The organism is Acinetobacter lactucae (genome assembly GCF_001605885.1).
In the GTDB taxonomy this organism is placed as follows: Bacteria; Pseudomonadota; Gammaproteobacteria; order Pseudomonadales; family Moraxellaceae; genus Acinetobacter; species Acinetobacter lactucae.
Genome location: NZ_LRPE01000009.1, coordinates 115344 through 203751, shown reverse-complemented (window position 1 = coordinate 203751; position 88408 = coordinate 115344). Strand labels below are relative to the sequence as shown.

The 88408-nt window shown below is 39.1% G+C and carries 82 protein-coding genes (1 of these 82 running past the window's edge); 57 read left to right on the top strand and 25 right to left on the bottom strand.

Features of this window, described 5'->3' with window-relative positions; translation table 11 throughout:
• Positions 1-420 precede the first annotated feature (420 nt).
• The 3 genes from AWW73_RS04645 to AWW73_RS04635 are packed head-to-tail and all read right to left on the bottom strand — an operon-like array spanning position 421 to position 2384.
• On the bottom strand, positions 421-1029 hold the full coding sequence (locus tag AWW73_RS04645) for an OB-fold-containig protein (protein ID WP_031948524.1): 609 nt from the start codon (positions 1027-1029) through the stop codon (positions 421-423).
• Between the two features lie 25 nt (positions 1030-1054).
• Positions 1055-1363: a Rieske (2Fe-2S) protein gene (locus tag AWW73_RS04640; protein ID WP_002121079.1), complete on the bottom strand. Its 309-nt coding sequence runs from the start codon at positions 1361-1363 to the stop codon at positions 1055-1057.
• Positions 1364-1379: 16 nt separating this feature from the next.
• Positions 1380-2384, bottom strand: a complete 1005-nt coding sequence (locus AWW73_RS04635) for an adenosine kinase (RefSeq protein ID WP_062848892.1) — start codon at positions 2382-2384, stop codon at positions 1380-1382.
• 110 nt (positions 2385-2494) lie between these two features.
• Here AWW73_RS04635 and AWW73_RS04630 point away from each other — a divergent pair, with 110 nt between their 5' ends.
• The 3 genes from AWW73_RS04630 (at position 2495) to AWW73_RS04620 (ending at position 7418) form a co-directional block, all read left to right on the top strand.
• Positions 2495-2866 (top strand): GNAT family N-acetyltransferase, encoded by a 372-nt coding sequence (locus AWW73_RS04630; protein ID WP_240491647.1) that lies wholly within the window; start codon positions 2495-2497, stop codon positions 2864-2866.
• A 440-nt stretch (positions 2867-3306) separates the two neighbouring features.
• Entirely contained in the window at positions 3307-6246 is a 2940-nt protein-coding gene (locus AWW73_RS04625; RefSeq protein WP_062848891.1) for an insulinase family protein, read from the top strand.
• A 20-nt stretch (positions 6247-6266) separates the two neighbouring features.
• Complete coding sequence (locus AWW73_RS04620) at positions 6267-7418, top strand: phospholipase A (RefSeq protein WP_062848890.1); 1152 nt, start codon at positions 6267-6269, stop codon at positions 7416-7418.
• Positions 7419-7458: 40 nt separating this feature from the next.
• Here the strand turns inward: AWW73_RS04620 and AWW73_RS04615 are convergent, their stop codons facing one another.
• The 3 genes from AWW73_RS04615 to ilvA all read right to left on the bottom strand — a co-directional run bounded on the left by AWW73_RS04615 (position 7459) and on the right by ilvA (position 11157).
• Positions 7459-8796 carry a TrkH family potassium uptake protein gene (locus AWW73_RS04615; RefSeq protein WP_062848889.1) on the bottom strand — a complete coding sequence of 446 codons (1338 nt, stop codon included), beginning with the start codon at positions 8794-8796 and terminating at the stop codon, positions 7459-7461.
• A gap of 18 nt (positions 8797-8814) precedes the next feature.
• The gene (locus AWW73_RS04610; protein WP_057106394.1) at positions 8815-9465 is read right to left on the bottom strand and encodes a potassium channel family protein; all 651 of its coding nucleotides are present in this window, start codon (positions 9463-9465) and stop codon (positions 8815-8817) included.
• A gap of 144 nt (positions 9466-9609) precedes the next feature.
• Positions 9610-11157 (bottom strand): threonine ammonia-lyase, biosynthetic, encoded by a 1548-nt coding sequence (gene ilvA / locus AWW73_RS04605; protein ID WP_014206951.1) that lies wholly within the window; start codon positions 11155-11157, stop codon positions 9610-9612.
• Between the two features lie 101 nt (positions 11158-11258).
• Here ilvA and rpiA point away from each other — a divergent pair, with 101 nt between their 5' ends.
• Positions 11259-11930, top strand: coding sequence for a ribose-5-phosphate isomerase RpiA (gene rpiA / locus AWW73_RS04600; protein ID WP_002046900.1), 672 nt, complete (start codon positions 11259-11261; stop codon positions 11928-11930).
• Positions 11930-12610 carry a YgjP family zinc-dependent metalloprotease gene (locus AWW73_RS04595; RefSeq protein ID WP_062848888.1) on the top strand — a complete coding sequence of 227 codons (681 nt, stop codon included), beginning with the start codon at positions 11930-11932 and terminating at the stop codon, positions 12608-12610. Before rpiA ends, AWW73_RS04595 begins: the two co-directional genes overlap by 1 nt.
• On the opposite strand, the gene AWW73_RS04590 is transcribed toward AWW73_RS04595, so the two are convergent.
• Positions 12607-14127, bottom strand: coding sequence for a hypothetical protein (locus AWW73_RS04590; protein ID WP_062848887.1), 1521 nt, complete (start codon positions 14125-14127; stop codon positions 12607-12609). The two genes, AWW73_RS04595 and AWW73_RS04590, sit on opposite strands and share 4 nt — an antisense overlap.
• A 183-nt stretch (positions 14128-14310) precedes the next feature.
• Between AWW73_RS04590 and argC the strand changes: the two genes are divergently transcribed.
• From argC to AWW73_RS04560, 6 genes are all read left to right on the top strand, one after another.
• Positions 14311-15366, top strand: a complete 1056-nt coding sequence (gene argC, locus AWW73_RS04585; protein WP_081409485.1) for an N-acetyl-gamma-glutamyl-phosphate reductase — start codon at positions 14311-14313, stop codon at positions 15364-15366.
• A gap of 75 nt (positions 15367-15441) precedes the next feature.
• Positions 15442-16200, top strand: a complete 759-nt coding sequence (locus AWW73_RS04580; RefSeq protein WP_080648702.1) for a DUF6776 family protein — start codon at positions 15442-15444, stop codon at positions 16198-16200.
• A gap of 9 nt (positions 16201-16209) precedes the next feature.
• Positions 16210-16623 carry an ATP-dependent Clp protease adapter ClpS gene (clpS, locus tag AWW73_RS04575; protein WP_002121129.1) on the top strand — a complete coding sequence of 138 codons (414 nt, stop codon included), beginning with the start codon at positions 16210-16212 and terminating at the stop codon, positions 16621-16623.
• A 9-nt stretch (positions 16624-16632) separates the two neighbouring features.
• A complete protein-coding gene (gene clpA / locus AWW73_RS04570) occupies positions 16633-18909 on the top strand; it encodes an ATP-dependent Clp protease ATP-binding subunit ClpA (RefSeq protein WP_031948515.1) in 2277 nt (758 codons plus the stop codon).
• Between the two features lie 3 nt (positions 18910-18912).
• Positions 18913-19275, top strand: coding sequence for a YnfA family protein (locus tag AWW73_RS04565; RefSeq protein WP_005069026.1), 363 nt, complete (start codon positions 18913-18915; stop codon positions 19273-19275).
• A 425-nt stretch (positions 19276-19700) separates the two neighbouring features.
• Positions 19701-20756: a 3-deoxy-7-phosphoheptulonate synthase gene (locus tag AWW73_RS04560; protein ID WP_062848886.1), complete on the top strand. Its 1056-nt coding sequence runs from the start codon at positions 19701-19703 to the stop codon at positions 20754-20756.
• A 47-nt stretch (positions 20757-20803) separates the two neighbouring features.
• Here the strand turns inward: AWW73_RS04560 and AWW73_RS04555 are convergent, their stop codons facing one another.
• Positions 20804-21721 carry an alpha/beta fold hydrolase gene (locus AWW73_RS04555; protein ID WP_062848885.1) on the bottom strand — a complete coding sequence of 306 codons (918 nt, stop codon included), beginning with the start codon at positions 21719-21721 and terminating at the stop codon, positions 20804-20806.
• Positions 21722-21723: 2 nt separating this feature from the next.
• Entirely contained in the window at positions 21724-22284 is a 561-nt protein-coding gene (locus AWW73_RS04550; RefSeq protein ID WP_062848898.1) for a PadR family transcriptional regulator, read from the bottom strand.
• A 135-nt stretch (positions 22285-22419) separates the two neighbouring features.
• Between AWW73_RS04550 and AWW73_RS04545 the strand changes: the two genes are divergently transcribed.
• The 4 genes from AWW73_RS04545 to AWW73_RS04530 all read left to right on the top strand — a co-directional run bounded on the left by AWW73_RS04545 (position 22420) and on the right by AWW73_RS04530 (position 26792).
• On the top strand, positions 22420-24444 hold the full coding sequence (locus AWW73_RS04545) for an NADPH-dependent 2,4-dienoyl-CoA reductase (protein WP_062848897.1): 2025 nt from the start codon (positions 22420-22422) through the stop codon (positions 24442-24444).
• 71 nt (positions 24445-24515) lie between these two features.
• A complete protein-coding gene (locus tag AWW73_RS04540; RefSeq protein WP_062848884.1) occupies positions 24516-24923 on the top strand; it encodes a nuclear transport factor 2 family protein in 408 nt (135 codons plus the stop codon).
• 38 nt (positions 24924-24961) lie between these two features.
• On the top strand, positions 24962-25678 hold the full coding sequence (locus AWW73_RS04535; RefSeq protein ID WP_062848883.1) for an SGNH/GDSL hydrolase family protein: 717 nt from the start codon (positions 24962-24964) through the stop codon (positions 25676-25678).
• Positions 25679-25697: 19 nt separating this feature from the next.
• Positions 25698-26792: a YheT family hydrolase gene (locus tag AWW73_RS04530; RefSeq protein ID WP_031948511.1), complete on the top strand. Its 1095-nt coding sequence runs from the start codon at positions 25698-25700 to the stop codon at positions 26790-26792.
• 63 nt (positions 26793-26855) lie between these two features.
• Here the strand turns inward: AWW73_RS04530 and AWW73_RS04525 are convergent, their stop codons facing one another.
• Entirely contained in the window at positions 26856-27701 is an 846-nt protein-coding gene (locus AWW73_RS04525) for a metal-dependent hydrolase (protein WP_031948509.1), read from the bottom strand.
• Between the two features lie 242 nt (positions 27702-27943).
• Positions 27944-28399 (bottom strand): hypothetical protein, encoded by a 456-nt coding sequence (locus tag AWW73_RS04520; protein ID WP_057106402.1) that lies wholly within the window; start codon positions 28397-28399, stop codon positions 27944-27946.
• Positions 28400-28622: 223 nt separating this feature from the next.
• On the opposite strand from AWW73_RS04520, the gene AWW73_RS04515 reads away from it, so the two are divergent.
• The 3 genes from AWW73_RS04515 (at position 28623) to eno (ending at position 32501) form a co-directional block, all read left to right on the top strand.
• Complete coding sequence (locus AWW73_RS04515) at positions 28623-30260, top strand: CTP synthase (protein WP_002121060.1); 1638 nt, start codon at positions 28623-28625, stop codon at positions 30258-30260.
• Between the two features lie 30 nt (positions 30261-30290).
• A complete protein-coding gene (kdsA, locus tag AWW73_RS04510; protein ID WP_057106403.1) occupies positions 30291-31148 on the top strand; it encodes a 3-deoxy-8-phosphooctulonate synthase in 858 nt (285 codons plus the stop codon).
• Between the two features lie 63 nt (positions 31149-31211).
• Complete coding sequence (gene eno / locus AWW73_RS04505; protein WP_016145494.1) at positions 31212-32501, top strand: phosphopyruvate hydratase; 1290 nt, start codon at positions 31212-31214, stop codon at positions 32499-32501.
• A gap of 82 nt (positions 32502-32583) precedes the next feature.
• Here eno and AWW73_RS04500 read toward each other — a convergent pair whose 3' ends face one another.
• The gene (locus AWW73_RS04500) at positions 32584-33261 is read right to left on the bottom strand and encodes a DUF421 domain-containing protein (protein ID WP_016145493.1); all 678 of its coding nucleotides are present in this window, start codon (positions 33259-33261) and stop codon (positions 32584-32586) included.
• Positions 33262-33601: 340 nt separating this feature from the next.
• On the bottom strand, positions 33602-34282 hold the full coding sequence (locus AWW73_RS04495; RefSeq protein WP_016145492.1) for a hypothetical protein: 681 nt from the start codon (positions 34280-34282) through the stop codon (positions 33602-33604).
• Positions 34283-34655: 373 nt separating this feature from the next.
• On the opposite strand from AWW73_RS04495, the gene AWW73_RS04490 reads away from it, so the two are divergent.
• From AWW73_RS04490 to AWW73_RS04395, 20 genes are all read left to right on the top strand, one after another.
• Positions 34656-36842, top strand: coding sequence for a TonB-dependent siderophore receptor (locus AWW73_RS04490; protein ID WP_062848882.1), 2187 nt, complete (start codon positions 34656-34658; stop codon positions 36840-36842).
• Between the two features lie 315 nt (positions 36843-37157).
• A complete protein-coding gene (gene ftsB, locus AWW73_RS04485; RefSeq protein ID WP_004643028.1) occupies positions 37158-37547 on the top strand; it encodes a cell division protein FtsB in 390 nt (129 codons plus the stop codon).
• A complete protein-coding gene (gene ispD, locus AWW73_RS04480) occupies positions 37513-38229 on the top strand; it encodes a 2-C-methyl-D-erythritol 4-phosphate cytidylyltransferase (RefSeq protein WP_031948502.1) in 717 nt (238 codons plus the stop codon). The genes ftsB and ispD overlap by 35 nt, the downstream gene beginning before the upstream one ends.
• A 341-nt stretch (positions 38230-38570) precedes the next feature.
• Positions 38571-39242, top strand: coding sequence for a 3-oxoacid CoA-transferase subunit A (locus AWW73_RS04475; RefSeq protein WP_016145489.1), 672 nt, complete (start codon positions 38571-38573; stop codon positions 39240-39242).
• A gap of 18 nt (positions 39243-39260) precedes the next feature.
• The gene (locus tag AWW73_RS04470) at positions 39261-39914 is read left to right on the top strand and encodes a 3-oxoacid CoA-transferase subunit B (RefSeq protein ID WP_062848881.1); all 654 of its coding nucleotides are present in this window, start codon (positions 39261-39263) and stop codon (positions 39912-39914) included.
• Positions 39915-39926: 12 nt separating this feature from the next.
• The gene (pcaF, locus tag AWW73_RS04465; protein ID WP_062848880.1) at positions 39927-41138 is read left to right on the top strand and encodes a 3-oxoadipyl-CoA thiolase; all 1212 of its coding nucleotides are present in this window, start codon (positions 39927-39929) and stop codon (positions 41136-41138) included.
• Between the two features lie 2 nt (positions 41139-41140).
• Entirely contained in the window at positions 41141-42499 is a 1359-nt protein-coding gene (gene pcaB, locus AWW73_RS04460; RefSeq protein WP_062848879.1) for a 3-carboxy-cis,cis-muconate cycloisomerase, read from the top strand.
• On the top strand, positions 42496-43281 hold the full coding sequence (pcaD, locus tag AWW73_RS04455) for a 3-oxoadipate enol-lactonase (protein WP_062848878.1): 786 nt from the start codon (positions 42496-42498) through the stop codon (positions 43279-43281). Before pcaB ends, pcaD (AWW73_RS04455) begins: the two co-directional genes overlap by 4 nt.
• A 42-nt stretch (positions 43282-43323) precedes the next feature.
• Entirely contained in the window at positions 43324-44679 is a 1356-nt protein-coding gene (gene pcaK, locus AWW73_RS04450) for a 4-hydroxybenzoate transporter PcaK (protein WP_061874846.1), read from the top strand.
• Positions 44680-44694: 15 nt separating this feature from the next.
• Positions 44695-45108: a 4-carboxymuconolactone decarboxylase gene (gene pcaC, locus AWW73_RS04445; RefSeq protein ID WP_000997505.1), complete on the top strand. Its 414-nt coding sequence runs from the start codon at positions 44695-44697 to the stop codon at positions 45106-45108.
• A gap of 10 nt (positions 45109-45118) precedes the next feature.
• Complete coding sequence (gene pcaH, locus AWW73_RS04440; RefSeq protein WP_062848877.1) at positions 45119-45844, top strand: protocatechuate 3,4-dioxygenase subunit beta; 726 nt, start codon at positions 45119-45121, stop codon at positions 45842-45844.
• A gap of 14 nt (positions 45845-45858) precedes the next feature.
• The gene (gene pcaG / locus AWW73_RS04435) at positions 45859-46488 is read left to right on the top strand and encodes a protocatechuate 3,4-dioxygenase subunit alpha (protein ID WP_062848876.1); all 630 of its coding nucleotides are present in this window, start codon (positions 45859-45861) and stop codon (positions 46486-46488) included.
• 69 nt (positions 46489-46557) lie between these two features.
• The gene (gene aroD / locus AWW73_RS04430; protein ID WP_081409488.1) at positions 46558-47385 is read left to right on the top strand and encodes a type I 3-dehydroquinate dehydratase; all 828 of its coding nucleotides are present in this window, start codon (positions 46558-46560) and stop codon (positions 47383-47385) included.
• Between the two features lie 19 nt (positions 47386-47404).
• Positions 47405-48859: a right-handed parallel beta-helix repeat-containing protein gene (locus AWW73_RS04425; protein ID WP_062848874.1), complete on the top strand. Its 1455-nt coding sequence runs from the start codon at positions 47405-47407 to the stop codon at positions 48857-48859.
• A gap of 61 nt (positions 48860-48920) precedes the next feature.
• A complete protein-coding gene (locus tag AWW73_RS04420) occupies positions 48921-50234 on the top strand; it encodes a carbohydrate porin (RefSeq protein ID WP_062848873.1) in 1314 nt (437 codons plus the stop codon).
• Between the two features lie 82 nt (positions 50235-50316).
• Complete coding sequence (locus AWW73_RS04415) at positions 50317-52746, top strand: glucose/quinate/shikimate family membrane-bound PQQ-dependent dehydrogenase (RefSeq protein ID WP_062848872.1); 2430 nt, start codon at positions 50317-50319, stop codon at positions 52744-52746.
• A gap of 652 nt (positions 52747-53398) precedes the next feature.
• On the top strand, positions 53399-53857 hold the full coding sequence (locus AWW73_RS04410) for a DUF6438 domain-containing protein (RefSeq protein WP_080648833.1): 459 nt from the start codon (positions 53399-53401) through the stop codon (positions 53855-53857).
• A gap of 135 nt (positions 53858-53992) precedes the next feature.
• On the top strand, positions 53993-54406 hold the full coding sequence (locus tag AWW73_RS04405; protein WP_062848871.1) for a YeeE/YedE family protein: 414 nt from the start codon (positions 53993-53995) through the stop codon (positions 54404-54406).
• Positions 54407-54410: 4 nt separating this feature from the next.
• A complete protein-coding gene (locus tag AWW73_RS04400) occupies positions 54411-54824 on the top strand; it encodes a DUF6691 family protein (protein WP_031948490.1) in 414 nt (137 codons plus the stop codon).
• A 4-nt stretch (positions 54825-54828) separates the two neighbouring features.
• Positions 54829-55695 (top strand): MBL fold metallo-hydrolase, encoded by an 867-nt coding sequence (locus AWW73_RS04395; RefSeq protein ID WP_062848870.1) that lies wholly within the window; start codon positions 54829-54831, stop codon positions 55693-55695.
• 91 nt (positions 55696-55786) lie between these two features.
• Here the strand turns inward: AWW73_RS04395 and pcaU are convergent, their stop codons facing one another.
• Both pcaU and AWW73_RS04385 read right to left on the bottom strand, forming a co-directional pair.
• Positions 55787-56599 carry an IclR family transcriptional regulator PcaU gene (pcaU, locus tag AWW73_RS04390; RefSeq protein WP_062848869.1) on the bottom strand — a complete coding sequence of 271 codons (813 nt, stop codon included), beginning with the start codon at positions 56597-56599 and terminating at the stop codon, positions 55787-55789.
• A 42-nt stretch (positions 56600-56641) separates the two neighbouring features.
• A complete protein-coding gene (locus AWW73_RS04385) occupies positions 56642-57562 on the bottom strand; it encodes a LysR family transcriptional regulator (protein WP_062848868.1) in 921 nt (306 codons plus the stop codon).
• A gap of 88 nt (positions 57563-57650) precedes the next feature.
• On the opposite strand from AWW73_RS04385, the gene AWW73_RS04380 reads away from it, so the two are divergent.
• From AWW73_RS04380 to AWW73_RS04365, 4 genes are read left to right on the top strand one after another with little or no spacing between them, the layout of a single operon-like run.
• Positions 57651-58892, top strand: coding sequence for an acyl-CoA dehydrogenase family protein (locus AWW73_RS04380; RefSeq protein WP_062848867.1), 1242 nt, complete (start codon positions 57651-57653; stop codon positions 58890-58892).
• Between the two features lie 17 nt (positions 58893-58909).
• A complete protein-coding gene (locus AWW73_RS04375) occupies positions 58910-60031 on the top strand; it encodes a phosphotransferase family protein (protein ID WP_062848866.1) in 1122 nt (373 codons plus the stop codon).
• Entirely contained in the window at positions 60028-60726 is a 699-nt protein-coding gene (locus AWW73_RS04370) for a histidine phosphatase family protein (protein WP_062848865.1), read from the top strand. Before AWW73_RS04375 ends, AWW73_RS04370 begins: the two co-directional genes overlap by 4 nt.
• 15 nt (positions 60727-60741) lie before the next feature.
• Positions 60742-61485 (top strand): SDR family oxidoreductase, encoded by a 744-nt coding sequence (locus AWW73_RS04365; RefSeq protein ID WP_062848864.1) that lies wholly within the window; start codon positions 60742-60744, stop codon positions 61483-61485.
• A gap of 36 nt (positions 61486-61521) precedes the next feature.
• On the opposite strand, the gene AWW73_RS04360 is transcribed toward AWW73_RS04365, so the two are convergent.
• The 3 genes from AWW73_RS04360 to AWW73_RS04350 form a co-directional block, all read right to left on the bottom strand.
• Positions 61522-62778, bottom strand: a complete 1257-nt coding sequence (locus AWW73_RS04360; protein ID WP_062848863.1) for an OprD family outer membrane porin — start codon at positions 62776-62778, stop codon at positions 61522-61524.
• Positions 62779-62884: 106 nt separating this feature from the next.
• On the bottom strand, positions 62885-64237 hold the full coding sequence (locus AWW73_RS04355; RefSeq protein WP_062848862.1) for a spinster family MFS transporter: 1353 nt from the start codon (positions 64235-64237) through the stop codon (positions 62885-62887).
• 399 nt (positions 64238-64636) lie between these two features.
• Positions 64637-65104 (bottom strand): MarR family winged helix-turn-helix transcriptional regulator, encoded by a 468-nt coding sequence (locus tag AWW73_RS04350; protein ID WP_062848861.1) that lies wholly within the window; start codon positions 65102-65104, stop codon positions 64637-64639.
• A 149-nt stretch (positions 65105-65253) separates the two neighbouring features.
• On the opposite strand from AWW73_RS04350, the gene AWW73_RS04345 reads away from it, so the two are divergent.
• The 14 genes from AWW73_RS04345 (at position 65254) to AWW73_RS04280 (ending at position 81216) form a co-directional block, all read left to right on the top strand.
• On the top strand, positions 65254-66363 hold the full coding sequence (locus tag AWW73_RS04345; RefSeq protein WP_062848860.1) for an amidase: 1110 nt from the start codon (positions 65254-65256) through the stop codon (positions 66361-66363).
• A gap of 36 nt (positions 66364-66399) precedes the next feature.
• The gene (locus AWW73_RS04340; protein WP_081409487.1) at positions 66400-67548 is read left to right on the top strand and encodes an acyl-CoA dehydrogenase family protein; all 1149 of its coding nucleotides are present in this window, start codon (positions 66400-66402) and stop codon (positions 67546-67548) included.
• A gap of 28 nt (positions 67549-67576) precedes the next feature.
• Positions 67577-67936 (top strand): hypothetical protein, encoded by a 360-nt coding sequence (locus AWW73_RS04335; RefSeq protein ID WP_062848858.1) that lies wholly within the window; start codon positions 67577-67579, stop codon positions 67934-67936.
• Between the two features lie 10 nt (positions 67937-67946).
• Positions 67947-68474, top strand: coding sequence for a nuclear transport factor 2 family protein (locus tag AWW73_RS04330; protein ID WP_062848857.1), 528 nt, complete (start codon positions 67947-67949; stop codon positions 68472-68474).
• A 29-nt stretch (positions 68475-68503) separates the two neighbouring features.
• Positions 68504-69781, top strand: coding sequence for an aromatic ring-hydroxylating oxygenase subunit alpha (locus AWW73_RS04325; protein WP_005069110.1), 1278 nt, complete (start codon positions 68504-68506; stop codon positions 69779-69781).
• Between the two features lie 10 nt (positions 69782-69791).
• Complete coding sequence (locus tag AWW73_RS04320) at positions 69792-70277, top strand: aromatic-ring-hydroxylating dioxygenase subunit beta (RefSeq protein ID WP_016145462.1); 486 nt, start codon at positions 69792-69794, stop codon at positions 70275-70277.
• 10 nt (positions 70278-70287) lie between these two features.
• Positions 70288-71025 (top strand): SDR family NAD(P)-dependent oxidoreductase, encoded by a 738-nt coding sequence (locus AWW73_RS04315; RefSeq protein ID WP_062848856.1) that lies wholly within the window; start codon positions 70288-70290, stop codon positions 71023-71025.
• A 34-nt stretch (positions 71026-71059) separates the two neighbouring features.
• Positions 71060-72013, top strand: coding sequence for a PDR/VanB family oxidoreductase (locus AWW73_RS04310; RefSeq protein WP_062848855.1), 954 nt, complete (start codon positions 71060-71062; stop codon positions 72011-72013).
• 45 nt (positions 72014-72058) lie between these two features.
• Positions 72059-73015, top strand: coding sequence for a p-hydroxyphenylacetate 3-hydroxylase reductase component (locus tag AWW73_RS04305; RefSeq protein WP_080595298.1), 957 nt, complete (start codon positions 72059-72061; stop codon positions 73013-73015).
• 197 nt (positions 73016-73212) lie between these two features.
• Positions 73213-74127: a transcriptional regulator FeaR gene (gene feaR / locus AWW73_RS04300; protein ID WP_016145458.1), complete on the top strand. Its 915-nt coding sequence runs from the start codon at positions 73213-73215 to the stop codon at positions 74125-74127.
• 208 nt (positions 74128-74335) lie between these two features.
• Complete coding sequence (gene tynA / locus AWW73_RS04295) at positions 74336-76651, top strand: primary-amine oxidase (RefSeq protein WP_081409483.1); 2316 nt, start codon at positions 74336-74338, stop codon at positions 76649-76651.
• A 143-nt stretch (positions 76652-76794) separates the two neighbouring features.
• Positions 76795-78012: a hypothetical protein gene (locus AWW73_RS04290; RefSeq protein WP_081409486.1), complete on the top strand. Its 1218-nt coding sequence runs from the start codon at positions 76795-76797 to the stop codon at positions 78010-78012.
• Between the two features lie 65 nt (positions 78013-78077).
• The gene (locus tag AWW73_RS04285; RefSeq protein WP_062848852.1) at positions 78078-79685 is read left to right on the top strand and encodes a GMC family oxidoreductase; all 1608 of its coding nucleotides are present in this window, start codon (positions 78078-78080) and stop codon (positions 79683-79685) included.
• A gap of 43 nt (positions 79686-79728) precedes the next feature.
• Positions 79729-81216, top strand: a complete 1488-nt coding sequence (locus AWW73_RS04280; RefSeq protein ID WP_062848851.1) for an NAD-dependent phenylacetaldehyde dehydrogenase — start codon at positions 79729-79731, stop codon at positions 81214-81216.
• A 68-nt stretch (positions 81217-81284) separates the two neighbouring features.
• Here the strand turns inward: AWW73_RS04280 and pcaD (AWW73_RS04275) are convergent, their stop codons facing one another.
• From pcaD (AWW73_RS04275) to AWW73_RS04245, 7 genes are all read right to left on the bottom strand, one after another.
• Positions 81285-82064, bottom strand: coding sequence for a 3-oxoadipate enol-lactonase (gene pcaD / locus AWW73_RS04275; protein WP_062848850.1), 780 nt, complete (start codon positions 82062-82064; stop codon positions 81285-81287).
• A gap of 10 nt (positions 82065-82074) precedes the next feature.
• Positions 82075-83289 carry a 3-oxoadipyl-CoA thiolase gene (gene pcaF, locus AWW73_RS04270; protein WP_062848849.1) on the bottom strand — a complete coding sequence of 405 codons (1215 nt, stop codon included), beginning with the start codon at positions 83287-83289 and terminating at the stop codon, positions 82075-82077.
• A 503-nt stretch (positions 83290-83792) separates the two neighbouring features.
• Positions 83793-84443, bottom strand: a complete 651-nt coding sequence (locus AWW73_RS04265) for a 3-oxoacid CoA-transferase subunit B (protein ID WP_062848848.1) — start codon at positions 84441-84443, stop codon at positions 83793-83795.
• A gap of 18 nt (positions 84444-84461) precedes the next feature.
• Positions 84462-85133 (bottom strand): 3-oxoacid CoA-transferase subunit A, encoded by a 672-nt coding sequence (locus tag AWW73_RS04260; RefSeq protein ID WP_061875251.1) that lies wholly within the window; start codon positions 85131-85133, stop codon positions 84462-84464.
• Positions 85134-85268: 135 nt separating this feature from the next.
• Positions 85269-86189: a catechol 1,2-dioxygenase gene (gene catA / locus AWW73_RS04255; protein WP_016145450.1), complete on the bottom strand. Its 921-nt coding sequence runs from the start codon at positions 86187-86189 to the stop codon at positions 85269-85271.
• A 162-nt stretch (positions 86190-86351) separates the two neighbouring features.
• The gene (catC, locus tag AWW73_RS04250; protein ID WP_062848847.1) at positions 86352-86642 is read right to left on the bottom strand and encodes a muconolactone Delta-isomerase; all 291 of its coding nucleotides are present in this window, start codon (positions 86640-86642) and stop codon (positions 86352-86354) included.
• A gap of 23 nt (positions 86643-86665) precedes the next feature.
• Positions 86666-87772: a muconate/chloromuconate family cycloisomerase gene (locus AWW73_RS04245; protein WP_062848846.1), complete on the bottom strand. Its 1107-nt coding sequence runs from the start codon at positions 87770-87772 to the stop codon at positions 86666-86668.
• 100 nt (positions 87773-87872) lie between these two features.
• On the opposite strand from AWW73_RS04245, the gene AWW73_RS04240 reads away from it, so the two are divergent.
• Positions 87873-88408, top strand: partial view of a LysR family transcriptional regulator gene (locus AWW73_RS04240; RefSeq protein ID WP_062848845.1) — the 5' portion only. The gene runs 379 nt beyond the window's last position; only the first 536 of its 915 coding nucleotides appear in the window; the start codon lies at positions 87873-87875; its stop codon lies off the right edge, out of view.

Below are 88408 nucleotides of genomic sequence, written 5' to 3'. Positions count from 1 at the left end.
TTTAACTAAACGACCATTAAGATTTTTAAAATTAAGGCTCATAAATTAAACCTCATTTGATATTAAATTTATTATTAATCAAAATATAATAAAAATAAACATTAAATATATTTTAAATGAATATTTAAATAATTAATTTATGTAAAACAAATACTTAGTATTTTAAAATAAATACCATACTAAAATAGTTTGAATTAATTATTAAATCCTACTAAAACACTTGTAAATAAATTTTTTAAGTTGATTAAAATGGTTTGTTTTAAAATAATACCAACTAAAATGGTTTTATATAATATTTGTAAGTTTTATTTCAAACTAAAATAGTTGGAATAATAAATAATTAATTAAAAAGAAAATAATAAAATATAGACGTAATGAAGCCTGCTAAAAGCAGTAAGTAAATAGAATAGTAGTAAGAGTTTAATCGGGGGCGAAAAGATCGTTTGATACAGAAATTTTCTTGGCTACATAATGGCTTTTATGCACTCTTACAAGGATAACTTGAGAGTATAATTCGAGTTCACCGTATTCTGGTTCGACTTGAACGTAGTGGAGCTGGCCAAATTCATCACGGACACGGGCTTGGGCAGAAAATCCAGGTCGAGCATTACCGCTGGAAATCGTCGCTAATCGCCCTAAAAGATTATAGTTGGTATGAGTAAGCTTTGGCTTAATTACTTGGTCTAGGCAGTGAATCATGAACACAGTAAAAAAGATGGCGATCACAAGAGCGGGGACAATTAAATAAAACGGTGAAATAAAATAATGCTGGATTGCAAAAAAAGAGAGCTGTAAAAAATAACCTGCAAAACTAAAATTGATAAGTAAAAAAACGAAAATTAAAGCTTTAGAAAATTTAACGTTAAGTAGTGGTGAGTTAGAAAGCCAAACAGGCGCAATTTTTTTGAGTAATTGACTTGGACGAAGTCCAATATACATACCAATGGTTTCTACCACGCTGAGTAATATCAAAGCCACTACACTTAAGTGAAATGGCATAAGATAATAATTGAAAAAGAAATCAGCCATGGCAGAAACTCTAATGTTGATCGCTTCAGTCTACGATATAGATACCGCCATCTGAATGTACTTTAATCTCAACTTTATTTAAAAAATCACCTAAACATGGACCTGAGATACATTCACCTGTTTCCACAGTAAATAAAGCACCATGAGTAGAACATTGGATGTATTCTTGATCTTGATCAAGAAATTGATTTTCTAAATATTCAAGCTCTGTTTGCAAGTGAGGACATAAGTTTTGATAAGCATAGAATGCGCCATCACGTTGAGTAATGAAAATAGTAGTTCCTTGTAAAGTGTCAAAAGCTCTAGCTTCACGCTCAGGAACTTCTTCCGTCATACAGATCCTTTCCATTTCAAGCACATTCCTTCTGAAAATTTTCAAGAAGTTTAGCATAATCATTAATCGCTAAACGTGGGCCAAATTGGGAAACAACTTCACTTGAAATTAACACGGCTAACTGTGCAGCAGCATTCAAATCTTGATGATGGTTTAGGGCATAAAGGAATGCGCCTGCAAATGCATCGCCAGCACCATTGGTATCAACTGCTTCTACATGACGACCTGCAACATGGAAATGTTGAGTAGAGTTAGAGACTAAAGCACCTTTAGCACTTTGTGTAATGACTACTGTATGATTTTTAAAACGTAATTGAGCAAGAGCGTCTTCTACAGTTGTTGTATTGGTATACATTAAGGCTTCTTGTTCATTACAAAATAATAAATCTACGCCATCATCCATAAGTTCTTCTAAGCCATCGCGAGCGTATTGCACCATCGCAGGATCTGAAAGAGATAAAGCAATCTTAACACCATTTGCTTTGGCAATTTCTCTGGCTTGTTTTACAGCTTTACGCGCTGTTTCACTTGTAGAAAGATAACCTTCAATATAAAGCCATTTTGCTGTTTTTAATGGTTCAAAATCGATTTGATCTTGAGAAAGTTCAGCAGTGATACCTAAATAGGTATGCATTGTGCGTTCAGAGTCAGGACTAATGAGTACCATGCAAGTACCTGTCACGCCTTCACTAATCGATTTTGGAGTCGTCTGGATCCCAGCTTCATTTAAACCTTGTAGATAAATTGAACCTAAATCATCATTACCAACACGGCAACCATAAAAAGCACTTCCGCCTAATGCACTAAAGGCCACAGTTGTGTTTGCCGCTGAACCGCCACTCGCTTGACCTTTGTAGTCTTGGTGTTGTCTTAACTCTGCATAAAGAGCAGATTGGGTGTCACAATCGGACAACTGCATTGTGCCTTTTTGCAAGCCTTGCTGATTAAGAAAATCATCAGACACTTTAAATTCTTGGTCGATTAATGCATTACCAATTGCAAAAAGATCTACAGTTGCCATATGTGTTGTCACAAAATAAAAAAATCAGTTAGCTAAGTTTACACCATTGCTTGGATTTGCTGTAGTTTGTTGAATAAAATTCAGTTAAATCAAAAATTAGTGGAGAAATATTGTTGTTAGAAGATTCTTTAGATCAGTTTTTAATACAAAAATTTGATGAGTTGCCAGAGCAAATTATTGAATTGAGTTTGATTGCCCAGAAAGAGGGTTTTAGATTTATTAATAGATTGATAAACGAATATCAATCTGGCCAAAATCGTTTTAATGAGCAAGGAGAGGCTTTATTTGGCATTCAAGAGAATGAAAAAATAATCGCTATTGGAGGCATTAATGCCACTGAAGATATAGGGCTTGGTCGATTAAGGCGTTTTTATGTGCATCCTTCTTATCGATGCCATGGAATTGGAAAATTTTTATTGAGTATTATTGAACAACATGCAAAAAAAACATTTTGTAGAAATCGTTTTATATACAGATACTAATAGAGCTGCTACTTTTTATAAGAATATGGGATATTGTGAAATAAACACACCCCATAGTAACTTTGCTAAAAAGATCGTTTAGTTGATTATTTAAATATTTGATAGTTATTATTTTTTATAATTTCTCGACGTAATGGGTGAATGTCTGAATTTAATAAGCCATTTTTAGATGAATAAATCTTTTCAGATAAGTGTTTTTAAGTAAAAGCTCATCAACTTGATAAGCTTTTTTATTCAATATCTATCTCATACATAGAATTAAAAGCTTTTGTTCTGTTAGGATAAAACATTCATGGCTATGTGCTTGATATCAAAGCCGTGCTGATGAAAACTAATACTCAACAAAAACATAGTATTTTACTTGGCTTTTGTTCGCCAATCTCAAGCTGACTCAGGCTATAATGAGACTTATTCACTTATCCGATATGTTAGGAGATCACATGACTGTAGATGTCACTGAAACCATTTCTCAAACTGTTCACCCTGCGTTTCAGTTGCTACGTCAGCACCATGTAGAAGCATTAGATATTTTAGTGTCTGAATATAAGCATAAAGTCACAGGTGCGGTGCATTATCACTTGGCAACTGATTATGATGAAAATGTATTTCTTGTTGCTTTTAGAACACAGCCTATGGACTCTAAAGGCACGGCACACATTTTAGAACATACGGCTTTGTGTGGATCTGAAAAGTTTCCGGTACGTGATCCATTCTTTTTAATGATTCGTCGTTCTTTAAATACTTTTATGAACGCGTTTACAGCAGCAGATTGGACTGCATATCCATTCGCTACCCAAAACAAAAAAGATTTCCAAAACTTACTTTCTGTTTATCTTGATGCGGCATTTGCTGCCAATTTGAATCCACTTGATTTTGCTCAAGAAGGTATTCGTATTGAACTTGAAAATGGCCAACCTGTTTATAAAGGTGTTGTTTTTAATGAAATGAAAGGCGCGATGAGTGCGCCGTCTGACCAGCTTTATCATCAGTTGGCTCATCATTTATTCCCTGAAACAACCTATCATTACAACTCAGGTGGTGACCCGAAAGATATTCCTGACCTAACTTATGATCAGTTAGTCGAGTTTTATAAAGTACATTACCACCCAAGTAATGCTGTATTCATGACCTTTGGTAATCAGACAGCATATGAATTACAAGAGCAATTTGAAAAACTAGCTCTACATAAGTTTTCCGCGGGTACAACTTTATATTCTAAGCCTGAAAAACGTTTAGCTGCGCCAATTGAAGTAACAGAAAACTATGGCGTTGATAGCGATGATTTAAAAGATAAGACTTATCATGTTCTATCTTGGTTATTGCCAGAAGCAAATGATATTAAATTGCGTTTAGGAATGCGTTTAGTGGAAGGGATTTTGTTAGAAAACTCGGCTTCTCCACTCCGTCATTACCTAGAAACTTGTGGTTATGCTCAATCTACAGGTCCATTGATGGGCGTAGACGATAGTAATTTTGAAATGACTTTCTATTGTGGCGTTCAAGGTTCAAATCCTGAACATGCTCAAAGTTTTAGAGATGGTGTTTTAAATATTCTGCGTGATGTTGCTGCAAAACCAATTGATAGTAATTTAGTTGATGCAATTTTGCATCAAATCGAGTTACATCAACGTGAAATTAATGGTGATGGTACACCATATGGTTTAAGTCTAATTTTAAATGGTTTAAGTGGTGCGATTCACCATAATGACCCAATTCAAATCTGGGACGTCGACAGCGCAATTGCACAAGTTAAAGAAGAGTTGAAAGACCCAATGTGGTTATCAAATCTGATTCAAACACATTTACTCGACAACCCTCATCGCGTACAGATGACTTTAGTTCCAGATCCGACCAAGTCTGTAAAAGAGCAAGAAGCGGAAAAAGCTCGTTTAGCGGCTATTGGTGAAAAGCTAACAGACGCTGATAAGGCTGAAATCATTGCTAAGACCAAAGCTCTAGAGGAACGTCAGGATACTCCAGATAACCTTGAATTATTACCGAAAGTAGGTTTGGAAGATGTACCTGCTGACTTGCATATTGTGCAAGGACAGTTACGTGAAATTATTTGTAATCGTATGGATACACCGTTGAACTTGTACCATGCGGGTACTAACGGTATTTACTATCAACAAGTACTTATTCAGATTCCTGAAGATATTGTGAAGTCACCTTATTTCAATTTGCTTTCTATTTTAATGGGTGAAGTCGGTGCAGGTGAGTATGACTATCTTGAACTGCAAAACTTACAAACGGCTGTAAGTGGTGGTTTGGGAATGGGTGCTTCATTACGTAGTAAAGTTGACGATAAAGATAAAATTAGTGCTTGGTTAACTTTAACGACTAAATCGTTGACTCAGAAATTTGATGCAATTCATCTATTAAAATTAGCATTTGAACAGCTTCGCTTTGATGAGAAAGAACGAATTATCGAGTTACTGCAGCAACGTAAAACACGTTGGCAATCTCGTTTATCTGGATCAGGTCATAGCTATGCGATGCAGATTGCATCTCGTAATATGAGTGCCTTGGCTCAACGTGACTATCAAAACACGGGTTTAGGTGCATTGAACTGGTTGGGTGAGCTTGTTGCTAAAATTACTCAAGATGATGCTGCTTATGACGAATTAATTGCAGAATTAAAGCGTATTCATAGCAAATTATTGCAAGCACCTAAACAGTTCTTACTTGTGTGTGAAGAACATCAATCTGAACGTTTGGTTGAAGAAATCCAGAATGTTTGGGATAAATTGAATGTTGATATAGCTACAACTGAGTTAACTCAAGTAGAACAAGCTAATGATAATAATCATGAGGCGTGGTTAATTCAGGCAAATGTCCAATTCTGTGCGTCTGCATATCAAGCGGTAGAAGTGTCGCATCCAGATGCGGCTCCATTAATGGTATTGGCAGCTTATTTACGTAATGGATTCTTGCACAGTGCTATCCGTGAAAAAGGTGGTGCTTATGGTGGCGGTGCTAGTTATGATGGAAATGCATGTTCATTCCGTTTCTTTAGCTACCGTGACCCACGTTTAGCAGAGACTTTTAAAGACTTTGAAGCAAGTGTGCAATGGTTATTAAATACAGAGCAACAACCTCATCAGCTTGAAGAAGCGATTCTTGGTTTAGTAGCAAGTATGGATAAACCAGGTTCTCCAGCCGGGGAAGCGATTACAGCATGTTATGCATTGTTGCATGCGAGAACACCAGCTTTCCGCCGTACTTTGCGTGAAAGGCTGTTGCATGTAACATTAGACGATTTACAGCGCGTTGCTCGTCAATATTTAGTAGAGCAAACACCTGTAAAAGCTGTAGTTGCGCCATTTGCGAAACGCGATGAATTGCAACAGCTAGGTTTCACCATTCAACAAGTTAATTAAAATAAAAATTGGAGATGAACATGGCGTTCAGACAATTTGAACGCACATCTTTACAGCCAAGCATGGGAATCGTGCTTAGCTGTTTATGTGCGTCTGTAACATATGCTGATACCTTAGCACCTGCAAACCCTGCCACAGTTGATGCATGTGTTGCTCTTGCTTCGAATGCTGATCGTCTGGCTTGTTACGACTCTGTATTTAAACCAGCAGCTTTACCTGTTTTGCAAGCTGCGGTAATACCTGAGCCTGTTAAAAAAATTGATCAGCCTGCTGTTCAACCAGAAACATTTAAAGAGAAGGTTGTTGACACGGTAAGTAATATCAAACTTATTGGGAAAGCGCCTAAACTTGAAACGACGACTTCTTTACTTGATCAACGTTGGGAGTTGTCTGAAGAAAGTAAATTAGGTGCTTGGAATATTCGTGCTTATCAACCAGTCTATTTGCTACCTGTATATTGGACCACTGATAAAAATGAATTCCCAAGTAGTCCGAATCCAAATAATACAGTGACTGAAGCTCAAAATCTAAAATCAACCGAAAGTAAATTTCAGATTTCTTTTAAAACCAAAGCTTGGGAAAATATTTTTGGAAATAATGGAGATTTATGGGTAGGTTATACGCAATCTTCACGTTGGCAGACATTTAATGCTGAAGAATCTCGCCCTTTCCGTGAAACCAACTATGAGCCAGAAGCAAGTTTGATGTTTAGAACGAACTATGAATTGCTAGGTTTAGATGGGCGTTTGCTTGGGGTAACCTTAAACCATCAGTCAAATGGTCGCTCAGATCCATTATCTCGTAGCTGGAACCGTGTAATTTTTAACGTTGGATTAGAACGAGGTAACTTTGCTTTAATGCTTCGTCCATGGATTCGTCTTGAAGAAGATAGTAAAGATGATAATAATCCGGATATGGAAGATTACATTGGTCGTGGTGATTTAACAGCGTTTTATAAGTGGAAGCAGAATGACTTTTCTTTAATGCTGCGTCATTCATTGAAAGGTGGTAATGATTCTCATGGTGCTGTGCAATTTGATTGGGCTTTTCCAATCAGTGGCAAGCTGCGTGGACATTTCCAGTTGTTTAATGGTTACGGTGAAAGCTTGATTGATTATAACCATCGAGCAACTTATGCTGGTTTGGGTGTATCACTGTTGAATTGGTACTAAAAACGCTATAAGAAAAGCCGCTTTTAAAGCGGCTTTTTTATTATCCAATTTGAATGTTGGCTTGAGGGTGTTTGAGTCGACTCTTTTTAGGAGTAGCAATTAAATAGGCGAGTGTTAAAGGTCCAAGTCGTCCCGCAAACATAAGTAGGCTTAAAATGAATAAACTACCATTATGTAAATCTGGTGTGATTCCACGAGACAGACCCACGGTACACGCTGCTGAAACAACTTCAAAAAGTAAATTCATAAAATCTGCTTTAGGCTCTAAAAGCAAAAGAATAAAGAAACCTATAAAAATCAGTATGCTAGTAATAGCAGTGACTGCTAATGCTTTATAGGTCGTTTCATGAGATACAGAATGATTAAATATTCTAATTTCATCTGTACGGCGTAAAAATGAAATTACACTCAGCACTAAAATGACAAAGGTTCCAACTTTGATTCCACCCGCTGTACTCAGTGAACCCCCACCAATAAACATCAGTAACATCATCAGTAAAGAGCTACTGTTGGTCATTGCACCCGTATCAATGGTATTAAATCCTGAAGATCGAGGAACTGTTGCTTGAAACCAAGCATTTAATGCTTGTTCACCTGAGTTTAACATCCCTAAAGTTGCAGGATTTTGAGCTTCTAAAGCCCATATTAAAATAAAGGCAACTAGGTTAATAATAGCAATCGTTGTCAGAATAAGCTTGCTATTGGGAGTTAGTTTTTTCCATTTTTTGTTTTGTTTAATATCCATGAGAACTAAAAAACCAAGGCCACCTAAAGTGTAAAGTATGCTAATGGTTATACAAATAATATAGTTACTTTGGAAATTCATTAAGCTGTTGGAAAATAATGAAAAACCTGCATTATTAAATGAGGAGATACTGTAAAAAACCGCATAATATAAACCACGAGCAAATCCATATGTTGGTGCAAAAGCAGCGGTAAGAATAACTGTACCAATCAGCTCAAAAATAAGGGTGTAGGTGACAACTCCTTTAGCAACAAAAGTAACTTTTGATAGGCTTGTTTGTCCGAGACTATCTTGAGCCATCATTTGCTGTTTAAGACCAACTTTGGGAGATAAACTTAATGCAGCCAATATCGCAAAAGTCATAAAACCCAAACCGCCAGATTGAATCAACAATAAAATAATAGTTTGCCCAAAGAGGGTAAAAGATTCATGAATATTTAAAACAGATAGACCAGTAATTGTAACTGCTGAGGTGGCTGTAAAAAGCGCATCCATCCAGCTGACATTGCCTGTATTCGCAAATGGCAATTTAAGCAATAAAGTACCAAAAGTAATAAAGCCTAAGAACCCTAGCGCTAAAAGTGAAGGAGGGCTTAAATTTAATGTTTTATGAGGCTTGGGATATATAGACATATTCTAGAGTTCGTTTTCTTATATAAAGCAATTAGAAAGTTTCTTTAACTGCGAGAGATGGCCTTCTAAAATAAGAATATCATGTGTTTGCAAAGTAAAATTTTCTTCAGTTTCAAACAAAATCTGCTGTTGTCTTTTTACGAGCAATGTTTTGACCTGAGGAGCTTGCTGCATAATGCCATATAAATTAATACCGTTAAGTTTATCTGGGATTTCAATTTTTATAATGTAATGGTCGTCTTCTAAAGACATATAGCGACTTACCATCGGATAATTAAGGGCTTGAGCAACTCTTACTCCCATATCTTCTTCAGGATGAATAATTTTATTGATATTGAGATGTGACAAAATGGTGTGATGAGCTTTGGTTTTTGCTTTTACCCAAATTTTATCAATTCCCAAATTTTTTAAATTCAGCACACACAAAATACTGGCTTCAATATCTTCACCAATTGCCACTACAACTGCGTCACAATTTTGGATATTCAATTCGTCAAGCACATGTTCGTCGGTAGCATCAGCAATGACGGCATGAGTTAAAACATCGGCGAGATTCTCGACATTCTTTTTTACCGTATCGATGCCAATAACATCATGATTTAATTTTGAGAGCTCTTGAGCAACTGTTGCTCCAAAACTACCTAAGCCAATGACTGCGAACTGTGCCATGTTGGTCCTTTTTTCCGAGTTAGATCATTATTTTTAAGGATATTTTCTTTAAGATAAAGAGATGCAATGTAAAGATGATAGAAATATAAAAGAATTGTATAAAAAAGCCGACAACTTTGTCGGCCTCTTCATCAAAATTAAAGATTATTTCAAGAAGCGTTTATAACCGACATTATCAGTAATTTCTGCATATGGATAATTAATCTGCTCAAGCGTTTCAATCAATCCATCAGGGTTTTGTTTCGCATCGGTTGCTTGTAAGCCAACTAAAACACGTCCTTCTGCTGCACCATGATTACGGTAATGGAAGAGGGTAATGTTGTGCGTTGGACCTAAACGAGTTAAGAATGTTAAGAGCGCACCCGGACGTTCAGGGAACTCAACACGGAACAATCTTTCATCATCTAGATTTGCATGACCACCAATTAAATAACGAATATGTAATTTGGCAACTTCATCGTCAGAAAGGTCATCTACAATGTAATCTTGCTGTTTTAATTGTTCCAAAATTTCATGGCGCTCTGCATCTCCACCTTTCAAACTAATACCGACGAATACTTGTGCTTCCTCTGTATTGTTTGCGCGGTAGTTAAACTCAGTGATATTACGACCTTGTAAAGCACGGCAGAAGCCTAAGAATGCACCTTTTTCTTCAGATAGGGTAACCGCGTAAATCGCTTCGCGTTGCTCACCTAACTCGGTACGCTCAGCAATATAACGTAGGCGGTCAAAATTCATATTGGCGCCACAAACAATCGACACCATATTTTTATTGCTGATTTTGTGTTCGTGAATATATTTTTTAATACCCGCTAAAGCCATTGCTCCAGAAGGTTCAACAATGCTGCGGTTTTCATCAAATGTGTCTTTAATTGCTGCACAGATTTCATCTGTATTCACAGTGACAATATCAGGATCAACAATCGGACCTGAGTTATCAGATTTTCGCAAACGAATAATATCAAATGGTAAAGCACCAATTTGTGCAACAGCTGTACCATCTGCAAATAAGCCTACGTGAGGCAAAATTACACGTTCATTTGCTTCTAACGCTGCTTTTAAACAAGCAGATTCTTCATATTCAACGCCAATCACTTTTACGTGCGGTGCAACTTCTCCAAGGTAAGCTGCTACGCCTGAAATAAGGCCACCACCACCTACGGCAACAAACACATATTCTACATCACGCCATTGACGTAATATTTCATTGGCAATTGTGCCTTGACCTGCAATGACAAGTTCATCGTCATAAGGCGGAATAAATACAAGACCTTCAACTTCAGCACGTTGTTGAGCATATTTATTTGCGATATCAAAGCTATCGCCATGTAACACAACTTGACCACCTAAACGTTTAACTGCCTGAACTTTAATATCAGGGGTTGTGCTTGGCATAACGATAATCGCGGGAATGCCTAGTCTTTGACCTGACAATGCAACGCCTTGAGCATGATTGCCTGCAGAGGCGCAAATCACCCCACGTTCAAGTTGTTCTTTAGGTAATTGACTAATACGGTTATAGGCACCACGTAATTTAAAAGAAAAAACGGGTTGTAAATCTTCACGCTTAAAACGAATTGTATTATTTAATTTTTGACTAATTCGTGGAGCTGCTTCGAGAGGTGTTTCAATTGCAACATCATAAACCGTTGCTTGTAAAATTTGTCGTACCACACGAGACAGCATGTTCATCTTCCCTATAACAGTTTAAAATAGGAAATTATTGTAGCAAACCCTTGTGCATTTGCGCCGTTTATTGGTGCATAAATGTCAAAAAATAGTTGAGTGATGTCATGAGTCTATATGCAACCCAAGATGAAAAGAAACAAGCTGCTGCGAAAGCTGCTTTAAAACACTTACCCAAAGGTGGCATTTTGGGGGTTGGGACTGGAAGTACCGTAAATTTTCTAATTGATTTATTACCTGAATTACAATTAGAAGCAGCTGTGGCAAGTTCTCAAGCAACTGCTGATCGTCTTAAAAAGCTCGGTATTGAAGTTGTAGACATGAATCATGTGGGTAGCCTAGATGCCTATGTTGATGGTGCAGATGAGATCGACCGTCATATGCATATGATTAAAGGTGGTGGTGCTGCATTAACACGTGAAAAAATCGTGGCATCAATTGCTAAGAAATTTGTATGTATTGTTGATGATTCAAAATGGGTTGATCAACTTGGACGTGATTTTCCACTTCCTGTAGAAGTTATTCCAATGGCGCGTTCGGCTGTAGCTCGTAAATTGGTAAGTTTGGGTGGGGATCCGGTTTATCGTGAAGGTGTAGTTACAGATAACGGTAATGTGATTTTAGATGTTTTCAATCTCAATATCTTAAATGCTATTGAGCTCGAAAAAACAATTAACAATATTCCTGGTGTAGTAACTAACGGTATCTTTGCCTTAAATCCAGCAACGATTGCAATTGTTGCAACAAATAATGGTATTGAAGAGCGTACAGCACAGTAATGTCTGCAAAAATGCCAGAGATTAAAATCGTTCGACACGTAAGAGCAAGAAAATTGCGCTTACGTGTTGAGCCTGCTTCAATCCGCCTTACGGTTCCTTTATTTTGTAGTAAGAAGCAAATTCAGCATTTTTTAGCCCAATCTGAACAATGGTTAACCGAAACGTGGAATAAACAACAAAACGTCCAATCGGCATCCATTGATATTCCTTCAGAAATTTATTTTTTTAATAAAGAACAGCCATTTCAAGTGATTGTTCAAAAACAGCATCGTGTTTTTCAATTTGATTGGGAAAGTCGTCGATTATTTATTAAAGATACACAGCCATATTTGGCATTGCAAAGTGCAGTTATTGCCTATGCGAAGCAAGAATTACCCGAGCTTTTAAAAGAATTAAGTGAGTACACTCATTTAAATTATAGGGAGTGTACAATTCGCCGCCCGAAAACTCGGTGGGGAAGTTGTAGTAGCCAACATAATATTATGCTACATGCAGGCCTGGTACTCATGTCACATGAAATTGCTCGCTATGTGGCTATTCATGAGTTGGCGCATACCAAGCATTTTGACCATAGCCCTGCATTTTGGGCGGAAGTCGAAAAATATGATCCATATTTTCAAAAACACCGCAGACAACTTAAATCAAATCCATTGCCTGCATGGTGGTATGTTTCAGCTTAACTAAAACTACATTCTAGTTGAGGTGTTTGTAAGTTATCGGGTGCTTTCCGACTATCTAAACCTGCTTTAGCACTCATAATCTTATTTGCTTTAATAGATAATTGTATGAAGTTGTATTGTTGCGTCGAGTTATTTGGTTCGGCTGAACTTGAATTGAGTAAATAACTTGAGCTGGCAGCATCTGTTTGCAATAAATTATCGGTACTATCAGCACTTAGAGCAGTGCGATAAATTTGAGAACCTTTACTTAAGTCGATTTGACCGTTCGCACGGAAATTAAGCTGACATCCATTTGAAGTGTCTTCATAGTGACCAATCAAATAGTCTGTAGCAGGTAGGTTTGGATCTGATAGGTTGATGCTGGTTAGGCCTTGTTTGCATGGGTAGGTCGACCCATTACAAGTCGCTGTAGTAGTAAATCCAACAGCTCTACGATAATCTCCAGCACCGTCAATACGAATAAAGGTCGTTGAATTTACGGTAGGAACAACACCTGTATATTGTTTCTTTTGCAGAAGTTCATAGCCCGTTTGATCTAAAGACTGCTGGGAATTGGCTGTAGCTAATTGCAAAGTAGATGCTTTTAGGTTGGTTCCAAAGTAATCGCGCGTTACTTTTTGATTGGCAGCAATATCTAACAATGTATTTTTTGCTGGATCAATATTATCAGGAGCAGGGGTGAAAATAGGGGTGAAGGATGTTTGATCGCCATGAAGTTTTTTACCATCTAAAAAGCCATCTTTTAAATCAGTTGCTAAACTTTTAACGAGTTCTTGGTAGGTGCTTGCTTCACCATGAATTGCTGACCAATATTGTAAATAGCCAAAGCTAAGGTAGCTATCTACATATGTACTAGGTTGTTTGGTTGAATACTGCTGTAAATTTAAAATTGTTAATGGATTAGCTGGGCTTAAACTAGGAATAGCGGCGTCTTTAAATGCATTCATTAATGATTTGTAGACATCTTGAGAAGCTAAGTCCACATGTAATTGCTCAATACGAGTTGGGTCGATTGTCTCTTGAGGGAGTTGTCCCGAACGTATGACAGCTCGTTGGTAAACCGCTTCACTACTTGGGCTAATGAATTGGGTTCTGCTACTTACCGTATTTGGTGTAATAAATGCATGATAAATACCTGATAAATTTTGGTACTGCGAAGTAAGTGGGTCAAACACTTGAGATGAGCTTTGAGTTGTAATTTCTACGCGATATAAACGATTCAATTTTGCAGTAGGAATTTTGACATTAAAGCTGTTTAAACTTGTAATTGAAGTATCCAACAAAACAGCGTTATTGGTGTTGTCATATACTTTAAGTTGGATATTACGCATTTCTACAGGGGTTTTTAAAGTAACATCAGTTGTTGCTTCAGGTGTAGGGTCAACAGGCGTTGGTGTAGTTGGTGAACTGCCTCCACTACTACCTCCACCTCCACAACCAGTAAGGGCCACACTTAAAATTAATGTGCTAAAGCCAAGGTACGTGCGTAATTTTGTTTCTTTTGATTGTTGAAGCATCCTAGCTCTCCAAAAATTAATCTGGTATTTATTTGCTGATATTTATGTGGTTATGACAGTCCAGTAAGTACTATCTAATTGTCGCTAAAATTAAAAAATTAAAATTACCAAGCATGAAATGGTTTTGTAAGCTTGGACATCCTGTCATACTACTGCCCAAGTATAGATTCAAAAATTGAGGTAATGCACGTGATTTCTGTCGGAATTGTTGGTGGAACGGGTTATACAGGCGTTGAACTATTACGTATTTTATTACGACATCCTAAAGCGCAGGTTCGAGTTCTTACTTCACGTACAGAAGCGGGCAAACCAGTTGCAGATATGTTCCCTAATTTACGTGGCCATACAGATCTTCAATTTTCAGATTTAAACATTGATGCATTAAAAGAATGTGATGTTGTATTTTTTGCAACTCCACACGGCGTTGCGATGCAGCATGCCAAAGAGTTGATTGCAGCTGGAACTAAAGTAATTGATTTAGCAGCAGACTTTCGCTTACAAGATCTTGAGCAGTTTGAAAAATGGTATGGTATGGAGCATGCTTGCCCTGATGTATTAAAAGATTCTGTATATGGTCTAACTGAGTTAAACCGTGAAAAAATTAAACAAGCTCAAGTTATTGGTAACCCAGGTTGCTATCCGACGACTGTTCAATTAGGTTTAGCGCCACTGTTAAAATCAGCACAAGCACTCATTGAAACAAAAAATATTATTATTGATGCGAAATCTGGTGTTTCTGGTGCTGGCCGTAAAGCAAGCTTAGGCATGATTTATAGTGAAAATGCAGATAACTTTAAAGCCTATGGTGTTGCAGGTCATCGCCATCATCCGGAAATTGTAGAAGCTCTAGAAAATATTGCAGGCCAAAAAGGTGGCTTTGAAGGGCTCTTGTTTGTTCCCCATTTAGTGCCAATGATTCGCGGTATGTTGAGTACAATTTATGTAGACTTAACGGAAGCGGGTAAGCAGACAGATTTACAATCTTTATATGAAAACTTCTATGCTAATGAAAAATTTGTAGATGTCATGCCTGCAAATAGTTCACCTGAAACACGTAGTGTACGCGGTGCAAATGAGCTTCGTATTGCTTTGTATAAACCACAACCAAATAAACTGATTATTTTGGCGGCTCAAGATAACCTTGTAAAAGGTGCATCTGGTCAGGCTGTACAAAATATGAACCTTATGTTTGGCTTTAGTGAAGATGAAGGCTTACAAGGGATTGGTTTATTACCATAAAAAACTCTTTTTTGCTTCACACACATTTAAATTTCGATTTAAATGTGTGTCTTGACTCTGATCTTGAACACTGAGATGACGATGCAAAACTCTGGACAGACGACTTCAGTAGAAAGTTCGTTGCAAAAGAAAAATTTTTTAAACACCAATAAGCCTTTGTTTATTGGTGCTGCTATTTTAATGAGTGGTTGTTTTGCGCTCGGCTATACAATTGGGCACCGTCAAGGTTTAACTGTTGTTGGTTACGATGCAGATGCGGAGCAATTGGTTGAAGTGGTGCAAAAGCAAAAAACAGCTTTAGATGCAGTTAACAAAAGCTTAAATGCAGCGGTGCAAGAGCGTGATGTGGCTGTGACGAATGCGAATGATTTGTTTGAAGCGCTTAATCAAGCGAACGCCGATAAGACTCAGCAAGAAGGTATGAGTAATATCTACCGTGAGATTTTGAGACAACGTGGTGGTTTAAGCTTAACGGTTCAAAATCTGGCAATTAAGCCTTTACCTGAAAATGCTTATGAATATCAGCTAGATTTAGTCCAAGTAAGCCCAAGTAAGCGCCGTGCTCTAGGATCGGTTGAAATAAGATTGATCAAAGATACAGAGGTTTTAGTCGTGCCGCTTGAAGCGAAGAACTTTAACTTTACTGATTTTGAGCGCTTAACAGGCCGTTGGACGATGCCTAAAGGTTTTACGCCTCAATTTATTGAAGTGCGTTTAACAGGTGGCTCTGAAACACCAGTTATTAAACGTTTTAGTTGGCAGCGCGGTAAACCTGTCGAAACATCTTCTGCTTTTGTAGCAGAAATTCCTCAAGCTGAAGCAAATTCACAATAGTAACATCCTATGCGAACAAATAAGCGTCAAACAAACTTAAAAGATATCAAGGCTTCTTTTCAGCAGTCTGGCTATGTCGATTGGCACTTCCATCCACGCTTAAGTGATTCGCAAAACGAAGATCATGATGGAGAGGTTGTCGTACAAACAGCTCCTCCAGAACTCAAGCGTCCCCCATTATATGCAGTCGTATTAATGAATGACGATTACACTCCAATGGACTTTGTAATTGAAATTTTACAACAATACTTTGCAATGAATCTTGACCAAGCAACTCAAGTAATGCTAACAGTACACTATGAAGGTAAAGGTATTGCCGGAGTCTATCCAAGAGACATCGCGGAAACTAAGGCAAACCTTGTTAATAATTACGCTCGATCTCAAGGTCATCCATTACTTTGCCAGATTGAGCCTAAAGCATAAGGGGGTTACATGCTCAGTCGTCAATTAGAAGTATCATTACGTTTGGCTGTTAGCATGGCTCGTCAAAAGAGACATGAGTTTCTTACAGTCGAACACTTATTATTAGCACTACTCGACAACGATTCGGCCGTGAATGCATTAAAAGCATGCGGGGCTGATATAGTTTCTTTGCGTAAAGAATTAGAAGAATATGTAGAACAACATACTCCTAAGCTTGGCGAAAATAGCGAGCAAGCTCCACATCCTACAGAAAGTTTTGACCGCATTCTGCAACGTGCTATTTTCCACGTGCAATCAAGTGGCGGCGATCGTACTGTTGAAGGTGCGGATGTTTTGGTTGCAATGTATTCAGAGCGTGATTCTTTTGCTGTGTATTTACTTAAACGTCATCAAATTAATCGTTTGACATTAACTCAATACTTGTCTCATGGGACACGTAAAGACGAAGTGCAAGTTGAAGAAGAAGTTGAAGATATTGAAGGTGAAACTAGCACAGGTAATGCAGGACCATTAGAACTTTATACGTTAAACCTAAACGTTGAAGCGCAAAAAGGCAAAACTGATCCACTGATTGGTCGTGAAAAAGAAATTGAGCGTACAGCACAAATTCTATGCCGCCGTCGTAAAAATAACCCATTACTTGTGGGTGATCCCGGCGTTGGTAAAACCTCGATTGCTGAAGGTTTAGCATGGTTAATTGTGAATGGTAAGGCGCCTAAACCTTTAAGTCAGGCTGAAATTTATAGTCTAGACATTGGTGCATTGGTTGCTGGAACCAAATATCGTGGTGACTTTGAAAAACGTTTAAAACAACTGCTTAATGCATTGAAGAAAAATCCAAATGCGATTTTATTCATTGATGAGATTCATATGATCATTGGTGCAGGCTCAAGTATGGGCAGTACAATGGATGCTTCAAATCTCATTAAGCCAGCTTTAGCTAATGGTACTTTACGTTGTATTGGTTCAACGACTTTCCAAGAATATCGTCAGGTTTTTGAAAAAGACCATGCGTTATCACGTCGTTTCCAAAAAATTGATGTCAATGAGCCAAGTATTTCGGAAACGATTGATATTTTACGTGGATTGAAAACTAAGTTTGAAGATTTCCACCACGTACAATATGACGATAAGGCTTTGGTATCAGCTGTAGAACTTTCTGCTAAGTTCATTAATGATCGCTTCTTGCCAGATAAGGCAATTGATGTGATTGATGAAGCAGGTGCTCAACGTCGTTTGAAAGCTGAAAGCGATGATAGCTTGATTACCGTAGAGAATATCGAAGACATCGTTTCTAAGATTGCTCGTATTCCACCAAAAACTGTGTCTAAAGATGATAAGTCAGTGCTTGAAAATCTTGAGCGTGACTTGAAACGTGTGGTGTTTGGTCAAGACGAAGCAATTACTGCATTAGGTTCAGCGATCAAGTTATCTCGTGCTGGATTAAAATCACCAGATAAACCAGTAGGTAGTTTTGTTTTTGCTGGCCCAACTGGTGTTGGTAAAACTGAGGTTACTAAGCAGTTGGCGAAATTATTGGGTGTAGAGCTTGTACGTTTCGATATGTCTGAATATATGGAACGTCATGCAGTTTCACGCTTAATTGGTGCACCTCCAGGGTATGTGGGTTATGACCAAGGTGGTTTGCTTACTGATGCGATTCATAAAAATCCGCATTGTGTCTTGTTGCTTGATGAAATTGAGAAAGCACATCCAGATGTGTTTAATCTATTGCTACAAATCATGGATCATGGTGCGTTGACGGATAACAATGGACGTAAGTCAGACTTTAGAAATGTGATTATTGTTTTGACTACGAATATTGGCGCGGAAAGTATTTCTCGCGCGAGCATTGGTTTCACGGAACAAGATCATAGTTCTGATAACCAAGAGGCGATGAAACGTGCTTTCTCTCCAGAGTTCCGTAACCGTCTAGATGGCGTTATTCAATTCAAAGCATTACCAACTACTGTGATTGAGTCTGTAGTCGACAAATTCTTGACAGAACTACAAGCGCAATTGGATGAAAAACAAGTTGTTCTTGATGTCGATCAAAGTGCACGAGATTGGTTAGCAACAAATGGTTATGATCGTTTGATGGGTGCCCGTCCAATGCAACGTCTCATTCAAGAACATTTGAAAAAACCACTCGCTGAAATGATTCTGTTTGGTGAACTTGCAGATCATGGTGGTAATGTGGCCGTATCAGTGAAAAAAGAAGATGGTAAAGCTGTCGGCTTGAAACTTGAAGTTTTTGAAGATCATCATACGGCAGAACCAGCATAACTTATGTTAATTGATAGTCTTGCTATAACCCGAATACTCAGTGTATTCGGGTTATTTATTATCACAGCAATTGCTGAAATTCTGGGCTGTTATTTTCCTTATCTGATTTTAAAAGAGGGTAAGTCGGCTTGGCTGTGGCTACCTACGGTCTTAAGTCTGGCTATCTTTGTATGGTTGTTGACTTTACATCCGGCAGCTTCTGGGCGCATTTATGCGGCCTATGGCGGTATCTATATTTTTACTGCGCTTATGTGGCTACGCTTTGTTGATCAGGTGGGATTAACAAGATGGGATATATTAGGTGGTCTAATTGTGCTTTGTGGAGCTGGTTTAATTATTTTGCAACCTCAAGGGTTGATTCGTTAATGCATCATTGAATCAAATCTTAAGCGAGAAAATAAGAAGTTTTTTTCAAAAAAAAGACTTGTCAAACTCATCAACAATGCGTATTTTAGATTTAAGGAACATTTTTTAATATTTGAGATAAAGATGTTAAATCAATCTGTGAACACTAACGCTTACTATTACTTTTGGCAATTTATATAGTTGCCTGAGCGTATTCGGGCATGAGAAAGTTGCCCATCACAGTTAATACCTGATCGGCAACCCCGATCAGGTTTTTTTATGCTTTATCTTTTTAGAATCGAGGAACTTAAAATGAACAACATGACTTATTCGTACTTTAGCAACTTTTATTGGTTTTACTTTTGCTTACCTTTACCAACGAATAGATCCAAAACGCTCAAATAAATGATCGGACTGATTAGATTGCAGTCCAAAGGAAAAAACCAATGAATGCCCTAAATACTTTACTGACTCAAACTAATACAAAAGAAACACCAGTTAGTTTACCTATCCAGTTAAAAGCGAAATATCCGCTTGCACACACTTTTGCACGTCAAATTGCCGAACATCGCCAAATTATTCAAAATATTCTTAATGGCAAAGATCATCGTCTAATGGTAATTACAGGGCCTTGTTCAATTCATGATCCAGTTGCAGTAATTGAATACGCTGAAAAACTGCAAAAATTACAAGAAAAAGTTAAAGATCAGATTTTTATCGTGATGCGTACATACATTGAAAAACCACGTACAACAGTGGGCTGGAAGGGCTTCATGTATGATCCAAATTTAGATGGTTCATCAAATTTACAACTTGGTTTAGAAAAGTCTCGTGAACTCTACCTACAGATTATTGAAAAAGGTTTGCCAATTGCCAGTGAAATTTTAAGTCCAATGGCAACTGGCTATTTTGATGATTTATTGGCTTGGGGTGCAATTGGTGCTCGCACAAGCGAATCTCAGATTCACCGTGAAATCTCAAGTCATATGCCATACAGTATTGGTTTCAAGAATGGTACTGATGGTTCTATTCAGATTGCACTAGATGCGATTCAATCCGCGCAGAATGAACATCAATTTTTAGGAATGAATCAACAAGGCTTGCCTTCAGTGATTCAGAGTGCTGGGAATCCATTACCGCACTTGATCTTGCGTGGTGCAAATCATGGACCAAATTACGATTTGGCTTCAATTCAGGCGATTCGCGAAAAATATAAACAAAATCTACCTGCTCTGGTGATTGATTGTAGTCATGGTAATAGTGGTAAAGATCCATTGCGTCAGCCGGAAGTTTTACAGCAAATCGTTGCTGAACGTTTAAAAACACAAGTTCGAGGTGTCATGATTGAAAGTCATTTGGTTGATGGTAACCAAAAGATTTCTTGTGATATGACTTATGGCCAGTCAGTAACTGATGGTTGTTTAGGGTGGGAAAAAACAGAACAACTTTTGTTAAATGTTTTGGAGCAATTAAAAGCGAAAGAGTTAGCTCATTCAGCTTAATTATTTTTAGATTTTAAAAAGGGATCAGTAAATAGATCCCTTTATTTTTAAGAAGCATGTTTGAGTTCGGATAAGAATGTATTGATTTCATGTCCAAACTTTTTTGGCTCGGTTAATAAAGGTGTATGGCCTGAGCGTTCAAAATATATTGCTTTTGCATGTTCAACACTATGTGCAATCAGTGTCTGCCCAGTTTCTGGATAAAGTGTCGAATTGCGACCAATAAAGAAAGTGGTTGGACATGCTAACTGCTGAATCGCTTCGCGATAATCTTCATTGTGATAAAGATAGTTTTCAACATACCAAAACAAGTAATCCAAACGTTGAATAGGTAATAAATATTTTTGTAGAAACGGTTGCTTTAAGGCAGTTTTAAAAACTAGAGGGCTAAATGGGTTACTACTTTGTAACTCAATAAAATCTACCCAAAGACGAACGAGTTCTTGTCGATCTGGAAGCGATAGCTCATAAAGATATTTGGCGTTTTTATGCTTTAATAATAATTGATAAATATCATTTAGCAGTTGTTTGAATTGGGTGTGAAGAGTGCCGAATAAACCATATTCCCAAGTCGAATCTACTGATATTTTTGGTGTCTGATCAATATGTAAATAGGCTTTTAACTGCTGTGCCAGTTGAGCATGTTTCATACCATGCATAGCAGTTGTCGCACCCATTGAATAGCCCATCAAGATAAAGTTATCGAGTTTTAATTGATCTATTAAATGAGCAACATCTTGCCAGTGACTAGAAATAGCGTCTTGTTCGGGAATTGCACAATTTTTTGAACCACCGAAACCGCGCCAGTCTGGAATAATAAATTCATATTCTTTGCGGTTTGCATAAATAAACGGTAGCCACTGCCAACTTTGCATGCCAAGACCAGATAAAACCAAAACAGGCTCACCACGACCAACACGGCGTACAAATAAATTTTCCTGATCGGGCATGGTGTAATACGGCATGGCTATTCTCCAGATGGGTTATCTTGGGTAAAGCGTTTTAATTGAGGGATGACTTGTTCCAACCATTTGATCCATTCACTTTCCATCGTAATTCCAAGTTCTAAGATCATTTTGTGAATGTATAACACACGGTCATTTAGATCATCACTGTCTTTAAAATCTTTATCATAAATACTTTGATAAAGATTTAGCTTTTCTTGATGTAAACCAAGATGCCTTAACAGTTCAGGTAATATCTGATTATTGCTCAATTGTGCTTCTGCACGCAATCTAACCATTAAATCATCACGAAGCTGCGCAGGTTCACTTTGTTGAGTCATCCATGAAGCCAGTTCGATACGTCCCAGTTGTTCGACCTGATAGGTTTTTTTACGGCCATTATCCATTTCATTTTCTAAAGTGGAAACCCAGCCTTTTTTAAGCATGTTATTGAGTTCACGATAAATTTGCTGGTGAGTGGCATTCCAGAAAAAGCCCATTGAGCGGTCAAAGCGGCGGGCAAGTTCAAACCCTGTACTTGGACGTTCAAGCAAGCTGGTCAATAAAACATGAGGAAGTGACATGGCAATCCAGTTTGTAAGCAAAAGTAAAGTGTGACTCATGAGATTATGCAACATGTTGCATAAAAGTCAAAATTTGATTATAAATTTATGCAACAAGTTGCATTAGCAAGCTTATTGCTAGCCATAGGAGAAAATATGTCAGCTTATCCACATTTATTAAAGCCACTTGATTTAGGCTTTACTACTTTAAAAAATCGTGTGCTTATGGGGTCGATGCACATTGGATTAGAAGAAGCACCGCAAGGATATGAGCGCATGGCTGCGTTTTATGCTGAGCGTGCGAAAGGTGATGTGGGGTTAATTGTAACTGGCGGTGTTTCTCCAAATGATGATGGTGTTGTATTTAGCCACGGGACCAAACTAGATACAGTTGAAGAAGCTGAAAAACATAAAGTGATTACCCAAGCTGTCCATGAAGCTGGGGGTAAAATTGCTATGCAGATTTTACATACGGGTCGTTATTCTTATCAGGCAAATAACGTTGCACCTTCAGCAATTCAAGCACCGATTAACCCGATTAAGCCTAAAGCTTTAAGTTCTGCCGAAGTGCAACAAACCATTGATGACTTTGCTAACTGCGCCAAACTTGCTCAGTATGCGGGCTATGATGGCGTAGAAATCATGGGCTCTGAAGGTTATTTAATTAATGAGTTTATTGCAGCGCGTACGAATCATCGTGATGATGAATGGGGTGGTAGTTACGAAAATCGTATCCGCTTTCCAATTGAAATTGTAAAGCGCACACGGGCTTTAGTTGGTGAAAATTTTATCATCATTTATCGTCTGTCGATGCTTGATTTAGTTGAAGGTGGTTCAAGTTTTGATGAAGTGATTCAGCTTGCAAAAGAAATTGAAAAAGCAGGTGCAACAATTATCAATACAGGTATTGGCTGGCATGAGGCACGTATTCCTACAATCGCAACCAAAGTTCCTCGTGCTGCATTTACTTGGGTGACTGAAAAACTTAAAGGTGAAGTTTCTATTCCTTTAATTACTTCTAACCGAATTAATACGCCTGAAATGGCTGAACATGTATTGGCATCTGGTCATGCTGATATGGTGTCTATGGCACGCCCAATGTTAGCGGATGCTGAATTTGTCTTGAAAGCAAGTGAAGGTCGTAGTGATGAAATTAATACTTGTATTGGATGTAACCAAGCTTGTTTAGATCATATTTTCTCAATGAAAATTGCAACTTGTTTAGTCAATCCTCGTGCGTGTTATGAAACTGAGCTGATTTTTAAAGAAGCTCAGGTTAAAAAGAATATCGCTGTGATTGGCGCGGGTCCAGCAGGGCTGAGTTTTGCAGTATATGCAGCCGATCGCGGGCATCAAGTTAAAGTGTTTGAGGCAAGTCATCAAATTGGTGGCCAATTTAATATTGCAAAAACAGTTCCTGGTAAAGAAGAGTTTTACGAAACATTACGCTACTTTAGCCGTCAAATTGAATTGCGACCAAACATTGAACTTGTATTAAATCATCAAGCGACTTACGAAGAATTAAGCCAAGCAAATTTTGATGAAATTGTGGTTGCAACAGGTGTAACACCTCGTCAATTGCAGTTTGAGGGAATTGATCATCCTAAAGTGCTGAGCTATTTACAAGTTCTAAAAGAGCGTGTGCCAGTAGGACAACGTGTTGCCATTATTGGTGCAGGTGGTATTGGTTTCGACACAGCTGAATATCTTACTCACGAAGGTGAAAGTGGCAGTTTAAATCCAGAAAAGTTCTATGAAGAGTGGGGAATCGATACTCAATATGAACATGTGGGTGGCTTAAAGCAGCCAAAAGTTGAGGCATCTGAACGAGAAATTTATTTATTGCAACGTAAAACTGCTGCTGTAGGCGCTGGTTTAGGTAAAACAACAGGCTGGATTCATCGCACAGGACTAAAAAATCGTCAGGTCAAAATGTTTGCAGGTGTGCAATACGACAAGGTAGATGATCAAGGTTTACATATAACGATAGACGGGCAACCAAGTGTACTTGAGGTTGACCATGTTGTGATTTGCGCAGGCCAAGAGTCATTTACTGCAATGTATGATCAACTAAAAACAGATGGAAAAAATGTTCATTTAATTGGTGGCGCTAAAGAGGCAGGTGAACTAGATGCAAAACGTGCAATACGCCAAGGCGCTGAATTAGCAGCGATACTATAAATTTTTATGGGCATTTCTTTTAAACAGAAATGTCCATTACTTTTTTGGTTAAATTATAGGATATAAAAACAATGACAGTCGAAACAACAAAGCAGTCTTTAGAAAAATGGCATGAAATGGTTCAGGCTGGGAACTTGTCTGATCTAAATGACTTGCTGGCGGATGAGGTGGTTTTTCGCTCACCAGTTGCTTACAAACCTTATGAAGGAAAGCAGGTTGTTTTCTTCATTCTTACCAATGTGATTCAGGTGTTCGAAAACTTTACCTATCATCGTGAGTTCTATACAGAAGACGGTGAAAATGTAGTGCTTGAATTCAGTGCCAATGTTAGTGGCAAATCATTAAAAGGTATCGATATGATTCGTTTTAATAAACAAGGCAAAATTGTTGATTTTGAAGTAATGATTCGTCCAATGAGTGGCTTAGCTGCGCTGGCTGAACAAATGGGTATAAGAATTGCTAAGTTTCAACCACAATAATTTTAGTAAATAGCCTAAGTAAGATAGAGATCAATAAAATGTGGTTAAAGCTTTCAACTCTAGCATTGCTCCCTATACTGTTTATACAGGGAACAAAAGTTCGTAAGAATACACCACGCTTGCTAGAAGCCAGTGGCGAAAGAGAAGGCATCGTTGGCAAGGGAAGACCTCTATCATTACTTATTTTAGGAGACTCTGCCGCAGCTGGTGTGGGGGTAGAAACTCAAAAAGATGCTTTATCTGGTGCAATTATTTCTGAGTTGCAAGATCAATATTCGATAAGCTGGAAACTGCATGCAAAAACAGGTGATACAACTAAGCAAGTTTTTCAAGCAGTACAGCATTTAGAGCAACAAAATTACGATGTCGTAGTTACGTCGATTGGTGTTAATGATGTAACAAAACTAACCTCAGCAAGTTCATGGATAAAACAGCAAAAACAATTATTTCAATATATACAGGCACATTTTAAGCCTAAGCTCATTATTGTTTCTGGTGTTCCACCAATGCAGCATTTTCCAGCTTTACCAAATCCATTGGCTTGGTTGTTTGGAAAATATGCGGAACAAATGAATCACACACTAAATAAATGGTTAGAATCCCAAAACCAATTTATATTCATTCAATATGATATTGAGCATTTTCGGGCAATGAATTTGCCTATGGCAAGTGATGGCTTTCATCCGAGTAAAGAAATTTATGCAATTTGGGGACAGCAGGTTGCAGCATTAGTGCGGCAATCATTTAACTCATAATCAGAGGTAGTGATTGGAAATGGGCATATCTACTTTAAATAAAATTAAAGCTTTCGGTTCAGAATTGTTCGATTCGGTATTAGGTGCCGAACAGCCAAAAATCTATTATGACCCAAATGGGAAAATAAAAGATATTCTCGAGAAATTGCCCCAGCTCAAGCAAAAATATCGTCCTACACCATGGTTAAGCAACAATCATGTTCATCTTTTGTATTTTGATATTATTAGAAAAAAAACCATCAAACTTGAATATGATCGTATTGATCAACTCACTATGAAAGATGGCGGCGTAACTGCAATTGCGTGGTATGGCTATCATCTTCCTCCAAATACTCCTACAGTTGTCATTATGCATACTATTACGGGAACACCTGAAAGTATGCGTGAACTTGTAAAAGATATACATCACTATACGGGATGGAGAATCGCACTATGCTTACGCCGTGGGCATGCTGGCTTACCTATGCCTGTACCACAGATTTCTCTTTTTGGGTCAACGAGCGATCTTAAAGAGCAACTTACTCATGTTCAAAACTTGTTTCCAAAGTCAGATTTATACGCCGTAGGTTCCTCTGCGGGAACAGGGTTATTGGTTCGTTATTTGGGTGAGCAAGGCACAGATACACCATTTAAAGCTGCTTTTGCAATGTGTCCAGGCTATAACACGGAGATTGGCTTTAAAAATGTGCATCCGTTTTATAGCAAAATGATGACTAAAAAGTTATTTAAATATTTTATTCATCCTTATCAAAATACATGGAATCAACTTTCTTCTATAGAAAAAGTTCTAGCGACGACAAGTCTGGAAGAGTTTGAAAAAGAATATTTTGAAATGGCTGGCTTTGAGGATTATCAAAGTTATTGCCAAGCCATTAATCCAATTTATGTATTTGAGAATGTCAAAATTCCATTGATGATTCTTAATGCTGAGGATGATCCAGTCTGTTCTATTAAGAATTTGGAACCCTACAAAGAAACAATTCAGCAAATGAGTAATATTGCGGTAATTACTACAAAAAAAGGAAGTCATTGTGGTTTTTACGAAGGTTGGAAAAGTACCTCATGGGCTGCCAAATTAATAGCAAATTATTTTATGGTAGAACATAAGCAATAACGATAACTTTGCAATAAGTTAAATAAAGCCCATTTAACAGATGGGCTTTACCATTTTGTTAGATCAAGATAAAAGCAACGTGGGATCTTTTAGACCAATTTTGATTTTCGTACTAGCAACGAGATCTTTTTCATCAGTTTGGTTGGGGTGAAAATCAAAGCGATAATAATCAAAAAATTTAGGGATCAGTGTTCTATATTGTTTATTCGCAAAACTAAAGAATTTACGCCAAGATTTGAAATTTAGAAGTTGATGATCCCGTTTCATAAGAACAAATTGATAAATTGTTGAGAAGCCCGTAATTAAAATTAAACTTAAAGTGAAGACGGTGATACGTGGGAGATATGCGCTTAGCCCACTTCCATATAAATGTTGATAGAGATCAAAAGCGACAGCTTTGTGTTCGGTTTCTTCAATACTGTGCCATAACCATAAATTACGAATAGTTGAGTCTGTCATTAATTCATTAACAGATTGCATCATGCTAACCACGAGTACTGCTGTGTAATGTTCCAAACCTACTGTTACAAGCAAATTCCACTTTTTACTAAAAACTTTTTCAATACTTTTTAAAACGATACCAGTTACCTTTTCTAAAGATTGAGGATCTAATCCATGTTGCTGTGCACTCACATGAAAAGCATGATGCTCTTTAGAGTGCATTGCTTCTTGGCCAATAAAAGCACTGATTTCTCGATCTAGAATCTCGTTCGATTTTGCTTTTTCACGTAAAGCTCTTACGGAACGAACGAAATATGATTCACCTTCAGGAAATAAAGTGGATAAACCCGTAAAATAATGCGTGAAAGTTGGTTCGTTATTACACCAATAGCGAGGTGTGTTTTCAAAATTGTAGTCCATACGACGGACTGGAAATGAGGCGGGGACGCGATTTGATACAATATTCATTCTAAGCTCCAATCTTCTTTTAATTAAAGTTCCAAAAAGGAACTTGATAAAAAACTACAACGTCATATATCTATCGTCAATGCTTTTTTAGGCAGAAAAAGTAGATTGTCCCTAATTGATATCTAGGGAAACTTTAAAGATAAATAGAAAGAAAAAGTAAAATTTATGATTGAATTGATAATTTGAATAATTTTTAAAAAGCCCAAATTGATGGTTCAATTTGGGCATATGTGCGTACGAAATTAGTTTTTCAGCGCAGGGGTAGCAGCAGCAATGGCAGCGGCAACAGCGTCATCTTCACTTTGAGCTGGTTCAGCTGGCTTAGAAGGTTTTGGCTCTACTTTTGGCTCAGGCTTAGGTTCAGGTTTTGGTTTCGGTTCTACTTTAGGTTGCTCAGAAGCAGTTGTTTGTGAACCTTGATCAGGCTGGGCAGGACGAGTTTCACGGCGAATTTCAGTTGTCGTATTCGCTGTTTCTTCGTGGTGAACTTCAACTTGCGGTGGTTCCTGAGTTTGAGCTTCTTCAGTTTGCACACTTTCTAAAGACTCAAATTTTGCAGGTTCAGCAGGTGTAGGTTCTGAAACAGCAGTTTCAACCTTTTCTTGCTCTTCTTCTTTAGGTGTTTCTTTTTTGACACATGCGGTTAACAATAGTCCAGCAGCAATTGCAGCACAGATTAAAAGTTTTTTATTTGCCATTGTCCTAAACAACATTTAATTGAGGAGCTGGCATTATAACAGCAAAAGAGAATGAAAAAATCATGTGAGATTGACCTAAATTTTTATTAAAAATGCTGATAGAATAGCCAGTTGTTTAATGATCTTTGAATTGATGCGGTTTGACTTTGCTTTATAGGGGCAGAGTACAGTAAAATTGCCAAACATTGTAGGCCGATTTCGGCTTGATTGTACGAGAAACTTAATGACCCATTTTATTTTTGTCACTGGTGGTGTAGTTTCATCGCTAGGTAAAGGTATTTCTGCTGCTTCAGTTGCTGCACTTTTGGAAGCCCGTGGCTTAAAAGTCACAATGGTTAAAATGGATCCCTACATTAATGTCGATCCAGGGACAATGAGCCCTTTCCAACATGGTGAAGTTTTTGTCACAGAGGATGGTGCCGAAACTGATCTAGACTTGGGTTATTACGAACGTTTCTTACGTCGTGCGAAAATGACCAAACTTAATAACTTTACTAGTGGTCGTGTATATCAGGACGTTTTAAATAAAGAACGTCGTGGTGACTACCTTGGTGGTACAGTTCAAGTTATTCCTCATATTACTGACAACATTAAAGAACGCGTACTTCGCGCAGGCGAAGGCTACGATGTTGCTATCGTAGAAATTGGCGGTACGGTAGGTGATATCGAATCACTTCCATTTATGGAGTCAGTTCGTCAGTTAATGGTTGAGCTTGGTCATAAAAGAACCATGCTTATGCATTTAACTTTGTTGCCATATATTAAATCTGCAGCAGAGCTTAAGACAAAACCAACTCAACACTCTGTAAAAGAGTTGCTTTCAATTGGTATTCAGCCAGATATTCTTATCTGTCGTACTGAATATGATGTGGATGTTGATACTAAACGCAAAATTGCATTGTTCACTAACGTAGAAGCACGTGCTGTAGTGGTATGTAAAGATGCGAAAACGATTTATCAAATTCCACGTACATTCTATGAACAAAACGTTGATGACTTGATCTGTGAGCGTTTTGGATTTAATGATCTTCCAGAAGCAAATCTAGAAGATTGGGACAATGTCGTCGAAGCATTACTAAATCCTGAATATACTTTACGTGTAGCTATGGTTGGTAAGTATGTTGAATTACCAGATGCTTATAAGTCTGTAAATGAAGCATTGCTACATGCAGGTATTAAAAATCGCGTAAAAGTACAAATTGATTATGTCAACGCTGAAGAACTTGAAAGCCAAGACGTATCTATTTTAAGTACAGCTGACGCAATTTTAGTTCCAGGCGGTTTCGGTGAACGTGGTACTGAAGGCAAAATGAAAGCTATTCAATACGCACGTGAAAACAAAATCCCATTCTTGGGTATTTGTTTAGGCATGCAATTGGCTGTTATTGAATACGCTCGCCATGTCGCAGGTATGCCAGAAGCTTCTTCTACAGAATTTAATCGTTCTACAAAATATCCACTCATTGGTTTAATTACCGAATGGTTAGATGAGCGCGGTGAATTACAACAACGCAGCCTTGAGTCTGACTTAGGTGGAACTATGCGTTTAGGTGCTCAGAAATCTGAATTGGTTGAAGGCACAAAAACACGTGAAGTCTACGGTAAAGCTGAAATTACAGAGCGTCATCGTCACCGTTATGAAATGAATAACCGTTTCATCGAGTCGATTGAACAAGCTGGTATGAAGATTTCAGGTTACTCTTCAGCACAACATTTAGTTGAAACTGTAGAAATTCCTGAACATCCTTGGTTTATTGCTGTACAATTCCACCCGGAATTTACAAGTTCACCACGTGATGGACATCCATTATTTGCTAGTTTTATTGACGCTGCAAAAACACAGCATCAAAAAAGTAAATAATGCGATTTTAAATAAACTGGGAAAGTTTAAATGTCACAATTAAAACCACAAGAAGTTGTACGTTTAGGCGATATACAAATGGCAAATCATTTGCCATTTGTATTATTTGGCGGAATGAACGTACTTGAATCAAAAGATTTAGCTTTTGAAATTGCAGAAACTTATGTTGATATTTGCAAACGCTTAGATATCCCTTATGTATTTAAAGCGAGTTTCGATAAAGCAAATCGTTCGAGTCTTCATTCATTCCGTGGTCCTGGACTTGAAAAAGGTATCGAATGGTTAGGTGATATTAAAAAGCATTTTAATGTTCCTATCATTACTGATGTGCATGAGCCATATCAAGCTGCACCTGTTGCAGAAGTAGCCGATATTATTCAATTACCCGCTTTCTTAAGTCGTCAGACTGATCTCGTTGAGGCGATGGCGAAAACACAGGCTATTATTAATATTAAGAAAGCCCAGTTTTTAGCACCCCATGAAATGCGTCATATCCTGCATAAATGTTTAGAAGCAGGAAACGACAAACTTATTCTTTGTGAACGTGGTTCAGCATTTGGTTATAACAATCTTGTTGTAGATATGCTTGGCTTTGACATCATGAAAGAAATGAATGTGCCAGTTTTCTTTGACGTGACACATGCGTTGCAAACCCCTGGTGGTCGTGCTGACTCAGCAGGTGGTCGTCGTGCTCAAATTACAACTTTAGCACGCGCTGGAATGGCAACTGGCTTGGCTGGATTGTTTTTGGAAGCTCATCCAGACCCAGAACATGCAAAATGCGATGGACCTTGTGCATTACGCATGTCGCAGCTAGAACCGTTCTTGGCACAAATAAAAGAATTGGATACTTTAGTTAAAGGATTCAAAAAGTTAGACACTCATTGAGTTGTTTTATAACCCTTACGCTGCTTTAACCGCAGCTCATATTCATTCAAAGAGGAATTGTTCATGAGCCAAATCGTTGACATTCGTGCACGTGAAATTTTGGACTCTCGTGGTAACCCAACCATCGAAGCAGACGTAATTTTAGAATCTGGGGTTGTTGGTCGTGCATGTGCACCATCTGGTGCTTCAACTGGTTCTCGTGAAGCTTTAGAACTACGTGACGGTGATAAATCACGTTACTTAGGTAAAGGCGTTCGTACAGCAGTTAACAACGTTAATACGTTGATTCGTGATGCTTTGTTGGGTAAATCAGTTTTTGAGCAAAAAGACATTGATAATACAATGATCGCGCTTGATGGTACTGAAAACAAAGAGAAATTAGGTGCTAATGCAACTTTAGCTGTATCATTGGCTGCTGCGCGCGCTGCTGCTGAAGAAAAGAAACTTCCTCTTTTCCAATACATTGCAGATCTTCGTGGTCAAACAATTTTGACAATGCCTGTACCGATGATGAACATCTTAAATGGTGGTGAGCATGCGGACAACACTGTTGATATTCAAGAGTTCATGATCGAGCCTGTAGGCTTCACTTCATTTGCTGAAGCTTTACGCGCTGGTGCTGAAGTATTCCATTCTTTAAAATCAGTTTTAAAGAAACAAGGTTTGAATACTGCTGTAGGTGATGAGGGTGGTTTTGCTCCTAACTTACGTTCTAACGAAGAAGCAATTCAAATCATTTTACAAGCAATTGAATTGACTGGTTACAAAGCTGGTTCAGACATGATGCTTGCACTTGACTGCGCATCTTCAGAGTTCTACAAAAACGGTCAATACGTTTTAGAAGGCGAAGGCAATCGTGCATTTACAAGCAATCAGTTTGCAGATTACTTAGCTGGTCTTGTAAATCAATATCCAATTATCTCGATCGAAGATGGTCTTGATGAATCTGACTGGGAAGGCTGGAGCTACTTGACTTCAATCCTTGGTGATAAAATCCAATTGGTTGGTGATGACTTGTTCGTAACTAATCCTAAGATTTTACAACGTGGTATTGATGAAAAAGTTGGTAACTCAATCTTAATCAAATACAACCAGATCGGTACTTTAACTGAAACTTTAGATGCGATCTATCTTGCTAAAGCAAATGGTTATTCGACTGTTATTTCTCACCGTTCTGGTGAAACAGAAGATTCTACTATTGCTGATTTGGCAGTAGGTACAGCAGCGGGTCAAATTAAGACTGGTTCACTTTGCCGTTCTGACCGTGTTTCTAAGTACAACCAGTTACTTCGTATTGAAGAATTGACTAAAGCTGCTTACCGCGGTAAAGCTGAGTTTAAAGGTTTAAACTAATCTTTAAATAAAAAGTTAAAATTAATTTTTAACATTTTAGGGTGCTATTTTCTGTTTTTAATAGGAAATAGCACCTTTTTTATTATCCTAATCGGCGTGTTTTCAAAGACTCGGCCCAACTATGATGTTTGCATCGTGTACATTCTTGATCAATTGTATTTAAAATTTTAGTTTCACCACATTTCATGCATGAATAAAAAGTATTAGGTTTAAGTATATCTGCTTTGCGGTAAGCATCAGGGAATAGTGGCAAGCCCCACTTTACATCTTCATCTTCAAAATAAAGCAGACTGAGAATACCATCGGACTCTAACAAAGCAGCTCGCACTTGCCCAAGATGCTCAACATGTTGTTGCCGCATTTCAGAGAAAAACTCATCATGAGAATATGATTGCTTTTGGAAATCTTTATAGACTACAAGACCATCTTTAACAATACAAAGTGCTTTTCCTTCTAGCAAATCTTCAATTTTTTTATGCTTTACCATGCTCCATGTAGCAAATCGATAAAGAAAAAGAATAACAACAAATACGACGAAGGCATGGGCAATAGGTATGTCTTCAGTAAACATAGGGTCGCCGGCGGCTGAACCTAAACATAAAATAATTGCGAGTTCAAAAAGGGAGAGCTGACGCACACCTCGTTTACCAGATAGTCTTAAAAAACTAATAATGATGATGAACATCACGCTACAACGAACTAAAACTTCTAAAACAAAGTTCCAAGTCGTGTCACCTATGAAAATATTAATAAAATCCATTTTTTTCTCCTTATTAAAATAGTTAGAAGAAATCCTTATAAAACTATTAACAGAGTAAAAAATAAAAAAATATAATTTTTAGGTAGTTATTGGTTAAAAACTCGAAATATATGTGACTTTTTATGAGTAAACTTACTATTCATCATGTGATCAAAAGTAGACGTTTCAAAATAAGAGACCAATAAGGGACAGGATTATATGAGATTGTATTCCTAGGATAAGAATGGAAGCATAAACGTTATATTTCGATACGTACTTTCTTGTTATTAAATAAATTAAAATTAATAAAGATACAGGTTATAAATTTGTCTCATAATAAGACTTAAAAATTAAAAATAGTTTAACGACATTGAGAGGTATAAGGGATTGCATCTAAACGTTTTTGAAAAATAGAGGAGTTCATAACGTTTTCATACATTTGTTGATATGTTTTTTTGTGATCTTCAATGTTGTGATAGTCGATAATTTCTTGAAGTCTATCTTTATATTCTATATGGCCTGCATGGAACATTGCTGCATAATGCCCCCATAAAGCATATTGATATCGCAAAGCAGCTTTAGGTATTAAATTTATTTCATTTAAATAACTATTAGCAGTTCTTTCGTAACATGCTTTTATTTCATGAGCATCTTTTTTCATTTTACTTAGAAAAATACATTGCATCTCTTGTAGCTGTGAACTATCTGTTTTAGCTAAAATTTTTTCGGTAACGATATAAGCTTCATTCAGACAACCCAAATGTACAAGTATTTTACGTTTAGTTTTTAAAATGTTTAAGTTGCTATCATGAGATGGCATCTTTTTTAATAAACTTTTTAATCTTATATGAGCAGTAGTTTGGTCTTGTTCAGTGTTTAGTTTATAAATAATATCATTATATTCATATATATAAGTATTAGTCGGTCTATGTTGCTTCTGAATATCCTCCATATTAATTATTTTTGAAGGACTATCATCTGTATGGTTATTACAAGCACTCAAACCTATGCTTACTAAAGAAAATGCTAAAACTTTATGCACTACAAGCCATACCTTTATTCTCTGTTATGAGATTTGAGAAGAATAATAAAATATAAAAGAAAATAGTATTTAGTTTGTTATTTTTGAGTTAATCGTAAGACTGGTGCATAACATTTTATTAGTAAGTTGAATAAACAATAAATTAAAAAATTATCTGATAATCAAACAAGTCTAGAAGCGGTTGAAATATATAAGTATTAGAAAGATTGATAATTCAATCTAAATAAAAAGGAATAATTATTAATATTTTGTTGATAACAATTATCATTCGTGTTAGTTTTTGTGCCGAACTTTTGCTGCTATGTAACAAAGAGCAGAATAGCAAAAGACTAAGGAATCTCGCACAGCACATTGGTTATTATGGAATTTTCTTATGTACACTCCGCCCTTTAGAAAAGCATTTAAAGCTCATCCTTTAGCATTTGCTATGGCTTTAACTGTTCCTTCAGTTGCTTATGCAGATGAGACAACTGGAACCGCCACTTTAGAAACGATAAAAGTACAAGCACAACAAGAAAATTCTGCAGTTACCGAAGGTTCGGGCAGTTATGCAGCAAAAAGCGCAAATACTTCTACAAAATTAAATTTATCTCTTCGTGAAACACCGCAATCGGTCAAAGTTTTAACTCGTGAATATTTAGATGATCGAAAAATCGATTCTTTTCAGGATTTAATGAACAATATTACGGGGGTTTCAACTTCACGTACTGATGAGCGCCAGAAAGTTTATGCACGTGGTTTTGAGGTAGATTATTACTTAATAGACGGAATACCGAGCACGATTAATTTAGGTACAGGGGACCTTGATTTAGATATTTATGATCGCATCGAGGTAGTAAAAGGTGCCAATGGCCTAACCACAGGTGCTGGGAATCCGGCGATGGCACTGAACATGATTCGAAAACATGCAAACTCAAAAGAGCTTACTGGTAATGTCAACACATCTTTAGGCTCGTGGAACTCTTGGAGTAGTTCGGCAGATATTTCTACACCACTTAATGCTGATGGTACATTGCGTGGTCGCATGTTTGTAAAGCATTCTGATGAAAAATCATTTATGGATTTTTATGAAAAAGAACGAAATGTATTTTATGGTGCCCTTGATTATGACTTGAGTGATAAAACAAGCATGTCGCTTGGTGCAACTTATCAAGAGTTACATCGTGATGGTATTCGTTGGGGCGGAACACCTGCTTTTTATACTGATGGGACTCGTACCAATTTTTCTAGAAGCTTAACAGTAAGTGCACCTTGGACATATTGGGATGTGAATACAACAGCAGTATTTGCAAACTTAAAACAGAATTTATTTAATGACATTAATTTAAATATTGCTTATACCTTCCGTAAAGAAGATACGGACTCCATGTTGCTATATACAGCTGGAAGAGTAGATAAGGCCACAAATACCAGTCCACTAAAAAATATAGATGATAATAAAAAAGATAATGTTTCTGTATATGGTGCCAAAGCTGCGAGTGAAGAAAACAATATTGATGTTTTTATCAATGCACCATTTACGTTATTTAATCGCCCTCAGGAAATCATTATTGGCGGATCTTGGAATAAAAATGAAAAAACGAAAGATCTTTCTGGTGGTTCTAATGCAAATAGTGAAATTGAGAAATATTTAGGTGAACCACTTAACTATAATGATATGGCTCAAGAGTTACTTCAGCCACTGGTACTAAATACCAGAGGTGCTCTTAATGAAACCACACAAACTGCTGCATATATTGCGGGTAAATTTCAAATTCTTGACCCTTTAAAAATTATTGCTGGTGCACGTTTATCTAACTGGGAATACAAGTCTGAAAATGATAAAGGTAACCGTGAATTTAACAATGAATTAGCACCATATATTGGCGCTATTTATGATTTTGCCCAAGATCATTCTGTATATGCGAGTTATACAGAAATTTTTAAACCTCAAGAACGTAAAGATGTAAATGATCAATATATTGATCCGATTACAGGTAAGAGTTATGAGGCCGGTTTAAAGAGCGAATGGTTCGGAGGGCGTTTAAATACAGCACTTTCAGTATTTCGAATAGAACAATCTAATTTTGCTGAATCGATACCTGGAGTATTTATTGTCCGTAATGGTACGCAAACTACAGAGCAGGCTTATCGCGCTATAGATGGTGTTGAAAGTAAAGGTTTTGAGTTTGAAGCTGAGGGTGAGATTAACGACAATTGGGGGATTAACTTTGGTATTGCTAATTTTGAAGCAAAAGATGCAAAAGGCACCAAGGTTAATACGACAAACTCTCGAACAACTTCGAATCTATTTGTTAAGTACAAACTTGATCAATGGAGTACAGGACTTGGTTTAAATTATAAGAGTAAATACTATACGGGTAGTGGAAGCTCTCGTATTGAACAAGATGCTTATGTGTTAGCAAGTGCGATGGTTGGCTATCAGGTAGATAAAAATATTAAACTTCAATTCAACATCGATAATATTTTTGATGAGAAATATTATGAAGGTATTGGTGACAATGGAATGAACTGGGGAACACCAAGAAATGCAACGGTGAGTGTTCGTTATAACTTCTAATTACTGGTTGATTTAAATCTCTATTGAAAAGTCCTCTTCGGAGGACTTTTCTCTATTTATTCAATATAATTTTTTGATACGCAGAATAGCTTTTATATGCATAGAGTGATTTATAAGCAGTTGTACTTATAAATATGATTTCCCTTTCAAATTCCATTCATTTTTGACAAAATGAAACATGTCACAATGGTCAATTTAAAGTAACATGCGCATTAATAGTTTTGCACTGATTTTGCAGGAATTTTGCATGCTCTTTTTAAATTGTTATACAATACAAAAGCTTAATCAAAGTTTTTAATTAAAACTCTTAATGATATGTTAGAAGTATTTCGATCCACTTCAAGCAAACTGATATTGCTACTTGTTATTGTTTTAGTAGCCATACTGCAATATCAATTTTGGTTAGGTGAGGGTGGTTATATCCCTCATCAAGCTCTCATGCAACAAATTCAGCAACAAGCTGAGGTAAATGAAGAGCTTAAAGAACGAAACCGTATTTTGGCAGCAGAGGTTTTTGACCTGAAAAATGGTACAGAAGCAATTGAAGAACATGCACGCCTTGATCTTGGTTTGGTTAAACCACATGAGACATTTGTTCAAATGAGTACAATCAGTACCCATTACAAGCCTATTTATATTGACCCGAACGCTAAAGTTGATTTGGAAACGAATGAGACACCTGCATCCCCAGATATCCCAGACTAAATTATGGGCAGTTATTCCCGCTGCAGGATCAGGAAGTCGATTTTCTAAAACTGAATTGAAGCAGTATCAATATATTCAGAATAGGACTGTTCTAGAACATACGATTGGCCGTATAAGTCAACTTGCATTGAATGGTTATGTTTTAGCAATCGGTGCTCAAGATACCTTCGCCCAGACTCTTGCATTTCAAAATATAGATAAGGCGCATTTTTGTACGGGCGGGGCTGAACGAGTCCATTCGGTATTAAATGCTTTAAATTATCTTTTAACTTTTGCTGATGAAAATGATTGGGTCCTCGTGCATGATGCGGCTCGCCCTTGTGTAACCATTGATTGTTTAAATGCACTTGTGGCAAATGCAATTGAATCAAATGAGAGTGCTATTTTAGCAATTCCTGTTCGTGATACTTTAAAGCAGGTTAAGTCAGGCAATCAAATTGATAAAACAGTTAGCCGAGATTTATTATGGCAAGCTCAAACTCCTCAAATTACTAAAATCGGTAAACTAAAAAAAGCAATTGAACATGCTTTAGAAAATAACGTCACTATTACCGATGAGGCAAGTGCACTCGAGTATATGGGTGAAACTGTACAGGTCGTAATGGGACGTTCGGATAATATAAAAATTACCTATCCCGATGATTTAGAACTCGCACGTTTGATTCTGCAATCTCAGTCTTAATTCTATTATTTCTAACTTGCTTGGATGGTTTGTTCATCTAAGCAAGTTTTCTACATATCTATTTATAACCACTCGTATTCTTTTACATTGATAAGTTTTAGGATTTATCAAGATCGGACAACTACACTAGATAATGTTCGATCATCGAACAAAAAATATTTATACCGAACAAAACCATGGTTTGATAACTAGATCAAAATACGAAAATTATCAAAAATGATTAAAAGGGAAATCTAAGGGAAACACTCGGGATTGAGTGAAATATTTATCTATTCTTCTCGCCTCAGTGTGCCTAATTCTCTTACCTATCTCTTCTTCAATGAGCACAATGGAGTTGTCTAATGATTGACAAAAGTAAGTCCTCACTAAGCGAGGCACTATCGCAGATTAAAGATGGTGCAACCATTCTGATTGGTGGTTTCGGTACCGCAGGACAACCCGCTGAACTCATTGACGGACTGATTGAACTGGGTGTTAAAGATTTAACTATTGTCAGCAACAACGCCGGTAATGGCGATTATGGTCTGGCGAAACTGCTTAAAGCCGGCTCAGTTAAAAAAGTGATTTGCTCTTTCCCACGTCAGGCAGACTCTTATGTGTTTGATGAACTGTACCGTGCCGGAAAAGTTGAACTTGAAGTAGTTCCACAAGGTAATCTGGCGTGTCGTATTCAGGCAGCAGGTATGGGATTAGGCGCTGTGTTTACCCCCACTGGCTTTGGAACACTTTTGGCCGAAGGCAAAGAAACCCGCCAAATTGATGGCAAAGATTATGTACTTGAATATCCGATCAAGGCTGACTTTGCCTTGATTAAAGCCTACAAGGGCGATCGCTGGGGCAATCTGGTTTACCGTAAATCTGCACGTAACTTTGGCCCGATTATGGCGATGGCTGCGGATGTCACCATTGCTCAGGTTTCTGAAGTGGTTGAACTCGGTGGATTAGATCCGGAACACATCATTACCCCAGGTATCTTTGTACAGCATGTTGTACAAGTCGCACCCGCACAGTAAGCAATAAGGAGAAATAACATGAGCTACCAGAAACTCAGCCGTGACCAGATTGCAAAACGTGTGGCACAAGATATTCCAGATGGCGCCTATGTGAACTTGGGTATTGGTTTACCAACCAAGATTGCAAATTACCTACCTGACGACAAAGATATTTTTCTTCATTCTGAAAATGGTCTGTTGGCTTTTGGCCCTCCACCAGCAGCAAGTGAAGAAGACCCAGAACTCATTAATGCCGGTAAAGAGTTTGTGACCATGCTTGAAGGCGGCAGCTTTTTCCACCATGGTGACTCATTTGCCATGATGCGTGGTGGTCACCTTGATATTGCAGTGCTGGGTGCATTTCAAGTTGCAGCCAATGGTGACTTGGCGAACTGGCACACGGGTGCACCGGATGCGATTCCTGCGGTGGGTGGTGCGATGGATTTGGCTGTAGGTGCCAAGAAAGTTTTTATCACTACAGATCATGTAACCAAGCAAGGTGAGCCAAAAATTGTGGCTGAACTGACTTATCCGGTTACGGGTAAGCAATGTGTGGATCGTATTTACACCGATCTTTGTGTTATTGATGTGACCCAAGACGGTTTAAAGGTGATCGAAAAAGTGGAAGGTCTGAGCTTTGATGAGTTACAGGCTTTAACGGGTGCAACTTTGATTGATGCGACTCAAGGATAAGGAAGTAGGGAAATGACATTAAAAAACGCTTATATCATCGATGCCATCCGTACTCCATTCGGCCGTTACGCCGGTGGCCTTGCACCTGTCCGTGCCGATGACCTTGGTGCTGTGCCAATTAAAGCGCTCATGCAGCGTAACCCGAATGTAGATTGGGAACAGGTCGATGATGTGATCTATGGCTGTGCTAACCAAGCCGGTGAAGATAACCGTAATGTCGGCCGTATGTCAGCACTGCTTGCAGGTTTACCGTATCAAGTGCCGGCAACCACCATTAACCGTTTGTGCGGTTCCTCACTCGATGCCATTGCCATTGCTGCCCGTGCTATTAAAGCTGGTGAAGCGAACTTGGTGATTGCAGGCGGTGTGGAAAGTATGAGCCGTGCACCCTATGTGATGGGGAAGTCAGACAGTGCTTTTGGCCGTAGCCAGAAGATCGAAGACACCACCATGGGCTGGCGCTTCATTAACCCAAAACTTAAAGAATTGTATGGTGTAGACACCATGCCGCAGACTGCCGAAAACGTGGCTGAACAGTTTAACGTGAATCGTGCAGATCAGGACCAGTTTGCCTTGGTGAGCCAACAACGCACCGCAAGCGCGCAAGCCAAAGGCTTTTTTTCTAAAGAAATCGTGGCAGTTGAAATCCCTCAGCGTAAGGGTGATGCTGTTGTGATTGATACCGATGAACATCCACGTGCATCGACCACGCTTGAAGGCTTAAGCAAACTTAAACCTGTGGTCAAAGCAGACGGCACCGTCACTGCGGGAAATGCTTCAGGCATTAACGATGGTGCAGCAGCTCTATTGATTGCTTCTGATGATGCAATTCAAGCTTACAACCTCAAACCACGTGCCAAGATCATTGCTTCAACAGCGGTGGGTGTAGAACCACGTATTATGGGTTTTGCTCCGGCACCAGCGATTAAGAAATTACTTAAACAAGCCAACCTGACTTTAGATCAGATGGATGTAATTGAGCTGAATGAAGCCTTTGCTGCACAAGCTTTGGCTGTGACCCGTGATTTAGGTTTGCCAGATGATTCTGACAAAGTGAATCCGAACGGTGGTGCGATTGCACTGGGTCATCCGCTTGGTGCATCAGGTGCACGCTTAGTGACTACGGCCCTAAACCAGCTTGAGCAAACAGGTGGTCGTTATGCCTTGTGTTCGATGTGTATTGGTGTAGGCCAAGGGATTGCTTTGATTATTGAGAGAGTCTAATCATGAGCCAGTTATATGCCAGCTTGTTTTACCAAAAAGACGTCACTGACATTTTTAGTGACTCATCTTTAATCACATATATGACTAAGGTTGAAGTTGCGTTAGCTCAAGCACAGGCAAAAGTTGGCGTGATTCCTCAAAATGCGGCTAATACAATTGCCCAAGTAGCTGAGCAGGCACTAGATAAGTTTGATTTTTCCGCTTTGGCTGTAGCAACAGGCTTAGCTGGGAATATCGCAATTCCATTTGTAAAACAACTTACAGCAATTGTTAAAGATGTTGATGAAGATGCTTCACGCTATGTGCATTGGGGAGCAACGAGTCAGGATATTTTAGACACAGCATGTATTTTGCAATGCCGCGATGCCTTAAACATTGTGGAAGCTCAACTTCAGCAATGTTATGCGACTGCATTACAGCAAGCCAAGCAATATCGCCATCAAGTCATGATTGGGCGTACATGGTTACAGCAAGCTTTACCAATTACCTTAGGACATAAACTTGCTCGTTGGGCTTCTGCATTTAAGCGTGATTTAGATCGTATCCAAGCCATGAAATCACGTGTATTTACTGCTCAGTTAGGTGGGGCTGTGGGTTCACTGGCTTCTTTGCAAGATCAAGGTTCACTTGTGGTTAGCGCATTTGCTCAGCAACTGAATCTGACTGTACCGATAAGCACATGGCATGGCGAGCGAGATCGTATCGTGGAAATTGCAAGTGTGCTTGGCATGATTGTTGGGAATACAGGCAAGATGGCACGTGATTGGTCTCTTATGATGCAAACTGAAATTGCAGAGTTGTTTGAACCAACAGCAAAAGGTCGTGGTGGTTCGTCAACCATGCCGCATAAGCGTAATCCAGTTGCAGCAGCTTCAGTACTTGCAGCAGCAAATCGTGTACCAGCACTTATGTCTAGCATCTATCAAAGCATGGTGCAGGAACATGAGCGTAGCTTAGGCGCATGGCATGCAGAATGGCTGGCAATCCCTGAAATTTTTCAGCTTTGTGCGGGTGCTTTAAGTCGCACTGGTGAAGTTTTACAAGGTTTCGAAGTTAATGCTGAGCATATGCAGCATAACCTTGACTGTACCAACGGGTTGATTATGGCAGAAGCTGTGATGATGGCGCTTGCTCCAAAAATTGGACGTTTAAATGCTCATCATGTTGTTGAAGCAGCTTGTAAAACAGCCGTGGCTCAAAAGCAGCATTTATCTGAGGTTGTTAGTCAGTTAAATGAAGTAAAAGAATATTTTAGCCCAACAGAAATTTTGGAAATATTTAAAGCAGAAAACTATTTGGGCAACATTCAAGCTCAAATTGATGCTGTTCTGCAAGAAGCACAAGGAGGAGACATAAAGTGAAACAGCTTATAACCAATCGACAAGGTAAACAGCTCGCTGTATATACCGATGGATTAAAAGATGCTCCAGCACTTGTGTTATCTAACTCGTTAGGAACAGATCATGGAATGTGGCAGCCACAAGTAGATGAGCTTAAAAGTCATTTTAATGTCATTACATACGACACACGTGGTCATGGCGAAAGTGATGTGATCGCTGAATCATCTTTACAAAATTTAGGTGAAGATGTTGCTGATATTTTAGATGCCTTAAATGTTGAAAAAGCTCATTTTTGTGGAATTTCAATGGGTGGAATTACAGGGCTTTGGTTAGGTATCCATTATCCAGAGCGCTTTCATAGCATTACTGTTGCAAATTCAGCAGCCAAAATTGGTCAAGCTGAGGCGTGGTTGAGTCGCGCAGAATCAGTAGAACAAAATGGACTGGCTGAATTGGTTAAAACCACGCATACACGTTGGTTTAGTGAAAAATTCGACTATCAACATAACGTGGTTGCACAAACGACGATTCAAAGTCTGGCAAACACACCAGCACAAGGTTATGCCAATGCGTGTCGTGCTTTAGCACATGCTGATTTAAGAGATGAAATTACGCAAATCCAAGTGCCGGTATTGCTTATTGCAGGAACGGCAGATCCAGTGACAACAGTAGCAGATGCTGAGTTTATGCAGAATGCTATTAAGAATAGTCAAATTGCTAAATTGGAAGCATCTCATCTTTCTAATATTGAGCAACCACAAAGATTTACTCAGGAATTGACTAGGTTTATTCAGCAAATCTAATAGCTTAGTAGTTTAAAAGGAATTGGCCTTAAGGAGGCAAATATGGCGTCTCAGGATTACGCTGCACCAAATAAAAGTATCGATGCTCAAGCACTGATTAATGATGCTCCACTCAGTAAGTATCAATGGATGATAGCAATCATCTGTTTCTTAATTATTTTTACTGATGGAATTGATACTGCAGCGATGGGTTTTATCGCTCCAGCATTGGCTCAGGACTGGGGGGTTGACCGCTCTCAGTTAGGACCGGTAATGAGTGCTGCACTTGGTGGAATGATTATTGGAGCTTTAGTTTCAGGTCCAACAGCTGACCGTTTTGGCCGCAAAATTGTTTTAGCAGTATCAATGCTGATTTTTGGTGGATTTACCTTGGCATCTGCTTATGCAACCAACTTAGATAGCCTTGTCGTTTTACGCTTTTTGACAGGTATTGGGCTTGGTGCAGCAATGCCGAATGCCACCACATTATTTTCTGAGTATTGTCCAACACGTATTCGTTCACTGCTGGTGACATGCATGTTCTGTGGCTACAACTTAGGTATGGCTACAGGTGGTTTTATTAGTAGCTGGCTCATCCCGACCTACGGTTGGCACAGTCTATTTCTACTTGGCGGTTGGTCACCTCTGATTTTAATGGTTTTAGTGATTCTGGTTTTACCTGAGTCTTACCGCTTTTTAATTGTGAAAGGTAAGAACCCTGAAAAAGTACGCAAAATCTTAAATCATATCGCACCAACTCAAGTTCAAAATGCGACTGCATTTCATGTACCAGAAGAGAAAACTGAGACAGCTCAAAAGAAAAATGTCTTTGGAATTATGTTTTCTAAACCATATGCGAAAGGAACGCTTTTGCTTTGGTTGACCTATTTCATGGGACTCGTGGTTGTTTACTTGCTTACAAGCTGGTTGCCAACGCTTATGCGTGAAACAGGTGCCTCAATGGAGCGTGCTGCATTTATTGGCGGTTTGTTCCAGTTCGGTGGTGTGGTAAGTGCGTTATTTATTGGTTGGGCGATGGACAAATTTAACCCGAACCGAGTCATTGCCATTTTCTACTTTGCTGCGGGTCTATTTGCGATTGCTGTGGGTCAAAGTTTAGGAAACTCAACATTGCTTGCTGTATTAGTGCTTTGTGCTGGTATCGCGATTAACGGTGCGCAATCTTCAATGCCAGCTTTAAGTGCTCGTTTCTATCCAACGCAGTGCCGTGCAACGGGTGTGTCTTGGATGACAGGTATTGGACGTTTCGGTGCGGTATTTGGTGCTTGGATTGGTGCCGTACTACTCGGCAATGATTGGTCGTTTACCGCCATTCTTAGTTTATTACTAATTCCGGCGACCGCTGCGGCTGTTGCTGTATTTGTTAAATCACTTGTTGCGCATACCGATGCAACTTAATAGAGGTCTATCACAATGAATGATGAACAACGCTATAAACAAGGCATTGAAGTGCGGACTGAAGTTTTGGGTGAAAAGCATGTTGGTCGGTCTTTGCAAAACCTCAATGACTTTAACCAAGATTTCCAAAATTTTATTAGCCGTTACGCATGGGGTGAGGTGTGGTCTCGTCCAGGCTTACCACGTCATACACGTAGTTTAGTGACTATCGCAATTTTATTGGCACTTGGCCGCGAAGACGAACTACGCATGCATTTACGTGCTTGCTTCAACAATGGCGTAACCAAAGAAGATTTAAAAGAGTTGATCTTACACAGTTCACTCTATGCAGGTTTACCTGCTGCAAATGCTGCAATGCATATGGCTGAAGAAGTCTTTAAAGAGTTGGGGATAGAAGTAAACCCAATTGCAGCGAAAGAACAAGATTAAGGAGATAAAGATGTCACAACATAGCTGGGGCGCTTACGCCCAACGTAATACAGATGATCATCCACCAGCGTATACGCCGGGTTATAAAACAAGTGTATTACGTTCGCCAAAAAATGCATTGATCTCTATTAACGAGACTTTAACTGAAGTTACTGCACCGCATTTTTCTTCAAATTTGTTTGGTCCAAAAGATAACGACTTGATTTTGAACTATGCCAAAGAGGGTTTGCCAATTGGTGAGCGTGTCATTGTCCATGGTTATGTTCGTGATCAATTTGGTCGTCCTGTAAAAAATGCACTTTTAGAAGTATGGCAAGCCAATGCTTCTGGTCGATATCGCCATCCAAACGATAAGTTTATTGGTGCAATGGACCCTAACTTTGGTGGTTGTGGTCGTACCTTAACTGATGAAAATGGTTTTTATATTTTCCGTACCATTAAACCGGGCCCGTATCCGTGGCGTAACCGTATTAATGAGTGGCGTCCAGCTCATATTCACTTCTCTTTAATTGCTGATGGTTGGGCCCAGCGCCTAATTTCACAGTTTTATTTTGAAGGCGATACGCTCATCGATACTTGCCCGATTTTAAAAACGATTCCTTCTGAAGATCAACGTCGTGCATTGATTGCACTAGAAGATAAAAACAACTTTATCGAAGCCGATAGCCGTTGTTACCGTTTTGACATCACTTTACGTGGACGTCGAGCGACTTACTTCGAAAATGATTTGACTTAATCGGGAGCACGAACATGAATAACTGGAATTTTCAGGAATTAAAAGAAACTGCATCTCAAACGGGTGGTCCTTACGTTCACATTGGTTTGTTACCACAACAAGCAAATATCGAAGTTTTTGAAAACAACTTTAATAACCAGCTTGTACAAGACCAGACTAAAGGTGAGCGCATTCGTCTTGAGGGGCAAGTATTTGACGGATTGGGTTTACCACTACGCGACGTACTGATCGAGATTTGGCAAGCTGATGCGAACGGTATTTATCCAAGTCAGGCAGATACGCGTGAGCAAAAAGCTGATCCTGCATTTCAGGGATGGGGTCGTACAGGCGCCGACTTTGAAACTGGTGTTTGGAGTTTTAATACAATTAAGCCGGGTGCAACAGCAGGTCGTAAAGGTTCAACCCAAGCGCCTCATATTGCATTAGTCATTTTCGCTCGCGGTATTAATTTAGGTCTTCATACACGTGTTTATTTTGAAGATGAGACTGAAGCAAATGCTAACGATCCAATTCTAAATAGCATTGAATGGGCACCGCGTCGTCAGACGCTTATTGCAAAACGTTTTGAAGAAAATGGTGAAGTTGTTTACCGCTTTGATATTCGAATTCAAGGCGATGACGAAACAGTATTTTTTGATATTTAAGAAACACCTAAGGCTACACATGCTCGTCCATGGATGCGTGTAGCCTTTTTAAGGATAAATGATATGAACATGAAAACATTATTAAGCCTAAGTTTGCTTGCCCTCCCATTTTTTTCAGCACAGGTGAATGCTGAACCTGTTGCTTTAGGTGCTCAAACACAACATGCCGCTACAGCCGTTAAAACGATTGTTCCAATTACTGCAAAAACTAAAGAACAAGCATTAGCACAAGCTCAAGTCATTGCAAATACGGCAGATGCTGATTTAGCTGAGTTCCGTATCGATTTACTCAGTTTTGCGAGTGATACAAAACAAGTGATTGCCTTGGGTCATCAATTGAAAAAGATTTTAGGCAATAAGCCAATGATTGCCACTATTCGTACCAAAAACGAAGGTGGCCAGCTTGAAATTAGTGATGCTGATTATGGTAAGACTTATCAGGCTTATTTAAAAAATCCGTTCATGGATTGGTTAGATGTTGAAATGTTCCGTGATCAAAAAGTAGTTTCAGAAATTGTTCAAAAAGCACATCAAAAGAAAGTGCTTGTTGTCATGTCTAATCATGACTTCCAAAAAACACCAAGCCAAGATGAAATTGAAAAACGCTTGTTAAAACAAGATCAAATGGGCGCAGATATTCTAAAAATTGCTGTAATGCCAAAATCTAAACAAGACGTTTTCACTTTAATGAATGCAACTTTAAAAGTAAGTCAGCAAACCACTAAGCCATTATTGACGATGTCGATGGGGCAATTAGGTACGATTTCTCGTGTTGCGACTGCCAATATGGGCGGAAGTTATAGCTTTGGCATGATTGGTGAGGCGTCAGCACCCGGTCAAATTGATGTGACCAAGCTCAAACAGATTTTAAAAACCGTTCAACCAACAAACCCATAAATCATAAGGATATGTTCAAATGAATACATTACGTTTAACTACTCTTGCATTAGGTTTGATGGTTTCAGGTGTGACTGCAGCGCAAACTTATGTTGTTGATCGTTATCAGGATGATAGCAATAAAGGCTCTTTACGCTGGGCAATCGAACAAGCTAACGCGAACCCGAGTGAAGCAAGTGACATCTTGATTCAAGCAGTAGGCAAAGCACCTTATGCGATTAAATTAAATAGTGCACTTCCTGAGATTAAAGCACCCGTCAAAATTATTGGTACCCAGTGGGATAAAACTGGTGAATACATCGCAATTGATGGTTCAAATTATATTAAAGGTGAAGGTGCAAAAGCTTGTCCTGGTGCAAACCCTGAGCAGTATGGAACAAATGTCCGTACAATGACTTTACCGGGGTTGGTACTACGTGACGTCAACAATGTCACTTTAAAAGGTTTAGACATTCATCGCTTTTGTATTGGTGTATTGATTAACCGTTCAAGCAATAACCTTATTCAACACAACCGCATTAGTAATAACTACGGTGGTGCTGGTGTTATGCTGACGGGTGATGATGGGCAAGGTAACCCCACTGCAACGACGACCAATAACAACAAAGTTTTAGACAATATTTTCCAAGACAATGGGGATGGTTTAGAACTGACACGTGGTGCTGCATTTAACTTAATTGCCAATAACCATTTTGTTTCAACGAAAGCAAACCCAGAGCCATCACAAGGTATTGAAATCTTGTGGGGTAATGATAATGCGGTAGTTGGGAACAAGTTTGAAAACTACTCTGATGGCTTACAGATTAACTGGGGTAAGCGTAACTATATTGCCTACAACGAACTGACCAATAACTCGATTGGTTTTAACATGACGGGTGATGGAAACATTCTTGATAGCAATAGAGTGCATGGTAACCGTATTGGTGTTGCTATTCGTTCAGAAAAAGATGCAAATGCAAAAATTACATTGACGAAAAACCTGATTTGGGACAATGGTAAAGATATTAAACGCTGTGAAGCTGGCGGTTCATGTGTACCAGATCAGCGTTTAGGGGCAATTGTATTTGCTGTGCCAGCACTTGAGCACGAAGGATTTGTCGGTTCTCGTGGTGGCGGTGTGGTTGTTGATCCATCTAAACAACAAAAAACATGTACTCAACCAAATCAACAAAACTGTAATGCTCAACCTAATCAGGGTATTAAAGCACCTAAGTTAACCGCTACTAAAGGCTCAGTGGCTGTAGAAATTAATGGTTTACCAAACCAACGCTATCAAGTGGAGTTCTTTGGAAATCAAAATGCGGCATCAAAAGAAGCTGAGCAATATTTAGGAGCAATAACTGTTGCTACAGATGCGCAAGGTAATGCAAAAGCGAATTGGAAACCAACTGTAAAAGTTGCCTCAATTACAGCAAATATCACTGATCGCTTTGGAGCGACGTCTGAACTCAGTTCGGTCGTACAAACTAAATAATAACAATAAGGAAAGCGCCTCAAACCGAGGCGCAGCATAGAAATGATAAAAGGGACTTAAGATGCCAAATTTAATGAAACTAAGTGTATTAACAATCGCTGTATTAGGCAGTCAATTTGCGCTTGCGAATGAGCCGTGGTCACAAGACCGTCAATGGTTGCTTGGCGACTGGAATGGAAAACGCCAGCAGCTAGAACAACAGGGCTATAAATTTACGGCTTCTATCATGAGCCAAGCTGCTACAAATTTAGATGGTGGTTACAACGACAGCAATACTTTTGAAAATGCTGCGCAACTTTCTTTGGGTGCAAACTTCGATTTAGAAAAAATTGCTGGATGGAAAGATACAACAGCGAACTTAGTCGTGACTAAACGTGACGGGAATGCATTAACTCTTGAGCGTATTAAAGACCCACGCTCAAGCCAATTGGGCAATGCTCAAGAGATTTATGGTCGCGGTAAAATCTGGCGTTTATCTCAAGCATGGGTGAAGAAGGGCTTTGTTGATAATACTGTACAGGTCAAATTTGGTCGTATGGGAATGTCAGAGGACTTTAATAGTTCTCAATGTGAGTTTCAGAACTTATTGCTTTGCGGTGGACAGCTAGGAAAATCAATCGGTTCAATTTGGTATAACTCACCAGTCGGTGTTTGGGCGACAAACGTTAAATATCAGTTTGCACCTGAATGGACTTTGGGATTGGGTGTGTACGAGGTCAATCCAGACAATATTAAAACCGAATCTGATGGTTTTAATCTGGATATGAACAACGTGAAGGGCGCAACCATACCAGTTGAGCTCGCATGGAAACCAAAACTTACTGCTTTTAATGGTTTACCGGGTGAGTATAAAGTTGGTGCGTTGTACTCAACCGCAGAAGCGAATGATATTAAAACTGCCGGTAAAGTTCATGACGGAAAACAAAGTTTCTGGCTGAATGCCCAGCAACAACTGACGAATAAAGGCGAAGATCCGAAACGCGGTTTATATATCAGTTTCAACGGTGTTGTAAATGATAAAGCAACCACCTTTGTTCAAAGCACGCAACAACTTGCTCTTTGGTATAAAGGACCGTTTGATAGCCGTCCAAATGACTCGATTGGTTTTGGTATAGCCAATTATGTGGTTAATGATCGTGCGAAAGATAAGCAAATCGCAACAAATGAAAGTCGTGGATATTACAGTTATGATCCGATTGCATCTGACTATATTCCAATTCAAGACGACGAGCTAAATGTCGAGTTGAACTATACCTATCAATGGTCTCCGGCCGTCATGTTACGTCCAAACATTCAATATATCCATCAACCTGCGGGTGTTAAAGAAGTGGATGATGCATGGGTGGCTGGACTTAGTGTGAAAGTCAATTTTTAACAATATTGATGGCTGGTTAGACATAGTTTAACTGGCCCAAATGCTTGAACTATTCGGGTTCAGTATATGTGGAGTAGGATCTATGTCTGAGTCAGATTCTAAGTTTCATATCTTATTCAAAATATGGTGTTTTATTTTAGGCCTAGTTTTATTGGCTACAGGTGTTTTTTACATTGTAGGCGGTGGAAAGCTAGTATCTCTTGGTGGTTCTTGGTATTTCCTAGTCGCAGGGCTATTTATTACCATTTCTGCAATTAGTATTTTCCGTAAAAAAGCGCTTGGTGTATGGATTTTTGCGGCTGTTTTTGTGGGTACGGTAATTTGGTCACTCATTGATGCGGGATGGGAATTTTGGCCATTATTCTCGCGTTTAATGTTTCCTGCTGGTCTTTTTGCTGCCTTGCTATTTACTTTGCCTTCAATTCGACGTTACCAATTTCAAACTAGTTTGGCATCTTCAGCCTATGCTGTAGGTGGATTAGTTGTAGTCGGTATGTTGATTGCGCTCTATCAAATGTTCCAACCACATCCAACAGTAGCAAGTTCAGGTGAAAAGCTCCCTTTAGTACCAGTTGACCCTGCTAAAAAACAGGTGAATTGGGAAAATTATGGAAATGATGCAGGGGGCAGCCGTTTTGTTGCTCTCGATCAAATTAACCGAGATAACGTTCATAAATTAAAAGAAGCATGGCGCTTTAGAACGGGCGATTTTACAACAGGTAGTGGTAATGGTGCTGAAGACCAAATGACTCCGCTACAAGTTGGAAATAAAGTCTTCTTATGTACACCACATAACAATATGTTTGCCATAGATGCTGACTCGGGTAAACAACTCTGGAAAGCTGAGGTGAACTCTAAAGCAGATGCTTGGGAACGTTGCCGTGGTGTTGCATATTTTGATTCAACAAAACCACTTGTACAGCCAACTTTAGCGGGTGCAAATGCAGTAACCGCCGTTGCAACAAACACGGCATGTCCACGCCGTGTATATACTAATACACCTGATGGTCGATTAATTGCAGTCAATGCAGATAACGGTCAGCGCTGTGCTGATTTTGGTGTAAATGGAACGGTTGATTTGTTGGAAGGTCTTGGAGCTGGAACAAAAGCCCCACGTTTTGAAGTGACTTCTGCACCGACGATTGCTGGAACAACCATTGTAGTGGGTAGCCGTATTGCCGATAACGTAGCAGCAGATATGCCAGGTGGTGTTATCCGTGGTTATGACGTGATTACAGGTAAACTTCGCTGGGCATTTGACCCGCGTAATCCAAACCCTAACTATGTTCTTAAACCGGGTGAAACCTATAAACGCAGTTCGGCAAACTCTTGGGCAGCAATGTCGTATGATCCGCAAATGAATACTGTGTTCTTACCTATGGGTAGCTCATCTGTCGACATTTGGGGCGGTAACCGTAATCCGCTAGATCATAAATACAATACTTCTGTTTTGGCACTTGATGCGACAACGGGTAAAGAAAAGTGGGTATATCAAACTGTTCATAACGATTTATGGGACTTTGACTTACCAATGCAACCAAGTTTAGTCGACTTCCCATTAAAAGACGGTACGACTAAACCAGCTGTTGTTATTGGAACCAAATCAGGCCAATTCTTTGTTCTTGATCGTGTCACGGGTAAACCACTGACTAAAGTGGTTGAACAGCCAGTGAAAGTGGCAAATATTCCAGGTGAACAATACAGCTTAACTCAACCACGTTCTGTTGAAATGCCTCAAATTGGTAATCAGACTTTAACAGAATCGGATATGTGGGGTGCTACGCCGTTTGATCAACTGATGTGCCGTATTAACTTTAAGTCAATGCGTTACGAAGGTCTATTTACTGCACCCGGTACTGACGTTTCATTAAGTTTCCCAGGTTCTTTGGGTGGCATGAACTGGGGTAGCATTGCTTTTGATCCAACTCATCGTTATATGTTCGTGAACGATATGCGCCTTGGCTTATGGATTCAATTAATGGAGCAAACTCCTGAAGACATTAAGATTCAAGCGAATGGTGGGGAAAAAGTAAACACAGGTATGGGCGCTGTACCAATGAAAGGTACGCCGTATAAAGTGAATAAAAACCGCTTTATGTCAGCATTAAGCATTCCTTGTCAGAAACCTCCATTTGGTACCATGACCGCGATTGATTTGAAAACTCGTCAAGTTGCATGGCAAGTACCATTAGGTACAGTAGAGGATACTGGTCCTATGGGTATTAAGATGGGCTTAAAAGCACCGATTGGTATGCCAACCATTGGCGGACCGATGGCAACTCAAGGTGGTTTGGTTTTCTTTGCTGCAACACAAGACTACTACTTACGTGCATTTGATTCATCTACAGGTAAAGAACTGTGGAAATCACGTATGCCAGTAGGTAGTCAGGGAACACCAATAAGCTATGTTTCACCTAAAACAGGTAAACAGTATGTGGTTGTTACCGCAGGCGGAGCACGTCAATCACCTGATCATGGCGATTATGTGATCGCTTATAGTCTAGAACAATAATTAAATGAGGCAAAAGAGAAATTTTCTCTTTTGCCTTTTATCTTTAATATATTTTTTCTATAAAAGAATAAAAGTAAATTCTGTATTTTTAACAAGATAGCTTTACCAAGTAGTAAAAAAGTGCTTGATGTTGTTGCCAAACTTAAAATATCCTACCAGACGCTTCATCCTGAACGCTAGATATAGCCTAACGATTGACCATTTTCTTATAATGTTTTACCTATAAATAAAAGCTTAACTTTTATTAAGTTTTGTTTAACCTAAGGTTGTGAATTTTAATTAGAAATAAACATTATTAAGTTTTTACTCTTAAAAATTAGGTTTTTTTTGTAGGAAAAACGAGCGTAAATATATATTTATATTATATTTATATAATTTATTGGGTTGCGTTAGAATGGTCGACGCAGGTTATTACTATCTAGTAATAATTTGTATTTCAGGAATTTAAGCTCTTATTAGCTTAAGGCTCATCGAAAGATGGGCCTTTTTTTATGAAAAGACGGGAACAATTTTTAATTAATATTTAAATAGCCTAAGCGGGTATGTGAAATAAATATTGTAGAGAATCACAAAAAATAGTCTTTAATGACAAGAAGTGTATGATTTGATAAATTAAAGCCACTTGATAATAATAGGTGATACGATGAGATTTTTGGTTCTTGCAACTTTATCTGGTTTAGCTTTGATGGGTTGTGCTTCTGTTCAGCAAGCACCGAATACACAAGAGACAATTCGTTATGCTTCTAGCCCATGCTTTGGTGCATGTCCAATTTATTCTGTAGAAGTAACACCAACGGGTTTAATTCGCTTTGAAGGTAAACAATACACTAAAGCTATTGGTGTTAAAGAAATTCAAGGTAGCGTAAAAGACTATAAAAAACTTGCAGATGATCTAAAAGCTTATCGTCCTGAAACAGGTACACAATCTAAAACTGCGGGTTGTCTGCAAACGGCAACAGACATGTCTAGCTATTACATTTCATGGATTCAACCAAATGGTACGGAAACAAAATTGAGCCATTACACAGGTTGTATTTCTCCGGCAAATACTAGATTGAATAAAGTCATGGAAAAACTGCCTGAACAATTAGGCATTAAAGATCTAATTTAATGATAAAAGCCCCAAAACCTTGGGGCTTTTTCTTGTTAAGAAGAATTATAAGGTTAGACGTTTTACTTTAAGTATTTCTAAAAGAATCAGCGTATAATACAGATTATAAAAACATATATTGTTAAGAGTGGTTATATGTCAAATATTGTCTATGCCTTCTTGGGTGGTTTATTACTCGGCATCGCAACAGTTGGATATTTATATATAAATGGTCGTATGGCCGGAATTAGTGGATTGCTTGCTCAAATCATAAATCCTACTAAAGACACCTTTAAGAGTTCTGCCTTCTGGTTCATTGCCGGACTCATGATTACACCGTTCATATATGGTTATTTTTATCAGCCTGAAATTGAAATTAAAGCGAACACATTTGTACTTATTTTAGCAGGTGTACTTGTTGGCTTTGGAACACGGTTAGGCTCTGGATGTACAAGCGGTCATGGTATTTGTGGTATGAGCAGGTTATCAAAACGCTCGATGATAGCGACAGCAGTTTTCATGTTTGTTGGCATGTTAACGGTTTATATCATTCGTCATGTGTTGGGGTAATTTTATGAAAAATATTTTTGCTTTTATATTTGGTGCTTTGTTTTCATTAGGCTTGATTATTTCTGGTATGTCTAATCCTGAAAAAGTATTAGGGTTTTTAGATATCTTTGGGCAGTGGGATATTAGCTTAATGTTTGTGATGTTAGGCGCGATTGCTGTGGCATTTATTCCATTTCAAAAGGCTATAAAAAGTCCTAAAACGCTTTTTAATGAACAAATTCAATTACCAACAAATACACAGATTGACCAAAGGTTAATTGTTGGAGCTTTTATTTTCGGTATAGGCTGGGGAATAGCAGGGATATGTCCAGCGCCCGCTTTAACTCTGATTGGATTAGGACATTTTGAAGCGCTTTATTTTATTGTCGCTATGTTATTAGGAATGTTTATTTACCGAGTCTTAAATAAAGGAAATTAAACCTATGCAACAACCTCTAGTAAAAGATTTTTTTGATGAAAACACCAATACTTTTAGCTATGTTGTTGCGGATTTAGCGACTCGTCAATGCGCAATTATTGATAGTGTGCTTGACTATGACGCAGCTTCGGCAACTACAAAAACAACCAATGCCGATCGTATTATCGATTATGTCTTGGCTCAAAACTTTAAAGTGCAATGGATTTTAGAAACCCATGTACACGCCGACCATATGACCGCGGCTCAATATTTAAAATCTAAATTGGGCGGTACAATTGCGATTAGTCAAAAAATCTCGGTAGTACAAGAAACATTTTCGGCTATCTATAATTTTGATTTTAAGAAATTCAATGAAAATCAGCCCTTTGATTATTTGTTCGAAGATTATGAACATTTCAAAATAGGGAATATAGAAGCCTATAACATTCCTACACCAGGACATACACCGGCTTGTCTCAGCTATGTAATTGATGATGCTGTCTTTGTTGGCGATACCTTATTTATGCCAGATTATGGCTCAGCCAGATGCGATTTTCCTAAAGGAAGTGCTGCTGCACTTTATGATTCGGTACAAAAGCTTTATACACTTCCTGAAAACATGCGCATGTTCTTATGCCATGACTATAAGCCTGAAGGCCGTGATGAATATGTATGTCAAACAGATATTAAGACTCAAAAGCAAAGCAACATTCATTTAAATCGACGTGTTTCCAAAGACTCATTCATAAAAATGCGTCAAGAACGAGATGCAACTTTGGCAATGCCAAAATTAATTCTGCCTTCAATTCAAATTAATATGAACGGTGGAAATTTTCCGGAACCAGAATCGAATGGCATCCGTTATTTGAAAATTCCTTTCAACTATTTCTAGAAATAGCCTAAGCATTTATTTTGTGTTTTCACTATCCTAAATAGCCTAAGCAAACGACAAAATTATCTTATGAAAATAGCCTAAGTAAGATTTAAAGAACTTGTCTCAAATCCCGCGAAGTTTCTTGCAATAAAGGCAAAATGTGTTGAATTAAATACTCTTCAGTTGTTCTCATGGTCGGAGAGACAATATTCAAAGCTGCAACAACTTTAAAGTCTTGTCCATAAATCGGTACGGCGAGCGCATGAACTCCTAATTCGTGTTCTTCACGTGAATAGCACCAATCTTGTTCTCGAATCTCCTTTAGTAACTCTAAAAATTTATCATTTTCGACATGGGTATATTTGGTTAAACGCTGAAGAGGATATTTTTGAAGCCAGTCCAATTGTTCTTGTTGGCTTAAATGTGCCAGTAAAATTTTACCCGCCGAGGTCGCATGAGCAGGTAGGCGGTTACCTAAGTGCAAACCGTATGGGTTTACTCTGTCGGTTTGTTGGTGGGCAGCACTACGGGCAATGGTAATGGCTTCATAACCATCAAGTACCATCACTGAATAAATGAGAGAAGTTTGGTTGGTTAACAGATTTAATAAGGGTTGAGATACTTTTGGAAGCTGAGCTGCACCTAAATAAGCTCCTGAAAATTTAAGAACTTTAGGAGTTAAATAGTAATAATGACCATCAGATTCAAGATAACCTAGATATTCTAAAGTTAGTAAGTGGCGTCTTGCTGCTGCTCGGGTGAGTCCTGTTTTTTCGGCTGCCATCGAAATATTTAAACGGTGTTGATTACTGCTAAAGCTATCTAAAATCGCCATGCCTTTACCGATGCCAGCAATGTAATCTTCATGACGAATCGTTTTTTTGTTGTCCTGATTCTGGATTATCCGTTCATCTTTACTCATTACTGGTCCTTGTACGATAGAAACTTGGTTGATCAATTTGCGTTACTGAAAAAGTTTAATAATTTCATGTCGCAAAAATTGATGTCTTAAATTATCCCTTAAATCTTCGTGCCAAAACATACCCATTTTAATATTGGTTATCTCAAAAGGTAGGGAATGTAAGCAAATTTCAGAACTATAAGATAAATGCTGCAAAATCATTCGAGGCATGGTCAGTATTGCGTTGGCCTGAGCCGCCAGAACTTGTAAGGCCGTTGAGTAGTTTTGACAGCGCATAAATACATTTCTAGAAATTTTTTGATGTTGGTTTAAATAAATATCTTCAAGTAAGGCGCCTGTACGGCGTGACGAAACACCGATATGTCGACCACTCATATAGCTCGATAAATCGACTTCTTTAAGTTGACTGCAAATGACGAACTCATCTGTTACCAAATGATCAAAAGTAATTTTTGGAGATAAGTATTGTTCTAGGTCAATCACAAAATCGAGCTGCTGTGTCGCCAAGTCCGCCATAATATGTTTTCGATCGAGTTTCATACTCATAAACTGCAAATCTAAATTAAGATTTTGAAAATGTTGAGCAAGCTTTGGAAGAATAATCGGCTCAATTTCATCATGCACGGCGATTTTTAAATTTTTTAGACTTGTTGGATCAAAGACATGTTTTTGCTGGCTAATATTTTGAATGGTTAAAAGCGCTTGCTTCACAGTTGGGTAAATCTGTTCGGCAAAAGGAGTGGCAGACATTTTATTGCCTACTCGTATAAACACATCATCTTCAAGTTGCTGACGTAATCTTTGCAAGGCGTGACTGGCTGCCGACTGCGTAATATTGAGACTATTTGCCGCATTTGAAATACTTTTTTGCTCATAAACCGCAACAAAAAGCGGATATAAATTGATATCAATTCGGTGAAAAAAACTTAAGTCTAGGCCGTGAAGGTTATGAATATTATTCATGAGGCATTATTTAATAAAATCATTTCATTCATATTAAGTTTCAAGTTATGTTGATGTAAAGACCAGATAATGATGTAAAGGAAAAAGAATGTTTGAACTCTCAAAAAAAGCTCAAGATTTTGTCGAGCGAACAAGAAAATTTATTTTAGAAGAAATAGAACCTGTCGAAGCAAAATTTTGGGAAGAAGTTCATGAGTTAAATCCGGATGGAAATTGGAAAAAATGGCAGTGGCCTGAACTTCTAGAAACGCTGAAATCTAAAGCGAAGCAAGCTGGCCTTTGGAATATGTTTTTACCCGATGAAAAGCTGGGTGCTGGATTAACTGTTCAAGAATATGCTCATATTGCCGAATTAACTGGTCGTAGTTTATTGGCGCCTACAGTTTTTAACTGTAATGCACCGGATACGGGAAATATGGAATTGTTATGGCGCTATGGTAGTGAACAGCAAAAACAGCAATGGTTAGAACCTTTATTGGACGGAAAAATTCGCTCTGTTTTTTGCATGACTGAACCTGATGTTGCGTCAAGCGATGCAACCAATATGCAAGCGACTGCGATCATCGACGGTAATGAAATTGTTTTAAATGGCAAAAAGTGGTGGTCGTCTGGTTTAGGTGACCCCAATGCCAAAGTCATTATTTTTATGGCGCACACCCCAGATGAAAGTAAAGACCGTCATCATCAACACTCTATGGTTTTAGTACCGATTGATACGGCGGGTGTTGAAATTCAGCGGATGTTACCTGTGTTTGGTGACTACGATGCACCGCATGGACATGGTGAAGTCCATTTTAAGAATGTTCGGGTGCCTCTTGAAAACTTTATTGGCGGAGCGGGCCAAGGTTTTGAAATTGCACAAGGGCGTTTAGGGCCAGGACGTATTCACCATTGCATGCGCTGTATTGGGGCTGCTGAAAAAGCACTAGAACTCATGATTGATAGAGGCATGTCTAGAACGGCGTTTGGCAAAGAAATTTTAAAACTCGGAGGAAACCTCGAACGTGTAGCCGATGCTCGAGTCGCCATAGATCAAGCCAGACTTTTAACCTTGTATGCTGCTTATAAAATGGATACTTTAGGAAATATGGCTGCTTTAACAGAAATATCTGCAATTAAAGTGGTCGCTCCGAGTGTTTTAGAAAAAGTAGTCGATATGGCGATTCAGCTACATGGCGGTGCGGGTGTTTCAAGAGATACACCATTAACAGGTTTCTTTGCCCAAGCACGCAGTTTACGTTTAGCTGATGGTCCAGATGAAGTGCATAAAGGCATGATTGCCAAATTAGAGTTGGCCAAACGTGGTTATGGTCGTCATAAGAAAGTATAAGTTTAAAGGAAGTGAATATGTCGGTAATTGATATAGGCGGTGAAGTACGTGAAGGTGAAGAGCTTGATATTGGGGCAGTTGAAAACTGGTTAAAAAGCCAAGGTGTTGAGTTGGTTGGTCTAGCAGTTGTTACTCAATATACAGGTGGGGCGTCGAATTGGACTTATCGTTTAAAGTATGAAAATACCGATTTAATTTTACGACGTCCTCCAAAAGGAACAAAAGCGAAATCGGCCCACGATATGGCCCGTGAATATATGGTGCAGAAAAACCTTGCGCCTTATTATCCTGTGCTTCCTAAAATGGTGGCACTTTGTCAGGATGAATCGGTCATTGGCTGTGATTTTTATGTTATGGAACGCATTGAAGGCATTATTCCTCGTGCAAAATTACCGCCTGAACTTGGTTTTAATGAAGAAGATGTTCATGAGCTTTGTATAAATGTTATTGATAAGCTGATTGAGTTACATCAAGTTCCTTATGAGAACACGCCTTTAGCTGAACTTGGTAAAGGTACAGGATATTGCCGTAGACAAGTTGAGGGTTGGGATAAGCGTTATGAAAAGGTTCGCACAATTAATGTTCCTTCATTTAAATATGTCCGAAAATGGCTAAACGATAATATCCCTCAAGACTCGACGACTTGTATTATTCACAATGATTGGCGTTTTGATAATGTGATTTTAGATCCAGAGCATCCAACAGAAGTGATTGGTGTGCTTGATTGGGAAATGGCGACCTTGGGTGATCCACTAATGGATTTGGGTAGTGCTTTGGCCTACTGGGTTGAGCCTACGGATAACATGATTTTTAGATCAACACGCCGTCAGCCGACTCACTTAAAGGGAATGTTCTCTCGAAAAGAAGTCGTTGACTATTATTTGCAAAAAACAGGTCTGCAAACTGCAAACTGGGCTTTTTATGAAGTGTTTGGTGTATTCCGCTTAGCAGTGATTGCCCAGCAAATCTATTACCGTTATTACCACAAGCAAACCCGAAATCCTGCTTTTAAAGATTTCTGGATTGTCATTCATGCGCTGCATATCAGAGCTTTAAAACTTATTGGGCAGCAAAAATTGCAAGAATCGGAATTTGCTCAGCAATCTCTACAGAAAATACAGGGTATTTTAAGAAAATGACCACAATTTATCTGGTAAGACATGGACAGGCCTCATTTGGTAAAAGTAACTATGATGAACTGTCTGAAAATGGTGAAGCTCAAGCGACTTTATTAGGGCAATATTTTAAGCAAATATTGAAAGAACAGCCTTATGTGGTTGCAGGGACTATGCAGCGCCATGAGCAAACAGCAAAGCTCGCACTCAATGAATGCTTTCCAGATGCAGTGATTCATCATAACAATTTATGGAATGAGTTTAACCATCAACAAGTTTTTGCCCGCTATGAACCACGTTTTGAACAGCCTGAACTTTTAAAAGCTGATGTCGCACAAGAACAGAACCCTCGTGCATATCTTGCCAAAATATTCGAAGGTGCCATTGGACGATGGACAGATGGTGATTTTCATCATGAGTATGATGAGTCTTGGCCGCATTTTAAAAATAGAGTCGAAACGGCATTACAGCAACTTTGTGATGATTTAGCAAAAACCAAGCCTCGCTATGCAGTTGTTTTTACCTCTGGCGGTGTGATTTCCGTAGCAATTGGCAAACTGCTTGAACTTAGCCCCAATCGGACTTTTGCGTTGAATTGGGCAATTGCTAATACAAGCCTCACCACTTTGCGTTTGGTTGGAAATGAAGCTCAGGTATTAAGTTTAAATGAACATCACTTTATAAAAGCTGAACGTCCAGATTTACTGACATGGATTTAAAATAAGGATAAAAACATGGCAAAGACAATTTTAATTACAGGCGCAAGTTCAGGCCTTGGCGCGGGTATGGCGCATGAATTTGCAGCCAAAGGTTATAACTTGGCGATTTGTGCACGCCGTTTAGACAGATTGGAAACTTTAAAACTCGAACTTGAAAATCAGTACGGTATTAAAGTCATTGCAAAAAGTCTGGACGTTACCAATTACGATCAAGTTTTTGAAGTATTTCGTGCCTTTAAACAAGAGTTTGGCTATTTAGACCGAATTATTGTTAATGCTGGAGTCGGAAATGGCCGCCGTATTGGTAAAGGCAATTTTGAGATTAATAGAGCCACGGCCGAAACAAACTTTATTTCTGCTTTAGCACAGTGTGAGGCAGCGATTGAAATTTTTAGAGAGCAAAATGCAGGTCATTTGGTGGTGATGTCATCCATGAGTGCGATGCGTGGATTACCAAAACATTTATCGACTTATGCGGCAAGTAAAGCTGCAGTTGCTCACTTGGCCGAGGGTATTCGTGCTGAATTAATGGATACGCCAATTAAAGTTTCAACCATTTTCCCGGGCTACATTCGTACTGAAATGAATGAGGGTGCTAAACATCTACCTTTTGAAGTAGATGCCAAAACAGGATGTAAAGCTTTGGTTAAAGCGATCGAAAAGCAACCTGTAAAAGCTTATGTGCCACAGTGGCCGTGGTTACCAATGAGTATTGCTATGAAAGTTTTGCCTTTAAGATTGGTCAATAAATTAGGATAAAAAAAATACCCCCTAAATTTTAGGGGGTATTTTTTTTTAGAATTTTTTGGTGTAATTGACGAATAAACGGTCTTCACCAAAGTCATTGCCGTGTTTAACGTTGTAATCAATCCGAATGTATTGCAGGGCCACGCCTTTTAGGAAAGGTTGCTGAAACGCATAGTTTAAAATCACATTTGACTCAGTTTCGTGGTTTTTCTCACCATTGGCTGCTTTAAAATCATGACCGTAAACATATTTCACCATCGCATTTAAGCCTGGTACATAATCTTTAAAGTCGTAGCCATACATAACATGGTAAGACTTTTCATCTTCTTTAAAGAAACCTGTGGCATTCCAGTTAATGAAATAGGTCTCTGGTAAAAAACCATCTGGTAGTGGATAAGCTGACTCACCAATAATTTGTTGGTAACCCAAACCAAAGGTGTGGTTTTTTACTTTGACGGTTTCAAGTAATCCAATGTTCTGCGCATCAATATCAAAAGTATTGCCGTCATCTTTGGCATTAAAGTATTTAAACTTAGAGGTAAGCGCAAAAGTTGGCTGTTTCCATGTATGTTCAAGCCCAACATAATGCTTGTTATACAGATCTTCTAAATTACCAAAGTAGTATTCACCCTTCAAAGACGGCGTGAATTGATAGCGTAGGTCAATATAATTTAACCCATCAGATTCTTTAGTAATTCCATTTGCAGTAAAGGAAAACTTTTTAAAGTCTTCTTCATTACGTGGAGATACTTTTTCAACCCGACCAATTTCTGCGTAGAGCTGGTCTGAAAGTTGTGACTTTAGGTTGGTTCCCCAATACGAAGTGAGTAACTGACGGCTAGCATCAACAGCTGTTACAGGTAAATCTAACCAGAGTTCACCGACACTTAAAAGGGTTTTGTCATAACCTAGCTTTAAAGTCGCGCCGTATTTTAGATAGTCTGATGCCTGAGATTGCGTTTCTTTATTAAAAGGCAAAACTGTATCTGCGACATGTTTGTCTGAACTCAGGCGCACGGCGTATTGAACAGAAGCATCGGCGCCAATCGTGATAGGCTTGTCTGCTATGACTAATGGGGTATCGTGCATTTTCGACTTATAAAATAAAGATGCTGCCTGAGACCAGCTGCCAGTATCTTTGAGTGCATCGTTATCAAAATCACGGTTGATATAGGCATTTTTTAAAGTGAATTTCCATTCATCTTCAGTTTGCTGATTCGGATTTGCGGCCCATGAGCTGCTGCACATCAGTAATAAAGTGGCAACAGCTAAAGTATGTGGTTTAAAACGGTGAAATAATTCCATAATCCATTTCCCAGATGTATGCCAGTCCTCGGCAATACTTAATTTTGAATATTTCGGTACTCTCTATGCATGTAGATAGAGAGTACTTTTTTGCAAACGTTGAGAACTAATAATTTAATTTTTCAAGCTTCATGCTTTCACTAAAGAATTTGCAGCCTTTAAAAAGTAGAATTAAAGCCAATACACATGACAGACCACCCACAATGGATAAAGAAGAACCCACCATTAACGGACTACCAAAAACTTTATCTGTAATAATGGCCACCAATGTTGTACCAATACCGAGTCCAATTAAGTTACTGACCAAAAGAAAGAGGGCAGAAAGTCGTGCTCTAAATTGGTTAGGAGCTAACATCTGTAAAGCAGTTGCCGAAATCACTAAAGGGAAAGAAGCAAAGAACATTGCCGGAATCAGTAGGCTAACTGAAAGCCAAAGTTGGTCTGTTTGGGTAAAAAATGCAATTGGAATAATCAGACCAACAATACCAATAACGCCTGTGAACATCGGTGCATCTTGACGGCCTTTTTTGATAAACCAGTCGTTTAGCCAGCCTGCACAGAACACGCCTAATGTATTTGCAATTAACAGTATGGTACCGAGCATATAGCCTGTTTCAGTCGGCGCAAGTTGAAACTTACGGATATAAAATGCAGGTGTCCAGCTAGTCAGACTGTAGAGTGCCATTGCATAAAAGGTAAAACCTAAATAATGACAAGTAAATGTTTTCGAATGTTTTTTAATAAACTGAAGACATTGTGTGAATTTAACTTGGTCAACTTGCCCATTTTGGTTGAGTTGTTGGCCTTTACGTGCAGGGTCTTTAACCGTCAGGATAAATAACAAACCAATAATAATGCCGGGTAACCCGACCACTAAAAAGGCAATTTGCCATGCTTTAAGTGCGCCTAATAAAGGAACCTCAATGAGTGTCACGCCTTTAAGCAAGTTAATCACATAACCGCCAACTAAGAAGGCAATACCACCCCCTAAAAAAGCACCAATTGAATAAATCCCAACAGCGCGGCCTAGTTTGTCCTTACTAAACATGTCGCTAAACATTGAATAAGCAGCTGGCGATAAGGCAGCTTCGCCTACACCAACCGCCATACGGCTTAAGAACAGTTGAATAAAGTTTTTACTTAAACCACAAGTTGCTGTTGCCAGACTCCAAACAATAATCCCGATTGAAATCAGTTTTGGTCGTGAAAAACGATCGGCAATATAGGCTAATGGTAAGCCCATAACTGCGTAAAACAGTGAGAAGGCGAGGCCATGTAACAAGCTAAATTGTGTATCTGAAAGTTGGAGATCTGCTTTGATGGGTTCAATCATCAGCGCCAGAATTTGGCGGTCAATAAATGAAAATATATATGCCAACATACAAAGTATGACGACATACCATGCATAGGCATTGCTTTTATTCTGTGTCCTTTCAACAGCGATATTACTTTGGTTCATACACTTAATCCTTATGTATAAAACGCTTAAAGAAATTGATATCTAACTTTTATTATTCCTCTGAAGTTTTCGATATTTCCCCCTTTTAGATAAGAATAATAAATAGGTTAGAAATGAGTAATTTGGTCTCGTACAGACCGAAAGAGTGCGTCTAAACCCGATTAGGAGTTAATGGGATTTTTAAGATCATGGAATTATTATTTTCTTTTTATATGTAAAATTCCATTACTTATTGAGTATGTTAGAATACCTAAAAAGTATGTTAAGTAATTATACAGAGATAAATTTTGATATAAGGATTTGATTTTATTTATTTTTAATATTTTAATGAAAGAGCAGCTAAAGAAAACGAAGTTTTTAACTGCTCTAAGAGAGCTAATTTATCATGATGTGAAATATTTAACTTGATGGCATCAAGTCAAATAATTTCTTTAACTGATGATTTAAATTGTGAAGCTCATCTTCTGAAAAAGCATTTAGGATACCTGCCAAAGTGACTACACTAATTTGATTAATCTGTTCAACCAGCTCAATGCCTTTGGTCGTTAATTTCACCATCGAGATTCGTTCATCCGAAGTAGAAGAGTAGACCTCGACAATTCCATCTTCTACCAAGCGATATACAGCTTTGGTTGCTGTCGTTAACTTTAATGTAGAAAGATTGGCAATATCGGTAATACTGGCCTCCCCAAGGGCATTCGTACTTAAAATAATTTTACGGCGTGTATTATCAATACCTAGTTTTTTTATTGACTTTTCAATGAGTTGTGAATACTTTCCGTTAACTTGAGAAACCCAAAAAAAAGGAAAATTTTGAATACTCGACGGTTCTTTATTAGGAAGAAATTGTTCTAAATGATCAAGCATAGCTAAGCAATAACTTAGTGAAAAAAGGGTAATCCTATTATAAACAAAATTTTGCATATTTCCTTGAGAACAAATTATAAAAAATACTTGACAATTCAATTAAATTTTCCCATATTTTAATTAATGAATAAAAATACATGGAAAAGTGAATGAATGTTGTTAGCCAAAGCGTGCACAAAGGAAGTGGCAAGCTCAAGGTCATGGTCAAAGACACAATTGATATTCAAGGTCTAAAAACCATTGCTGGTAGTCGAGCTTTATTAAATGTTGAACCTGCTCAAGAGGATGCTGAGGTAGTTAAAAACATTTTAAAAGCAGATTGTGAAATTATTGCGAAAACAAATTTGCACGAATTGGCTTTTGGAATTACGGGCATTAATCATGCTTTTGGTACACCCATTAATCCTAAATATCCTGAACTTATTCCAGGTGGGTCTTCGAGTGGTTCGGCCGCAGCCGTTGCTGCAAAGCAAGCTGACTTTACTTTAGGTACAGACACGGGCGGCTCTATCCGTATGCCCGCTGCGTGCTGTGGAGTTTTTGGTTTAAAACCTACATTTGGTCGCATCAGCAGAAAAGGCGTCTATCCACCATCAAGTTCTTTAGATTGTGTTGGCCCTTTTGCAAATTCAGTCGAGATGATTGAAAAGGCTATGCAAATTATTGATCCAACTTTTAAGCCAACTGAATTTACTAGTGCACCAAAAATTGCTGTTCTCGATGTAAAAGCAGATGAGGTTATTTGGAACTGTATTTATCAAGCACTTCAAAAAGCCAATTTACAGACCACTTTAGAAAAAGTTGAACATTTTGAAGCTGCTTTTGATGCAGGCATGCAGATTATTAATTATGAAAATTGGCAAGCTTTTGGTGAGTTAACTCAGACAGGCTTAGTTGGTTCTGATGTAAATAATCGTTTATTAAAAGCTGCCGCAACAACTTTAGAGCAAGTTAAACAAGCAGAAGTTGTGAAATTGCAGTTGACCCAAGAACTCGATGCTCTACTAGAAAAATATGATGCATTGGTTTTACCGACACTTCCACAAATTCCACCAAAAGTTTCTGAAGCTGAAAACACGGTCGCTTTTTTAAATCTTACGGGTTTAGTTCGACCATTTAACTTATCAGGACATCCAGCCATTTCAGTGCCACTTGCAACCAGTGAAGGTTTACCTGTGGGCTTACAGATCGTATCGAAGCATCAAAAAGATGAGCAATTATGCGCAATAGCTAAATTTTGTGTTGATGCAATGCAATAAATTACAAGGAGTTAGATGATGAATAAGTTGTCTAAAATGGAGTTTGCTTCTCAAGACAAAGCAGTTGATTTGGATACTTTGTGTCAAGAAATACGTGAGCGTGCCTGTACAGGTGAATTTGATAATCAGGCATATGTGAGCCAAGACATTATCGAAAAGCTTAAACAAATCGGTGTTTACCGTGCATTAGTTCCTAAACGTTTTGGTGGCGAAGAATGGTCACCACGGCAGTTTTGCGAATTGATTGAAACTTTATCTAAAGCTGATGGTTCAGTGGGTTGGGTGGCAAGTTTCGGCATGAGCCCTGCGTATTTAGGAAGTTTGCCTGAAGAAACACTGAAAGAATTGTACCAAAACGGGCCAGATGTGGTGTTTGCCGGAGGTATTTTCCCACCGCAACCAGCTGAAATTACCGATGAAGGTGTCGTGGTTCGTGGACGTTGGAAATTCTCAAGCGGTTGTATGGGAGCTGACATTGTTGGTGTGGGGATTTCACCGCTTAAAAACAATGAAATGCAGGGCTTACCACGTATGGCAGTGATGCCTGCGAAAAAAGCCAAAATTGAAATGACTTGGGACACCGTTGGCTTAAAAGGTACGGGAAGCCATGATTTAGTAGTTGAAGATGTATTGGTCGAAAAGAAATGGACCTTCGTACGTGGCGAACCATCAAAACTAAGTGAACCATTTTTTAAATATCCGTCACTGTCTTTAGCGACTCAAGTATTAACTGTGGTAGGTATTGGTGTTGCAGCTGCTGCACTAGAAGAATTTGAAAAATTAGCACCGGGTAAAGCTTCTATTACGGGTGGGTCAGAAATTGCAAACCGCCCAGTGACTCAATATGAATTTGCTCAAGCTGATGCAGAGTTTCAGGCTGCAAAATCTTGGTTTTATCAAACCATGGATACTGTTTGGAATGAAATTATTGCTGGGCGTGAAGCCACTGCTGAACAAATTAGCGATATGCGTCTGGCATGTACCCATGCAGCGCGAGTATGCGCCAAAGTCACCCGAAAAATGCAAATGCTCGCGGGTATGACGGCAATCTATACCAACAATCCGTTTAGCCGTTTTGTAAATGACACTAACGTGGTGACCCAACATGCCTTTATGGGTGATGCGACCTTACAAAATGCAGGCTCAATTAGTTTCGGATTAAAGCCAACCCCAGGTTATTTATAAGTTTTAATTTTTAAAAAAGGATATTGAGATGGAAGCTAAAAAATCATTACGCGTTTTGTTCTGCATGGGTATTAACCAAAACTTTTTTGATGCGGAATCTGCTGAAGCAAAAGCGGTTTGGGCAGCATTTGGTGAAATGTGGAATGGCATTCATGACTTACCGGGCGTGCATGTTTTTGGAAACCTTGATGATGACCAAAGCATGGTTGGCCCAAGTGCAGGTTGGCCTTGGACAACATATTTGCTTGCAGATGTTCCAGATATTGAAACCGTACATGCGGCTTGTAACTTATTTAGAACGACGGTGGTGGGTGAAGGTCCATACAAACTTTGGAAATATTGCAAAGTTGAAGCTCGTGTTGGGCGCGAATTGATTATCCAACGTTAAGGCGACCGCAATGACTGACAAAGTGAATATTGCAGAAATCTTAGAGCGACTAGAACAGTTAGAAGCGCACAACGCGATTCGTAACTGCCTGAACCGTTATATGGAGATCTGCGACGAGCTCAATGCAAATACAGACCTTGACGAGCTAATGAATCTTTTTGATCAAGACTGTATTTGGGAAGGTGTTGGCGAGAAATATGCCAAATCTTTTGGCCGTTATGATTCTTGGCAGTCGATTTACGACATGTTTAAAAGCTATACCCAAAAAGAATCTCACTTTGTGATGAATGCACACTTTGTCAATTCAGAACAAATTTATGTAAATCAAAATGATGCAAATGCTTATTGGCTCATGTTGCAAACTTCATCCTTTCAAGATGGCCGTAGTCATCTGAATGCAGCAAAGCTCAATGTGAAGTTTCAAAAGCAAGCAGATGGAACATGGAAAATTAAACATTTCCAAACACAGAATATTTTCAGTCGTCCCGTATCGCATTGGCACAGTGAAGCTGAATTGCCGGTACCTTCCCAGGAATGACCCAGGACATATTTAAAAGGACTATTGATATGAACAGTATTATCCCGACGCATAACATTGGCATTGATTACGATGCTTTGGTTCAAAGTGACCGTGCTCATACTTCTCTTTATAAAGATGAACGCATTTTTGATGAAGAAATGGAAAAAATCTTTTATAGCACTTGGGTGTGGGTTGCACATGCCAGCGAAATTCCGGAAGGCGGAAGCTATAAAACCATTAACATCGGTAAACAGCCTGTGGTTGTGGTGCGTGACCGTAAAAAGAAAGTCCATGTACTTTTAAACCGTTGCCGTCACCGTGCAGCAACCGTATGTGAACATAAAAAAGGAAAAACTAACAGTTTTGTATGTCCGTACCACGGTTGGAGTTATGCACTTGATGGCAGTTTGCGCGGTGTGCCATCTCCGGAAAGTTACGGCGATTGTTTAGATAAATCAGAATTACCGTTGGTGAGTCTACGTGTAGAAGAATATAACGGCATGATCTTCGCTTCATTTAAAGAAGATATCCAACCGCTTGAAGAGTTCCTTGGGCCAGCAAAAAAATGGATTGACCTGTTTATGAAACAAGGTGCAGGTTATCCAATTAAAGTGCTGGGTGAACACCGTTTCCGCTTCCCGGGTAACTGGAAAATCCAGCTTGAAAATACTACAGATGCTTATCACTTCCCATTGGTACACAAGTCATTCTTAAGTTCTGTAGATGAAAAAACTGAAGAACTCTTTAACTTCGAAAACCAACCGGGCTTTGTTGAAGACTTAGGTAATGGTCACAGTGTGATGGTGATGATTCCTGAACTGGTTGATCTAGACGAAGAGCTCATGGAGCGTCCAATTCAAGAACGTTTTGAAGACTTGGCTCAAGCTTTGCGCGACGAAGGTCATGAAGAATTAGAAGTACGCCGTATTGTTCGCGCAGTTGGTGGTTCTGGCTTTAACTTAAATTTATTCCCAAATATTGCATGTTCAATGGCCTTCTTCCGTGTGTTACAACCAATTTCAGTTGCTGAAACAGAAATTCATCACTCGGTGATTACGATGGACGGTGGACCACAAATTGCCAACCAATACCGCCTACGTTTGCACGAACATTTCCAAGGTCCATTTGGTTTTGGTACACCAGATGACTCAGAAGCCTGGGAGCGCGTACAACACGGTGCCAATGCGGGTAATGATTTATGGATCATGCTCAACCGCGGTTTACCGGGCGAAGTCAAAACCGAAGATGGCTTAAAAAGTGATGTCAGTGCTGAAACAGGTATGCGTGCAGCCTATCAGCAGTGGAAAAAGATGATGACGGCTTAAGGAGAGAGCAATGAATATGAATCTGCAATTATTAAATGAAGTCACTGCTTTCATCTGGGCTGAAGCAGATATGTTAGATCACAGTGAATACCGTGAATGGCTCAATTTATGGAATGAAAAAGGCGTTTATATCATTCCGATTGACCCAAACCTAACGGACTATGAAAACAACTTAAATTATGCCTATGACGATAATCATATGCGTACTTTACGTGTAGAGCGTCTTGAAAATGGTGAAGCGATTTCTACAGCGCCTAAGGCAAATACGGTGCGTAGCGTTTCTCGTGTGCGCATTGTTCAAGATCAAGATGATGAAATCGTTTTGCGTTGTGCCCAAAACTTACGTGAATTCCGTAAAGAAAACCTTAAGCATTACACCGCAGATATTACTTACCATTTGACTCGTGATGCAGCTACAGGTTTTAAGATTAACCGTAAAATCATTAACTTGGTTAATTCGACCGATACTTTAGCTGGCATTAGCTACATTCTTTAGGAGCGGTAACATGAAACAGGTTGTTTTAGTGACAGGTGCTGCTTCTGGACTCGGTAATGTCATTGCTGAATATTTTGCGAGCCAAGGCCATCAAGTGATTTTGTCAGCAAGCACGCTTGAAAAAGCCGAAAATGCCAAGGCACAAAGTCAATATGCACAAAATATGTTTCCAGTAAAATTAGATATTTCTGTCGAAGCAGATTTTCATGCTGCCGTACAGTGGATTGAAGAGAAATTTTCTAAACTTGATGTGTTGATTAACAATGCCACCGTCACCAAGGCAACTCCGGTATTAGAAATTACCGCAGCCGATTTTGATTGGGTCACCCAAGTCAACCAACGCGGCACCTTTCAGGCTTGTCAAATTATTGGCCAATATATGGCTAAAAAAGGCTATGGACGCATCATTAATATGGCGTCGTTAGCGGGACAAAATGGCGGTACTGCAACGGGTGCACACTATGCGGCAACCAAAGGTGCCATTGTGACATTAACCAAAATTTTTGCCAAAGAGTTTGCGGCAAAAGGGGTAACCGTCAATGCGGTTGCACCGGGTCCAATGGAATCACCAATTGTTCATAGTGTGGTGTCAGACGAAAAAATGGAACAGTTCATCCAGAATATTCCGGTTAAAGCCTTAGGAAGTATGTATTTCATTGCTGAAACTTGTGGCTTGCTCGCGAGTCCAAATGCGGGGTTTGTGACTGGTGCAACATGGGATATTAACGGTGGTTTATTCATGCGTTAAGCCAAGAGCTTAACCATGAAAAGGGAGTTGAATCATGACTACACTTTATGATGTTGTCGTTAAAAATCGCCATGTTGAAGGTGGAAATATTGCAGTCATGGAATTTGAATCTGCAACTTCTACAACATTGCCAAAAGTGGAAGCAGGTGCGCATATTGATGTGCACTTACCGAATGGCATGGTGCGCCAATATTCACTTTGCCAAAATCCAAATGACGAAGGTAAATTTCGCCTTGGAATTTTACGTGATCCTGAATCACGTGGTGGCTCAATCTCGGCTTTTGATGAAATTAAAGATGGCATGCAAATTCAGGTCAGTGAGCCAAAAAATTTATTTCCACTTTTAAAAGCCAAACACAGTGTATTGATTGGCGGTGGTATCGGGATTACGCCGTTAATTACGATGGCATATCAACTTGCACATGAAGGCGAATCATTTGAGCTTCATTACTGCGGCGCTAGCCCAGAAAACTGTGCTTTTGTTGATGAAATTAAAAATGGTGAGTTAGCCAAGTACACAACCTTCCATTTTAAATCCGAAGGTGCAAGCCATAGAGCATTTTTTGAATCTGCCATTAAAGATATTGACCTTGAGAGTCATATTTACACCTGTGGTCCAGTCGGTTTTATGGACTGGGTGATTAACCTTGCTACGACTCACGACTTTCCTGAGCAGCAAATCCACAAAGAATATTTCCAAGTCGAAACTGACACATCTGGAGATTCCTTCGAGGTGGTGGCTGAGCGTAGCGGAAAAATCATTATGGTTGAAGCAGGTGAAACCATATTGCAGGCATTGGCTAAAGAAGGCATCGAGATTGAAATGTCTTGTGAGCAAGGCGTATGCGGAACCTGTATGTGCGATGTGATTGAAGGCGAACCTGACCATCGAGATGTTTACTTTACTGATGAAGAAAAAGCCAGCAATGAACAAATATTGGTGTGCTGTTCGCGCTCTAAAACACCGAGACTAGTTTTAGATATCTAATGCTCTCGCGATTTATATGGATGTAAGAGAAGGTTTAGGAGAAAGATGATGAATGTATTACAACAAATAGATGAGTTTACGGTCGATCCACTACAGTTCCGACGGGCATTAGGAAATTTTGCAACAGGCGTTACGATTATTACCGCACAAAATGCGCAAGGTGAGAAGGTCGGTGTAACAGCAAATAGCTTTAACTCAGTGTCTCTAGACCCACCACTTATTTTGTGGAGCATTGATAAAAAGTCTTCAAGTTTTTCAGTATTTGAAGAAGCGACACATTTTGCTGTCAATATTTTATCGGGCACTCAAATTGAGCTGTCTAATAAGTTTTCGAGACGCAATATTGATAAATTTGCAGACACAAATTTTCAACTTGGTGCAGGACGCGCACCCATTTTAGAAAATTGTTCTGCGGTGTTTGAGTGCGAACGTTATCAAGTGATTGAAGGTGGTGACCACTGGATTATTGTTGGTAAAGTGGTTCGTTTCCATGACCAAGGCCGAAGCCCACTGGTCTACCATCAAGGCGCATATTCTTGTGTCATGCCGCATCCGAGCCTTCAAGTTAAGCAAACTGAAGAGAACGGCGTAGACCAAACACATTATGGGCACTTATATAATAATGTTTGCTATTTGATGAGTCGTGCTTTTAAAGCTTATCAAACCGACTATATTCCTAAGCAAATGGCTTCTGGTTTCCGTACCAGTGAATCACGTCTTTTACTCGTTTTAGCCAGTGGTACTGCTTCAAGTAAGGAAGATTTACCGCGCGATATTGCTATGCCAATGCAAGAAGTTGAAAGGTCGGCTGAAATTTTAAAATTTGAAGGGTTATTGGTCGACCACGATAATTTGTATGCACTGACCGAGAAAGGTAAACAAACGGCGCAGTATTTATTTGATATTGCCGACAGCCACCAAAATGAAGTGTTTAAAAAATATTCTGATGAGCAAAAGGATATTTTTATTACCATGCTGCGAGATTTTGCAGGAGTAGCATAAGCCCCATTAAGCTGATAAATTGAATTGATTTATCAGCTTCTTTACATCTAGCTGACTATCATCAAAACAATTCCAAGGATAAGGAATTTTTGGCACACAATTTGTTTATCTATAAAACATGATTGCAAATAAGCCAAGACAGTGAACTACAGCGAAAGAAAATGTTTCGCTGTAGCACGTGTATAGAGAGGTAAGGGATGAACCAATATGTAAGTGACGCATTGTTGAATTGGACACACCATATCAAGAATGTTTGCGGAAATTTTGAAACAGATTTTGACGGCACCCGTAATTTATTCATTGGAGAAGTTCAATGCTTTTTATTGGGTGATACCGAAATTGCGTTCATTAGAAATAATGCAAATAAGATTGTCCGAAAAGCTGATGAAATCGATCGAGTGAATAATCGTTTTTGCTTTTTGATTTTGCAGTATTCGGGAAAAATGCTGCTCGAATATAAAAATGAAACGCTAAGCCTGAATGAAGGCGATATTGTGTTGGTGGACCCGGTTGAAACCATTTCGATGTACCCGCAAGGCTTAGTCAGCCAGATTTCAGTACACCTGTCGCGTGAAAAATTACTTAAAGAAAATATTAGTACCGAATATTTTGGAAAACTCATTACTCAAAATATGAGCGGTTTTTTACTCAAAAATATTTTGAAAAATATGTCTCCCGAAAACATCAAGCTTTGGTATGCGACCGAAGATGGTAATGCTTTTGAAGATGCGCTGATTGCCTTAATCAAACCCACAATTAATTATAAAAATATTAATAGCTCAAATAACCTGATGGAAAAAGCCGAGCGTTTTATTATTGAGAACTTAGCAAAACCAGATTTAACACCCAAATTAATTGCAGAGCATATTGGTGTATCACTACGTCATCTTTACCGTTTATTCCTTCAAGAAAATTTATCTATTAACAAATATATACAGCTCAAACGCCTAGAAAAAGTCAAAGCAGATTTACTCGATAAAAGAAATAAACAAAGCTCGATTACCCAGATTGCCTTGAAGTGGGGTTTTTGGGACGGCGCTCATTTTTCAAAAATCTTTAAAAAGACTTATGGCATTTCTCCTAAAGAATTTAGAGAGGGGATGACAGCTTAAACATTCCTCTCTTGATGTCATTTTTAGACAAGTTCTAGGTCATTCTTGAACAAGCTAGCCCCATGCAAGTGTGTTGAAATTAAATTAATTAGAACAGGTTGGATGAGCTTAATAAGCATAGAACTATTAAGTTTATTTAATGAATTTCACACATGGGAAAGTGCATTTTAACTGTCTGATTCAGATAGTTCAGGGATAGATGAAAAGGATGAAACCAATGCGTAAACAACGATTATTGAATGACATACAAAAGATATTAGCGCTTAACTTATCAATAGCTGCAAGCTTTTGGGGATTAAATACTCAAGCTTTTGCTCATGGTGGAAAAGCTGAAATGGTATCTCTTTACCAAAACATGAGTGAGCAAGGCGCTAAAGTTGTCAAAGACGATTTTACTAATACTTATATGATTACCAAAGGCTCTATCGTGGTAAGAGCCAAGCCAAACTCAAATCAGGTTTTAGTGAATGGCAAACCTCTAAAATTAAGCGTCCCACTATTAATTAAAGATAATAAACCTGTTATTGGAAAAGACTTCTTTAATGAAGTATTTCAGTCTGGTTTAGATCAAACTTTTAAAGTTGAAAATACGTTTCATCCACTCAATAGTTTAAATTCTGACGAAATTAAAAAGACATTTGATGTCATTAATCGCTCAAAATATGCCTATAAAAATATGCGTTTTGCCGAATTAAAACTAAAAGAGCCAGAAAAAGCAAAAGTTTGGGATTATTTTATTAATCATAAAGAATATAAAGACGCTCGAATTGCATCTTTCATTTTGCTAAAAGGCAACCAAGCGATTGAAGGTGAAGTTAACCTTAACACTCAGCAAGTCATAAAATGGAATGTACTTAAAGATACTCATGGAATGGTCTTGCTCGATAACTTTGAAACTGTACAGCGTGTGATTGAAGCGAGTAAAGAATATCAGGATGCTTTACGCAAGCGTGGTGTAACAGATGTTAAGAAAGTCATTACGAATCCATTAACTGTTGGATATTTTGGCGGTAAAGATGGCTTGGATAAACAACTTAATGTTTTAAAAGTTGTGTCGTATCTAGATACTGGTGATGGTAACTATTGGGCACATCCAATTGAAAACTTGGTGGCTGTGGTTGATTTAGATAAAGAAAAAATTATTAAAATCGAAGAAGGAGCCATGATTCCAGTTCCAATGGTAGACCGTCCTTATGCTACTAAAAATACCAAACCACCGAAAATCAAACCGTTGAATATTAGTGAACCCGAAGGCAAGAACTTTTCTATTACAGGACAAACAGTACATTGGGGTAATTGGTGTTTCCATGTGGCTTTAGATTCTCGTGTTGGCTTACAGCTTTCAACCGTGACATATAAAGATAAAGGCGTAAAACGTAAAGTCATGTATGAAGGTAACCTTGGTGGAATGGTAGTTCCATATGGTGACCCTGACATGGGATGGTACTTTAAGTCTTATCTGGACTCTGGTGAGTACGGAATGGGAACACTCACATCAGCCATTCAACTTGGGACCGATGCACCAGAAAATGCGGTGTTACTTGATGCAGTGATTGCAGACTATAAAGGCCAGCCACAAGTGATTCCAAATGCGATTGCAATTTTTGAGCGCTATGCTGGCCCTGAATATAAACATCAAGAAATATTTGGTGATCAAGATGCCAGTGAAGCACGCCGTGAACTTGTAGTACGCTGGATTAGCACAGTGGGTAACTACGATTACATGTTTGACTGGGTATTTGCTCAAAATGGCGTGATTGGCATTAATGCAGGTGCTACAGGTATTGAAGCGGTTAAAGGCGTTAAAGCACGCACCATGCATGACAGTACCGCAAAAGAAGACACTAAATATGGCACTTTAATTGACCATAATATTGTGGGTACAACCCATCAACACATCTATAACTTCCGCTTAGACATGGATGTTGATGGTGAGAACAACAGCTTTATGCACATGGATCCTGTGGTTAAGGCCAATGACCGAGGTGGGGTGCGTACAAGTACAATGCAAATTGACAGTAAAGTCATTACCAATGAGCAAAATGCAGCTGAAAAATTTGATCCGTCTACCATTCGCTTACTAACTAATTTCAACAAGGAAAATAAATTAGGAAACCCTGTTTCTTATCAGCTCATTCCTTTTGCAGGTGGAACACACCCTGTGGCGAAGGGTGCTAATTTTTCTAAAGATGAATGGTTATTTAAACGTTTGAACTTTATGGATAAGCAAATTTGGGTGACGCAATATAATCAGGATGAACGCTATCCTGAAGGTAAATATTCAAACCGTTCGACTCATGACACAGGTTTAGGTCAGTTTATTAGCAACAATGAAAATATTGAAAATAAAGATCTTGTGGTGTGGATGACAACAGGCACAACCCATGTGGCACGTGCTGAAGAATGGCCAATCATGCCGACAGAGTGGGTGAATACACTGATCAAACCGTGGAACTTCTTTGACAATACGCCGACTTTAAACTTGGGCGAAGAAGAGCAAAACACGCAGCACGACCATCACTAAAGACGTGTATCACGCGAGATGGGTAACGAATCGGTTACCCACTCTTAGCGTCTGGTAGACCATTCACAAAAAAGGAATTTTGTATGAAAACTCTACTTTCTCAAGTTATGAGAGGGACTCTCTTTGTCTCATTTTTTTCAACTGTGCATGCTGGCGAGCTTGAAATTAAACCGACTTTTGAAGCAACTTTTGGGGCTTTTAGTAGCGGTAAAAGCTATAACAGCGAAAACCTAGATGACGAAAGAATCAATTGGCAAGAAGGTCATCTTAAATATGGTGCTAAAGGACAATACGCCTTTAAAAACAATCAACTCTATGCAAGCTTGAGTGGTATTAGCTCAGCAACATTTGGCGATGGCGATGCAGGCCAAAATAGTAATGGTAAAGAACGCAAAACAGATGTGAATGAATGGATCTTGGGTTTTAAAGATGGCCCCAATAAAGATGAGTTAACGACCTATGATCTAAGTATTGGTCGACAAAATATCATGATTGGTGACGGGTTTTTTATTGCGGGTGATGCATTAAACCTCGGTAAAACACCTGCGGATGGCGCACTTGATCGGGGCGGAGCATATTATCTGGCAGCCCGTCGAAGTTTTGATTTTACCAGTTTGCTTCAATACAAACCGCAAGAGAATACAACGCTAAAACTGGCTTATTTAAAATCGGACAATAAAGCACAATTTTCACCTGAACTCTTTGTAACCGATCTGATGTATCAGCTTAAAGATAAAGGTGTTGGATTTACTTACTTAAATGTATTAGACCTTGAAGATGTTGAGCAAGTTTCAGGGCGGGAAGATCTTAAAAATTATGCTTTACGTTTGAATTATCAACCTTTGCCAGAACTACAAGTTAAAACTGAGTTTGTTGTGCAAGATAAAAAAGATAGTCAAGAAAATGCAAGCTACTTGGCGCTGAACTATAACTTTTTATCTTCAAAATATATGCCCTCATTAGGCTACCGTTTTAGCCATTTTTCAGACCAATACGATCCGATGTTTTATGGAAATACAGTCGGGTTCGGTACGTGGTTTCAAGGTGAAGTTGCAGGAAATTATGCTGGCCCATTTAACAAAAATGCAGACATTCACCAAGTTTCTTACAGTATGAATCTAAAAGAAAACTTTATGTTAGGTGCTTTGGCCTATAAGTTCAAAACAGTTAATGAATCTTTAACTAATGTAGATGGACATGAACTGGATGTATTTTCGGTTTGGTCGGTTAATAAAAAATTCAACGTTATTCCTTTAGTGGGACTCTATAAACCGAAACACGATATCCATAGTGGTGGTACTCAAAACTACGATGACAAAACTAATGTGTATGCACAGTTAATTCTGCAATACATCTATTAAATCAGAGCAAAGGAGACCGTGTTTATTGACGGTGCATTCATAAAAATAAACTTAGGTGAAATCAGATGAATAAACAATATGACTATATCGTGATTGGTGCGGGCTCGGCAGGCTGTGTGGTTGCAGCACGGCTGTTAAAGGCCAAAGCAGGGCGCGTTCTTGTTTTAGAGGCAGGAAGCCGAGATAGCAGTATGTTTCATACCATACCTGCCACGGTGGTTAAAGTATTCCAGCAAAAATCATGGCAATACATGACCGTCCCTCAGAAATATTGTAATCATCGTGAAATGATCCTTGCACAAGGAAAAGTGTTGGGAGGCGGAAGCTCGGTCAACGGAATGATCTATTGCCGAGGCCAACGTCAGGATTATGATTTATGGGCCACGGAATGGGGATGCAATCAGTGGTCTTATCAACATGTACTGCCTTTTTTTAAAAAAGCAGAAAAAAATGAAAGTCTTGCTAATGAATATCACGGACAAGATGGCATTTTACCTGTCAGTGAAAACCGCTATCGCCATCCTTTGACACTTGCTTGTATTAAAGCAGGTCAGCAAATGGGCATGAATTACGTCAATGATATTAATGGTTGGGATCAGGCAGGTGTAGGGTTTTATCAAACTACTACTCAAAATGGTTCACGGGCGAGTACCTCAAAAACCTATTTAAAGTCAGTCGAAAACCACCCAGATCTCACGGTGATTACTGATGCCTTAGTCCATAAAATTGAAACTCAAGGTGATCAGGTTACTGGGGTGACTTATAGCGTTGGGGGAAAATCACCCATTACAGTACAAGCTCAAAAAGAAGTCATTCTAAGTGCTGGAGCAATTGGTAGTCCTAAGGTTTTATTACTTTCGGGAATTGGTCCAAAACAGCATTTAGATGAGCTCGGCATTGAATGTATTCGTGACCTACCCGTAGGTGAAAATTTTCATGATCATTTGCATATGTCAGTCAATGCGACAGTAACAACCAATAATAGTCTGCTCGGCGAAGACCAAGGTTTAACCGCAGTACGACACTTTTTACAGTGGTGTTTTACACGTTCAGGATTGTTAACCACCAATATTCTAGAAGGTGGTGGTTTTATTGACACCAATAACAATGGTCGACCTGATGTTCAGTTTCATTTTTTACCTGTGCTGGATAATTTCGATAATACCCCTGGTGAAAAATCAGTGGCTCAAGCACATGGCCTTACGATTAAGGTTGGACATGTACAGCCCAAAGCACGTGGGACTTTACGTTTAAGTAGTAAAGATCCTAAAGATTTACCTGTCATTGATCCTAATTATTTAGGTCATCAAGAAGATATTGATGCCAATATCCGTGCGGTACAGGCCGGACTTCGCCTATTACAACAGCCCGCATTAAAAGCAATTGTCAAAGAAGTGATTGAGCCTGCAAATATCGATCCTGATGATATTGAAGCGATTGATAAATGGATGCGCCAGAACATTAAAACGGTTTATCACCCCGCTGGTAGTTGCAAAATGGGCAATACTCCGCAAGATTCGGTCACGGATCAGACCCTTAAAGTCCATGGTTTTAAAAATTTACGTGTGGTGGATTGTTCTATTTGCCCACAAGTTCCAAGCGGTAATACCAACGCAATTGCCATCATGATTGGAGAACGTGGTGCAGACTTTATTTTGAATCAGGTCGCGTAGTTGCTGTCATATCAATATTTAGAAATGAAAAGAGGAAAAGAAAATGAGTGAAGTTCAGATTTTAGAAAGCGTACAGCAATTTATGGCACGTCAACATGGACATTTTATTGATGGAAAACTGGTTGCTGCCGAGCTTTTAGATAAAGTGGATATTGTGAATCCATCGACTGAACAAGTGGTTGCTCAAATTAGTATGGGCAGTCAACAAGATGTCAAAAATGCCGTCAAAAGTGCTGAACATGCTTTTCAAAATGCTTGGGCTGAAACGACACCGTATGAACGTGGCGTTAAACTGAACAAGCTGGCAGATTTAATTGAGCAATATGGTGAAGAACTTGCTCAGCTCGAATCATTGTCTACCGGAAAACTCATCAATATTTCCCGCCATCTTGAAGTCGCACAATCTGTTATTTTCTTAAGATATTTTGCTGGTTGGGCAACTAAAATTAATGGTCAAACCATGCAACCCTCTATTCCCTCTATGCAAGGTGAGAAATATACGGCTTTTACTTTAAGACAACCTATTGGTGTGGTTGCAGGGATTGTGCCTTGGAATTTTTCACTGATGATTGGTGTTTGGAAAATTGGTTCAGCTTTAACAACTGGCTGTACCATTGTGCTTAAACCAAGTGAGTTTGCCAGCTTATCTTTATTACGTTTAGCTGAACTTGCCATTGAAGCAGGTATTCCAGCGGGTGTAATCAATGTAGTAACAGGTAAGGGCAATACAGGGCAATATTTAATTGAGTCGCCGCTCGTTAAGAAAGTTTCATTTACAGGTTCGGTGCCGACAGGCATTGCGATTGGTAAACTTGCGATGAGCAGCGATTTAACCCGTGTAAGTCTAGAGTTGGGCGGTAAAAATGCGATAGCTATCTTGGCCGATGCAAATATTGATGAGATTTTACCAACTTTGTTGCAAGCAACTTTTGTGCATCAAGGCCAAGTTTGTGCATCCCCAGAGCGGTTTTTTGTACACCGTACAAAATACGATGAATTGGTGGAAAAACTCTCTAAAGCACTCTCTGGTTTCAAAATTGGGTCGGCCATGGATGAGGGAAGTATGTTTGGTCCACTCTCTAATCAGCCACATTTTCATAAAGTAAAACATTATTTAGATATGGCAAAAGCCAACAACCAGATTATTGCAGGTGGTGAGGCTTTAGATCAGACTGGTTATTTTGTACAGCCGACTTTAATTTCCTTTAAAAATACGGATGATCCTTTATTTTCAGAAGAAACCTTTGGTCCAGTGGTTGGTGTCATGCCATTTGAAACTGACGAAGAGCTTATTCAGTTGATGAATCAGTCGCGCTTTGGCTTAACTGCAAGTATTTGGACAAATGACTTATCTAAAGCCTTGCGTTTAATTCCTAAGATTGAAGCAGGTACTTTATGGGTGAATATGCATACGTTCTTAGATCCATCAGTTCCATTTGGTGGAGTGAAAGCTTCAGGAATTGGCAGAGAGTTTTCAGATGCATTTATTGAAGATTACACCGAATTGAAATCGGTCATGATTCGGTATTAAGTTCAAAGATTCTACGAGATATAAAAAATGGCCTATAAAGGCCATTTTTTGAATCATTAAACTTCAAATTAGCTTAGTAAAAAGTCCCTTAGGATTTTATTAAAAGCTTCTGGCTGTTCCGCATTGGAAATATGAGAAGCATCTATTTCTGCAAGTTTTGCTTGTGGAATGCGTTGCTGCATAAATTCACCATCTGCAACGGTTGTTACTGGGTCTTGAGTTCCAGCAATTACCAATACAGGAATTTTAATGTCTTTTAATTGCTCACGGACATCCGCTTTAGCCAAAGCCTCACAACAATTGGCATAACCGATTGCGCTGCCAGCACTTAAGTCGTTACACAGGTTGTTGACAATTGAAGGATGACTTTGGATAAAGGGATCTGTAAACCATCGCGAAGCTGCTGTAGCTGCGATTGGTTGTAAACCTTGCTCACGTACTAATTTTGCACGGTCAAGCCATGCTTGTTCTTGTCCAATTTTAGCGGCAGTATTTGCCACAACCACATGACTAAAGCGGTCAGGGTAGTGAATTGCAAGCCATTGCCCAGTTAAACCGCCCATTGAAATACCACAAAAAGCAGCTTTAGTAATATTTAGATGATCAAGTAAACGTACAACATCTTCACCTAATTGCTCTACAGTGTATGGGCCGTCAGGTGTGGATGATGAACCGTGACCACGAGTGTCATAGCAGATCACAAAAAACTGATCTTTTAATTCATTAAACTGTTTTTGCCACATGCCATAATTTGTGCCCAACGAATTGGAAAACACCAGAGCAGGGGACGATGGCTCACCAAAGGTTTGATAGTTAATTTGTGCATCGGCAGATTGAAAAGATGGCATTTGTTTCTCCTTAAAGTGCTTCAACACGTTCAATAATCAATGCAATGCCTTGGCCTACACCAATACACATTGAACACAAGGCATAACGGCTGCCTGTTTGCTCAAGCTGATTTAAGGCTGTGGTGACTAGGCGTGCACCTGATGCACCAAGCGGATGACCCAGTGCAATCGCACCACCGTTCGGATTCACTTTGTCAGAATCATCTGGTAAACCTAAATCACGGGTGACGGCCAAAGCCTGTGCAGCAAAGGCTTCATTCAGCTCAATCACATCCATCTGATCTAAAGTCAGGTTGGCTTGTTTAAGTAATTTCTTAATCGCTGGTGCCGGAGCAAAACCCATAATGCGTGGTTCTACACCCACTGCTGTTGAAGCAATGATCTTGGCGCGTGGTTTGAGGTTGTAAGCTTGAACAGCCTCATCAGAAGCAATCAGTAGAGCTGCTGCACCATCGTTAATACCTGAAGCATTGCCTGCTGTTACTGTGCCATCTGCTTTCACAACAGGTTTAAGTTTGCTTAAACCTTCAAGCGTGGTTGATGCACGAGGATGCTCATCAGTATCAATCACAACAGCATCGCCCTTACGCTGAGGGATTTCAACTGCCACGATTTCTTTAGAAAAAAAGCCTTTGGCTTGCGCGCTTGCGGTGCGTTGTTGGCTCACCAAGGCAAACTGGTCCTGATCTGCACGATTCACGTTAAACTGTTCAGCCACGTTTTCGGCAGTCTGGGGCATGGTGTCTACACCATACAATTCTTTAAGTTTTGGGTTAATGAAGCGCCATCCCATGGTAGTGTCTTCGATCTTCTGGCTACGGCCAAAGGCACTGTCTGACTTACCCATCACATAGGGTGCACGGCTCATGCTTTCCACACCGCCTGCAATCACCAAGTTTGCTTCACCGGCTTTAATAGCACGGGCAGCAATGGCAATCGCATCGAGTGAAGAACCGCACAAACGGTTAATGGTGGTTGCCGGCACTTGATACGGTAAACCTGCAAGCAGTGCTGACATACGGCCAACGTTACGGTTATCTTCACCGGCTTGATTGGCACAGCCATAGATCACATCATCGACCTGTTCCCAATCTACATTCGGATTACGCTGCATGAACGCCTTAATTGGCACCGCGCCAAGGTCATCGGCACGGACAGGTGCAAGACCACCGGCATAACGGCCAAATGGGGTACGGATGGCATCGATGATATAAGCGTTTTTCATTCTTACATTTCCATTTTGATATCTATTGCTGTCATTGCCACATAGTTAGGCTTTTCCAGAGTTTGCTGGCGATCATCATGGTTACTAAGTTAAAAGTAGTCATGACAGAGTCTTATCGTGTTGAGTCAAATGCCAGTAGCTAATTCTTGTCACTTTTTTAAAAAAGTAACCAAAAACCTTTGTTGAACAGAGGAGGCTTCCTTGCCTCCCTGTCCAACGGGCGACATCCATGTCGCCTGTCACAATAGCGAATTACGGTAAAATCCAAATTAATAAGCAAGAAACGTATTCAAAGAGTTCCATTCAATGTTTCGCGTTGGCGACATGGATGTCGCCTCGTTGCTCAGCACAACAGGGATGTTGTGTCTGAGTAACAAAGGATTTTTGTTACTTTTTATCCTTAAAAAGTAAGGTATTGCCTATACAAAGGGCCTTTGAATATCACCATCATTTATAGGCTGTGGCGCTATTGATTAGCTGCCATACTCAATCAATTTAGAGACTTAATTCGTTGCATCAAACAAAGTTGCACCCGTTAAAGCTTGTAACTCTTCAAAGCTAAGACCTTCCACTTTCTCAATCACTTTTAAACCATCTTTAGTCACATCTATTACACACAGGTCAGTGTAAATACGGTCAACACATTGCTTACCCGTAACTGGGTAAGTGAGCTCAGCCACAATCTTCGGTTCACCTTGCTTGGTCACATGGTCGGTAGTGATAAATACTTTTTTAGCACCAACCGCTAAATCCATCGCACCACCCACCGCAGGAATCGCATCCGGTGCACCGGTGTGCCAGTTCGCCAAGTCACCATTTGCTGCAACCTGAAAGGCACCAAGCACTGCAATATCAAGGTGACCTCCACGCATCATGGCAAATGAGTCACCATGGTGAAAAAAGCTGCCGCCTTCAAGCATGGTCACAAACTCTTTACCCGCATTAATCAGTTCTGGGTCTTCTTCACCTGCTGCTGGCGGTGGGCCAAAAGCCAACAGGCCATTTTCAGAATGAAGGAAAATATCTTTGTCGTTAGGTAAATAGCTTGCAATCTTGGTTGGTAAACCAATACCCAAGTTCACATAGGCGCCATCTGGAATATCTTGTGCCACACGTTTTGCAATCTGGTCACGGCTGAGTTTCTGGTAGCTCATGTTATTTCTCCTTATTGCTTACTGTGCGGGCTGTACTTGTACAACGTGCTGTACAAAGATACCTGGGGTGATGATGTGCTCAGGGTCTAAACCACCGAGTTCAACCACCTCAGAAACCTGAGCAATGGTGACATCAGCAGCCATCGCCATGATCGGGCCAAAGTTACGTGCAGATTTACGGTAAACCAGATTGCCCCAACGGTCGCCCTTGTAAGCTTTAATCAAGGCAAAGTCAGCTTTAATTGGATATTCGAGTACGTAATCTTTGCCATCAATCTCACGGGTTTCTTTGCCTTCAGCTAAAAGTGTTCCAAAGCCTGTTGGGGTAAACACAGCGCCTAATCCCATACCTGCTGCCTGTATACGGCAAGCCAGATTACCTTGTGGTACGACTTCAAGTTCAACTTTTCCGGCACGGTACAGTTCATCAAACACATAAGAGTCTGCCTGACGTGGAAAAGAACAAATTACTTTTTTAACTGAGCCGGCTTTAAGCAGTTTCGCCAGACCATAATCGCCATTACCGGCATTGTTGCTGACAATGGTCAGGTCTTTAACACCCAGTTCAATCAGTCCGTCAATGAGTTCAGCGGGTTGTCCTGCGGTACCAAAACCACCAATCAGAATGGTTGCACCATCTTTAATCTGCGAGAGTGCCTCGCTTAGTGAGGACTTACTTTTGTCAATCATGTGAGAAACCTTAGAGCATGAGGTAACGTGATGTATTACTACCGCTAAAAATTTATTTAAAATTCCTAATGGTAGTAATAAATGGAATAGGTGCTGTGAGTCAAAAGCGAACTTTTAACTCACATATACTTTCAATTAAGCACTAGCACGACGACGTTCAACCTCAGTTGAAGGTGCAGCATCAACATCTTTAACAAGTTCAATGTTAAAAGTGATGTGTTTGAAAGCGTGATCTAAACCACGGCGTTGAATTTCAGCTGGGTCTGTTACATCAACTGCTGTTGCCACTAAACCGTCACGAGTAGCGAAGGCAAAGTCGTCCCATAGGTACTCATCACCCTCAATGTTGAATTGAGTTGTAAGTTTGCGGTAACCCGGTGCAGAAACAAAATAGTGAACGTGAGATGGACGATTACCATGACGGCCTAACTTGTTAAGTAGAGCTTGAGTCGTGCCTTCAGGAGGGCAACCATAACCTACAGGCATAGTCGTTAATGCAACATATTTACCATCAGCATCAGTCAAAATACTACGGCGTAAGTTGAAGTCAGATTGAGACTTATCAAAGAATGAGTAGTTACCCAAACTGTTGGCATGCCAAACTTCAACTTTAGCATTTTCAATGATATTGCCATCAGTATCGGTCACAGTACCTTCAATAATTAAGGTATCGATTTTGCCTGTTTCAGTACCATCATCCATACGCGCAAAACCAACAGATTCAGGCGCACCTGCTACGTAAAGTGGACCTTCGATGGTACGAGGTGTGCCACCCGTAACACCAGCTTTTGCATCAGCTTCATCTGCACGTAAATCAAGATAGTGCTCTAGACCTAAGCCAGCTGCTAAAAGACCAAGTTCATTGGCTTGACCAGCATCGGTAAAATATTCCAGACCTTTCCATACTTCTGAAGGTTGGATGTCTAAGTCTTCGATGGCTTGAAATAAATCCCCGAGAAGGCGCACTACGATTTGTTGAACACGTGCATCAACTTCGCCTTTTGCAGTGTCGACATTCATTTGTTTTACAAGCGCATCAATTTGTTGACGGTTCATACTAAAACTCCTTAAGTATGCAATACGGTTTTGGGTGGCAGCCTTGCGGGCATTTTATTTTGCTAGCGAATAGTTGCTACCACGTTCCTTGTTACCTTCTGAATAAAATATGCTTAGTTTTTAAATAGACTTCAGAAATCACATTTAAAAAATTCTTTTGGATTACGAATCATCATCACGAACAGATGAAGGGTGACGATTAAGCGCCATCACTTCGATATCCATGTAAGGATAAAGTGGCAAACCCTGTAAAATGTTATGCAATTCTTCATTGCTCTCGACATCAAAAATACTGATGTTTGAGTACTGGCCTGTAACTCGCCAGATGTGGCGCCATTTACCTTGACGTTGTAAGTCTTGCGAATAAGCCTTTTCAACGGCTTTAATTTCATTCGCTTTGTCGGCTGACATATCAAGTGGAATATGCACATCCATACGTACATGAAATAACATGAGAAACTCCTTATCCTGTTGCCTTAACGACGTAACTTTTCAACTTTATCTTCATCAATTTCAATGCCTAAGCCTGGTGCCGTTGGCAAGTGCAATTCAAAGTTTTCGTAACGTAGCGGTTCTTTCAAAATTTCTTCGGTAAGTAATAGCGGACCAAATAATTCAGTACCAAACGCTAATGTTTCAAAGGTTGCAAATGCATGAGCAGAAGCCATGCTACCTACAGGCCCTTCAAGCATAGTACCGCCATAAAGATCGATTCCAGCTAAGCCTGCAATCTTGGCAACTTCACATGCTTCGATCAGACCACCAGATTGTTCAATCTTCACCGCAAATACATCTGCACCATGACTTTTTGCAATACGGTATGCGCTGTCAGGGCCAGTTAAAGCTTCATCTGCCATGATTGCGACATCAAAACGACGCGTTAAACGAGCAAGTGCTTCAGTATTTTGAATAGCGCAAGGCTGTTCAATTAAATCAATTCCGCCATCTTGTAGCTGTTGAATACCTTGAATACATTCCAGCTCTGACCATGCACGATTTACATCGACACGTACACTAATATCTGCACCTAATGCTTTTTTAATTGCAATCACATGATCAACATCGTGTTGCAAAGGGCGTGAGCCGATTTTGAGTTTGAACGTGTTATGACGTTTTAGCTCAATCATTTTTCGAGCTTCAGCAATATCTTTTTCTGTGTCGCCAGACGCGAGCGTCCAAAGTACAGGTAAACTATTACGCAAACGGCCACCTAAAACTTCACTTAACGGCACGCCTAAACGTTTTGCCTGAATATCAAGTAGGGCAGTCTGAATGGCACATTTCGCGAAACGGTTACCATTAATATTCTTACGAATCAGTTTTAGTGTTTGAGCAACATTTAAATCTTTAACTGATGCGAGTAATGGTGCAAAGTAAGTATCAATATTGGCTTTGACACTTTCAGGACTTTCTTCACCATAGTTCAGTCCACCAATGGTGGTCGCTTCACCCCAACCTACAATACCATCCGTGGTCGTAATTTTAACGAGCACCAAAGTCTGAGTGCGCATGGTAGTCACAGACAACTGGTGAGGACGGATAGTTGGAATATCCACAAGTATGGTTTCTATGGTTCTATACATGAAGTTTCAACTATTTCAAACTTGTTTACATACCATAGAAGAATGTAATAGCCTAAAATAGATATAGAACGGTATTTTAAGATACTAAAAAGGTATATTAATGGAATTAAGACATCTACGTTATTTTGTTACCGTTGTTGAAGAACAAAGTCTGACTAAAGCCGCAGAAAAGCTTTTTATTGCTCAGCCACCACTCACGCGTCAAATCAAAAAGCTAGAGGAAGAGTTAGGCATTGATTTGTTTGTGAAAGGCTCACGTCCATTAAAGGTGACAGAGGCAGGGCTGTTTTTTTACCAACATGCTGTTCAAATTTTAACGCATACGGCTCAAGCTGCTTCGATGGCTAAAAAAATGAAGCTGGTCGAGAATGTTGTTAAAGTTGGCTATGTGAGTTCGCTTCTTTATGGGCGATTACCGCAGGTCATTTATCTATTTAGACAAAAAAATCCTGACATTCATGTCGAGCTAATTGAATGTGGAACACGAGATCAGGTTGAAGCTTTAAAGTTAGGAAAAATTGATTTAGGTTTTGGCCGCTTACCGATTAGTGACCCAGCCATTAAAAGACTTTTACTTCGAAAAGAAAAATTAAAACTCGCGATTCATAAAAAACATCCTTTAAGTGAGTTCCAAGA

What these genes read in the sequence shown, in the direction of transcription:
- AWW73_RS04540 (WP_062848884.1), top strand. Translation starts at nt 24,516, where the DNA reads ATGACAGTCGAAACAACAAAGCAGTCTTTAGAAAAATGGCATGAAATG.
- feaR (WP_016145458.1), top strand. Translation starts at nt 73,213, where the DNA reads ATGAACCAATATGTAAGTGACGCATTGTTGAATTGGACACACCATATC.
- AWW73_RS04335 (WP_062848858.1), top strand. Translation starts at nt 67,577, where the DNA reads ATGGAAGCTAAAAAATCATTACGCGTTTTGTTCTGCATGGGTATTAAC.
- AWW73_RS04360 (WP_062848863.1), bottom strand. Translation starts at nt 62,778, where the DNA reads ATGGAATTATTTCACCGTTTTAAACCACATACTTTAGCTGTTGCCACT.
- AWW73_RS04420 (WP_062848873.1), top strand. Translation starts at nt 48,921, where the DNA reads ATGCCAAATTTAATGAAACTAAGTGTATTAACAATCGCTGTATTAGGC.
- AWW73_RS04625 (WP_062848891.1), top strand. Translation starts at nt 3,307, where the DNA reads ATGACTGTAGATGTCACTGAAACCATTTCTCAAACTGTTCACCCTGCG.
- AWW73_RS04590 (WP_062848887.1), bottom strand. Translation starts at nt 14,127, where the DNA reads ATGCTTCAACAATCAAAAGAAACAAAATTACGCACGTACCTTGGCTTT.
- AWW73_RS04260 (WP_061875251.1), bottom strand. Translation starts at nt 85,133, where the DNA reads ATGATTGACAAAAGTAAGTCCTCACTAAGCGAGGCACTCTCGCAGATT.
- AWW73_RS04470 (WP_062848881.1), top strand. Translation starts at nt 39,261, where the DNA reads ATGAGCTACCAGAAACTCAGCCGTGACCAGATTGCAAAACGTGTGGCA.
- AWW73_RS04645 (WP_031948524.1), bottom strand. Translation starts at nt 1,029, where the DNA reads ATGGCTGATTTCTTTTTCAATTATTATCTTATGCCATTTCACTTAAGT.
- AWW73_RS04550 (WP_062848898.1), bottom strand. Translation starts at nt 22,284, where the DNA reads ATGTCACTTCCTCATGTTTTATTGACCAGCTTGCTTGAACGTCCAAGT.
- pcaB (WP_062848879.1), top strand. Translation starts at nt 41,141, where the DNA reads ATGAGCCAGTTATATGCCAGCTTGTTTTACCAAAAAGACGTCACTGAC.
- ilvA (WP_014206951.1), bottom strand. Translation starts at nt 11,157, where the DNA reads ATGAACATGCTGTCTCGTGTGGTACGACAAATTTTACAAGCAACGGTT.
- pcaH (WP_062848877.1), top strand. Translation starts at nt 45,119, where the DNA reads ATGTCACAACATAGCTGGGGCGCTTACGCCCAACGTAATACAGATGAT.
- argC (WP_081409485.1), top strand. Translation starts at nt 14,311, where the DNA reads ATGCACGTGATTTCTGTCGGAATTGTTGGTGGAACGGGTTATACAGGC.
- AWW73_RS04580 (WP_080648702.1), top strand. Translation starts at nt 15,442, where the DNA reads ATGACGATGCAAAACTCTGGACAGACGACTTCAGTAGAAAGTTCGTTG.
- AWW73_RS04515 (WP_002121060.1), top strand. Translation starts at nt 28,623, where the DNA reads ATGACCCATTTTATTTTTGTCACTGGTGGTGTAGTTTCATCGCTAGGT.
- ftsB (WP_004643028.1), top strand. Translation starts at nt 37,158, where the DNA reads ATGTTAGAAGTATTTCGATCCACTTCAAGCAAACTGATATTGCTACTT.
- AWW73_RS04395 (WP_062848870.1), top strand. Translation starts at nt 54,829, where the DNA reads ATGCAACAACCTCTAGTAAAAGATTTTTTTGATGAAAACACCAATACT.
- rpiA (WP_002046900.1), top strand. Translation starts at nt 11,259, where the DNA reads ATGAGTCTATATGCAACCCAAGATGAAAAGAAACAAGCTGCTGCGAAA.
- AWW73_RS04530 (WP_031948511.1), top strand. Translation starts at nt 25,698, where the DNA reads ATGGGCATATCTACTTTAAATAAAATTAAAGCTTTCGGTTCAGAATTG.
- clpA (WP_031948515.1), top strand. Translation starts at nt 16,633, where the DNA reads ATGCTCAGTCGTCAATTAGAAGTATCATTACGTTTGGCTGTTAGCATG.
- AWW73_RS04640 (WP_002121079.1), bottom strand. Translation starts at nt 1,363, where the DNA reads ATGACGGAAGAAGTTCCTGAGCGTGAAGCTAGAGCTTTTGACACTTTA.
- AWW73_RS04305 (WP_080595298.1), top strand. Translation starts at nt 72,059, where the DNA reads ATGATGAATGTATTACAACAAATAGATGAGTTTACGGTCGATCCACTA.
- AWW73_RS04520 (WP_057106402.1), bottom strand. Translation starts at nt 28,399, where the DNA reads ATGGCAAATAAAAAACTTTTAATCTGTGCTGCAATTGCTGCTGGACTA.
- kdsA (WP_057106403.1), top strand. Translation starts at nt 30,291, where the DNA reads ATGTCACAATTAAAACCACAAGAAGTTGTACGTTTAGGCGATATACAA.
- AWW73_RS04425 (WP_062848874.1), top strand. Translation starts at nt 47,405, where the DNA reads ATGAATACATTACGTTTAACTACTCTTGCATTAGGTTTGATGGTTTCA.
- AWW73_RS04400 (WP_031948490.1), top strand. Translation starts at nt 54,411, where the DNA reads ATGAAAAATATTTTTGCTTTTATATTTGGTGCTTTGTTTTCATTAGGC.
- AWW73_RS04280 (WP_062848851.1), top strand. Translation starts at nt 79,729, where the DNA reads ATGAGTGAAGTTCAGATTTTAGAAAGCGTACAGCAATTTATGGCACGT.
- AWW73_RS04620 (WP_062848890.1), top strand. Translation starts at nt 6,267, where the DNA reads ATGGCGTTCAGACAATTTGAACGCACATCTTTACAGCCAAGCATGGGA.
- AWW73_RS04330 (WP_062848857.1), top strand. Translation starts at nt 67,947, where the DNA reads ATGACTGACAAAGTGAATATTGCAGAAATCTTAGAGCGACTAGAACAG.
- AWW73_RS04355 (WP_062848862.1), bottom strand. Translation starts at nt 64,237, where the DNA reads ATGAACCAAAGTAATATCGCTGTTGAAAGGACACAGAATAAAAGCAAT.
- pcaD (WP_062848850.1), bottom strand. Translation starts at nt 82,064, where the DNA reads ATGCCATCTTTTCAATCTGCCGATGCACAAATTAACTATCAAACCTTT.
- AWW73_RS04375 (WP_062848866.1), top strand. Translation starts at nt 58,910, where the DNA reads ATGTCGGTAATTGATATAGGCGGTGAAGTACGTGAAGGTGAAGAGCTT.
- AWW73_RS04635 (WP_062848892.1), bottom strand. Translation starts at nt 2,384, where the DNA reads ATGGCAACTGTAGATCTTTTTGCAATTGGTAATGCATTAATCGACCAA.
- eno (WP_016145494.1), top strand. Translation starts at nt 31,212, where the DNA reads ATGAGCCAAATCGTTGACATTCGTGCACGTGAAATTTTGGACTCTCGT.
- AWW73_RS04535 (WP_062848883.1), top strand. Translation starts at nt 24,962, where the DNA reads ATGTGGTTAAAGCTTTCAACTCTAGCATTGCTCCCTATACTGTTTATA.
- catA (WP_016145450.1), bottom strand. Translation starts at nt 86,189, where the DNA reads ATGAACCGTCAACAAATTGATGCGCTTGTAAAACAAATGAATGTCGAC.
- AWW73_RS04265 (WP_062848848.1), bottom strand. Translation starts at nt 84,443, where the DNA reads ATGAGCTACCAGAAACTCAGCCGTGACCAGATTGCAAAACGTGTGGCA.
- tynA (WP_081409483.1), top strand. Translation starts at nt 74,336, where the DNA reads ATGAAACCAATGCGTAAACAACGATTATTGAATGACATACAAAAGATA.
- AWW73_RS04475 (WP_016145489.1), top strand. Translation starts at nt 38,571, where the DNA reads ATGATTGACAAAAGTAAGTCCTCACTAAGCGAGGCACTATCGCAGATT.
- AWW73_RS04525 (WP_031948509.1), bottom strand. Translation starts at nt 27,701, where the DNA reads ATGAATATTGTATCAAATCGCGTCCCCGCCTCATTTCCAGTCCGTCGT.
- catC (WP_062848847.1), bottom strand. Translation starts at nt 86,642, where the DNA reads ATGTTATTTCATGTACGTATGGATGTGCATATTCCACTTGATATGTCA.
- ispD (WP_031948502.1), top strand. Translation starts at nt 37,513, where the DNA reads ATGAGACACCTGCATCCCCAGATATCCCAGACTAAATTATGGGCAGTT.
- AWW73_RS04310 (WP_062848855.1), top strand. Translation starts at nt 71,060, where the DNA reads ATGACTACACTTTATGATGTTGTCGTTAAAAATCGCCATGTTGAAGGT.
- AWW73_RS04285 (WP_062848852.1), top strand. Translation starts at nt 78,078, where the DNA reads ATGAATAAACAATATGACTATATCGTGATTGGTGCGGGCTCGGCAGGC.
- AWW73_RS04500 (WP_016145493.1), bottom strand. Translation starts at nt 33,261, where the DNA reads ATGGATTTTATTAATATTTTCATAGGTGACACGACTTGGAACTTTGTT.
- AWW73_RS04245 (WP_062848846.1), bottom strand. Translation starts at nt 87,772, where the DNA reads ATGTATAGAACCATAGAAACCATACTTGTGGATATTCCAACTATCCGT.
- AWW73_RS04405 (WP_062848871.1), top strand. Translation starts at nt 53,993, where the DNA reads ATGTCAAATATTGTCTATGCCTTCTTGGGTGGTTTATTACTCGGCATC.
- AWW73_RS04615 (WP_062848889.1), bottom strand. Translation starts at nt 8,796, where the DNA reads ATGTCTATATATCCCAAGCCTCATAAAACATTAAATTTAAGCCCTCCT.
- AWW73_RS04555 (WP_062848885.1), bottom strand. Translation starts at nt 21,721, where the DNA reads ATGCCGTATTACACCATGCCCGATCAGGAAAATTTATTTGTACGCCGT.
- AWW73_RS04385 (WP_062848868.1), bottom strand. Translation starts at nt 57,562, where the DNA reads ATGAATAATATTCATAACCTTCACGGCCTAGACTTAAGTTTTTTTCAC.
- AWW73_RS04595 (WP_062848888.1), top strand. Translation starts at nt 11,930, where the DNA reads ATGTCTGCAAAAATGCCAGAGATTAAAATCGTTCGACACGTAAGAGCA.
- AWW73_RS04380 (WP_062848867.1), top strand. Translation starts at nt 57,651, where the DNA reads ATGTTTGAACTCTCAAAAAAAGCTCAAGATTTTGTCGAGCGAACAAGA.
- AWW73_RS04345 (WP_062848860.1), top strand. Translation starts at nt 65,254, where the DNA reads ATGAATGTTGTTAGCCAAAGCGTGCACAAAGGAAGTGGCAAGCTCAAG.
- AWW73_RS04340 (WP_081409487.1), top strand. Translation starts at nt 66,400, where the DNA reads ATGGAGTTTGCTTCTCAAGACAAAGCAGTTGATTTGGATACTTTGTGT.
- AWW73_RS04320 (WP_016145462.1), top strand. Translation starts at nt 69,792, where the DNA reads ATGAATATGAATCTGCAATTATTAAATGAAGTCACTGCTTTCATCTGG.
- AWW73_RS04325 (WP_005069110.1), top strand. Translation starts at nt 68,504, where the DNA reads ATGAACAGTATTATCCCGACGCATAACATTGGCATTGATTACGATGCT.
- pcaF (WP_062848880.1), top strand. Translation starts at nt 39,927, where the DNA reads ATGACATTAAAAAACGCTTATATCATCGATGCCATCCGTACTCCATTC.
- AWW73_RS04350 (WP_062848861.1), bottom strand. Translation starts at nt 65,104, where the DNA reads ATGCTTGATCATTTAGAACAATTTCTTCCTAATAAAGAACCGTCGAGT.
- pcaC (WP_000997505.1), top strand. Translation starts at nt 44,695, where the DNA reads ATGAATGATGAACAACGCTATAAACAAGGCATTGAAGTGCGGACTGAA.
- AWW73_RS04610 (WP_057106394.1), bottom strand. Translation starts at nt 9,465, where the DNA reads ATGGCACAGTTCGCAGTCATTGGCTTAGGTAGTTTTGGAGCAACAGTT.
- AWW73_RS04415 (WP_062848872.1), top strand. Translation starts at nt 50,317, where the DNA reads ATGTCTGAGTCAGATTCTAAGTTTCATATCTTATTCAAAATATGGTGT.
- AWW73_RS04490 (WP_062848882.1), top strand. Translation starts at nt 34,656, where the DNA reads ATGTACACTCCGCCCTTTAGAAAAGCATTTAAAGCTCATCCTTTAGCA.
- AWW73_RS04365 (WP_062848864.1), top strand. Translation starts at nt 60,742, where the DNA reads ATGGCAAAGACAATTTTAATTACAGGCGCAAGTTCAGGCCTTGGCGCG.
- pcaF (WP_062848849.1), bottom strand. Translation starts at nt 83,289, where the DNA reads ATGAAAAACGCTTATATCATCGATGCCATCCGTACCCCATTTGGCCGT.
- AWW73_RS04545 (WP_062848897.1), top strand. Translation starts at nt 22,420, where the DNA reads ATGTCAGCTTATCCACATTTATTAAAGCCACTTGATTTAGGCTTTACT.
- AWW73_RS04315 (WP_062848856.1), top strand. Translation starts at nt 70,288, where the DNA reads ATGAAACAGGTTGTTTTAGTGACAGGTGCTGCTTCTGGACTCGGTAAT.
- aroD (WP_081409488.1), top strand. Translation starts at nt 46,558, where the DNA reads ATGAAAACATTATTAAGCCTAAGTTTGCTTGCCCTCCCATTTTTTTCA.
- pcaG (WP_062848876.1), top strand. Translation starts at nt 45,859, where the DNA reads ATGAATAACTGGAATTTTCAGGAATTAAAAGAAACTGCATCTCAAACG.
- AWW73_RS04565 (WP_005069026.1), top strand. Translation starts at nt 18,913, where the DNA reads ATGTTAATTGATAGTCTTGCTATAACCCGAATACTCAGTGTATTCGGG.
- AWW73_RS04560 (WP_062848886.1), top strand. Translation starts at nt 19,701, where the DNA reads ATGAATGCCCTAAATACTTTACTGACTCAAACTAATACAAAAGAAACA.
- clpS (WP_002121129.1), top strand. Translation starts at nt 16,210, where the DNA reads ATGCGAACAAATAAGCGTCAAACAAACTTAAAAGATATCAAGGCTTCT.
- pcaK (WP_061874846.1), top strand. Translation starts at nt 43,324, where the DNA reads ATGGCGTCTCAGGATTACGCTGCACCAAATAAAAGTATCGATGCTCAA.
- pcaU (WP_062848869.1), bottom strand. Translation starts at nt 56,599, where the DNA reads ATGAGTAAAGATGAACGGATAATCCAGAATCAGGACAACAAAAAAACG.
- AWW73_RS04370 (WP_062848865.1), top strand. Translation starts at nt 60,028, where the DNA reads ATGACCACAATTTATCTGGTAAGACATGGACAGGCCTCATTTGGTAAA.